This is a genomic window from Paenibacillus sp. GM2FR (assembly GCF_002803325.1).
Taxonomy (GTDB): Bacteria; Bacillota; Bacilli; order Paenibacillales; family Paenibacillaceae; genus Paenibacillus_AQ; species Paenibacillus_AQ lautus.
Genome location: NZ_MKZM01000009.1, coordinates 173,015 through 288,357 on the forward strand (window position 1 = coordinate 173,015; position 115,343 = coordinate 288,357).

Below are 115,343 nucleotides of genomic sequence, written 5' to 3' on the forward strand. Positions count from 1 at the left end.
AAATCCTTTGCCCTGGCAGGCGTAGAGCCGGAGATTATGGGCGTCGGCCCCGTCGAAGCGATCCCGAAGGCGCTGCGCATGGCGGGCATCGAGCTGGATCAAGTCGATGTGTTCGAGATTAACGAAGCGTTCGCTTCGCAATGCCTCCACATCATCCGCGCGCTTAATATCGATGAGAGCAAGGTCAATGTCAATGGCGGCGCCATTGCGCTCGGCCATCCGCTCGGCTGCACCGGTGCCAAGCTGACCGTCAGCCTTGTCTCCGAGCTCGCCCGCCGCGGCGGCGGCTATGGTGTCGTGAGCATGTGCATCGGCGGGGGCATGGGCGCCGCGGGGGTGTTTGAGGTGCATGCTGCTGGGGCGTAAGGAGTAGGTGGTGCAGAGTTAGGCTACCTTCCAAGCGTCTGGAGGGATATGGGGCGGGATTCTCGCAGCTGTTTAGTTTGGGTTTGAATTCGTTAGCTCAACAATGCTTCTGATTGTATTCGATAAACGATATTTAGGTTTTCGATATCAAATCTACCGATCTTCTATTGGTACATGACCAGTCTATTGACTCTGTAATGTAGTCTCAGTGCCGTGTCTGCTCCGTACGCGGACCGGATACCGCACCACTCACTCCAACCACAGGCGAGTGTAATGATAGCCGGAGGCAGGGGTTTGAACTTAGGGGATTAACTAGTTTGCGCCAACCCAGCGGAGAGGGCGGAATTGTACTGGAGAAGCGGCAGCGGTCGCCTTTGGGTTTGGATTTCTACTATTGATCAATTCATTCCCTGAAATCCAAACTCAACAGCGATCGGAAGTAAAATCCGCACGCGGAGCGACCACTATTGTGCAAGTAGTGAGATTTCATATAGCTTCCCTGCAACACCAAGGCCACCATTGCACTCCACCTTATTCCACATTCCGAAAGGGGAAACCAATCATGAGCGATAACCAAACCAAAGAACCGAAAATCAAAGGCGGCAGCTTTGTCATCGATAATCCCGATATGCAGCGCATCCTGACACCGGAGGATTTCACGGAAGAGCATCGCATGATCGGCGAGACGGTGCGCGATTTTATCGACGGGGAAGTCGTGCCGCACGATGAAGAGCTCGAGAAGCTGAATTACGAGATGACGGTAGACCTGCTTCGCAAAGCAGGCGAGCTGGGCCTGCTCGGGGCCGATGTACCGGAGCCGTTCGGCGGGATCGGCCTGGATAAAGTCAGCTCCACGATTATTAACGAAGCGTTGGCGAAGGGTTCGTCCTTTGCGCTTTCCTTCGGGGCCCATGTCGGGATCGGAACGCTGCCGATCGTGTTCTTCGGTACGACCGAGCAGAAACAGAAGTACCTGCCGGATCTCTCGACCGGCGCCAAAATCGCGGCTTATTGCTTGACGGAGCCGACCTCCGGCTCGGATGCGCTGGGTGCCAAAACGACGGCACGCCTGTCCGACGACGGAGACTATTATATTTTGAACGGATCGAAGCTATATATAACTAACGCCGGATTTGCGGATATCTTTATCGTCTACGCCAAGATTGACGGAGAGCATTTCACCGCGTTCATTGTCGAGAAGGAGATGGAGGGCTTCACACTCGGACCGGAGGAGAAGAAGATGGGCATCAAAGGCTCGTCGACGCGTCCGCTCTTCTTCGAAGACGTGAAGGTGCCGAAGGAGAACCTGCTCGGCGAGATTGGCAAGGGCCACCGGATCGCCTTCAACATCCTGAACATCGGTAGGTATAAATTGGCAGCCGGCACGGTCGGTGCGGCAAAGGAATCGATTGAGCTGAGCGCGAAATATGCTAACACACGTAAACAGTTCGATACGCCCATCTCGCAGTTCCCGCTCATGCGCAAGAAGCTGGCCGAGATGAACATCACCGCCTTCGTGATGGAGAGCATGGTGTACCGTACGGCAGGACTGCTGGACGAAGCGATGCAGGACATCGATTACAACAGCGAGGATGCAGGCATCCATTCGGCGGCCGCGATCTCCGACTATGCCATTGAGTGTTCGATCAACAAGGTGTTCTGTTCGGAAGGACTCGATAATGTGGCAGACGAAGCGGTGCAGATTCACGGGGGCTATGGGTATATCCAAGAGTACAAAGTAGAACGCATCTATAGGGACTCCCGCATCAACCGCATCTTTGAAGGCACGAACGAGATCAACCGGCTCCTGATTCCGGGCACGCTTGTGAAGAAGGCCATGAAGGGCGAGATCGCGCTCCTGCAAAAAGCGCAAGGTCTCCAGGGTGAGCTGCTGCAGCTGGTACCTGGTCAAACCTTCGAAGGCACACTGGAGCAGGAAGCGCACTTCCTGGACATGAGTAAGAAAATTTTCCTCCTCGCGGGTGGTTTGGCGGTACAGAAGTTCGGCACGAAGCTGGAGAAAGAGCAGGAGGCCTTGTCCAATCTGGCGGATATGATGATTGATATTTATGCCCTCGAGAGTGCGCTGCTGCGTACCCGCAAGCAAATCGAACGCACCTCCGAGGAAAAAGCAGCCAGCATGATCGAGATGACGCAGGTGTTTGCATACGAGGCGTTCCAGCGCATTGAAGCACTCGCGAAAGAGACGCTGGCCTCGGTGGAAACCGGGGATATGCTGCGGATGCAGCTGTCGGTGCTCAAGAAACTGACGCGTTGCACGCCGGTTGATACGGTGGCCCTCAAGCGCAGCATCGCAGCCCGCGTGGTCAAGAACGAGCGGTACACGGTGTAACACGCATCAACGCCAATACGATGCGTAAGTAACCTCAAAAGAGAGAGATTTTTCTTGGAGTAGGAAAGAAGGAGCATTCCTTAGGAAAGGGTTGGTTTTGTATGGATACAAAGCCTTGGCTGCCGTTTTATCCGCCCGAAGTAGCCCCCGCTTTTGATTATCCGAAACAGAATTTGGCACTATTTCTTGTGACGTCGGCGCAGAAGTTTCCGAACCGTCCGGCCCTGTATTTCATGGGCAAGACGATCAACTACAGAAGTCTGCTGGAGTCGTCCTATCGTATGGCAAACGCACTCCGCAGCAAAGGGATTAAGAAGGGCGACCGGGTAGCGATTATGCTGCCCAACTGCCCGCAGGTGGTGATGTCGTATTATGGCGTGCTGCTGGCCGGAGCCGTAGCCGTCATGACCAACCCGCTCTATATGGAGCGGGAAATTGCGCATCAGATGAAGGATTCCGGTGCCAAGATCATCATCACGATGGATATGTTTGTGTCCCGCGTTGAGAAAGTCATCGAGGAAACGGACCTGGAGCATATGATTGTTACGTCCGTGGCGGATTACCTTCCGTTCCCCAAGAACCTTCTCTACCCGATCAAAGCCAAGAAGGAGGGTCCCCTTCCGGTCGTCAACTATGGAAGCCGGGTCCATGCCTTCAAAAAGCTGCTTGCGAGCGCGCCGAATGACCCGATCTGCGAATCCGTGAAGGCGGAGACGGACTTGGCACTGCTCCAATATACCGGCGGCACGACCGGTGTTCCCAAAGGCGTCATGCTGACGCATATGAATCTGATCGCCAACACCGTGCAATCCGCCAACTGGTGCTTTCAGGTGGAGGATGGGAAGGAGCGGTATCTGGCGGTTCTGCCCTGTTTTCACGTATTCGGGTTGACCGTGCTGCTGAACCAGGCGATCTACCGTGCCGGCATGCTGATATTGGTACCGAAATTCGAAGTGACAATGATTCTGAACCTGATCAAAAAAATGAAGCCGACGCTCTTTCCGGGCGCGCCGACCATGTATATCGCACTGATTAATCACCCGCGGATCAAGGAATATGATCTGTCGTCGATCAATGCTTGTGTCAGCGGCTCTGCCGGGCTGCCGGTCGAGGTGCAGGATAAGTTCGAGGAGCTGACCAGAGGGCGGTTGATCGAAGGCTACGGCCTGACCGAAGCTTCCCCGGTTACCCATGTGAATCCAATCTGGGGAAGGCGAAAAATCGGCACCATTGGCGTACCCGTTCCGGATACGGATGCCAAGGTGGTCGATCCCGATACGGGTGAAGAAATGCCGGTCGGCGAGCCTGGCGAGCTGATCGTGAAAGGTCCCCAGGTGATGATGGGATACTGGAATCGGCCGGAGGAGACGTTTGATACGCTCCGCAACGGCTGGCTGTTCACGGGCGATATGGCCACGATGGACGAAGAGGGGTATTTTACGATCATCGACCGCAAGAAAGACATGATCATTGCAAGCGGTTTCAATATTTATCCTCGGGAGATCGAGGAAGTGCTGTATGAGCATCCCTCAGTGAAAGAAGCCGTCGTGGTCGGAACGAAGGATGATTATCGCGGCGAAACCGTGAGAGCTTATATTGTGCTGAAGGATGGCGCGTCTCCGGACCCTTCGGGCCTTGAGAAGTTTTGCCGCAGTCAGCTGGCTGCCTATAAGGTGCCGCGCGAGTACGTGTTCCGCGATTCGCTGCCGAAGACGATGGTAGGCAAGGTGCTGCGCCGCAAGCTGCTGGAGGAAGAAGAGGAAGGCAAAACAGGCTAAGCGCAGAATAGCGGAGTCGGCAGGATAGGCGATTCATGGTATCCCGCTGAAATGGATACAGTACTAACGACGTCATAAGAAAAAAGGAGGCGGCCTGATGAATCATACCAATGCCAATCCGGATACGAAGGCCGGACAGCCGGAATTCGACCGGGAGGCGTACATTGAGGCCATGACCCAAGCGGCGGAGCCCACCTTCTGGGGATATCTCGGCTGCAAGCTTGCGTCTGCCAGCTCGGAGGCGGTTGTTGTGACGCTGGATGCCCAGCCTCATCATATGAATATGATGGGCATCGTGCATGGCGGCGTACTCTCCTCATTGATGGATAACGCCATGGGCGTTGCCGTCATGCTGGAGCGCCCGGGCGAATCGACGGTGACGAGCAATCTGAACGTGCATTTTGTCATGCCGGCCAGGGCGGGAGTTCTTACCGTGACGGCAAGCATCGTGCATCAGACGCATCGTTCGGTCACAACGGAGTGCAGGATTACGAATGAGAAGGATGAGCTTGTCGCGATCAGCACAGGGTCCTTCCGAGTGAAATAAAGCAGCCTTGGCTGCTATGAAACAGATGGTCTGCCAACGATGGAGGGGCAGGCCATTTATTTTTTTGGTGAGCTGAAATAGTGTTCCCGCTTACTCCTTGTCAGGTCGATAAAGCTGTGGTACAATAAAAATGCTGTTTTTCATGTAGAATCTAGAATGTCTCTTCAGATCATAAATTCAGATGTTTACATACGTAGGAGGTGGAAGTCATGGTTGTATTTTTTGAAGTGTTGCTTGTTATTTTCTCCATCGGGTTGATTACTGTCGTTCTTCTCCAAAAGGGGAAAAGCGCAGGTCTTGCCGGTGCCATCTCCGGCGGTGCGGAACATCTTTTTGGTAAAACGAAGGCTCGCGGTATGGATCTCGTACTGCAGCGTACAACGGTAGGTCTTGCAGCAGGATTTATGATTTTGGCCATCGTTGTTGCTATGTTGAAATAACAATTAACGTTACCCTCGCTTTTTCACTCTTGGAAGAGCGGGGGTTTTTTATTGCCTGAATTTCGGAATACATAGGTTAAGACGGTGTTCGGAAGGATACCGGGGATTAAATTCGTGTATACTAGGGTATGAGTATATGAAGGTAAAGAATGGATAGCGGAACGATGAAATTGCAGGTTCCCCGAGGTGATAATGATGATAACTGAAGAAATATTACTGAATTTTATGCGGGAAACTGCATACAAACCGATGACGTACCAGGAATTGGAGCAGCATTTTGCCATTAAGGATGCCCATGAATTCAAGGAATTCTTGAAGCTGCTGAATGAGCTTGAGCAATCCGGAAAAATCATTCTGACCAGCACCCAGCGTTATGGCGTGCCGGAACGGATGAATTTGCTGCGCGGACGTCTGCAGGCTCATGCGAAGGGTTTTGCCTTTCTGATTCCCGATGATCGCGAGCACCCGGATGTGTACATTCATGCCAATGATCTGAAGAGTGCGATGAATGGAGATATCGTGCTTATCCGGATCAGTTCCAAACAGAACGATGGCGGCAAAATGGAAGGCGAAGTGGTCCGTATCGTGACGCGCGCCGTCACCCAAGTCGTGGGTGTATTCCAGAACCATGAAGCCTACGGCTTCGTGCTGCCGGATGATAAGCGGATCAACCGGGATATTTTTATTCCGAAGCATGCGATGAACGGCGCCGTTGATGGCGTGAAGGTCGTGGTGAAGCTGGTCAGCTATCCGGAAGGAAGAGCTGCGGCAGAGGGCGAAGTGGTGGAGATTCTGGGTCACAAGGATGATCCGGGTGTCGACATTCTGTCCATTATCCGCAAGCATCAGCTGCCGGAAGGTTTCCCGGAGGAAGTGCTGGCTGAAGCGGATGCAGCGCCGGACTCCATTACGGAAGATGAAATTGTGCAGCAGGGACGCCGGGATTTGCGCGGCTTGAACATTGTGACGATTGACGGCGAAGATGCCAAGGATCTCGATGATGCGGTAAATGTGGAGCGTCTGCCGAACGGGAATTACCGTCTAGGCGTCCATATTGCCGATGTCAGCTATTACGTCCGCGAGCGTTCCGAGCTGGATAAGGAAGCTTACAATCGCGGCTGCAGCGTGTATTTGGTGGATCGGGTGATTCCGATGCTGCCGCACCGCCTGTCTAACGGCATATGCAGCTTGAATCCGCAGGTGGATCGTCTGACGATGTCCTGTGAGATGGAATTCAACGATCAGATGAAAGTCGTGAAGCACGATATCTTTACGAGTGTTATCCGTACGAAAGAACGGATGACGTATAACAATGTGAGAAAAATCCTGGTGGATGAGGATCCGGAGCTGATCGAGCGCTATAGTGACCTCGTGGAGGATTTCCGCTTGATGCGCGAGCTGGCGCTGAAGCTGCGGAACCGCCGGATGCGCCGGGGCGCGGTGGATTTTGATTTTGTGGAATCCAAGGTCATTGTGGACGAGAATGGCAAAGCCGTGGATATCGTCAAAAGAGAACGCTCCATCGCGGAGCAGATCATTGAAGAATTCATGCTGGCGGCCAACGAAACCGTAGCTGAGCATTTCCACTGGCTGAAGGTACCGTTCATCTACCGGATCCATGAGGATCCGGATCAGGAGAAGCTGCAGAACTTTATGGCGTTCGCGGCCAATTTCGGGCATCAGGTGAAGGGACGGGGCAATTCGATCCATCCGCGCGCACTGCAAAACCTGCTGGAAGCCATTCAAGGCACGAAGGAGCAAACGGTGCTCAGCACGATGATGCTTCGCTCGATGAAGCAGGCGAAATATGACGCGGAAAGTACGGGCCACTTTGGCCTTGCTGCGGAATATTACTCTCACTTTACGTCTCCGATCCGGCGTTATCCCGATCTGGTTATTCACCGGGTCATCCGGGAAGTGCTGGAGAGTGGCGGCGCGCTCAATGAGAAGCGCCATGAGCATCTCGCCGGCCGGATGGCTGACATCGCTCAGCAATCCTCGGAGCGCGAGCGTGTAGCCGTGGATGCGGAGCGCGATACGGAAGCGCTCAAGAAAGCCGAGTTCATGCTGGATAAGGTCGGCGAAGAGTTCGAAGGCATTATCAGCAGCGTGACCAGCTTCGGCATGTTCATTGAGCTGGAGAACACGGTCGAAGGCTTGATTCGCCTCAGCGCGATGACCGACGATTATTACCATTTCGATGAGGGCCATATGGCGCTGATCGGGGAGCGGACCTCAAAGGTATACCGCATCGGTGATGATGTGAAGGTTCGCGTGGCGAAGGTGAACATGGACGATCACACCATCGATTTTGAGATGGTGGATATGAAGCCGCGCCGCCAAGGGCGCGGCGAAGGCGACCGCGGCGGCAATGGCGGGCGCGGATTCGGTGCCCGCGATGGCGCAGCCCGCGGGGGTAAGGGCCGCGGCGCTAAGCGGGGCACGGCTGAAGCTGGCGCGCCAGGCGGACGCCGCAGTGACAGCGCCGGCGGCCAGGGCGGCCGCGGCAAGCGCAGCGGCGAGGCGCCAGCTGGAGCAGGCGCTGGTGCTGGCGCAAGCGAACAGCAGGCGTCGAACTTCGCCTTTGGCTCCGGCAAAGGCGGATACAGCTCGGCAGGGGGCGGCGCTCTCGGCTTTGACCGCAACGCCCGCAGCTCTGGTGGTGCTGGCGGTAAGAACCGACGCAAGAAGACGTCGGGCAGCGGGATTTTCATCGGCGAAGGTCCAACACCAGGCGGCAATGCTGGTGGCAACTCCGGTGGTGGCGGTGGCCGCAAACGGAAGAGTAAGGGCGGAAACGGCACAGCCGCTTTTGTCCGCAAGAAGAAAAAGTAACATTCTCCTCCTGACTAACGCTGGAGGTGCTTGCCCCACCTTGCTTTTAGAGGCTGACGTTTGATACAATGGACTTCTGGTGAGATTGCAATTGGCGGTCTGCCGGAAGTCCTTTTTCCATTATCATTGTTGATGACAAGGGGTGAGACCATGGGTAAGAAAAGTGACGGGAAGGTTCTGGCCCAGAACAAAAAAGCTTCCCATGATTATTTCATCGAGGATACGTATGAAGCCGGGATGGTCCTGACCGGAACGGAGATCAAATCCATACGGAACGGCCGTGCCAATATTGGAGATGCGTTCGCAACCATTCGAAATGGCGAGATCCATATCCATAACATGCATATCAGCCCGTTCGAGCAGGGGAACCGTAACAACCCAACGGACCCTACGCGTACACGGAAGCTGCTGCTGCATAAGGAGCAGATCCGCAAGCTGCTGGGCCTGTCCAAGCAGGATGGCTACGCGATTGTACCGCTGAAAGTCTACATCCGTAACGGCTATGCGAAGTTGTTGCTTGGCCTCGGTAAAGGTAAGCGTCAGTACGACAAGCGTGCCGATGCCGCCAAGAAGGATGCACAGCGCGATATCCAGCGTGCACTGCGCGAGAAGCAGAAGATTGCAAGGTAATTACGGTTGTCCGTGGCATGTCGTTTAAGAAATCGGCATCATGTTTAATGAACGTTGTGGGATGGCAGCTTTTAGCTGTGTTACCTGCATTGTATATATTATTTTGATGTAAAGTGTGATATACTAGGTGATGTAAGAGAGATCAATAAGATCTTTGACAATCAGTATACAGCCTGCGTATTCCTTTCTTGGAGGGAAAGAATGCGCAATAGATGGACTGCTATGACTGAATACATTCTTTGATTTAATCCGATAGCCCTTTTTGGCAGGAACGCTCAGGTGCGAAGCACCGGCATTTCTCCAACTTAAGGGGGCGTTTTTGGATTCGACGGGGATAGTTCGGGCATGAGTAGCGGGTAGTGGGGACGCGTCCACTTCATCAACGCTAAAGCCAATTAAACGGCAAACAACAAAACAACTACGCTTTCGCAGCTTAATAACCTGTGAGCGTGCTCTCGCTCTGTATCGCCCATGTACCGGGATGAGGGCTCAACTTTAGTGGGATACGCTGTCTAGTCTCCGCCTGGGGCTAGCTGAAGAAGACAATCAGGCTGACCTGAAGGGAATCCGGTGACAGGGAGTCTCTAGGGTGACATCAAATCTGTCACTACACCCGTAGAAGCTTGTGTTGTCGTTATCTTCGGACAGGGGTTCGACTCCCCTCGCCTCCATACATAAAATCGAAAAGCGACCTTGTGAGGTCGCTTTTTTGCGTGAAAATAAAAGAGAACCTTTATGACATGCATTGCAGCAAAAATAACAACAGTCAAAGTTAACTTTGCTTGTATCTCGTTTTGACTCGTTGAATGGCAGATTGACAATTATGAGAGTTAAAAGTCCCATACAGGGACTTTTTTTATATCCAGTCTTAAAAAGCTTTTGACTGGCGGGAGTTTAAGGTGGACCCACACAGTTTAAGAGAGGGCATTTTTCGCTGACCAGCCTTTCATTTTTAAAAATAACATTCCAAATAAGAAAAAATACTCTCAAGCAATGGATATATGCACGTACAAGCGATCGCCGATGAAATTGGTTGTAATAAAAAAACACTATACAATCACTTTCCTACACTTTGTAAAGCCCAAACGATAAAATGGAAGCAATACCTGGGGGGACGTAAACATATACGACTAGAAAATATTAAACAAGAAATTACGAATCTTTTTGAAAAGTATTCATGTCAAGGAAGGCAGATACTGAAAATTATGGAATAGATATTTGTAGTGATGAAATCGATTTGAAGGGCAATAAAGTTTCTGCTAATGATTTTAGAGCTGTGCTAGCGTTTCTTGGGCATAACTATAGTAATGAGGACATAAAAAGGCTACTGGTTTCAAGTGGCGTGCCAATTGACAAAATTGATACGTATTCGAGCCTTGTTGTGCGAGCACGCGGACGGGATCGGAAGTGTTCGTGTCAGCGAATTCTTCTTGGAGTAGGAGCATCGCTATTCTCTGCTCATAAAATTTTTATGAGTTGTTATTGTATTCGTATGGTGGAATATAGAAAAAGGGGTTTTTGGGAGGTCCACCTCAATGCATATTTTTAAATTAACCATATGTAACTTTAGAAACTATAAAAATGTGGATTTTAAATTCACACATGAGGTAAACACTCTGATTGGTGAAAATGGATCAGGTAAAACGAATGCATGATGAGTAAATAGGAAATTAGTGAGAAAGCCAATTGAATTTCTGCAAATTTTATTTTGTAAGGGTGAAATTGGATTCGTCTGAGCTATGCCTTGAAAAGCTCCTCCCTTTATAATCTACTTAATCCTTTGACGCCGTGAACAGCCACAACTAACCGTTTCAAACCATTGCTGGTTGAGTAAATAAGGGCAATCGTAAATGGTGTAAAAGCCAGCCCGAATGTGACGTTAATGATCGCCCCTAATTCTTTTGCCACGAAAAAAGGAGCGAACAGCATGGACAGATGGACCTGAAGGCCTCAATAAAGCTGCAGCTCGGTGGTGCTTGCGGTGTCCGGGCTGCGCTTATTCTAAAATGTTGTCCGAAGCCGCCGATCGCGCTAAAATGGCTTTAAATGAAACGCTTCAATAAAACGGAGGCTTCGCCGTGACGATTAAATGGATTGACTTGTCCAGGAATGCGATAGATTTATACGAGCAGAAGCATACGGGCGGACATCTCGTGTCTGAGCACTATCACCAGACGCACCAGATGCTGTTTGTGCTGGAGGGCGAAGGCGCTATCCGGCTGGGGGGGGAGGAACGGAAGCTAGTGGTCGACGATACGGCGCTGATCGTGCCGTATTCCGTCCACTCGGTCATGTCCGACTCTAGGCTGACCTTGCTAGTGTTGGCGTTTGATGAGGCGGTGCTCGATCCGGATATGAAGGAGCAGCTGCTCCACGCCTATTTCCCGGACTCCTGTCTGATGAAACCGGGATTGTTTGCCGCGAGCGAGCTGCGTCAGTTGCTGAGGAAAATGCTGTTCGAGCAGTCCAGGGAGCTGTCGCCGCTCATCCGTCTATCGCTCAAAGTCCAGCTGTCTCAGCTGCTGCTCTTGCTGGTTCGTCCGGCCGGAGCAGAGGCCGCCGGAGCGGGCTCCAGCTCCAACAGGCTGCGCGCTGAGAAAATACGCAGCTATATCGATTCACAGTATTTTGATCCGCTGACCGCGGGGGACATCGCATCCAAGCTGGGCATCAGCACACGGCACGTGAACAACATCTTCAAGGAACGGTACGACATGACACCGATGCAATATTTGACCGAGGTGCGCATCCGCGTCGCCCAGAAGCTGCTGGCCGAAACGGGCAAGGACATTATTTCGATCTGCTTCGAGGTTGGTTATGACTCCGTGTCCACGTTTTACCGGTCGTTCAAGGCTGTCGCCAAGCTGTCGCCGAAAACGTACCGGGAGCTGAACGCACCCGCGCAAGCCGAGTAGGCAGCCTTCCGTCAAAAAGGACAAACGAGCGCACAAACGTGCGATCAAACGAACAAGAATGCGATCAGCGGCCGACTGGCCGATTGATTGAAACGTAATTCCCCCTTCATCCCCCATTGGCTAAGCGCCCGCGGGGGATGTTGTTTTTCGCTCGAACAATTCGCTTCCGAAATTGAGAATCGTGTTCCCGGAATCGTAAGAAAAGCGGTTTCGCACCGACTATAATACGGATATACGAAGCGAAGGGGGCAATGAAAGATGGCAGTTCGCAACATCGGCATTATTATGAACGGCGTTACCGGACGGATGGGAACCAACCAGCATTTAATCCGTTCGATTCTTGCAATTCGCAAGCAGGGGGGCGTCGCGCTATCGGGCGGAGACGTCATAATGCCCGACCCGATTCTGGTCGGCCGGCAGGAGAACAAGCTGCAGGCGCTGGCCGCCGCCTACGGCGTCGAGCGTTGGAGCACCGATCTTGAAGCATGCCTCGCCGATCCATACAATGAAATTTATTTCGATAGCCAGACGACGGTGCGCCGCGCGGAAAGCATCAAGCAGGCGATCGCGGCGGGCAAGCATATTTATTGCGAGAAGCCGACGGCCGTCGATCTCGAAGGAGCGCTCGAACTGGCCCGCATCGCCGCCGAGGCGGGGGTGAGAAACGGCGTCGTGCAAGACAAGCTATTTTTACCCGGATTGCTTAAGCTGAAGCGCTTGATCGACTCCGGCTTCTTCGGGCGCATCTTGTCTGTGCGGATGGAGTTCGGCTATTGGGTATTTGAGGGCGACTGGCAGCCAGGTCAGCGGCCTTCATGGAACTACCGCAAGGAAGACGGTGGTGGCATTATCGTCGACATGTTTGCACACTGGCGCTATGTGCTCGAGAATTTGTTCGGGGAAGTGAAGGCAGTTTCCTGTCTTGCCGCTACGCATATTCCGAAACGTTTGGACGAGCAGGGCGTTCCCTACGACTGCACGGCAGATGATGCGGCGTACGCCATGTTTGAGCTGGAAGGCGGCATTATCGTGCAGGCCAACTCGTCCTGGGCGGTGCGCGTAGATCGAGACGATCTGCTTACGGTTACGGTCGACGGCACCGAAGGCAGCGCCGTGGCGGGCTTGCGCGACTGCAAGACGCAGCATTGGGTCAACACGCCGAAGCCAGTATGGAATCCGGACATTCCGAATCCATTCCAGTTCCGCGACCAATGGGTGCAGGTGCCGGACAACGCGTCGTTCGACAACGCGTTCAAGGTGCAATGGGAAATGTTCTTGAAGCATGTCGTCATCGACACGTCGTTCCCGTGGGATCTGCTCGAAGGTGCGAAGGGCACCCAGCTTGCCGATCTCAGCTTACAGTCGTGGCAGAAGCGCCGCTGGATCGACGTGCCGAAGCTAAGCCTGTAAAGGAGGAGAGTACAGATGACTAAATCGCTGCTCCTCCCCCGCGCAGGGGGAGCGTTGTATGAATATGCTCTTGGCAAAGCCGGCTCGTTTGCTGTGTCGACCAAGCCGTTTACGGGCCGTATCGCCTTCTCGGCCGCCCATGTCGTCTGCGATCCGTTTGCGGATGCCGATCCGCTGCATCACACGCAGATCGATTGGAACTCGACCCTCGCCTACCGGCACCATCTGTGGTCGCTCGGTCTGGCTGTGGCGGAAGCGATGGATACCGCGCAGCGCGGGATGGGCCTCGACTGGAACCGCTCGAAGGAGCTTATCCGCGCTTCGATCGCGGAAGCGTGCTCGGTTGGCGGCAAAATCGCCTGCGGCGCGGGAACCGATCATCTGCTCCCGGGACCGTCGGTCACGATATACGACGTGGAAGCTGCCTATGAAGAGCAAGTTGGCTTCATTGAAGGCGAGGGCGGTCAAGTCATTCTGATGGCGAGCCGCGCACTTGCCGCTTGCGCGAAAGGGCCAGAGGACTACGAGCGGGTGTATGGGCGCATTTTAGGACAAGTGAAACAGCCGGTTATCCTGCATTGGCTTGGCGACATGTTCGATCCCGCTCTGGCCGGCTATTGGGGGTGTAAGGACGATCCGGATGAGGCGATGGACGTTTGTTTGCGCGTCATTCGGGCAAACGCGGACAAGGTCGACGGGATTAAAATCTCGCTGCTCGATGCCGGTAAAGAAATCAAGATGCGTCGGCTACTGCCGGAAGGCGTCAAGATGTACACCGGCGACGACTTCAACTACCCGGAGCTGATCAAGGGTGATGAGCAGGGCTACAGCCATGCGCTCCTCGGCATATTCGACGCGATCGCTCCGGCCGCTTCCCAGGCGCTTCATGCGCTCGACGCGGGCGACCTGGTCAGTTATGGGGCGATTATGGAGCCTACCGTCGCCCTGTCGCGCCATATTTTCCAGAAGCCGACGTTCGCCTACAAGACGGGAATTGTGTTCATGGCCTACTTGAATGGCCACCAACCGCATTTCCGCATGATCGGGGGAGCGGAGGGATCGCGCTCGATCGTCCATTTGGCCGAGCTGTTCGTGCTTGCCGACCGGGCCGGGCTATTGGCCGATCCAGAGCTTGCCGCCGAACGGATGAAGCTTGTCTTAGCGCTGGCAGGTATTCGACCGTAATCTTTTATAGCAATATTTGAAATCCGGGAGGGATCAGCATGGAACTGCTTCGTTCCATAGACAGACTCAGCTTGAACCAGATTACGACCGATCGGCTGGATATGCGCGAGGCCGTGGAAGCATGCGTTCACGCGGAAGTGCCTTGGATCGCGCTGTGGCGGCATAAAGTGGCCGAGACCGGCCTGGCCGAGAGCAAGCGGCTTGTGCGGGACGCGGGCCTGCGCGTCTCCAGCCTGTGCCGCGGAGGTTATTTTCCGGCGGCCACCGCGGCTGCGCGCAAAGAGCGGATGGACGACAACCGTCGGGCTGTCGAGGAAGCGGCTGAGCTCGGCACCGACGTACTCGTGCTCGTTTGCGGACCAGCTCCGGACCGGGATATCGATTTTGCCCGCAAGACGGTCGAAGAGGCGATCGCGGAGCTCGTGCCGTTCGCTCGCTCGCACGGAGTCAAGCTCGGCATCGAGCCGTTGCACCCGATGTACGCCGCTGAACGCTCCGTCATCAATACGCTGGCGCAAGCCAACACGCTCGCGGAGCAGCACGACCCGCAGGACGTCGGCGTCGTTGTCGACGCGTTCCACGTCTGGTGGGATCCTGGGCTATACGCGCAAATTGAGCGTGCCAGAGGGCGGATACTCGGTTTCCACGTTTCCGATTGGATCGTGCCGGTACCCGACCTGCTAATGGGCAGAGGGATGATGGGGGACGGCGTTATCGAGCTGCGCCGGATGCGACATGCCGTCGAGACGGCCGGATACTCGGGGGCGATCGAGGTGGAAATCTTTAACCAGCAAGTATGGGATATGCCGGGAGACAAAGCGCTCGCGCTAATCAAGGAACGTTACTTGCAGTACGTATGATATGAATTTTTATTTACGGCTTTGGCTAGCCGGGAGAATCGCTTCCCGGCTTGTCAAGGCATAGGTAATGGAGGGAAGGAATGTGAAGATTTGCCGCACCACGCTGATCGGGATCGGGGGATTCGGCGCTCAGCATGTGAATATCATGCAGAAGCTGGCCGGAGAGGGCAGCCTGCAGGTTGTCGCTTTTGCGGAGCCGAATGTCGACGCTCATCAGGAGTCTTACGGTAAGCTGACCGCGCTTGGGGCCATCCATTATACGGACTATGTGCAGATGCTCACGCTTCATCCGGACATCGATTTCGTCGTGATTGTCACGCCGATCCCCACCCACAAGCCGATGTGCATCCAGGTGATGCGGATGGGCTTTCACGTGCTGGTGGAGAAGCCGCCGGCGATAACGATACAAGATCTGGACGAGATGATCGCCGTGCAGCGGGAGACCGGCCGCTTGTGCCAGGTGAACTTCCAGAATACGTCGGGTCAGGCGTTCCGAACGTTGCTGGAAAGGCTTGGCTCCGGCGTGCTCGGGCATGTGGAGCATGTGGTCGGCGTTGGTATGTGGAAACGCTCTCGCTCGTACTACGATCGAACCCGCTGGGCCGGCAAACTGGTCAGCGACGGCCAGTATGTGTTGGACGGGACGTTCAACAATCCGTTCGCTCACTTGCTGCACAATTGCTTGCTGGCGGCCGGAGTCGAAGGCGCCCCAGGTTTACACCCGGAATCGGTGCAGGCCGAGCTTTACCATGTCAACGACATCGAGGGGGACGACATCTCCTGTATTCGAGTCGTTATGGCTAACGAAGCGAGCGTTCATTTTTACGCCATGCTTTGCCACGAAACGAGTGAAGTGCCTTCCATTGCTGTGTACGGGACGCGCGGGGAGGCACATTGGAATTACCAGAACAAGCTGACGATTCGCGCGCAGGATGGCGAAGAAGATTTGGCGTTTGGCCCGGCCGATTTGATGCGCAACATGTATCAGAACCTGCTGGAAGCGATCGAGACCCCGGGCAGGACGCTCTTCTCACCGATCGAGGCGTGCCGAAGCTTCGTACTGGTATCCAATGGAGCCTATGAGTCGGCCCGCGCCGTTCGCTCCATACCCGGCCGGTTTGTGACCGAGCAGGAGGATAGCGACTCCACGGTGCGCTTGCTGTCCGGCTTGTCCGATAAGATGAGGGATGTGGCGGCGAAGAGGCAACTGTACAGTGAATACCCGCTTCCTTGGGCATCGCCGACCCTTCCGTTCAGGATGGAGAGCTACAGCCGATTCGAGTTGCCTGCCGACATGCGTGCAAGTAGCGGTCGACCGACCAATTAGAGGCGTCCCTTCCGGGCTCTTGTTGCCGCTTCGCGGCAGGGGGCCCCTTTTCCTGGTTTCCTTCTTGCCTCTTCCTTAGTAGGGTTTTGATTCACTTATCCCCCTATCAGTTGAGATCAAGGCAGGCTGTACGTCTTTATTTAGAGGAAGTGTTTACTTTGCAGGGCTATGACCAGATTTCGCGTCCCTTTATCTGTATGCGAAAAACAAAAAAATCTAAAGAAAAACCTAGAGAATTTTAAGGTTTGAACTGGAAGGACTGCGGTACAGTATACACGATATCGATAAGCATTCAACCAAGAAAGAAGGTTAGAACATGCCAACAACCTGCAGCCGCCGGAATGGACAGCGTTCCGAAGGCCAAACACGCCTTTTACCGGTATTTTTCTATGGGCGGGATTGAAATCGCTTTCAAGGGGTTCATCCGGATGGATTGGTTGAAAAAACTGAACCTGGGGGTGCGAAGAAGAAACGTTCGGACGAATCGCCGGCAATAAAGCAAATAAGGAGTGTAAAGTGTTTTCGGTGAATGCTGAGAGCTATATGATTCCAAGGAGGACTGTTAATGCTCAGGAAAAGATTCAGGTACCTGCTGCTTTGTCTCGCGGTGCTGCTGATGCTGCCGCAATGGAGAGGAGCGGCTGCGGCGGCGGACAGGGCGCCCGATGCGAAAGATTCGATGTCGGCGTCGACAACGGCGGTGTCGGAGGTGTCAAATTTCTATAATACGATTATGCAGGTAGGAGCCGACCCTTGGGTTTACAAGCATACGGACGGCTATTATTACAACGTCTTTGTCAACGCCAGCGGCATCATGATCCGCAGATCGATGACCATCACCGGCATTGAAGCGGGCGAGAGGAGCCTAGCCTGGACACCGGTTAAGGGTACCTTGTACAGTTCCAATGTTTGGGCACCCGAAATGCACTATCTCAAAGATATCGATGGCAAATACAAATGGTATATTTACTTCGCGGCTGACAACGGAACCAACGCAAACCACCGCATGTATGTGCTGGAGAACGCCAGTGAGAGTCCGATGACCGGAACCTGGGAGTTCAAAGGGAAAATAACCGATTCCACGGACCGCTGGGCGATCGACGGCACGGTGCTGACTGTAAATGAGAAACACTATTTCATCTGGTCCGGCTGGGAGGAAACGGATGGGAGTTTCCAAAATCTATATATAGCGGAAATGAGCGATCCACGGACCATCAGCTCGCAGCGGGTATTGATTTCGACGCCTGACCATGATTGGGAAACGTCCCCGGGCAGGATCAACGAAGGTCCCCAAGTCAACATACGCGGTAACACCATCAACTTGGTCTATTCCGCAAACGGGAGCTGGACAGACAGTTACTGCCTCGGACTGATCACGGCCAAGATTGGCGACGATTTGATGAACCCCAGCTCCTGGGTAAAACAGGACAATCCGATTTTCTCCAGCGCCAACGGCGTTTATGGCCCGGGTCACCACAGTCTCACCACCTCTCCCGACGGCAGTGAGGACTGGATTATCTACCATTCCGCCCGCTGGCCAGGATCAGGGTGGACCCGCAATGTCCGAGCGCAGAAATTCATCTGGAACGCAGACGGAACGCCAAACCTGGGAGAGCCCGTCGATCCAAACAAACCGATTGCCAAGCCTTCAGGGGAGCCGGCACGTCAGCGCTATGAGGCGGAAGCAGCCCTGTTGGTGAAAGATCCCAGCGGCGGAACCGGCCCCGGCGTTTGGTGGGAAGGTACCGCTTCCGACGGGAAGAAGATCGCCAATATCAAGAACGCCAATGATTATGCCCAGTTTACAGTCAACGTGCCAGAGGCGGGATTTTATGTGCTGTCTGTGCGCAATGCCAACGGCTCATCGAATGGGGTGGATGCTTCACATATCTTGTCGGTAAACGGCAGTTCCGGCGCCCGTTTGAACATCGTCTATTCCGGCTGGAATCGTTGGGGAGCCTCCACGGTGAAAGTCTATCTTAAACAAGGCAACAATACCATCCGTTTCTCGACGGGTGCCAACCTTGCCGAAATTGACAGCATGGATATATTCAAGCTTGATGTTGCGTCGGAAATTCTATTCGATTCTCCGGGGTACACGCTGGGGTTAGGTGAAAGCCGCAGTTTGCCCGTGTATACGGTAACAGGCACTACCTATTCCCCTGTGGACAGCGGAGTTTCCTTCAGTTCTTCCAACAAAGAGGTCGCTGATATTGATGGGATGGGGGTCAAAGGACTCAAGGCAGGCAGCGCCACGATCACCGCGACATATAACGGAAAGACGGCCACAGCCACGGTTACCGTTGCCGCTGAACCTAAGTCTGTGCAGTCCATTGCCATCAGCGGATTGAACAACATCCTGACCAGCGGGCTGACAGGGCAACTGCAGTTAACAGCTCGCTACAACACCTATGAAGTCCAGGATGTGTCGGCTGACGCCACGTACTTCAGCAGCAAACCAGACGTGGCCAAGGTTACGGTCACCGGTCAGGTATATGACACTGGGCCGGGGGATACGGTGATTACAGCCGTATACGGCGGCAAGGAAGCAAAATTCAACTTAACAGTAACACCCGATCCGTCTCAGGTTCCTCAGATTATTTCTCAAGTAAAAACTCCCTCCGGAGTGACACCGAGGCTGCCCGGCGTTGTTGACGTCAATTACAAGGGTGAGATAAGCATCGCCGAGGTCAGCTGGAAGCTGGAAGGAATACACTTCAACTCACTTGGCACGATTCAGGTACCTGTCATATTAACACTGAATGGCGAGAAGATTCCTGCTGCCGTTTCCGTAGAAGTGATCCCGGGATGGGGTCTTGATGAGATTGTAGATAACATGCGCAGCAGGATAGTCGGTTTCTCTTATCCGCTGGGCGAAGGCTTGGGAACCTATAGTCAAGATGCGTATAATGCTCTCTTGGCTGAGCTGGATCATGCGGAAGAGATGTCTGTAGACCCTGATCTGCGTGAAGAGCAGTTTGAGGAGGCGCTGGATCGCCTTGCTGAAGCGGAAGCAGCCCTGCTTGGCTCACTTAACCTTACCGAGGATGGCGTGACCTATAACGCCTACCGGGATTTCTCCGGCGATGAGACGGGCAAGTACCCTTACGGCATTACCACCGAAGCTCTAACCAATGGCGCTACTGCCACTGTGCAAGAAGAGGACGGGAATAAGTTCCTTCGACTGACCACAACCGCTGTTGCGGGCAAGGCAAATTTGTTCCTGCCGTTTGCAGGCGAGGTCAAGGCAGAAGCGGATCAGCGCATCGTCATCGAATATCGTGCCAGATTAAACAGCAGCTTTCAGTACGCCAATGGTGCCATGGTGAGAAATGACAGCGGCACCGGCAATTATTCCATGGTCACAGCTTTTGATACGGGTAAAATCATCGTACAGAATGGGGGGTCCAAGAAGCCGGTCAAGAACACTTCATACAATACATGGTACAAAATTAAAATGGTGGCAAACTGGGACGCCAAGACTTATACCGTTTATATTAACGATGATCCTGTTCCGGCGGCCACTGACTTCCTCTTCCGCCATACAGGCGGCAGTAAGTTGACCGGCCAGCTGTTCGGCATCGACGGCTACGCTAACGCTTCAATCGACTTCGACGATTTCAAAGTCATGGTTACGGGAGGATCGAAAACTGCGCCGATCACATCCGCGGCTCTTTCGCCAGAAGTTCCGAATGGCCAAAATGGCTGGTATACGCATCCGGTAACGGTAAGTTTGTCAGCAAAAGCTCCACGGGATAGCGTTGCAAAAACCGACTACAGTCTGGACGGCGGGACAACTTGGCAAACCTATACGGCACCAATCACATTCAGCCAAGACGGCACTTACACAGTTACCTATCGTTCGGTTGATCCAGCAGGGAATGAGGAGATGGCGAAAGCCGTCAGCTTTAAGCTGGATACGAAAGACCCGACTATAGAAGTTGTCATTCCTGGAGATGGCGGCACCTATGAAGATAGCGAGGATTTGACCCCTTTAGTGACTACGCTGGATACGGCATCAGGGGTCGACAACAGCAAGACGACGGTGACGCTGGATACGTATTCCTATCCGATCGGCACGACGATCCCACTCTTTTCATTGCCGCTGGGAACACATACGCTTGAGGTGTCTTCAGTTGATCTAGCCGGCAATTCAGGCAGTAAAACCGTTGTTTTCCATACCGTGGCAAGTATCAATTCATTAAAGGCATTAGTGACGCGTTTTGCCAAGAGCAAGGAAATCGATAATGCCGGAATCGCCCGTAGCCTGCAGAAAAAACTGGAGAATGGCAATTTGAACAGTTTTGTTAACGAGGTGCGGGCGCAAGACGGAGAACACATATCGAACGATGCGGCAAACTATTTACTTAGGGACGGACGCTTCTTGTTGTCCCGGCAATAATTTGAAGGAAGCATTAAGCTCTGGCATTTAAATGAAAAGCTAACGCAAACGGGAAAGGGAAGCGCCAAAAAAGGACGCGAGCGAACTCGCGTCCTTTTTTTTCTGTACGTGAAAAACAAAAAAAACTATAGAAAAACCTAGAGATTCTTAAGGTATGCACCGGTGGGACTGCGATACAGTATAAACATCATCGAAAAGCAATTAACCAAGAAAGAAGGTTAGAACATGCCAACAACACCTGCGACCGCCGAAACGGACAGTGTGCCGATGGCCAAACAAGCCTTTTACGAGACCAAGAGGTTTCGGCAGAATATTCCGCTGTTCCTCATGCTCGTACCAGGGATCCTGTATTACGTGATATTCCGGTATCTTCCTATGGGCGGTCTTGTGATCGCTTTCAAGGATTACAATTTCCGCGATGGCATTTTGTCCAGCCCTTGGGTGGGACTCAAGTATTTCAAGATTTTATTTCAGTCCGACGCTACGCTGCAGATCATCTGGAATACCCTCGAATTAAGTATTCTGAATCTGATCTTCGGTTTTCCCGCGCCGATCATTATCGCCATCGCGCTGAATGAGGTTCGAAAAAGATGGCTGAAGCGATGGATTCAAACGATTATTTATCTTCCCCACTTTCTGTCATGGGTCATCGTAGCAGGGCTGGTTCTCACCTTGTTTTCGATCGACGGCGGCACCGTTAACAAGCTGCTGGAGCAATGGGGAATGGAGCCGGTGCCGTTTTTGTATCGCATCGAATCCTGGGTCGCGATCTTTATCGGCTCCGGGATGTGGAAGGAAATGGGGTTCGGTGCCATTATCTATCTCGCCGCCCTTTCGTCCATTGATCCCAGCTTGTATGAATCCACCGCCTTGGACGGCGCGGGTAAGCTGAGACAGATCTGGCATATTACGCTGCCGGGCCTCCGTCCTACGATTATCCTTCTGCTGATCCTGGGCATGGGCCGCTTGATGGAGGTAGGGTTCGACCAGGTTTACAACTTGCAGAATCCCACAGTCCTGGAAAAAGCCGAGGTCATCAGCACCTATGTGTACAAAGTGGGGCTGCAGAAGGCCCAATTCAGTCTGACCACGGCCATGGGTCTATTCGAGTCCATTGTCGGCTTGGTGCTGCTGTTGTCGGCTAACGCACTGGCCAGGAAATTCGACCAGGGATTATTCTAGCCCATGCTTCCGAAGCAAGTTTTGTACGAAGCTTATCCGGAAAGCAAGGCTCACAAAACTTTAAGGGAGGGGACCTGCATTGAGAGAGTCGGCTAGCGGAAGGGTTTTTTCGGTCTTCGTTCACACGGTTTTAATTATCATCGCACTCACCTGCATTCTGCCTTTCCTGCATTTGATCGCTTTGTCCATAAGCGAAGGGCAGGCAGTGGATCTGGGACAAGTCTTGTTCTGGCCGGTGGGCCTTGATTTTACCGCTTACAAATATTTTTTTCAGAACACGCCAGCCTTGCGGGCGTTTGGCAACAGCGTCATCATCACATTGGGCGGAACGGCGCTTAGCATGCTGACTACGGTTCTGACGGCGTATCCTTTGTCCCGCCGCTATCTGTATGCCCGCAAGCCGCTCACAACGGCCGCGCTGTTTACGATGTTGTTCAGCGGCGGCATGATTCCCACGTATCTAGTGATGAACAATCTGCATTTGACGAACACGTACTGGTCCTTATGGTTCGTTGGGCTGATCAGTACCTATAACATGTTAATCATGAAAAGCTTCTTTGAAAACATTCCGAGTGAAGTGACGGAATCGGCTCAGATTGACGGCTGCGGAGAGACGCAACTGCTTTTGCGCATTATTTTGCCTTTATCCCTGCCCATGCTGGCCACATTGACGTTATTCTACGGCGTTGGTTACTGGAACATGTTCATGAATGTCATTCTTTACATCAATCGAACGGAACTGCAGAATCTCACGGTCATTGTCCAGAGCATGCTGCAGATTCAGAGCATGGACAATATGATGGCGATGGATATCATGCAGCAGCAGGAGCTGATCTCCGAGAAACTGAAGGCGGTAGGCGTTATGGTGATGGTGGTGCCGATGCTGGTGGTATATCCGTTTTTGCAAAAGTATTTCGTTCAAGGGATTATGCTGGGTTCCATTAAAGGTTAGCGGCAACAAATCCATTCATTATAGATCATGGGTCGAGAGGAGCTTGTAAATGTTAAAACAAACATCCAAGTGGAACAAAAGGGTCTGGTCATCCTCAGTACTGGCTATCGTGTTGACGGTGGGGGCTGCCGGCTGCAGCCAGCCAAAAGAAGAGGGGCGAAGCGGAGATAAACCTGTCATTACCGTGTCAAACTATGACAGAGGCAATATCCCGGCCGCGGAGGGAACCGTGGAGGAGAACCGCTGGACTAAATGGATTAATGAACATTCTCCGGTGGAGGCCAAGTTTGTGCCCGTGCTCCGGTCGGAATCGACTCAGAAGCTAAATGTGATGTTCGCATCCGGCAGCGCGCCGGATATGATCAATGATTATGATACGGGCTTCAGGGATTCCCTATATCAGCAGAAGCAACTGCTGCCCCTGGACGATTACTTGCAGTATGTCCCTGAATATGAAAAATTGCTGGAGAAGTATCCCCAGTTGCGCGAGGTGGGCACCAAGCCGGATGGCAAGCTTTACGAAATCGGCAAAATTAACGAGCCCCATCTGCAAAGCGTGGCGTTTATCCGGGTGGATTGGTTGAAAAAGCTGAACCTAGAGGTGCCGAAGACGACCGAAGAGCTGATTACAGTCTTGAAGGCTTTTGTAGAGCAAGATCCTGACGGCAACGGCAAGAAGGATACGTACGGAACGAATATAAGCTATACCTCCGGCGGCATGGTCGATTCCATGTTCGGCTCGAGCGGTTGGGCCATCTCGGCTGACGACAAAATCATCCGCAGCTGGGATAACACGCTGGAGGCGACGAAATTCAAGAAGAGACTGTTCGACGAAAGACTGATCGACCCGGATTACCTGGCGGACACGAACGGTTCCAAAGCCAAGAAGGATTATTTGAACGGCAAGGTGGGCGTTTTCCTTCCTCCGCAAATCAACAACTGGTTTGAGAGTACGGTCACCGATATCAAGACCATCAGAAAGGTGGTCCCGGATGCGGAAATTGCGCCGATGATGCAGCCCGAGTCTCCTGTGGGACAGTTTACCCATCACGTGACCAACCCGATTCAGATGACAACGGTGGTTAACGCCGCAGCCAAAGATCCCAAGGCTGTGATGGAATATATCAACTTTATGCTCCAGCCGGATACGGCGCTGACGTTGAGAAAGGGGCTGGAGGGAGAACATTGGAACAAGTCAGCGGACGGTGCGCCCATCGTGATTGATCCCGACAAGAATACGAAGGAAGTGGATTGGGCCGCGGACTACACCATGTTCTATTCTCTCCCGCAGAACGAATCTTTGACCTCCGTATCGGCATTTAATGTAGAGGATCCGGATCAGAAGGCGGGGCTGGAGATGATGAAGCAGGCAGACCAGTTCTTGCTCAATCCGGACGCCAAATATCCCGCTCTGAGTCACTACGAGCATATGCCGGTTCTGCCAAGCGACCTGGTGGTTATCAGTACCAACGTGAACAAAGAAGTGAGCGACATCATTGTCAAAGGAATCATAGGCGGGTCCAAATATACGGCCGAGCAGGCTATTGCGGATGCTAAAGCAGCCTGGGAGAAAGGCGGTGGCAAGCAGATTGAGGAATACATGAATACGTGGTATCAAGAAAATAAAGACACGGCCTTCCTGGGCGATGATGTACTGGAAATGGTCCGCTCCCAACTAAAGTAAAGTTCGGACGGAGCACCGGGAATAGAATAAGGACTTGGTCCGGTAGAAGCCGGGCCAAGTTTTGTTTTAATTCAGGATGAAAGGGATTACAATCGGATTACATCATCGTTTGGGGGAGGGAGCCAGACTGAATCCGATAAGTTGGCCGGGGAGAATTGCCGGAGAAATGAAGGGCAGCTTCAAGTTGAAGCTGATTGTACTGCTCTCGTGTATGGTCACATTAGCCTTTGCATTAGCGGGGTGGCTGGTCTACCGCTTAAATGTCCAATTGATGGAGGACGAGATCAGCAAGCAGTTCTCCATTGCCAATGAACAGGCTTTGGCCCGATTGGAACTCACCTTCCAAGAGGTAAGCCGGGTATCCCAATCCATTATACTGAACCCTTCTATAGAAATGTTCGTCACAGAGAGCCTTGATCCCGGAGGGGATCTCTATACGCAATACAAGAACCGTAAGTACGTGGAGGAGCAGCTGATCACGCTGCAAGTGGATACGCCGTCGATTCGTTCCATCTTTCTGTTCAATGAAAATGGAGATTTGGCTATTCGCTCCCAAAATGGGGCGTCAGGGGAACCCGGACCTGAAGAAATGGCCATGTTGATGGGCAAGCTGGAATCGCATCGGGGGAACTTGGTCTGGGGACGGGCCAGTCTGCCTAGTAGTGTCGATCCTGGCGGACGCCGGACGGTGCTAATTGCCGCCAGACGGATGCTCAATGATAAGCTGATTCCGTACGGAACCATGGTGGTGGTCATGGAGGAAAGACTGGTGTCCAAAGTGCTGCGGGATCTTACGGAGAACGGCAACGGTAAGGTACTGCTGCTGGAACCTCTGGAGGGACTGCTCTACGCCAATATGAATCAGGAGGAGACGGAACAACTCATGCGCTTGATCGAAGCCGGCGATCCCCAATATGTCAAGATGAGTGGGGTCACCTATTTATTTGTCCGCCATCGTCTGGAACCGGCAGGCTTCACGTTATATGGAGGGGTTTCTCTGGAGGAAATTCAACGCAAAAACAAAGACATCATCCATATCTTTGTTATTGCCGGAATTGGCGTCGTGCTTCTTAGCGCACTGCTGATTACGATTTCTACCAGAACCTTGCTGAAGCCACTGGCTGATCTGCTGCGGGGGCTGCGCAAATTGCGTTCGGGGGATTTCTCGGCTCGGATTAGCGTCCGTTCCGGCGATGAGCTCGGGTTCATCGGTGAGAGCTTCAACAGCATGGCGGAGCAAGTAAGCACTCTGATCAACAAAGTGTATCTGGCCCAGATCAGCCAGCGGGAATCGGAATTAAAAGCCATTCAGGCGCAATTGAACCCTCATTATCTGCATAACCTGTTCAATGAACTGTATTGGAAGCTGTATAACGACGACCAGGCAGAGGCGGCTCTACTGATCAACGCCATCTCGGAGATGCTGAAGTATTCGCTTAAATCCGTCAAGACCGATACGACGCTGGGAGAAGAACTGCAGCAGATACGGAATTACATTAAGATTCAGACCGAATTGTTTACCGGCGAGATTGAAACGATCATTCAGGCCGAAGAATCGCTTCTGGGCCTACGGATGATGAGATGCCTGCTGCTGCCGGTGGTGGAAAATGTTTTTGTGCATGCCTTCCGAAATATGGATGAAGACCGGGTGCTCAGGGTGAAGGCGGCTTTACGGGATGGAGCGCTGCATATCGAGGTGGCTGACAACGGCTGCGGCATGGATGACAGCACTTTATATGCTTTGAAGGAAGCTGAGGATGCGCTGTCTGAGAACAACAAAACGGGAATTGGCTTTAAAAGCGTGCTGCGACGCATTGAACTGGTGTATGGGGCTCCTTACGGAGTAGAGATTTCCAGCGTCAAGGGAAAAGGAACGACCGTTCACATCAAGCTTCCCATTCAGACGATCCCGCAAGAGTACTAAGCCTATTCTTTCGAAGCGAGTTTTGCTCGAAGCTTATTATGAGGTAACGCTCACAAAACTTTTAGGAGGGAAATGGATGAAAGCCAAGCTGTTTATCGCCGAGGATCAACCGAATTTTCGCAAAGGATTGCTCAAGCTGGCCGGGAAACGGTCCGCCGAGTGGGTGGTGGCGGGAGAAGCGGCAAATGGCCTGGCCGCTCTGTCTTCGATGGAGCAATGCATCCCGGATTTGCTGTTAACCGATATCCGCATGCCCCATATGGATGGGCTCGAACTGGCCGAGGAAATCAAGGCTCGCGGCTGGGGGACCAAGATTGTGATCATCACGGGATTCAAAGATTTTGCTTACGCCCAGTCCGCCCTCAAGTTTGGAGTGCTGGACTTTATCACGAAACCTTGCGTAGAAGCGGATATATTAAACATGCTCGATCGGACCTATGTACGGCTGATCGAAGAGGATCAGTCCGGGCGGCTGGTGGAGGATTGGAAGCGCCAGCATGAGGACAGCCAGCTTCGCTCAGCGATTATGGGCATGTCCTGCAACAACGGAGAGGTGGAGGCTTTGCTCGGACGGATGAAGGAATGCGAGCTTTACTTTCTTAGCATCCCTACCTATATTTCCTCAGAAAAACATTATTCCGCCCAGGATATGCCGCTATTGCAGTTTGCTCTCGGCAACATTGTCAGGGAGCATTTGCATAAATGGTATGGCGGAGGCTTCCGTTTTTTTTCCTTGAGTTCATCGGAATGGGCTTTATTGGTGGACAGGACGGATTCCCGGCCGGAAATGCCATCTTCCTGGTTGCAGATCCTCACCGATTCGATTCAGCAGTATCTGAAACTGGCGCTTGCCTACTGCGGACAAGGACGATGCCGCATGGCGGAGGACCTGCGTCAGGCTTACGAGCGGTATTGCAGCGGGCTGGGCCGGGAGGCGGCCTCTGAGCGCAGTACTGGCTATGAATCTTTACTTAACCAGACGGCGCTTTACGAAAAGGAGAAGGAAATCGTATCCTGGCTTATGTCGGGAGACAATGGCCGTTTGAACAAGGAGCTTCTAGATCAAGAGGTGCGAATCAGTAGTATGCCCCTGCAAACCGCTAAAATCGAAGCCCTGCTCCTGGCCACGGCCCTTCTCCGGCTGGTGCAAGTACAGTTTCCTGTATGGCGGATGGCCGCACGTTCCATCGAGTGGGGTTCCGTCTACAAATGCGAGACGCCCGAAGAGATTGTGGCTTGGCTGCAGGGATACATCCATGAATTCCTACTCTCCCATAACAACTGGCTTGCCGGCAAAAAAGATAATCCGGTCAAGCAAGCCATCCGGTTTATCGAAGAGAAATATATGGACGAATGCGGATTGGCTAAGGTGGCGGCGCATGTTCATCTCAACCCCAGCTACTTCAGCAACCTGTTCAAGAAAGAAACTGGCGAAAGCGTCACCGGCTATATCCAAAACCTGCGCGTGCAGAAAGCGAAGATCCTGCTCAAAAGCACCGATATGAAAATTTTCGAAATCGCCCAAGCCATCGGTTTTAACGATTCCAATTACTTCACGCATATGTTCAACAAAGTAGCAGGGCTCTCGCCCAAGGAATACCGCAAGCGGACAGCAGAGCCGCCGCAGGGAGTCGCGGATGGATTTTGATGCGGATGGGCAGTCTGATTCTCTTGAGGTAGCTTGGAATGCCCGGCATTTATGATGAAAGATGACACTAATAAATACGTATTAAAATTAGATTGAACATTCTTTCTAATAGACTGCGAAGGAAAAGCGCGATGTTCGATAAATACAAAAAATCACAAAAAAAGTGCTGTATACAACGCTCAGACTTTTTCGGGAGAATGGCTTGCAGGCTACCTCGATGTCAATGATTTCGAATGAATCCGGCGTGACGGCTTTTGAACTGGCAGAACGCGGTACGGTTGTGTTTGTGGCAGGACGACGCGAACAAGAAGCAAAGACAGTTCTGTTTGCGACCGAAGGCAAAGGAATGGATACCCTCGAACGATTTAAGGAACATCTATCCACCAAAGGTGCTTCTGCCGAGCAGATCGAGGACGTGTGCTGTGACATGTCTCCCGCTTTTTATCCGTGGAATCCAGGGCTACTTTCCCCAAGCGGAAATCACCTTTGATAAACTCCATATCATGAAGTTGGTGAACGAAGCCGTTGACGACGTGCGCATTCAAGAACAAAAGCAGGCCCCGGAGCTTAAACATACGAAGTACATCTGGCTAAAGAACGAATCCAACCTCAAAAGCGAACAAAAGGATACATTGACGCGGCTGAAGGACAGCGATCTGCAGACCGGACGCGCCTATCGCTTGAAATTGGCGATGCAGGATTTTTGGTTGAATACAAAATCAAAATCTTCCTGTATGAGTGTAACTGCTAACGCACAATATCCAGTGGTTGACGGCAGAAGTTATCCGACCCTAGTGATAGAACAGGGAGAATCAAGATTCTCCCTGGATGACGCGTTGACCATATGATCGTCGATGATTCAATGTTTTTCTGTACGCCGTAGATCTAACGGGTTGGAGATGCCTGCTGTTATTTATGTTGTTTTATTGTTTTGTCGCCGCGGCCGCTCACGATGCCCAGCTTGCGAACCGCCTCAATTGCGCCTTTCGCCAACTTCGGGATGTCCTTATCGTCCGCGAAGCCGGTCGTTGCGCCCGCTTTAGCAGACAGTTTTAAGCGCTCTAGCGATCATCGCTGCCATTTCCGCACGGGTAATACGCGCATTCGGCCGGAAGCTACCGTCCAGGTACACGCTCACAATGCCTGCTTCAACAGCATCCGCGATTTCTTGCTTCGCCCATCCGCCGATTTTGGCCTCGTCCGTAAACGCAGTCGCTGAACCTGCTCCTTCCAGCTTAAGCGTCTTGGTCAGCATGAACGTAAATTCGGCGCGGGTAAGGAAAAGTGTAGCTATTTTAGGGGCAGTAGCACTTTGTAATTATTCTACACAAGGGTGGGTAAGAGGTTGGAATTTTAATACTCAAACAGAGCTTCTAAAAGGGGTTTTTTTAACAGTAGCAGATGAGGGCCAAGCGTTGATAAAACTTAACTCTGTAAAAGAAACACTGCTGGCTGATTTATATTTATGGTTGGTGAATCACTTTCCACATGAAGAAGATCCAAAATATGAAGACGATGAAATGGCTCATTCTATAGGCCCCCGAGAGAGTCTGGCTGACCTTATAGAGATAATATTTTGAAACTACTGAAAATGCGTGGCACTAAGAAATCACAATTTGAATATAAAAGAGTTGTGGATGAATTGCCGCATTTAAGTTGGCTGAAATGGGCATTAGCTGAGGCGAATTTGGCTGCTAGACGTAATACATGGACTCCTCCTCGACCTATTGATATTATATTACTTTCAAGTAATAAAGAAAAGAGACTCGTGCGAAGTGGTGAAGAGCTTCTTGATGTCATTGTCGATGCATTAAATAGAATTGAAAAAAGGCTTCACGGCGCCACCCCAGAAGTGCGTTCTTTATGGAATTATTTGGAGAATGGTGAATTCACTCCTTGGAACGAAAATGAGTTTTCTAATTATATTAAACAACGTCTAGATGATGAAATAAGAGGGAGAGGAATTATAACAAATCGCGAAGTTGAACTTCAACCTACATTAGGATGGAAATAGGAGAACGAACGGACATCCATGTAGATGCTGTACTACCTGATAATAATAAATATGAGAAGATTACAGTTATAATAGAGATCAAAGGGAAATGGCATCCAGAGCTTCTTGAAGCTATGCAAGACCAGCTATCCAACAGATATTTAAAAGAAGGAAAGACACAGTATGGGTTATATTTGGTAGCATGGTTTGATAGTGATAAGTGGGACCCTAATGATCCACGCAAAAGAAAAAGCTCTAAACACGAAATTACAGAGGTAAAGAGAGTTTTACAGGAACAAGCAGAGAGTTTATCGATTAATAAATTGATAAAACAATATGTGATGAACGTGACTTATTATGTGTAAATATATATAAACATCACAAAACCCGCTCAATGAGTGGGTTTTGCCTTCCAAAGTGATTACAATTGTTTTGTAGTCTAACACTTTATAATCATCCTGATATTAAATGTAAGGATACATAAATAGAGTTGAAATTATCATGGTATATAGCACCCTACTGCTCATCCACCAACTCAATAATCTCCCGAATATCGCTTATATTCAAAGCCTCAGCGATTCTTTCAATATGACTAAAGCTGATACTTTCCCGTTTTCCATTGGCAAGTTCACTTAATGCAGCGTGCCGTACATCGGATATTCGGGATAATTCCCGCAAAGAAATATTATGTGCCTTGGTCAATTCCGAGATTTTAACGACAACTTTTTTCCTCATTATAATCACCTCTCAAAGATCGATTTCAACTTGACTATACGCATAAGCGTACCGTATAATGATCTCAACACTGGTACTCATATACGTAACAAAATGCATTTATCAGTGTTTATCGATCCTTAAATCAGCTTTTAGAGAAGGAGAATCCCATGTCAAGCTTTCTGGAATCCTTATATTACGGGCAGTTGAATCCTGTAGAAAAGGTTGCTTCGAACGATCCTCAGTATGGCCAATTGAGTCGGCAAATATCCGAGTCCATGGATGGCTGGAAGAAGAGGCTTTCAGAAGATGAGTTTCGAGAGCTCGAGGATCTACTAGATTTATATCGACAAGTTCAAGGACTGGAAATGGCTGCTTCTTTTACTGATGGTTTTAGGCTGGGAGCGGCGATGATCATCGAGGTGTATTCTGAGATCGTGTGATTAGTAAGAACAGATAGTAAGGATTATATATAAAGTTCTCTCCAAGACTTATCCTTATCACCTCAATGATAAATAGCTTGCATGTAACTTCATGGATTGATCGATGTAGTGAGATGCGTCGACCTCCATCAACGCTAAGGGCAAATTAAACAGTGTCTAGTCTCCGCCTGGGGCTAGCTGAAGAAGACAATCAGGCTGACCTGAAGGGAATCCGGTGACAGGGAATCTCTAGGGTGACATCAAATCTGTCACTACACCCGTAGAAGCTTGTGTTGTCGTTATCTTCGGACAGGGGTTCGACTCCCCTCGCCTCCACCAATACCATGAAAAACCCGACCTCGTGAGGTCGGGTTTTTGCTGTAGAATAGCTGATAAGTGTGAACAATAAATTTCACTGTCTTGTAGATGTTTTTATTTATGGATAGTGGAATATACGGTTTCAAGATAAGCAATTGAATGGCGTTCGGCTTCTTCTTTGCGTATCCAACCATCAGAAGCCTGGCGTAAACGTTGATATAGCTTGATAGTGGCCTTTAACGCACGGTAACAACTTTCGTAGCTGTGGAGTGGAATCGTGTCCCGAAGCTCAGCCATCTCCATTTCAGCAAATTGCTCTAGCCGTCGGACTCCCGCGGGAAGATGGCCGTTACGCATGAGTATCAACGGTCCTAATACTGCATTGCGAATAAACGTAATATGTTGGATGAGCTCGAACAACTCGCCTCTTCCTAATTTCGCCGCACCATAATGCACCCAAACCCAGAACCGATCTTCCATCCATTGCATAGAGGGCGATGGATAGGCAGGGGATGTCTCGGCAAGGATCGTTCTGATCTCCTCGTCTCTCTCCCAAAGCACAATCGGATTCTCCGTTCGTATCCTAAGCTCCGATTTCGAAATGAACTTTAGATCCACGTGAAGCAACGGTGGGCCGTATAGGCAAATAACCAGACGTGGTTCGCCGACATGCTCACCTGTGAATGCCGACAGTAACTGTTCGAGCTCTTCTGCGAGCTGAATGCGTTGCTCCATAATTTCATTGCGATACGCGTTATCGTACACGATGACTAAATCTAGATCGCTATACTCGTCCATGGCTCCGTGGATCATGGAGCCGCCTGCAAGGAGGCCCGTAAGTCGATTATCTCGACTGATTTTCTTTTTTGCCTGCTTAATGAAGCGTTCGTGAACGGGTAACATCATGCTATGCACTCCTTAAAGATAGGACCCATATATAAATGGGTATTACGCCAATATATCATTGTGGTAAATTCGTTGTCAAACGGGTAATACTCAGGTGACATCAAATCTGTCACTACACCCGTAGAAGCTTGTGTTGTCGTTATCTTCGGACAGGGGTTCGACTCCCCTCGGTTCCATCATAATGAACACCATCCGCATGAGGATGGTGTTTTTGTTTTATATTAATACTATAGGTTAGAGCAATGTCTTACAGATGGAGTGAAATCGATGAATCATAGTCATGATGGAGAGGATCGATTGATAACGGTGCTCAATATGGATGGTCAACAGCTAACCCCGTGTTTGCTCCATCGGGCTTGGCGGGAAGTTGAGCGATCGCGAGCTGTCTGGATTGATGAGCAGACGATCCAATTGCTTTATAATCCGTTCTTATTTCGGGGCTATCGAAAAGCTGCACTGAAACGAGATCATCACACTTGTTTGTGGTGCGGAGGGCACGCCACGACAGTAGACCATATTATCCCCTCAAGCAAAGGGGGCTCGGATCTTCCCCACAACCTGATCGCTTCATGCAGCGAATGCAATACGAAACGTGGAAACCGTCCGGCATGGTCCTATCTCAAAGAAAACGCACGCGCTGTTCCGAATCTTATAAAGCTGTGCTGGCGTATCTTTATCGCTAATTACAGACATCGCCCAATGAAAAAAGGGGACACTTGAGTAAGGCTTAGATTTATGATTTGAGAATCGTGGTGCAGTGAGCTTCAATGATCGCAGCCGTTTGTTGACGATCGAATTGATGGTAAACCATATCCACTGTAGAATTTTCGGCTTTCTTGCATCCATCTTGAAGTGCAGACCATTAAAGAGTAGGAGTACAACCAGTGCTGTAAAAGCAGTCCATTTATTTGCGTTATGGAAAGGATGGTTTTGACCAAGGGATTCGAACAAAGCTGCCGCTATTTCAAAATAGTAGGATAAGCATCTTCGCCAAAGTACCCATGAAGTCCGCACTTATTCCTTCAGGTAAGGAGACCTTTGTTGACTTCTAATAATTCCATCTCAATCATCCTGTTCATCAGATTTCCTTCTTATCATCATATTCAATTGTTATAACAATTATAAAGTCATAAAATTGGAAAACTATAGGGTTTAAACTTGAGGTTGTGGATTTTCTATGTTCGATTAAAAGTATAAAATCCTTAGCTAAAAGTTTGCAAAGCAAGACACCTCAATGACCACACTCCAAAAGTGTCAAATGCGCGTTATGCTGAAGAAGGGCCTAGAGGTCCTTCTTTTTTGCTTTCGGTCCTTTTTTTCTGACATTTGTCATAACCGGCTTGTGACAACCCACACTAATTGAATCTCGCGCTTTTTCAATATAATGAGGACATCAAGTAACGAAAGAAGAAATTAGCGGAGGTTAGGACAAAATGAAAAAGGCGATTGAATGTATAAATCTAGTGAAGAAATTCGGCGACTACTGTGCCGTTGATCATATGAATCTATCATTTGAGAAAGGTCAAATATCAGCATTGCTCGGACCGAATGGGGCAGGCAAGACAACAACCATTTCCATGATACTCGGAATGATCAAGCCAACATCAGGAGAAGTCAGGGTCTTGGGGATGCCGTCTGGAACAAAAGAATTACGGCAACGCGTCGGAGCGCTTATGCAGGATGTTAAAGCTGCAGATGGACTTACGGTCAAAGAAGTGCTTCAATTGTTTCGCAGTTATTATCGTAATCCGATGTCGCTAGAGCGATTGTTAGACATTTCGGGTCTCCACGCGGATCAGAAACGACGCGCATCCTCGCTGTCTGGAGGACAACGTCGTAGATTAGCTTTCGCCCAAAGCTTGGCGGGGAATCCAGAGCTTCTCCTGCTTGATGAACCAACGGTCGGAATGGATATCGAGGCTCGTGGTCGCTTTTGGGACACCATTCAAGCGCTGGCAAGTGACGGACGTACGGTGCTTTTGACTACACATCATTTAGATGAAGCTGATGCTGTCGCAGATCACATCGCACTCATCGCCAGAGGACAGGTTGTTGCGGAAGGGACTCCGGAACGTTTAAAGGCTCAAACAGCACTTAGAACCGTTTCATTTCGAGCGGCGAACGCGCCAGCTGAGCAGGAATGGCTCACATTACCTGGTGTAGAAAAGGCAGAATGCAACGGCGAGCGGATTCGCCTTTATGCCAAAGAGACCGATGTATTGTTATTTACACTGATGCAGTCTGAATGGGGAATTTCAGATATTGATATACAATCTGCCAGCTTAGAAGATACATTCCTAAGTCTTACAGGTACACATAGACCAACGATTAAACGATAAAAAACATGTTTAGGAGGAAAAGAGCTATGTTACATATCTTTGTTGCCCAGACCAAAGCAGAAAGTATACGAATTATCCGCAGTCCATTCTTCTTACTCTTCTCCATTGCGATGCCGCTTGCTTTCTACTTTTTATTTGCGAGTATGAATGGGGTAGATCAATCGATTCAATCGACAACTTGGGGTGTCTTTTCCTTGATGTCGATGACGGCATTCAGTTTGATTGGTACAGCCGTATCTCAATTCGGTATCCGTCTATCGTTCGAGCATCAAGACGGGTGGGTACGCTTGTTGAAGCTAACTCCACTATCTCCTGCAGTCTGGATTGGCAGCAAAATTGTATCGCAAATGGCTGTTCACTTGATCGTCATTGTTGTTATATTTTTATCTGCTGGCCTTGTTCATGATATACAATTGACAGCCGGGCAATGGATTTTATGCGGATTATGGTTATGGATTGGCAGCATATCTTTTCTGGCGCTTGGTGCCTTGTTAGGAACGCTTAAAAATGCGAATACCTCCGTTGCCATCGGAAATGTATTACAGATGGGGCTTGCCATTGTGGGGGGGCTATGGATGCCGCTTAGTACGTTGCCAAGTTGGATGGGTTCGGTCGGGGAATGGCTTCCATCTCACCGTTACGCCAATGGGGCATGGAATATGATCGCTGGAAAAACTCCAGCAAGTATTGATTTCATAATTTTGACAGGATGCGGTCTCTTCTTTATGCTACTATCAATCTATATATATAATCGACGGGAAGCGGTCTAATTGAATAGCGAGAAATGGCGTCTCTTTCCAAAATCGGAAGGAGTCGCCCCTTATTTTTTGTTAACAAATTTAATGATACCCTTGTACTTTTTACTTTATGAGCCATCAAGTATACAGTGGCTTGGCTTTGTTCTGTTAGGCATATTCGTTCTATCGTTTCGACAATCCTACTTTTATGCAAAGTGGGCCACGCCAATATTGATGGTCCAGGTGGGTATACTTTTAATTTTAGCAGCTGTATTTCATCCTATGTATACGTTTATGGGTTTTATGATAGCTGCTCCGCTGAGCAAACAAAAGCTGCCGACATTACTCTCTATAACGATCGTTTTCACTGTAGCTATGGGATTTATCGCTGTTCCTTACTTGGATCGGATGGGCAGCCTATTATGGGTAGGGCTGGTGCCTATGTTTGGCATCTGTATTCTGCCGTATATTATTCGAACTTCGACCAGGTTCCAACAGAAGTCTGCGCGGCTGCGGGCAGAAACTGCTGAACGAATGGCACAGCAGGAGGAGCGCCAGCGGATCGCACGTGAATTACATGATACATTGGGACATACGCTGTCATTAATCGCACTAAAAGGGGAGGTCGTTGAGAAACTGGTCAATCGTCATCCCGAGAGAGCGATAGAAGAGGCTCGTGAAATACGAGAAACGGCACGCGCAGCCTTGAAACAAATGCGTGAATTGGTTACGGAGATGAAAGTCACATATCTCGCTGATGAATATAAGCATGCAGTATCGTTATGTTCAGCTGCGGGCATACCGCTTTTATTTCAATATCAATCGATTTCTGATCCCAGACCTTCTAATGTAGGGACGGAAGAGGCATTAGTGAACAATCAGCTTCCGTTAACACCCTTGCAGGAGACGATTTTGGCGATGTGTTTTCGCGAGACGATTACAAATGTGGTTCGACATAGCCGAGCAACAAGTTGCAACGTTCTTCTCGACATTCAGGAAGGGGAAGTTCGTGTATCTGTAAGTGATGACGGTATTGGGGCAGATATGGATCAATTCTATACAAGCAGTAATGGCCTCGCCGGATTGCGGCAACGGTTGGTTATGATCGACGGGCGTATGTCGCTGTCCTCATCCTCAGGCAAGGGGACGGAAGTCACCTTACATATACCTAGGGTAATACGAAATGAAAAGGTAGGTAGTGCTTAGATGATTCGTATTGTTTTGGCAGAAGATCAAAAGTTATTAAGGGGAGCACTGGCAACTTTACTCTCGTTAGAAGATGATATTGAAGTAGTCGGTCAAGCTGAAAATGGGGAACAAGTGATGTCCATGATTCAGCAATATGAACCCGATGTAGCTGTTCTGGATATTGAGATGCCACTAAAAACGGGGTTGGATATTGCGGAATTAATTCAAAAAAATAAGTCAGCTTGTCGTGTCATCATCTTGACGACATTCGCGCGTCCTGGATATTTCCAGCGGGCTATGCAGGCAGGAGTTTATGGATATCTTCTTAAAGATACGGGTAGCGAGGAACTGGCTGATGCGATTCGTCGGGTCTATGATGGGAAACGTGTCATCAATTCAGAATTGTCGCTCGCGGTATGGGATGATCCATGTCCATTATCACCCAGGGAGCGTGAAGTCATGAAGTTGGCTGCCCAAGGCTTAGTTCTTCAAGATATTGGAGCACAGCTGTTTCTATCCTATGGAACGGTACGGAACTATATGTCAGAAGCGATTGGGAAGCTCGGGGCGAATACACGGATCGAGGCGATAGATATCGCACGTAGTAAGGGATGGTTGGATTAAAGAGAACTCCAAGGTAATGGAGGTAAGCGGATCACCCCTCTCAAGAGATGATGCAGCCAGCCCATAGAGAGCTTTAGAAGCTCTCTTTTTTTATGATCCGCTATTTAGCATACCGTAACCAAACAAAGTATTAAGTTTAGTTCTCCGAATTGGATTGATACATCAGCTCTTTGATTTCAAGAAACTGCGTATTCGTTAATTGTTGGGATTGATGAAGGGCGTTCAGCTTATCTTCTATTCTTTCCATTCGAAGCTGTGTTTCTTTTTGGAGTTTCTCGGTCTGTCTTTGTGTTTTGGAGTTATCCATGACGACTAAGATGGTCAGACCTGCACTGAAGATCGTTAACCCTCTAGCGATTTGATTTAAATCGATTGAATTCAAGGCAATCAGGCAATCGGCAAATCCTGCTCCTATAAGTAGACCGCCGATCGTGACAATCCCAGTTCTTTTCCATTGTTCTGGGATGATACTTAATGGCTGTTTCATGTAAAGATCCCCTTCAGTTAGGTAGTAAACGAGAATTATGATAGCTTCATTCTATATTTAATAAAACACAAATTCTGGAGTAATGAAAGGAAATACATAGAAGCTTGTTGCGTGAACTTTAAGAAATCAGTTTTAGGAATTTACCTGCATGTCCAGACTAAAAAATGTCGTGCGGCGAGTTTAAAATAGGGTCTTCGCTTCAATAAATTCACCTGAACCAGGTCACTCCCTAGTCTAAAGTCTAGGTTCAGATACCCCCTAAGACGGTTATGTCAGGCAAATAAGGCAGATATAATGGATTTATATCTCAGAGCGTGCGTGACTTATGAAACCAAAGGAGTGTTTGAATATGAAGGAAGTAGAAACGACCGCTAAAGCGCGGTCTGGAAAGGTGAACTGGGCGCTTTTTAATCCAAAAACCTATGCAACGATCCTATACTTAATGCTATCTCTCCCGTTAGGGATTATTTATTTTACAGTAGCGATAACGGGAATTACACTATCCATCGGTTTGACTCCAATATTTATCGGAATACCGCTGTTTTTTGGAGTAGCTAAGCTGTTGAACGGGATTGTGCTTTTTGAACAAAGCATGATTAGACAAATTTTGGGTTTACCTACGCCTTCCGTTTCGTATTCCTACAATCAACAGTCTGAAGCGGGGCAGAGCTGGTTGAAACGAATGGTGAGCGGTTTTGACGGAGCGCTATTTATTCGAAATCTGCTCCTCGTATTACTAAGATTTGTTACTGGCATCGTGTTCTTTGTGATTATGGTAACGGTGATTTCACTGGGACTCGGATTGATTGCTCTTCCGGTCGTTCATATCATTTTGATGAATGAACTGCAGCTTGATATTTTGGAGAATAGCTTGTTCAGTTATTTTCATATAGATTGGACCTATAATCAGCAATACCTGCTGTACGTAGGCGTTGGCCTTATCCTGTTCTGGGTCGCGCTGCGCGTTGTGAATGGGCTTATGCAAATTCTGCGTAGAATCATGTATGTGGATGAGCCCTATCAGCAGCCGTCAGTGCCGCCGATGGAAGCACAAATCCATGCGCCCGTTCAGTCGCAATATTACGAGTACCCAGAGGATCAACCTACTCAAGGGATGATGCAGCCAGCCCATAGAGAGTTTTAGAAGCACTCTTTTTTTAGAATCTACTACTTGGTGCGTATCGTCTACATTGCTTCAACAATCGAATTGGATAGACAAGTATAAAAAGTAACGAATGGAATACTCGGCGGTGTATTGTGGTTTTATACAGCCGTGGTCCGCCGCCATGCATAGAACCCGCTCATTGAGCGGGTTTTCTTCATTGATGAAAAGGCAAATGACCCCATCGGTTGAAAGGTCATTTGCCTTTTTAATTTGTAAGGAATACCCTCGTTCTTATTTAAGCGTGTTACGGTTTCGGTCTTAGCAAAAAAGGGTCGTTCCATTGGTCCGGTGTGGCACCCTTTCTACATTTCGGATTCTACACTTTGGCTTGGCGGCCTTCCCGTAATCTTCTTGAATACCTTGGAGAAATATTTGCTGTCCGAGAAGCCCAGCTGATAGGCCAAGTCCGCCAGCTTCACATCGGGATTGCGGCGGAGCATCTCTTCGGCCCGCTCGACGCGCAGCTTGTTCACCAGTTGATTAAACGGCATTCCCGTTTCTTTTTTGATCAGCTGTCCGAGGTAGATGCTGTTGTGATGAAAGATTTTGCCCAGCATGTTCAAGGTCAAGGGCTGATTCAGATGTTTCTCGATATATTGAACGACGTTCATGGCTTTGCTCCCTGATTCGGAGGCCGGTTCTACCGTCGGGGCCAACGCATTCAGTATGTCGGCCCGCGAGGAAAAGGCAAGCGAAGCCAGTAGCGCTGCATCCATCTGCTCCTGCATGCCGTAATAGGCTGGTTCATAATCGGAATACCACTTGAACACGGTCTTGATGAAGGTATCGAGCTGACCCGGTGTCGGAGCCGCAGCGAGGCATTGATCGAGCTGTTCGGAAATATAAGCGAGCGAGCCCTTGTAATCATGCAAAGAGAGATGCATGCCGATCATCTGCTGATCCTTGAGGGTCAGGAAAGGGGCATGCCCTGCAGGAGCTGACGTGAATCGGCTCGAATACAGCTGCCCGTATAAACCGGCGATCGTTTCCATCAGTTCCTGCTGCATGCTGATTAGCGACCGAAAGGGCATGCTGGCCGCATGCGCCGTCTGGATGCCATCTTCCCCAAGCAGCTTCGAAACCAAGTCCGATACCGAAGCGGAATATTCATAGGGAGAGATGACAGCCAGCAGGGTATCGGATGGAAGCAGTAGATGGCATGCTAGGCGATGTCGATGACGCAGAGAGTTCTCATACTCCAAAATATCTTCGATGGTGACTTCGGATACTCCTCCATCCTCTTGAAGAGGCAGCTGAAACAGGAGCCATTGATAGGAGGAAGGAAAAGAAAGATCAGCCAAGGCTTCTCCTGACTGTACGCAGGTCTCTGCACCCCGAATGATAGCGGATAAAAGCCCGCTGGCGTTCCGCTTGGATTCGCGCAGCTCCAGGATATGAGCTGATCGGCTGATCTGCGAGACGATTTCCTGCTCTTTTAAATGACCGATCGCTTTCCGTAGACTGTTCATCAGCTCCTCGTCCTGAATCGGCTTCAACAAATAACCTGCCACATCATAATCGATGGCTTTCTTCAGGTATATAAAATCGTTATAGCCGGAGATGATGATGATTTGCAGCGGAAGCCCGTGGGAGCGCAGCTGCTCGATAAGCGCGATTCCGTCCAGGATGGGCATTTTGATATCCGTAATCATAATATGCGGTGCATGGGTCTCGATCAGATCCAAAACGTCGCTGCCGTCATGGCAAACGCCGGAAAGCTCCAGGCCAAGCTCGTCCCATGGAATACGGCTCTCCAGCGCTTGGCAGATAATGGGGTTATCGTCCGCGAGTATGACCTTATACATCAGCATCTTCCTTTCGTTGGATCGGAACTGATAATGCGATTCGCATTCCCTGCGAAGGGGCGGACTGAAAGTCCATAGCGTAGGAATCCCCATAAAATAAAGCCAGCCGGGAATGGACATGCCGAAGCCCGATGGAGGTGCCGGGAGAAGACAGCGTTCTTTTCTCCACCTGCTTCAAGCTTTCTCTCAACCGGGACTGTTCATCGGAGGACATGCCCTTGCCGTTATCGCTCACTTCGATGCGAATATGTCCATCCTGAACGCTGCTTTGGATCCGGATCATGGGGGCATGTCCCGGATCCCTGCCGAACCCATGCTTGAAGCAGTTTTCAAGGAGGGGCTGAAGCGCCATTTTGGGTATGAGCTGGTCCAGCGTATCCGGATGGATGTTCATGTCCACGTAGATGTGGGGATAAAAAGAGCTGATCTCGGCGATATACACATAATCCTTCAAGTGCCTGATTTCCTGCTCCAGCGTTACGATGTCCTGAGGCTGAAGGCTGTAAGTAAACAGCGCTCCGAGCTTTTGGCACATGATGCTGGCGGTTTTGGAGCCGTCGATGATCGCCTGGCTGGAGATGGTCTCCAGGGCATTATATAGAAAATGCGGATTGATTTTTTGCTGCAGGGCATCCAGCTCCGCCTGCGTCTTCAGAAGATTCATTTCATAGTTTTCCTTAAGGAGGTCCTTGGTGCCGGTCACGAGAATGTTGAATGAATTTTTGAGGTCATGGAGTTCGATGATGTTCCCCTGATAGTTTGCGGCGACCTCTAAATTGCCTCTGGACACCTGCTTCATCGCTTTCATCAACATGTAGATCGGCCGGGTAAAACGCTTCATGGAGATAAGCGAAATGACGAATATAATGAACAGATACACAGCCATGATGCATAGAATCACCACGATGATCGCACTGATCTGCTTGATGAACAGCTGCTGCGGCACGTAGCTCTCAATCGTGATGCCCGTAAACGGTGAAACCTGGCGGCTGAACAGCTTGCTGTCCGCCTCCGCCGGCTGACTCGAAGGGTCCATGTTGCTGAACAGAATCTGTCCGGAAGGATCGTGGATCCGGATCGGAATCGATGGATGAATCCGCTCGACCATATCCCTGAAATCCGGGTAGGTGATATCCATAATGACATAAGCGATCGGCTTTCTCGTCTGGATGTCGGGAATCGGTTTGATGATGGAGATGGCTTTTTCGGCTGAAAGATAGTAACCGCGCTCATTGTTGTAAAAAATCCGACTTTTCTCCGGATTTCGTTCGAATGTCTCGTACCAAGCCGCGTCCCTGGGGACAAAGTTATCGTTAATATCTTCTTTTGTCGAGTTGACGGGTAAATGCCCTTTTTGGCCCACGACGCAAAACTGCAGTCCGTCCTGAAACATGGTCATGTTCTTCAACGTGGTGGACATGCTGCGGAACGCTTCGGTGGCCGCGCTGGAATCGTAATTGGGAACAGCGTAGTAGAGCGTAAGCGGCAGAACGACGCTGTTGTCGGTCGTAATGATGTTTTGCGTGTTTTCGACTGAACGGAAGAAAGAATCGAGCTGATCGTTAATGAGGCCGATGGCTTCGTTATTGTATTTCATAATCTCGTTCCTGGAGTAGACCGACAGCAGAATGAGCAGGGGAACCGTGATCACGATGACGGAACAGACGATGTAAGCGACCGTCCTGCGGTACAAATAATTGAAAAAATGCGTTTTTCCAGCCAAAGCCTAACCTCCCGTATCCAAAGTACATAAGATTTTTCCACTTTAATGCTAAGATTCGTCGGTGTTCCTGTCCCCGGATTTTGTATATCATGAACTCAACACATTCATGTAAGTGCTTACAATACTGGATTTTCAGCAGAAAGTAGACACGGTACCGTTAATCTACAGTAAAATCAGCTTTAAATCAACGCTTTACTGATGCGCTGTACTGCAGAACAGGGCAAGGAGAAAAGAAGATGTGAGATTTACGAATTGGAGGGTCTTCGAGTGATCAAAAATTGTAAAGGACTGGCTTTATTGCTGGTGGCAGCCATGCTGTTGGGCCTATTATCGGCATGCTCCGGATCTTCGGGCAAAGAGGGAGCTTCCGGCACGGATCAGGCGGCCTCAGGTAAAAGGGTGACGATTACAGCCTGGCATGGTGCATCGGGAGAAAGCGCGAAATTTTTAGAAAATATCGTTAAAAAATATAACGAATCGCAATCCAATGCCACGGTGAAGCTCGTATTCGTGGATACGGACAATATGGTGACCAAATTAACGGCAGCGGCTGCAGGCAAGGCTTTGCCGGAAGTCGGGATGCTGATGTGGCCAATGTGGCTGGGACCGCTGAAGGATGTCGTCAAACCGCTGGATGAATTCATCCAGGCTGAGCCGGACAAGTGGAATGAGGATGATTTCCTGAACGGTCTGATTGACGGTAACGTGCGATTTGACGGGGTGACCTACGGCATCCCGATTGAGACGAATAATCGTGCGCTCTATTACAACAAGAAGCTGTTTGATGAAGCGGGCGTGACCCCGCCGAAAACCTGGGATGAGCTGGTCGAAGCGGCACAGAAGCTGACGGACCCGACTAAAAAGAGATGGGGAATGTCCCTGCCGACGACGCAGGGCGGAGCGCTGGATGCCGCTTGGGCACCCTTTATGTGGCAGGCTGGGGGCGACTATGTCAATGCGGAAGGTACGGAGCTGCAGTTTAACGGAGAAGGCGGCATTGCCGCAACCCAGTTCTTCGCCGACCTGATCAACAAGTATAAAGTGGCCAGCCTGTCGCCGCCGCAAAACGGATTCCAGTCCGGCATGATCGCAATGAGCATATCGGGGCCTTGGTCGATTCCAACGCTGAACGCCAACGAAAAGCTGGATTACGGCATTGCGCCGCTGCCGGAAGGAACGAAGGGCAAGGCCACGATTTTGGGCGGCACGAACAATTTTATTTTCAAAACGACTCCCGAAAAGGAAAAGGCGGCCTGGGATTTTCTGACCTGGTTGTCCACGCCGGAAAAAACGGCTGAATTCGCGGTCGGCTACGGTTCGATTCCGATTCGCAAGAGCAGTTCGGATGCCGCCGTTTGGAAGGATTTCGTCAAGGAGAATCCGGATATTCAGGTTCACATCGACGGGTACCAGTACGGCAGATACCAGCCTTTCAACGTGCTCACTCTTACGGAGATCACCGAAGTTATCACTTCGCATATCGAAGCTGCCATGCATAACAAGGAAACGGCTGAAGAGGCCATGAAAAAAGCGTACGAGGAAAGCAAACCGTTATTAAAAACGTGGTCTTCATCTAAATAGGCTCGAGTAGGAGGGAGATGGGGTGTTAGAAGCGGCATCCGTCTCCTTCCCTCTATTCCTGATGAAGCGCGTGCGAGGTGGTGCAAACATGAAACAGTTTAAGCGTATGTTCGGCAAGGATGCGGCGGTCGCATGGATGCTGATCGCGCCAAATGTCATCTGGATCGCGGTATTTACGCTGTTCGCCATATTTTATTCATTTTATTTGAGCTTTACCGAGGTCGATTTATTCGCGAATCAATTCACGCTCGTGGGCCTGGATAATTACACGCAATCCTTTGCGGATCCCGTGTTCACTAAGTCCATCGTCAATACAACCGTATTTACGATATTTACGGTGGCCTTCTCCATGGGCATTGCGATCGTGGTAGCCGTGCTGCTCAACAGCAAAATCAAAGGCCGAAAGCTGATGCGCGCAGCATTTTTTCTGCCATCTATCCTGCCGATTATCGCCGTGGCACAGGTATGGATATGGATTTATGAACCGAGCTACGGGCTTCTGAATTATTTTCTGGAGAAAATCGGGATCGGAGATCCAAGCCATCCCTTTCAATGGCTTGTCTCGCCGGATACGGCGATGCTGTCCGTCATCATTTTCTCGATCTGGAAGTCGTTCGGCTATAACATGGTCATCTATCTTGCCGCCCTGCAGGGCGTGTCCAGATCCTTATATGAAGCTGCAGAAATCGACGGCGCGAATGCCGTCCAGAAATTTTTCCGCATTACGATTCCGGGGCTCAGACCGGCCACATTTTTCATCTTGATTACATCGATCAGCGGTTCCTTCCAGACCTTTGGCGAGATTTATGCCTTGACCAACGGCGGGCCGATGAACCAGACGAATATGATTGCCTACTATATCTACCAATATGCGTTTGAGTTTTTCAAAATCGGCAGGGCTTCGGCCGTGAGTGTGCTGCTGTTTATTCTGCTGTTCGCCATCACGATCTGGCAGTGGAGCTCGTATCAGAAGAAAGAGGATTGAGTTGTAGGAGGTTTAACGGATGAGAAGACCAACACACATGATCGGGATGCTTGCGGTGTACGTGATCCTGTTTTTGACGGTGGTGACCACCCTGCTGCCATTGGTGTGGATGATCACGACTTCAATCAAAACGCCGGGAGAGGTATTCGTGTATCCGCCCAAGTGGATTCCTACCGAATTTGCCTGGTCCAACTACAAAACGGCTTGGGAGATGGCTCCTTGGAATAAATACTTTTTGAATACCGTTTTCTATACGGCGAGTACCGTGGTAGGCGTGCTGATTACGTCGGTCGCAAGCGGATATGCCTTTTCCAAGCTGGAGTTCAAGGGGAGAAAGACGCTTTTCTTGGCCTACATCGGGACGATGATGGTACCTTCGCAGGTAACGATCATTCCGGTATTTATCATTCTGTCGCAAATGAACTGGGTGGATACGTATGCGGGCCTGATCATCCCCGGTCTTACCAGCGCCTTCGGCTGTTTCCTGATGCGCCAGTTCATTACGGGCATTCCGACGGAGCTGATCGAGTCGGGCCTGATTGAAGGCGGGGGGCATATGCGCATTCTGGCCTCGATCGTGACGCCGCTATTGAAGCCCGCCGTAGCGACGCTGGGGATTTTCACGTTTATGGGGACCTGGAACAATTTCTTCTGGCCGCTGATCGTCACGAACAGCGATGAACTGCGCACCGTGCAGGTAGGACTCAGTTCCTTTCAGAACCAGTACGGTGACGGCGATTGGGGGGCAATGATGGCGGCTGCGACCATGGTCAGTGCTCCGGTGCTCATCCTTTTCTTTTTCGCCCAGAAGTACTTCATTGAAGGCATTGCGATGACGGGAATCAAGGGCTAACCTCGTACATACGATAAAAGCTTGGAAGGAAGTGAAAGGGTTGGATTTTAATATATTTAAGTCACCTTCGTTGGTGCTGGCTGAGACGGAACAGGGCTGGGAAAAGCTGATGCCTGCGGCGGATTCGGTGTGGAGCACGGGGCATGTTGCAGTGACCATGAAGCTGCGGGAATCGGCAGCGGATATGGGACTTTATCTGGAATCTAAAAAGTCGGCGGTGCATACCATCCGCATTCGTTGGAACCACAGCTTCACGAGGCCTGTAACGCTGCTCGGAGATCACTGGGAACGCGGCTACGGGGATATGGGTTGGTCCGGCCTGCAGCCGGAGCGCGTGATGCCCTGGTATTTCATGATTCACGACGGCTTGTCAACGGCCGGGTTCGGCGTGAAAACCGGGGCGGGCTCGATGTGCTGCTGGCAGGTGGACGCAGACGGCGTGACGTTGACGGCGGACGTGAGCAGTGGCAGTCAAGGCGTCACTCTTGGAAACCGGATTCTCAAATTCGCCGAGCTCGTGCAGGTCCATGGAGGCGAGAACATGACGCCGTATGAGACGACCCGGATGCTGTGCAGCTCCATGTGCGAGCAGCCGGTACTGCCGAGCGTTCCGGTATATGGGGGCAACAACTGGTATTATGCCTACGGCAAAAGCTCCCATCATCAAATTGTAGAAGATTCGCAGTTTATTTCCGCCATGGCGGAGGGCTTAACGAATCGTCCGTTCATGGTCATTGATGACGGCTGGCAGATCAGCTCCGGCACCTGTAACGGCGGTCCATGGATAGGAAATCGCGATTTTCCCGACATGGCGGAACTGGCGGATGAAATGAAGCAGGCTGGCGTCCGACCCGGCATCTGGTGTCGTCCGCTCTTAACGCAGGAGAAGGTGCCGGAATCTTGGGTCCGTTACACGAAAGGCGGGCATTTCTTAGATCCAAGCCGCCCGGATGTGCTTGAATATGTCGCGAACATGATGAGTCGGATGCATGAATGGGGTTACGAGCTGATCAAGCATGATTTCTCGACCTTCGATCTGTTCGGGCAATGGGGATTTCAGATGAAGGGAAAAGCCCATGCGCTGCCGTACGCCTTGAGCGATACTTCCCGCACCACCGCCGAAATTGTTCTCGACTTGTACCGGACGATTGCAGAGGCTTCGAAAGACAGTCTGATTATCGGCTGCAATACGATTGGGCATCTGGCGGCAGGCTTGTTTGAAATTCAGCGCACCGGAGATGACACCAGCGGCAGATCGTGGGAAAGAACGCGCAGAATGGGCGTGAATACGCTGGCCTTCCGGATGCCTCAGCATGGCACCTTGTTCAGCCATGACGCGGATTGCGTAGGCATCACCTCCGGGGTGCCTTGGGAATTCAATCGTCAGTGGCTCGATCTGCTGGCAAACAGCGGTACGCCGCTCTTCGTGTCGGCCGACCAGAAGGAGTTAAGCGGGCAGCAGAAGCGGGAGGTGCGACAGGCCTTTGAGGCAGCTTCCCGTCCGCTTCCGACAGCGGAGCCGTTAGACTGGATGTATAACAGCTGTCCTTCTCTGTGGAAGATTTCAGGGGAGACCCGGAATTACAGCTGGAACGGCGAAGCCGTCTTGGGGGCAGGCGCAAGAGATCACGAATGGTGGCGTTAACAGCCTTTGAACAAGAAAGTACCGCTTTCCGTTGGCAAGTGGATGAAGATCCCTTATTTACAGGAATCGGCCTATTCGCGTGCTTATGTGGGCGGAAGAGGCCTTGCTATCTGCTGAAAATTCGCCCATTAAGAAGATCATGAGGACAGAGGATCCGTTATTTTACGGGACTCGGCCTATTCTGGAGTTCACGCGGACAGAGGATCCGCTATTGTATCATAATCACGGATTAATCCGCGAAAAATCCCGGAATAGCGGATCTCTTGTCCGCATATTGCTTCGAAATCGGTAAAAACAAGGAAATAGCGGACCCAGTGTCCTCCAATAACGCAAATCGATGGACTTTAACAATGCTGGATGGCAGTATCCTAATCAGGGAATCTGTACGCGGCTAATTGCTGCCGAACTGAATAACAGTAATACAAAAAAGCCTATGCCGTTACATAGCGGGTAAACTTTAATGCGGCATGCCGTACATCCTGCCAAGCCACGCTCTTCATAAAAATCATGCACAAAGTCATCAGCCCGTGTTCGGGTCGGTGGCTTTTCCGTTTGTGGTATAATAACCCTAAATTTCTACATTAACTGAAGATGGCTGGTGAATCTGATGAGCGACAAATTCTGGTTAGTGGTACAGTATCCTCTGAAAAGTGTAAAAGGCAGCCAACGTGATCACTGGTTAAGAGAACAAGTAATGAAATACTTGCAACTATCTTTAGCAGATGCAGATTTAGGCCATGTTGACGGTTTTGATATGGGGAAAAACATATCCGATCCAAAAAAATATTCGCTTAATATATTCTGTGTCATTACGGAAGAAGAACGGGCGATAGCCTTGGTAAAAAGAGTGTTAAGAGAGAGTCGGCTTGATTATACTCGCATAAAAATGGCTACCATGCCCTACGGAACCGAAGAAACATATACCCTGAAATATGCCTATAAAAAGAGTGTTACGGATTTTTCACTATAGGGGTTTGAATCCCCTCCATACATTCCATAAAGAAGCGACCGTGACCGGTCGCTTTTTGTTTACCGGCCCAGATGCAATTCGGAAACAAGGGATGTTACGTATTTATGGCCGAGCGAGCTTCGCGTTCAGTCGTGCGGCCATTTCGTTAAGTGGACAGAGATTTTTCGAAGAAGATGGATTACTTTTTCTTTGTTCAATGAATCTTCATTACCTTTGTGCTTTTAATCACAAGTGAAGGAGCATGAGGATGCTAGTTTAGAGAAGTAAACAGAATAGAACTTCATCTTTATATATCGAAACAAAACAGAGGTGATGAACATGAGTGAATTCATTAATAACCGTGAGGAAGGAATTTCTGCTCATCGAACGGCCCGTATACATTTGCTCAAGGAAATCATTAAAGAGCTGCACCATGGAAAAAGCGTGGAGGAAGTGAAGTCAAAATTCAACCAAGCTGTAGGCGAAATATCGGTTGATGAAATTTCGGAGCTGGAGCAAGTGCTAATGCAGGAGGAAGGAATACCGGTAACCGAAGTACAGCGATTGTGCAGTGTACATGCTGCTGTATTCAAAGGTTCCATCCAAGACATTCACAGGGCTCATAAACCTGAAGAGCAGCCTGGACATCCTGTGTTTACCTTTAAGATGGAGAACCAAGAAATCGATCGACTGGCAAATTTCAAAATTGCGCTGCATTTGGATCAATTTCTGAAGGATCAGGGAGAGGCAAATCGCCTCAAATTGCTGGAGGATTTCAGTCTCCTCTATGACGTAGACAAACACTACAGCCGCAAAGAAAATTTGCTGTTTCCTTTTCTCGAGAAATACGGAATTTATGGACCGACCAAGGTGATGTGGGCAGTCGATGACGGTATCCGAATGGGAATAAAAGAAGTAAAATCCAACCTCACTCATTTTGAGGGCAATGCGCAGAGCGTAGTGGACCTTGCCAAACGCGTCTTAAATGAAGTAACAGAAATGATCTATAAAGAGGAACATATCTTATTACCTATGGCTCTGGAAAAGTTGACGGAAGATGAATGGCTTCAAATTGCTGCCCAAAGCGAAGAAGTCGGTTATTGTTTAATTGCGCCGGATCAAGCATGGATTCCTGAAAGAGCAGCTGAACCTGGCACAGATCAGGGATTGGCGTCTTCTCCGCTGCAAGAGGGGTATATCCGAATGAGTACTGGCATTTTATCGGTCAAACAGATGGAATCCATCTTAAATCATTTGCCAGTCGACCTAACCTTTATCGATGAGCATGATATCGTTCGATATTTTTCACAGGGCAAAGAGAGAATCTTCGTTCGCACCAAAGCGGTGATCGGCCGAAGTGTTCAGAACTGCCACCCTCCGCAAAGCGTTCACGTCGTCAATCAGCTGCTTGCTGATTTCAAAGCAGGTGTCAAAGATGCAGAAGATTTCTGGATCCCGGTTAAAGATAAATTTGTCTACATTCGTTATTTTGCCGTGAGAGATGAAGAAGGAAACTATATAGGCACGCTTGAATTCACTCAAAACATTAAGCCGATTCAGGAGCTCACCGGTCAAAAACGGATACTCTCACCGTAAGAAGGGAAGCCGTTCACCTTGGGATTCACCTGAATTGGATTCTAAAAGCCTTTGGCTTTTGGCTTTCTAACTAGGGGGGACTGCCCCTTCTGTGAGACAGCGATCAAAATACTGATAAGTCTAAACAACCAGTCGCCGAAAACAATCGGAGACTGGTTGTTTCGTTTCGCTTGTTGAATTTAATCAAAATATCAATTAGAAAACCTCCTGACCAACGCGATCCGTAGAATCGTGGTTTTGCTCAGCCACGCTTTGCCTTCAGTGGGGAACTCTCCTTTACAGCTCTGTGGGCACTTCCTTAGTCTTAGCTAAGACGGTACAATTCAAAGTAGATCCCAGAAATCCGTCCCAAACTAAAATTCATAATGCGCCATGGGTTAAAGGCAAGCAGGCGGAGCCGGTGATGGTTGCGGCCCGGTTGGTTCGGCTATCGGTTCCTATGTGGGAGGTACGGCTGGAGCCTTTGTCGGTGATGGCGCAGCTAAAGTGGCCGAAAGTGGAGTTCGCTGGATTAGCGGACTGTTAAAATAATTTCAGAAAGGCGATAAATCATGAACGCGATATCTTATCGGAAATCCGTAGCATGGGGAAAATCACTTGGCAGTTTACTTTTTGTGCTAGCCTGCCTGTTTCTGCTGTACGCGGCTTTTTTTATGGATACTTCTTTTATTCGTAAGTTCTTTTGTATCACATCAGCCATAATAGGGATTCCGTTTTTTGGAGGATATTTGGTTGTCAGCTTGCCAAAGGCGCTGAAATCAGATGCGCAGCTGCTAACCTACGATCAAAATTCCATTTCAGATGGAACGCGGACCGTAGCCTGGGCGGAGATTACAAGTATCAGCTACAGCGGCCCTTCCATTCGGAAGTGGCTGCTTCCGAAGTTTCCCAAGCTGATATTTCATTTGAAAAACAGAGAGACCTGGACGGTGAAAACGTATTATATGTTGACTGATACCGAAATTCAGTCTGTTATGAAGCACCTGCGAGGGCTGATCAGCCGTAACGGAAAGGTAACGAAATAGATTTGTATTGGAGGAATGGCTGCAGGACTTAAGAAGATAATCTTATAACCCTTCGCGCATATCGAATCAGACACCAAGTCCGAATACTACATACTAAAGAGCACCCTTTTGGTTCTCTTTTTTGTTTTCCTTACAAACTTACCAAGCATCTCCCAAATCAACCCAGCGATGTCTTATCTTGAACTTTGCGTAGTACTAGAATCTCATCTATAATAATAGGCTAATCTTAAACTGCGTCAGGAGGAAACAATGGACTTTATCAAAAATCAACTAGACGGATATGGCATGAGCGAACAAACCATTGGATATCTCTCGAATATGATCATGGTCGTATTTATCGCGGTGATCTCCATACTGGCCAATTTTATTACCAAAAAAATCGTGCTGAAGACGATTATTCATATCGTCAACAACAATCGGTACACGTGGGACAATATCATCGTGGAGAAAAAAGTGTTCCACAAGCTGTCGCATCTCGTGCCGGCAATCATTATTTATTTTTCGGCGTCCATCTTTCCGGCTTATCAAGTTTTGATTGAAAAAGCTGCAGCAACGTACATGATTATCGTCACCATCTCGGTGTTGAATGCGCTGCTTAATGCTTTTGATGACATTTATCGTTCGTTTGAAGTCTCCAAGATCAGACCGATTAAGGGATACATTCAGGTGGTGAAAATCGTTCTCTTCATCATCGGCGGCATCGTGGTCATCTCGAACCTCATCGGGCAGAATCCCTTGATCATACTCAGTGGGCTTGGTGCTTTATCAGCCGTTCTGATGTTGGTTTTCAAGGACTCCATATTGGGTCTGGTGGCAGGCGTTCAATTATCATCGAATGATATGGTGCGTGTCGGCGATTGGATTGAAATGCCGAAATACAATGCGGACGGCGACGTCATCGACATTACATTGAATACGGTAAAAGTAATGAATTTTGATAAAACGATCACGATGATTCCAAGCTACGCCCTCATCTCAGACTCGTTCAAGAATTGGAGAGGCATGCAGGTATCCGGCGGCAGAAGGATTAAACGAAGCTTCTATGTCGATACGAGCAGCATCTGCTTTTGCACCAAGGAAATGATTGAGGAATTTCAGAAGATTCACTACCTTACCGATTATGTCACGACAAGAGTAAATGAAATTAACGCGTACAACATCGAACACCAGATTAATACGGAAAGCAAAGTGAACGGCAGGCAGCTTACGAATGTGGGCGTGTTCCGAGAATATATCCATCAATATCTGCGGAATCATCCGAAAATCCATAAGGATATGACGCTGATTGTCAGACAGTTAGCGCCGGGAGATAACGGACTGCCATTGGAAATCTACGCTTTCAGCAATGATACCAACTGGGGCGTATATGAATCGATTCAAGCGGATATTTTTGATCATATCTTTGCCGTTGCGCCGACCTTCGGTCTTCGTGCCTTCCAAAATCCAACCGGCCATGATATCGTCCATCTCAAAGAAAGCCCGGAATATTCGCGAGGATATTGAGATCGCATCGTTGAACGAGTTACAAGGAATTCACGCGGGAGGAGAATGGCTATCCGGTGTAGAAGCAATGGTAGAACGTGGCCATATCTCAATCGAGCGTCATGGGTCGGCGGGCGATACCATATTGTTCGAACTCGACTGACTGTTGAGATTATCCGCGCTAAGCAGGACAAGGGAATGAAGGCCGAATCGCTTTGCAGCGCGGCCCACGTTATATATCACTCAGATTGAGTCTTGGTCATGTATGAACCAAGCGCAGCACAGGAGAGGAGTGACTACCATTGAACATCAACAATCCGATCATACCCGGCTGGTATGCGGATCCCGAAGCCAGAACGTATGAGGGGAAGCACTGGATTTATGCGACGCGGTCCTTCACGGAATATACGATGCAGATGAATCTGGACGCATTCAGTTCCGACGATCTGATCCATTGGGAGAAACACGAAGGCATTATCGAAATGGCGGATTTTCCATGGATATGGAGGGCGGTTTGGGCACCGACGCATATCGAACACCAAGGGAAATATTATCTCGTGTTTGCATCGAACGACATCCAATCGAACGAGGAAACCGGCGGCTTGGAAATCGCCGTTTCGGACCGTCCGGAGGGGCCGTATAGAGGCTACTTGGGGAAGCCGCTCGTGGATAAGTTCATTCATCAGGCACAGCCGATCGATGCGCATCTATTCAAGGACGAAGACGGAACGATCTTTTTGTATTATGGCGGATGGGGGCACTGCAACGTTGCAAGGATGAACGAAGAGATGACGGGATTCGTTCCATTGGCAGACGACGGCAATGAGATTTTCCGTTCCATTACGCCGGAGGGATACGTGGAAGGTCCTTGCATGATTAAGAAGGACGGACTTTATTTCCTGATGTGGTCCATGGGCGGATGGACGAATGGAACCTACCGCGTAGCCTATGGCGTAAGCGACAGCCCGTTCGGTCCATTCAAGAATGAAGGCACGATTCTGGAGCGACAGGAGCCGATTGCCGAAGGACCCGGCCACCATGGCTACTTGCATTTGCAGGAGAGAGATGAGTGGCTTATCGTATACCACCGCCGAATCATTGGAGACACCGAGCCGGGCCATCGCCAGCTATGTATGGATCGGATGCGGGTCGGCAACGGCAAGATTGAGCCGGTCATCATGACTTAATTAAGGGAAATGATCAACATCCGTGGCCGAAGGTGGATCTGCTGAGCTAATGATTCGCCTCCATATACAAAATTGAAAAAGCGGCCCGTGTAATCGGTCGCTTTTTTTGCGTCTTCGTAAGGGCTAAGTGTTGGGAAATACCAGCAATAATCCGTATGATATAATCTAGTTATATCTTTTGACCATGGCAGGAGGAAAGCACCCGAAATGGCGATATTGAAGAATGACTGGGCGACATATTTAGAGCAGGAGTTTACGAAGCCATATTACTTACAGCTCCGGGAATTTCTCATTGAGGAATATCGGACGAAGACCATTTATCCTGATAAATACGATATTTTTAATGCGCTGCACTATACATCGCTGGCGGCCACCAAGGTAGTCATTTTAGGCCAGGATCCTTATCATGGACCAGGACAGGCCCACGGCTTAAGCTTCTCTGTCAAAGAGGGCGTCAGCACGCCTCCTTCCTTGCAAAATATGTTCAAGGAGCTTCAGGATGATCTGGGCTGCTTCATTCCCAACAACGGCCATCTGATAACTTGGGCGCAGCAAGGGGTACTCCTTCTAAATACGGTGCTCACCGTAAGGGCGCATGAAGCGAATTCTCATAAAAACAGGGGATGGGAAAGCTTTACGGATAGGGTCATTGAGACGATCAACCGGAAAAATGAGCCTGTCGTGTTCCTGTTATGGGGAAGCCACGCCCAGAAGAAGGCGGAGCTCATTACGAACCGACAGCATATACTGATTCGTTCACCGCATCCGAGTCCGTTGTCTGCGCACCGAGGCTTTTTTGGCAGTAAGCCGTTTTCTCGCGCTAACGAATTTCTGCGCAATATGGGGCTTCAAGAAATTGATTGGCAAATTCCTAACTTGTAAGAGGAAGGAGAGTGGCCATAGTAAGACCTCTTCATCCAGCAAGCGATTGTATCTGGACAATGAAAAGCCACATCCGCATGAGGATGTGGCTTTTGCTTACCATCAGGATGGACTTTTGTGTTTTTACGGCTCGATCGAAAAAGCAAGATTCTTAACGGATCGATTCGTAAGCATAGGCCCACAGGTGTCATGCTTGTCCTATTAAGGAAATCTTTTTTTATGTTTATATCTACTTATCAGTCCAATACTATTCTCTCCTTCGATCATAAGATACATAGATTACGATTAAAGGAGGACTTATCATGGCCGAACAAGTTAGAGTGAGCCCACAATTCAAAAGGCTCTGTGCTCAATTTGGAAGAATTCTAGGAGGCGAATCGGAAATCGAGGAAGGTCCGGTTTGTTTTGTCACGCGTATGACGAACCTAAGGGAATCCATCTTGGGAAGAAGAACGCGCTCCCCTTTGGTTCAGATGCAAATGTTTTCCTTTGAATCTCTTGATAAATCGGGCCGTGCGCTTTGTTTGGGTGAAACTGCCGTACACCAAAATCAGGTCAATCGATTGATATCCAATCTCCGTAAACGTGGGATAAAAGTAACGGCGGTTCATAACCACTGGCTAAAAGAACAACCTCGCTTAATGTATATGCATTGGGAATCTATTGACAATCCTGTTGCGTTTGCAAGAAAAACAAAAGAATCCATTGCATTCTTGGGTTAATGCCGGGTGAGTGATGTCTCGTCTTTCTATCATTTAATGAGAGGATGATTTCGTATGGCGGAAGTGAAGGCAAGTCCTCGCTTTAGAAGATTATGTAACCAATTCTCGGCCATTCTAGGCGGAACGGAGCATGAAATAACAAAAGGACCGGTTTGTTTTGTCTCCAGAAATCGGAGAATAAGAGCATCTATTTTAGGAAGACGGACGACTTCCCCTTTGATCCGTTATCAATTATTCTCGTTTGAAAACCTGGACAGTTCCGGTCGCGCACTTTGTTTAGGGGAAACCGCTCTCTTACAAAGTCAAGTAAATCAATTGCTGACCAATCTTCGCAAAAATGGGATTAAAGTGACAGCGGTCCACAATCACTGGCTGTTTGAGAACCCGCGTTTAATGTATATCCACTGGGAGTCGATCGATGATCCCATTGCATTTGCAAGGAAAGTAAAACGCTCCATTGCTTTCTTGGGTTAATGTGAGAGCAGAATGAAGGCCCCCCGAAATAGACCATTCAGCCGGTAAATATTTGGAGGCCAAAGTGAATATAATCCAATTTGTATCCGTAGAAAAGCGACCGTGATAGGTCGCTTTTCTACGTTTTTACATTTGAAAGGGAGGTTAACAACGCGTGTTCATGGAGTTCAGACGTTGCTAACGATCCTAATGATAGTTCTTGGATTCATTTTCTTTGTATTTGTCATCGCTGTCATGCAGCGCTTGTTTCCGGCGATCGTTGCGGGCCTGCTGCTGTTGCTGGGCCTCCTGGCTGTTCACGGGTGTCTCTGCCAGCTGTTCCACCGTGTTGATTAGGTTCTTGTCCGGTTGATTTGCGCTCAATTGAAAGGTCCTCCTTGTTTACTTATATAGGTTAATGAGGTTTATTATGTGCTGGCCGTTGTACGGATATACGTGTCGTAGAACTCCAGAGGACGTTTGATGGCAACGGTTGGTGAATATATGGAACAAGATTATGTTATTAAGCACATAGAGCAGCGATTTCATCGCACGGTATGATGATATCCTTCAAAATATTGTATTTGAGAGGATTGTCATGGTTTATGGGCGAAAGAAAAAGCCCCGAAAATTCCAGGGCTTATATGCTATAATTTGGAATGTACAACACACCTTGAGTGGGCGCAACCTCCGAAAGGAGGTGATGCGATGAACATTTCGTTTGGTGAAGTGCTTACCTTCGGGTTATTCCTTTTGGCATTGCTAACTTACATCGATAAACGAAAGTAACCCACTCTTAGGTTGTCGCCGAAGTGGGTTACTTTCTGATCACACATGATCTTGGAGGGGATTCCACTCAAGATGTTGTACTGAGGACGGTTGGCACACCGTCCTTATTTCTATTCTTATCTTATCATACCCGTTTTTAGTCCTCAACGATTGTGTTTATTCAATAGACAAATTATTTCTGTATGGTCCCATCCCTTTGCTTATGTAATTCTGGTGTACCTATACAACGTTTGACTTTTTCAGGTATATCGCCTTTTGTGAATCCCTCAATCGAAACTGTACTCTTTTCAGCAACTTCAAGACTTTTTATATATTCCTATGCAGAATTTGTTACTATGATAGTACATAGATGCCTTATACCTAATGTTGGAATTCGTCAGGCATTTACTACCTTTCTTCATATGAATTGGATCTTTGGAGAAAACAAATAGGAGGGAAAAGATTGAATACACAGAGAATGGGAGCTCCTTTGGAAGGCTTTGCCGAGTTTAGCCGAAAGGTCGCTGCCGAAGGTGCCGTACTGTTAAAGAATGATGGACGGGTTCTGCCCCTGAAACCAAACGAAACCGTTTCCGTTTTCGGCAGAACGCAAATTAATTATTACCGCAGCGGTACGGGTTCGGGCGGAAGCGTTCATGTTTCCCATACAACGAACCTGCTCGGCGGTCTTCGGGATAAGAAGAACATCACCGTCAACGAAGAATTGGCATCTGCCTATGAACAGTGGATTGAACAAAATCCTTTCGATAATGGCGGAGGCGGCTGGGCTGCGGAACCGTGGCATCAGAAGGAAATGGCTTTGACCGATGAGCTGGTATCCGCAGCAAGACAGGCATCCGACAAGGCGATTGTTGTTATCGGGCGAACAGCGGGTGAAGATCAGGATAATGCTAATGAGCCGGGCAGTTACCAGTTAACGTCCGAAGAAAAAGCGATGCTGCAGCAGGTGACCACGCACTTCGAGCAAACCATTGTGGTGCTGAATGTATCCAACATTATCGATATGAGCTGGATGCTCGATGAAGGTTATGTGCACCCGATTTCTTCTGTCATTTACGCTTGGCAAGGTGGCATGGAGGGCGGTAACGCCATTGCAGACGTGTTGGTGGGCGAGGTGACGCCTAGCGGCAAACTAACCGATACGATTGCTTATTCGATCGAGGATTATCCATCGACCCGCAATTACGGCAACGAGCTAAAGAATGTTTATCAAGAGGATATTTATGTGGGTTACCGTTTTTTCGAAACGTTTCGACCCGCTTCCGTGCAGTATGAATTCGGCTTTGGGTTGTCGTATACGCAGTTCCAAATCGAGCCGCAGGAAGGCAAGCTGGTGGTTAGAGAGGGAGCGCAATACGTTGAAATCGACGTAAACGTAAAAAATATCGGGACCACCTATACAGGTAAAGAGGTGGTGCAGGTTTATTACGAAGCGCCGCAAGGCGTCTTGGGCAAGCCTGCCAAAGTGTTGGCGGCATTTGGAAAGACGCAGGTGCTTGCGCCCGGCGATTCGCAGCCGCTCACGATCAGTTTCCCTCTCCACACCATGGCTTCCTACGATGATGCTGGTGTGACGGGACAAGCTTCCGCTTATGTCTTGGAGGCCGGAACCTACCGTTTGTATGTGGGAACCAGCGTGAAGAATGTGGAGCCCATCGGTTTGGATGGCCAAGAAGGCTATGTTGTCGAAATGCTGCAAGTTGTGGAGCAGCTGCAGGAAGCTATGGCGCCAACGGAAGGCTTCACCAGAATGAAGCCAGGCATTCGCAAGGAAGACGGCTCATACGAACTGACATATGCAGAGGTGCCGCAGCGCAAGATGAACATGGAGGAACGCATTCATCAAAACCTGCCGCTTACCTTGGAGCAAACGGGCAATCGAGGTTATACCTTAAGGGACGTTTATGAGGGGAAAGTCAGCATGGAAGCTTTTATCGCTCAACTCAGCGATCATGACTTGGCAGTGATCGTCAGAGGAGAAGGCATGAGCAGTCCGCTGGTTACGGCGGGCACGGCATCGGCTTTTGGCGGCGTGAGCGACAGCTTGCTCGACTACGGAATTCCGGTGGCTTGTACGGCGGATGGGCCGTCCGGAATACGGATGGACAGCGGCCAGCAAGCAACGCAGGTGGCAATTGGAACCCTGCTTGCGGCCACCTGGAACGCCGAGCTGGTCGAAGAGCTCTATGTCATGGAAGGCCGGGAGCTACTCAGCTACAACATTGATACTTTACTTGGACCGGGTCTGAACATTCGCCGCAGCCCGCTGAATGGACGCAATTTTGAATATTTCTCGGAAGATCCGCTGATCTCGGGGGTATTTGCCGCGGCATGCACGCGCGGGATCATGAGGGGCGGCTCCAATGCCACCCTGAAGCATTTTGCCTGCAACAACCAGGAGAAGCATCGCAGTAAAGTCGACGCTGTTGTGTCCGAACGCGCCCTTCGGGAGATTTACCTGAAAGGCTTTGAAATCGCGGTGAAACAAGGCGGGGCGAACGCCATCATGACCTCGTATAATCCGATCAATGGACACTGGGCAGCATCCAATTATGATTTGAATACCACCATCCTACGCGGCGAGTGGGGATTCCAGGGTATCGTGATGACCGACTGGTGGGCCATTATGAACGATGTGGTGAACGGAGGCCCAGCCGATCGCAAAAACACCAACTGGATGGTCCGCGCCCAAAATGATCTGTATATGGTGGTTATGAACTACGGTGCGGAAATCAACGCATGGGAAGACAATACCTTGGCATCCTTGGACAATGGTACGCTGACTCGTGGAGAGCTGCAGCGCAGCGCCATGAACATCTGCCGGTTCCTGATGCATGCGCCGGTATTTTCAAGAAAACAGGTGATCGAGGAAGCCGTAGGTGCTTTTAAATCCGCCACTTCTCTCGCGCCGGAGCAAGCACAAACCTTATCGGAGAGCACACAAGTAAAACCGGCTGAAGCGGGATCGACGTATGTGAAGGTCGAAGAATCCGGCGAGTACCGGATCATTGTGCGCATTATGTCTCCGGAATCGGAACTGGCCCAGAGCGCATGCAACGTCACACTGAACGATCAACCGGTGACCACGATTCAAACGAATGGTACCGACGGCAGATGGATCAGGCAGAAGCTTGTCAAAGTGGAGCTGGAAGCGGGTTATTATGAAATGAAGCTGGATTTTGTCAAGCCCGGCTTGCAGATCGACTGGATTGAATTTAAACGGGTTTAAATCTAGCAACACAGGGGGTATCCAACAGATCTAAGATCTTTTGGATATCCCCTTTTTCCTCGATAACAATATGAATACACCACTTGCCCGTTGCTGATATCCAGTATGTATGACAAATATCACCGAAAAACATATTTGAAATTTGAATAATAAGGAGGATGCGAGAACATAAAAAGATGAGTGGGTGTGAGACGTTTGGCAGTAATGATCCGTGAATGTGTTGAACAAGACTATATTATTGAGCATGTGAAGCAACAATTTCATTGCAAGGTATTATGGTGTGAAGGGCGTGCATGCCTGGAATATAACGGCGAGGAAGACTTAGCTCGAATCTCGGATTACGTAAAACAAATGTTTGATAAAGAGCTGCTGGACGTATTTTTTACAGCTATAGAAAGCCTGCCGGTGGATGTTTAAAGCGTGCATGATATCCATGCCATTTTCTTGGCTGCCTTCGGACAAGGGAGTAATCCCCCTCTTAGCACTATGTAAAACTACCGATCGCATAAGGGCATGGTTTTTGCTTTTTTCAAAGAAATAATAATAGAATAATAATCCAAAACCATCCGCATGAGGATGGTTTTTTGCGTTGACCATAAGATGTTATCTTCAATTTGTTCACAGTTAAGTTGTGACTAGAGTCTACAAAGTTCAACATGCTGAAGTTCTCATTACAGCAAAGTTCAACATATCCCTTCATCATATTCCATGATATACTAAAATAAACCAAAATATAGTTCTTGGAGGTACTATGCGGAGACCGATATTAGGACTTAATACACGGGTTGAAACCAGTCTGGATGTCGCACCCAGACAGCAAGCTGTAGTTCGATTAGAAGGAGCTGCATTAGAGAAAAGATTGCGCTTAAAACGCTCAAGCGCTTTCATAGAATCGATGACCAAGCTTGATGTTAGCGGTGTGGTTGTCTCTAAGGGAAAAGTTCAAGAGCTTATAGATCAAATATCCAGTGAATTTCCCGAGTTAGCGGTGGATCAGCTTCCGTTAGGTATTGTGAGTAAGTGTTACTTGGGGAATCCTTATGAAGTCCATTCGCTAGATACTAGATTACAGATTCTCGATCATTATAAACGAGGAGAAATCGTCCCAAACGGTATGGAAAAGGCTAGAAGACTGGCTATGCATCCTAGCTATGCCTACATCGAGGTATATATGAATATGATTGCTGCAGTATCCCTATCTGGAGAAGTATCTATGATTAAGGAGTAGATGAGCGATGTCAAATCATCAAACGATCTCTACGGCTAACTTGAGTCGGATCGAAAATTCGTTGAGCGCAATTAATGACAATATTAATGGAGTATATCAACAGGTAGCTACGGTAGAGCAGCAACTGGAGGATACGCAAAGCGATCTTGCACTGCTTGCGGAAGAGTTTCGTGAATATGTACGCCAGGATGGATTGATCAAAAATGTGCAGTTAGCAGAGACGAGATTAGTTAAGGTTAGACAAGAACTCGAGAATAAATACGGTCACTATGAGGATGTTCGTCGAAGAGCGATTGGAATATTGCAAGCCGTTGACACCAGTTTGGTACGTAAGGATACAATCGAGAACGCATCGGAAGAACAGTTGCTGGCTGCTCCACGGTATTGGCTGGCGCCATGCTTAATCGCATTATCCGCATGGCTTAGTGATAAAAAGGAGCTGGCTGAGAAGGCAGTTGTCGAAGCGTTGCGAAGAGATGATGAGAAGACATCTCTGTTTTTTGCATTGGTTACGCGCCGAGGAGGTCGTTATCAATCAAGCCGCTCTTGGTTGGAACGATATTTTGGTCAGCAAGATCCGAATGAACTTAAGAGAGAAATCGTTATTTTGATTGATGGCTTTTCTAACGGGATTTTTGGTCCTGAAGCTAGAGCGAAATGCGGCTTATTAATAAAAAGCTGGTTGGACGAGCTATCACAAAAAGCAGGTTTTATCGAAGCACAGCGAGACCAATGGAAGAAAGCGCTTTTGTCGCGTACAGAAAAGCTGGATGCTTCAAAATTTCCTCATTTGAGGAAATACAGTCCGACTTGGCCACAGCTTCAGCATGCGCTTGAGGGTGCGCAGCTGCATGATATTATTTTTCAATATTTCAATTTTATCCTTACGCAAGAGATTATCCCTTCCAAAAACTTGGCTTTTGCAGTAGACCAACTGCTCGACATTTTGGTTCGTGAATTCGACGAGGAAGAGCTGCCGTTACGTCGTGAAGAACGATTAAATGAATTAATCATAAAAGAAGATGGAGATAAGAACACGGCCCAGAACTTGTTTGCAAATGAGAAGGTTGTTGACGAAAGACTTGATTTTACCCAGCTGTTAACGAACTTTTCCATGTATCCGACAGAATCCAACGCTTCTGTTGCTACCCAAAAGCTCGCCATAGCCTTATCGAAGGAATGGATAAACCATGCCCATGATGATCTAACTGCTGAAAATCGTAATGCTGTCCCTATCGATATTGAGATTAAATTGGACGATTGGACGGGCACTTCGAGGGACGGAAGTAATGAGGAAGAGCTGATCTCCAGTTTGCAACAGCATATTCAATTGAAGAAAGAGGACGCTTTGGGTAAAAACAAGCTCGGCGCCAAACATTGGGTATCCTTAGCTGCAGGTATTGGGTTCTTTGTATTAGGTATGAGCACATTATTTTTATTTATTGTTTCCGCTATCTGTTTGTTTATTTTCCTGAATGGTCTGAGGATTGTTAAAAAGAATGTACAACTAATTGAACAGAATTATGAGGAACTATTCGCAAATCATAAGCAAATTTTAGTGGCAACTTTAAGTGATATTGTTGATTATCGCCTCGAGTATGAGACTGAAGATGCTAACGCAAGTAAAATAGATGAGCTTCTTGATCAAGTTACGCCAGAGCAATATACATATTCGACCTATGATTCTGCTAGAGCCGTTATTTCGTCAAATTAAGAAGGAGTGAAATCCGGATGTTAAATAGAAGCAAACCCATCATTCAGAATTCTTCGACAGAGCCGGCTGGCCAAATGCAAGCAAAGCTGGATCTGAAGATTGAAGAACTGCAAAGGCAAACCATTAACGAATCATTAGCGGAAAGCTTTCCTGCATGGGATTTGAATCCGCCGGCTGTATTAGTTCGTAGACGGAGCTCGAAATTATTATGAATCCTCCGAATTATTATTCCGAATGGACGAAGCTGTTTCATCAACTAAAAGAACTTGGTCAGGAAGATGAGAAGATCATTTCTGTTCTGGAAAAAGGTAAGTTGGAATGGACGTCAGGTGTAGCTGATAAAATTGTAAAGTGCACCTATGAAGTAATTGAATTTAAATTAAAGTATACGACGCGCCTATTCCAGCAGGAACTGGATCATTCACGCGGTGAAGAAGCAGCCATTATTTCCGCCATTATAAATGCACGTTACCGATTTGATTTGCTGTATCGTTTATGCCGCCTTTCTATTTTTCCTGAGGATGTTAAGGAATCCTTGATCCAAGTTGTAAGTAAATATGTCGGAGATTCTCAGGAAGCTTTATTAGAAAGCGCAAAGCATGATCGAACGGGTCAACTTGCCTATACGATTAGACATAATAGTTTGATACAGCAACAGACGCAAGCTCCAGCGGCCGCGGCTCGTGAGCCGGTTGAACCGAAGGAGTCTGCATCTGATCCATTTAAGTCTAGAAGAAGGGTGCTATTTTAAATGAGTGACTTGCAAACATGTTTGAAGACCATGGAGCAATATTTGAAAGCGAGAATTCCCTTTATTTCTATACGTACTGCGGAACGCTCTCGTGCGCTTAGTTTTATAGCTCAATTATCAACAAAGTTAAATTTAAACATTGGCTACCATACGTTATCCCAAGGAATGAGAGATATATCAACCAATCGGCTGCTCAATGAGGACCGTTCGGTTATTGGTGGACTAGATTATGTGACACAAAAAATCGGTCAACTGCAAAATCAAACGTTCGTTTTTACAGAGGTACAAGAGCTTGAAGACGATACTCGGATGGCAAGACAATTGCAAGATGCGGTAATGCTTGCTACGGAAACGGGCGGGGCGATTGTTGTAATTACGAATAATCCTGTCTGGGGGCCATTGCAGCGTCTGGGCATGTCGATAACGCTGTCTCAGCCCAACGAGGATGAAATGCTGATCATTATTCGGGATCAAATTTATCCTTATCGAAGTGAAATGTTCATTGAGTGGCAGGATGCCGAGGAGAGGCAAGCGGCCGCTATACTTGCGGGCATAAGCCAAATCGAGGCTGAAAATGTGATCGCAACATTATTAGCTAACGGTAGTATTATGAATGAGAATTTAAAGGAATTAATGCATGCCAAAGATAAGATTTTTGCTGATATTTCTGGTATTGAGCGAGTTATTGTAAGAGAGGACTATCAAATTGGCGGGTTAGATGGCCTTAAATTATGGCTTGATGCTAATCGCCAGCTCCTGACGGCCGACTTGCGTGAACGCGGCATTCGCCCGCCAAGAGGAATTTTGTTGGTTGGTGTTCCGGGGTGTGGGAAGTCTTTATCCGCTAAGGCGATCGCTTCCTTATGGAACCTACCGCTGTATCGGTTGGATTTATCCACCATACATGGACAGTACTTAGGGCAGAGTGAGAATCGTTTGAAGGAAGCATTATCCACAGCCGATCATGTGGCGCCATGCGTATTATGGATTGATGAAATTGAGAAGGGTCTTGCCGGCGCAGTAGGCGGAGGCGATGGAGGCACATCGACCCGTCTGGTCGGCCAATTTCTGTATTGGTTACAGGAAAGCCTCGCTAGAGTCTTCGTTGTGGCAACCGCCAATGACGTATCCAAGCTGCCCCCTGAACTGCTGCGCAGAGGACGTTTTGATGAGTTGTTTTTCGTAGATTTACCAACCGCGAGTGAACGGGAGGAAATTATAAAGATTTATATTGAAAAGGGATTGAAGAGAACAATATCAAATGAATTATTACAGCATTTAGTGAGACTTTCGGACGGATTTGCCGGTGCGGATTTGGAAGCTGCTGTTCGAGACGTAGTGAAGCAAGCATTTGTAAAAGGGGACGATTCCATTACTGATGATACGTTTATAAACTTCTTTACCAATGTCGTGCCGTTATCTCAAACAAGCCCTGAACAAATTGAAGCGATACGTACTTGGGGTAAAGAAAGGGCAGTCCCAGCTGGTAAAATAAATGAAGAGGCGAATGGGCATGGCATTCACCGATCAAGCGGACGAAAAGTAATGGTATAGTATACGAATACAAACTGATCCGATCAGCGCTCGGGCCCGTTTATTGACAGCAATATGGCCGTATTCGCCTTCATGTATAACAACCCGCTCATTGAGCGGGTTGTTAATTTGTTTAAGATCGAAATCATGAATGTACTCAGCCGTTAGAAACGACATTAACAAAAACACTAAGGTCGATCCAGAAGTTCATTTTGCTGCGCATCGTCTTTCGAAGTTGTTGTGGTATTTGTGCGTAAGCAGGAAAAGTAAAAGATGGATGTGACGCAGACAAAAGCCTTGCCTTGTCGAGGCCGAGCTTTAGTGAAAAGATCCCCAAACCGGTCATTTGGGGATCTTTTATAAAGGGGGGCATATGTAATTGCGGGTGTTTGATCGCTGCGGAATATGATTCGATAAACGACCCATGAAGTTCATGTTTATTCACGTATGGTATCTAAGACCATGGCCGTTAGCTCGTGCACGGTATGTTCGTTTAATGGACGCTGAATCTGGTACATAGCCATACTCCCGGACATGCGCGCTGTGATGTCAAAATGCCACTTCGTTAATCCGCTGCCGGATAGAAGTTGGTTTCGATAGGTATGACGATGCAACAGCGGCAGCTTCTCTAATTTATCAATCTCACGTATATGTAGTTGACAGCAATCCGTCTTGATGATCTCAAAAATGCCAGCCAGCGGCAGGGGATTATTGGAGAATTGGGATGTGACGGGGACGGCGTACTTGGTTTCACGCTCGAACAAAGGCCGAAAATGCCTGGAATCCATACCGAAGACTTCAAGGCTTTCCTGCCAAAGCTTTTGTTGAGGATAAGCTGGCGTTGCGTAAGGAATATTTTGTTGGTCCAGCGTCACGGCGATAATGTCATCCGTTAATAATTGGTATCCTTTCTGCAAAAAGGCAGAAGCCAGCGTCGACTTCCCGTGCCCGGAATGACCGATGAAGGCATAGGCTTTATGGTCAATCACTACCGCGCTGCCGTGCAGGGGGAGTATTCTACGCTGCAATAAAAGGGCACCCATACAAGATCCCAGCACGTACAGGCGGATTTTATCCTCCGCGGCGCCCTTCTCTGGAGAAACAGAGATGGTCGTTCCGTCCTCTATTGCAAAAACGGCGAGTTCAGGTACTCTGAACATGACCATATCTTCAGTGCATACCCATGTTTTATTCGATTTATCAGATCTTCCAAGCCATCTTTCGGTCAGATCGGCATAACGGACGACAATGTCGGCAAAATCATCCGGGAGGACGACGGGCTGTAACTCAGGCATGGGAATGTCACTATGAATGGAAAACCCGAAAGCCTTATATGCGGTTGGCTTAAACGTTTGAAGCATGGTCCTCACTCCAATGATTAATATGCGAATAAAAAAAGATAGCCCTTATACCCGATCAGGCGTATAGGGGCTCTTTTTATCAGAACATGATGGCTTTATATGTTAGCTGGTGTGAACCATTTCGTCCGGATCCGGTTGCACTCCATCCGGAATTGCACTACCAGGACCAGCCATGGTCATTTTGATGTCAAGAACCTCCAAAGCAGGTACGCTCCATTCCTTTTTCATATAGATTCACCTCCTTTCAAAAGTTTTTTTGAAGAAATCGATACAGAATGAGGCTGCGCATTAGGAGTTTAATGGAGGGGCCATAGGCTTGATTTGGATCCATTCCCTGACGGGCCTCCGACAGAGCTTCTTCGAGAACAGGCATGTTAATGAACTGCTGCATTCTAGAATCACGACTCAGATGATCCAGTTCATCGATAAATGCTGGCCAGTCACTTCGCATACGATGGATAGAATCGGCTGCCTGGATGCCTCTTGTTCTCTGGTTAAGCCGGATGGAATCGGGGAGCCAGCCTGAAGTAGAGCGTCTAATTAAAGCCCGATCCATGCCATTATGAACGAATTGCTCCATTGGCGTTGACAGGCAGAATCGAATGACGCGCAGATCATTGGTCGGATCGTGACTCCATACGGAATAACGAAGGGACAGTTTGCAGCCGCTTGACCCGGTGGCGCTCCACATGTTAACCCGGTTGAAATGCTGAATTCTGGCTTCCAGTGGATCATCAGGAAGATCGTCTGTTGAGCCAATTCCGGTAAACGTGCGATCCTGCAGCTTGTCGTAGATCCCTGTGCGTTCAGCAAAGTCGGAATGGATGAGCTGCGGCAACTCAGCTGATGATCCGGATGGCCTTATCCTTGTGAGGAAAGGCAATGCTTTACGGCAAAGGATGGAGTATAGCCGCTTACGTCCAACTCCAACGTTCCTGCTATACTGATTGATCTCGCGGGATAGATGGAGCCAGTTGAACTTTTTCATAAGTCGCGTGTAATACTCCATTGCGGGTCCCCAAGAGATGCTGTAATTCCCCCTTGCTCCATTCAACAGAATTCCGATCCCGCGCTGCTGCGCCTGCGCATAAATTCCTCTTAGCCAGAACGAATTATCAAAGAACTTATAAGGAGATTCCAGGATGTCAATCCAGTCGTCGATTTCCGTAAAGGGACTGTGACCTTTGAAATTCAAGTAATGATCATGGATGTTGCCCACAAACTGTACGGTCTGCCTGATGAGCGGCCTCTCGTCAGCAAATCTGTGCTTTGGCGTCCAATCTATGAATTCATCTTCCGGTATGTAGCTGAAGGTCTGAAGCATCCGGTTCTTCTGCTGAAGTGCTCTTGCTGCAAAGCTTGCAACAGAGCCCGAATCCAAACCACCACTAAGATGAGCGCCGATTTGCAGGCTTGAACGACGAAGCCTTGAGGTTACGGCTTTATGAAATACCTCACGAAAGGCTTCTTCATACTCCTCGGATGAACGGAGCTGCAGAGGCTGCACATTAGCCAGGTTGTCATATCGGCTGATCCATAACCGGTTATGTTTAACGATGAAGGAGTGGGAAGGCGGGATCTGATAAATATGATTGTACACAGTGGTTGAAGCATCCGGGGGTTCGAACACACCGCGGATCGCCAGAAACTCGGCTAGCCAACGCTCGTTAAGCTCTTTATGTATATAAGGTAAAGTGAGCAAGGGAGTCATCATCGTACAGAAGGAGAACTGCTGCTCATCGTGATGATAATATAGCGTTCTTGCGCCTGAGAAATCCCTTGCCCCGAACAGCAGCTGCTTGCGTTCATCCCATATGGCAAAAGCAAAATCTCCGACCAGTCGCTCTGGCATCCGTTCGGACCATTTCTCATAAGCCTGCAGCAGAATTTCACTGTCTGTCATGTGCGGCCTATGGACAGGCGACACATGCAGCTGTTCCATGAGCTCATCCCGATTGTCTAAGATGGCGTCGGCCGTGATGGCAAGCCCGCGCTGCGGATCGTAATAAGGAAGTATTTCGTGGATGGCATGCTCTGTAATCCATTGGGCATGACATCCCATCATAATGTAATCCTTTTGCCAAACGGCGCTTTGATCAGCAGGATACTTGCTTAATGCCGACATTATGAGTTCGCTGTTATCCGTTGGAATCGGCTCTCCATGAAAACGATAAATACCGGCAATTGCGCCCATTCGATCTTCCTTTCGTTGCAGCCTACACCGGCTGTACCCCATTCAAATCAATGATACATATCGTATCGGTAACATTATATATCATGTATACAATTTGTATCAATACTTTTTTTGTTTATTTTCTGGAATCTTAACGGATGCTTTTATGGTTGGTATTTCTACGGAGCTGGAATGTGCACAAGAAGTAAGCCAGTAGAATGCCGGAGGCATCGTTGATCACGTCATAAATCCTCCCGCCCCGAAAGAAAAACAGTTGGAGGATTTCTGTGAATGCAGCATAAAGTACACACCAATAGAAGGCTGACTTGGTCTTGCCGAAGTTCGACGCCAGCATAGCAAGGATGAAAAATCCGAAGAAATGGCCTAATTTACGCGAAATCCAATCTCCGCTGTACCATTGAAAATCCAGTTTCAGAAGATCGGACCAATCAGGGGACGGATTAAATCGGAAATTTACAATGTGATGCTGGATCAGAAGTTGAAAATTAAGAGAGCAAGTGAAGATGAACAAGGCTAGAGCCCAAATTACAGTAATAAAGATGCGCATAACATAACTCCTTTTTTTGAAGAGGCCTCAGGAATGGAGAGGATGAATTTCCATTAAATTAAAATTGATACAAATCGTATCCCAGGTGAATATCATATAGCAGTATTTACGCGTATTCAAGCAGGAGATAATCCTCATCCGATCAGTAATGGCTTGAAATTAGAAAAGTATTACTTGAATAAAAGGGCGAGTCTAACCCGGAGGATTTTCACCAAACATAGTATGTGTTCCAGAGGAAATCTTAAGGTTAAGAACGGAGAGTTGAAATTATTTCTTTTATATAAGTAAGCGTTAACATATCTTACACTTCAATCATCGCGATACAAAACGTGTCTTTTTTATGGAGAAATCAAAGAAAGTTCTCCTTGACATGATACAAACTGTATCGTAAATTATGGGATATAAATTATACGGATTGTATCGAAGAGTTGCGAATTATGAACCATGCATGAATGTATAGCCGGTAATTAATAAAAAACGAGATCAAGGTGTTGTAGGAACTTGAATCCAACGGGGGGTCGAACGCAGATGGAACTCAAACAGTATTTTGGAGTCATACAGAAAAAATGGTGGTTAATCGCAATTATTGTGATCGTTGCAATGGTTGCAACCGGAGTGAAAAGCTACTTCTTTACAACACCGATCTATGCTGCCAATGCCAAGCTGATCGTGAACCAGTCATCTGGAGAAGGGGCAGGAACACTTAATACGAGTACAATCCAAACAAGTATATTCCTTATAAATTCTTACAAAGAGATTATCAAATCCTCCGCTATTATGAACAAGGTTGTTGAGAAATTTCCCGATCTGGGACAGACTGCGGGGCAATTATCCGCCAGGATTTCCGTCACATCGGCAAATAATTCACAAGTTATGAACTTGGTCTATGAGGATACATCCTATGCCAAAGCTGCTGAAGTCGTAAATGCGGTCTCCACCGTGTTTAAGGAACAAATCCCTCATATTATGAAGGTTGATAATATCACTATTCTAAGCGAAGCAGATATGACAGCCACCCCTGGACCTATCAATTTCAACCCAATCATGAATCTGTTAATCAGCTTTGTTGTTTCGTTGATGGTGGCAATTGGACTGATATTTCTTTTAGATTACCTGGACGATACGTTAAAAACAGAAGCTGATATTACCGAAATGCTGGACGTCCCCGTACTTGCGGTTGTAGGAAGAATCCCGAAAAGTGACCTGAAAAAAACCGCCAGAATGAAAGCACTACAAAACTCAAAAGTAGGTGAAGGTCAGCATGCGACGATCAACCAATGACAGCAGTTTAATCGTATCTACAAATCCGAAATCTCCAATATCAGAAGTGTATAGGCTACTTCGTACAAAAATTCCTTTTTCCTCAAAGGATATGGAATTAAAGACGATTATGGTGACTTCATCCCAGACTGGGGAAGGGAAAAGTACAACAATCAGCAATTTGGCTGTCACCTACGCACAGGAGGGGAAAAGAGTCCTTCTTATCGATGCCGATTTGCGCAAGCCTTCTCTGCACCGTATTTTCTCACGATTAAACTATCAAGGCCTAAGCACACTATTAGCAGGGCAAGCGAGTACAAGTGAAGTCATTCAGGAGACATCGATCAACCAGCTTTCATTGCTTCCTTCCGGGCCAGTACCTTCGAATCCGTCGGAGCTTATGGATTCCATTGCGATGCGTGATCTGCTGGATCAAATGAAAGAGCAATATGACGTTATTCTCATGGATACGCCCTCTGTACTATCCGTTTCAGATAGTGTCATAGTTAGCGCCTTGTGCGATGGCATTATTATGGTGGTAGCTGCAGGCAAAGTGAAGAGGGAAAGGCTGAAGAAAGCTCAGGAACAATTAAAACATGTAAACGCCCGAATGCTTGGCATTGTAATTAATCGGGTTGTGTGAGAATTACCAAAAAGTCAATAAAGCTAGCGGAAGTAGTAATAAGGTAATGTCTACTGCACCTTTTTCACTGTAGACACTCGGTCATGCTGTGGGTCTTAAAGACCTTAGACATTATTGTCGATGGTGTGATGTGAGGATGGGTTAAATGCCCTTTTTAGAGAGTTTAGCTATGTTCTCTTCCTGATTGAAGAGTGTATAGCTAGGCTGTTCTACTACATAGACATTCATATTGACAAATGTATAAAGAATAAACAGAGATGGGTAGTGAATGAATGATGAAGAAAGTGAAAAAAGCGATTATCCCTGCAGCAGGTCTAGGTACTCGTTTCTTGCCTGCAACAAAAGCCATGCCAAAAGAAATGCTTCCAATTGTTGATAAACCCACTATTCAATATATTGTGGAGGAAGCAATAGCTTCTGGAATTGAGGACATTATCATTGTGACCGGTAAAGGGAAACGTGCCATCGAAGATCATTTTGACCATGCGTTTGAGTTGGAAAATAATTTGTTTAGCAAAGGGAAATTTGATTTGCTTGATGAAGTGCGCCGTTCATCCAACGTGGATATTCATTATATTCGTCAGAAGGAAGCAAAAGGACTTGGCCATGCTGTATGGTGTGCCCGCAACTTTATAGGAGATGAACCGTTCGCTGTGCTCCTAGGGGATGATATCGTACAGTCGCAGACACCTTGTATTCGGCAGTTGGCAGAACAATTTGAGCAATTACAAAAATCCGTGATCGGAGTCCAAACTGTGCCGTATGACCAAACGCATCGTTATGGCATCGTAGCTCCCCTCGACAAAATGAATCGTTTATATAAGGTGGATTATTTTGTAGAGAAACCTCCTACAGGCCAAGCTCCATCCCAGTTGGCCATTATGGGAAGATACATATTGACTCCAGAAATATTTGAATTTCTTGAAGCTCAGGAGGAAGGTGCTGGTGGGGAAATTCAGTTGACGGATGCAATACAAAAGTTAAACGAGGCCCAGGGTGTATTCGCATATGATTTCGAAGGGATCCGTTACGATGTAGGCGAAAAGCTCGGATTTATAATGACAACAGTTGACTTTGCCCTGCAAAATGAGGACTTGCGTAAACCATTACTGCACAGTTTGGAAACTATTCTCGAACGAGAACATCTGGGTAAAATAAATCGCTAATGAGGTGAACGAAGTGTCTCCCACTCCTCAACGAAATGATATAGAAGTTGTTCTCGAGGGGAACTCGATATATACCGAAGAGAAGAAAAACGGCAAAGTCTTATATCGTATATTAAAGCGGGCTATGGATTTCATTTTTGCCCTCATGGGGCTTGTTCTATTGTCGCCACTCTTTCTAATCATATCCATACTAATTAAGTTAGAGGATCCGAAAGGATCTATTTTTTTTTATCAAACTCGTATCGGTAAGGATGAAAAGTCATTCCGAATGTATAAATTTCGCTCCATGGTTTCAAATGCCGAAGAATTATTGGAGGAATTATTAGACCAGAATGAGATAAGTGGCGCTATGTTCAAGATGAAAGAAGATCCGCGTATTACAAAAATTGGGAAATTTATTCGCAGAACCAGCATAGATGAACTTCCGCAGTTATGGAATGTAATTCGCGGTGAGATGTCACTTGTAGGACCACGACCAGCATTGCCTAGAGAAGTTGATCAATATAGCAGCTATGACAAGCTACGTTTGAGCGTTATTCCTGGGTGTACTGGTTTGTGGCAGGTAAGTGGTAGAAATAAATTGAGTTTTTATGAAATGGTAGAGCTGGATCTAAAGTATATCGAACAAAGAGGAATCATTACAGATATAAAAATTATTTTACACACAGTAAGGGTCTTATTTGGAACTAAAGATGCTTTTTAATGAGAGGTTAGGAGTTGATCATAATATGGATTTAGATTCAAAAATTTATGTTGCTGGACATAAGGGCTTGGTGGGCTCTGCTATTCTAAGAGCTTTACAAAGTAATGGGTACCACAATTTGGTGTGCCGTAGCAGTTCCGAATTGGACCTAAGGGATAGAGGAGAGGTCTATAACCTGTTCCAGCAAGAGAAGATTGATTATGTGTTTTTAGCTGCGGCTAAGGTGGGCGGGATCGCAGCAAATAATGACTATCCTGCTGATTTCATAAGAGATAACTTATTTATTCAAACCAATGTTATTGATGCAGCCTATCAATTTAATGTCAAGAAGCTCTTGTTCCTAGGTTCTACGTGTATATATCCTAAATTTGCTCCACAGCCACTTAAAGAGGAATATTTACTAACTGGTGAGTTGGAACCAACGAATCAGCCCTATGCCATTGCTAAGATAGCGGGCATTAACATGTGTCAGTCTTATAATCGTCAATATGGAACAAAGTATATATCCGTTATGCCTACCAATATGTATGGTCCACATGACAACTTCGACTTGAAGACTTCTCATGTATTACCAGCATTGATACGAAAATTTCATGATGCAAAAGAAAATAACATCCCTGAAGTAGAGGTATGGGGGACAGGAAACCCTAGGCGTGAGTTTCTTCATTCAGATGATTTGGCAGAGGCGTGTTTATTTCTGATGGAGCATTATAACGAAAGTGAAATAATTAATGTAGGCGTTGGCCAAGATATCTCAATTCAAGAGCTGGCAGAACTCATCCGGTCCATTGTCGGTTATGACGGAGAAATTGTGTTCAATAGCACTATACCTGACGGGACTCCGAGAAAATTGGTAGATGTGACGAAGATAAACAATCTTGGATGGAAAGCCCAGATTTCATTGGAGAGCGGATTACGGTCCGTGTATCAAGCGTTTCAGAAGGAATATTTAATCAAACAATAACCGTAGTCCGTGGGAGGGAACATACATGAAAAGAGCGTTAATTACCGGTGTTACAGGGCAAGATGGTTCTTATTTAGCTGAGCTTCTATTAGAAAAAGGATACGAAGTATACGGATTGCGAAGACGCACAAGTACCCCCAATTATGAGAATGTTAATCATATCAAAGATGAAATCAGATGGATCTCTGGAGATTTGACTGATATGGCATCTCTAATTGAAGCGGTAAAAATTTCAGATCCGGATGAAGTGTATAATCTGGCTGCTCAATCATTTGTAGCAGCATCTTGGCCACAACCTATAGCTACTGGACAATATACGGCAATCGCAGTTACGAACATGTTAGAGGCTGTTCGAATCATGAAGCCGGAGGCTAGATTTTATCAAGCATCTAGTTCTGAAATGTTCGGAAAAGTAGTAGAAACTCCGCAGAAAGAGACGACCCCCTTCTATCCGCGAAGCCCATATGGTGTGGCTAAAGTCTATGGCCACTGGATTACTGTAAACTACCGTGAGAGCTTTAATATGTTCGCTTGTTCGGGTATTCTGTTCAATCATGAATCTCCAAGACGTGGACTAGAATTTGTTACAAGAAAAGTTACTGACGGTGTAGCCAGGATAAAGCTCGGACTTCAAAATGAGCTCCGTATGGGAAACTTGGATTCTCTTCGTGACTGGGGATTCGCGGGAGATTATGTGAGAGCAATGTGGTTAATGTTACAGCAGGCTGAGCCAGATGACTACGTAATTTCTACTGGTGAAATGCATACGGTTAAAGAACTTCTTGAGGTAGCATTTTCTTATGTCGGATTGGATTATAGAGATTATGTTGTAATAGATCCCGAATTTGTACGCCCAGCTGAAGTAGACCTTTTGCTTGGTGATTGTTCAAAGGCGAAAGAAAAATTAGGTTGGGAACTTGAGATTGGATTTGAAGAGTTGATTCAAATGATGGTAGATGTGGACATGAGAAGAGTTCGCACACAGATAACGAATAAGGAGACACTATTATCTATCTAGACTTTTATCAAAATTTATCGGGTTAGTTGCAAGGTGTATAAAATTTAGAGTGGAGCACTCATTTTATGAAACTAATAGATAGAATAGCATCCATAAAAAAAAATAGGGACTTTAATAATGTGCTATTTAGTATCTCATCCTATTTTATAACGCCCGTCGTAATCATCATAACAACACCAATGCTTTTAAAAAACCTAGGAAGTGCTAATTACGGAATATGGGTGCTAATTAACTCGCTTATAAATATACTTGGCATATCTAACTTCGGTTTAGGTAATGCATTCATTAAGATTGGATCGGAATACGAATCGTCAGAAAATGATTCAATGTTTAATCAATTGTTTTCTGTAGCATTCACACTCTCAATAATTTTGTCGCTTGTCATCAATGCACTAACACTGTTATTCGATACTTTCGTATTCCCAGTGTTTTTTGGAACTTCTGGTGTGAATTCAATCCTTCCAGTCATTCATTTAATAGGCGGCGTTGTAGGGCTAAGAATTATTAACAGCGTAATCTCTGGATCTTATATGGCCAAGCAAAGGTATGATATCAACAGCAAGGTGAATATTGTCTACAACGTATTAACATCTATCCTTTTTACAGGACTTGCACTTATTTATAAAGATATTAAATTACTGGTTATATTTTTATTCATTTCAACCGTGTTGCTTTTGTTTATCAATGCCTATATAGCAAAAAAGGTTAACTCAAACCTACTCTTCAGACTTCGATTAAACCGATCCATATTCATGGAAATTTTCAAGTATGGGATTTACTCTTGGCTTCAAATGATAATCAGCGCCTTAAATAATCAAGCTGATAAACTTATCATCGGCTCATTATTAGGTCCTAGCGTATTAGGGTATTATGCGGTTTGTATGCAACTTGTTATAAAGATACATGAAATGCCAGCTGCTGCATCTGCATTTTTATTTGCAAAATTCAGTTCATTATATGAGAGTAAGCAAACCGCACAGATAAGGAAAGTTTACTCAATAGCATTTATGTGCAAATCAATATTCATTATTATTGCATCCCTCGTTGCTTATTTGTTTGCACATTCCATATTAACGTTATGGATTAGTTTGGAATTTGCCAGTCTTCATACTGATCTTTTCCGCTTGCTAGTTCTTTCAGTAGCTATCGGAGCTTTTGCCATAATTCCAAATTATTATTTGAATGGAACAGGGTTCATCAAAATTAACACAGCACTTTCGTTATCAACATCGGTATCCATTTTCACCATAATGTCTATACTCATTCCTTATTTTGGGGACTCTGCTGCAGGCTTATCAAGATTTGTTGCAATACCGCTTGTTGTATTCTCAATTATTTTTGTTAACAGGAAAATATCGAATGGGAGTGTGGATACAGAAGAAGGCGGTGCTATCAAACAATCCTCATTGCTTGGATAATGAAGTGCTTAGAAGATGTAAACCAATGATACACTGCAATAACTTATAGATGGATTGGTGAAAAATGATGAGAATTTCCTTACCCGCCAGAACAGGTTCATCTTATTTGTATAAATCACAATTAAAGTTCATTTATCTGCTAGTCATGTTTGCAGTCATTCTGCTCTCCATTATATTTATTGAGTATGAACTGTATTTAAAGACAAATCTGCTTACGTCTTACATTATGTACATAATGATTGGGTTATCAAATATGATCGTTACTTCAAAAGGGATAACCTGGGACAAAATAGTGGGATGGTCATTTTTCGCATATTCTGTAGGTGTGCCATTATACTTGTTAACCGATGGTGGATTGGAAGGATTTATTGGCACAAAAATTCATTTCAATGAAGTTTATACATTTGCCACCGTATCAGAATCACTGTACTATAACTGTTTATTTCTTTCTTTATTTTACTTCTCCTATTTCTTATTTAATAAGAAATCAAGTAAGGATGTGGAAGATACTACACATGAGGAAGTTGACCTGGCCTCAAAAAAATACAATTATTTTCATTCGAGGTTTTTCATTCACTATTGGCTGTTAGCAGCGATGGGCTTATTCTTTTTTGGCTTATACAAAATAGATTATCTTAGTGCAATTAGCGCAGGGTATAGTTTAAAGAATGTCGGATATGTGTATTTGTTTACTGCAGTATTTGCAATCGACATAGGGACATTAATTCTAATACGAGTGACAGGTTTCCAAAAAAAATATTTATTGTTTGCTGGATTATTTCATTTATTATTGTTTCCTCTAGGAATTAGGCAATTAACATTCACCTTTATATTCCAGATCGCATTATTGTATAAGTTGGTAAATTACAAAAGGAAACTTAAGACCAAGGAAATTATTTTTGGGATCTCGCTATTGTTATTTCTAGGCTTGATCGGGATGATAAGAAAATCAGGGGGGGAACAGGCCTTTACTTTCCTTTCTCTTCTGAAGGCTCCCATCCGATTTTTCTTTTACGAAACAACCTTTAACTATATTAGTTTTCTGAAGTGTATAGAGCTGTTTAAGGAGCATACAATAAGTTTTTTATACGGAAAAACGTTACTCGATCCTATCGTAGAACAGGTCCCATCCTTTATCTTGAATAACAAAAATAACTATCAGTTTTTTGAACGGTTTATTATGGAGAATGAAGCGTTAGAAAATTTAAAACCGGTCGGAACCGCTCACCTGCTTACAGAGCTTTTTGTGAACGGAGGAATGACTTTTATCATAATTTTTTCATTCGTCATCGGGTATGTCTCTAATACGCTAAATAATAAGATGAGGAAGGTCCTGGCATCGAATCATTATATTGGGCAGATTTTATTTGCTGCTGTTATTCCTTTCGTCATTATTCAACTAAATAGAGGCGGGTTATCTGTATTAACGAAACTATCTTTTCAATTTGCAATACTTCCTGTAATAATATTCCTGATTTTTCGCAGAAGGATTAGGCCATAGTTCTTCCGGTCCATTAAGGGAAGAGATATTATATTGAGGTGAGCGTATGATCAGAACCCTTATCCTTACGAATACGATTGCTCCGTACAGGATTCCGGTCCTAAACAAGCTAAAAGAGCATAAGGAAATTAAGTTACAAGTTTGGTATTTGGAAGAGCGTGAAAAAAATCGGCAATGGAATATAAATCATCAAGAAATTAAATACGATTATCAATGTTTACCTGGGGTTCATACCTATATTCAGAAATTGGATATGGGTGTGCACATTAATCCGGGTATTTTTTTTAAGTTGATTCGAGAAAATCCGGATGTAATTATTACTTCTGGATATGACTCGCTTGGATATTGGTCCGCTCTCGTGTATTGTCGACTATTTAGAAAAAAATTTATTGTATGGTGGGGGAGTACTCTAGACAGTAGCAGGGTGCAGAACACCATGGTAAATCGGGTTCGAAAGTTCTTTTTTAAGTCAGCTGATTCCTTTGTAACTTACGGTACCGAATCTGCAAAATGCCTGAGACATTATGGCGTAGAAGAAAGGAAAATAGTTGTCGGCTACAATACAGTGGATGTTAGATATTATCGTAACAAATATTATGAGAGCCTGGTTAATGAAGGAATGGACTTCATTCAGAGTGATAAGATTAAGATGCTATTTATTGGTCAACTTATTGAGCGAAAAGGATTAGTTCAAATTATAGATGCTCTTCGATTGCTGAATCATTCACAATGGGAATTAAGAATTGTGGGTTCTGGTCCCGATGAACAGAAACTGAAACAAAAAGTTAAGGAGTTTGGTTTAGAAAAACAAATCTACTTTGAAGGATATAAGCAAAAGGAAGAGTTGACGAATTATTTAGTTCAGAGTCATTGTCTGCTTTTTCCTTCATTAATTGAAGTTTGGGGCTTGGTTGTAAATGAAGCACTGGCTTCAAATACATTTGTTCTCGCATCTAAATATGCTGGAGCAACAAAAGATATTATACTGGATCAACAGAACGGTTTGATCATTGATCCGATGGATGAGAATGACTTGCTGAGGGCTTTTCATTGGTTAATGGATCATCAAGATTATGTACGTTCTGGTTGGAAAATGAGCTTAGGGTTATGGAGAAAACTACACCCTAATTCTTATGCTAAGGCTGTTTCAACAGCGATAAAAAAGGTCATTTCGTGAGGTGTGAGAATATGAATAACATACTTTACATTCAGCCTTATGCCAGTCATGTTGGCGGAGTGGATACTGTTCTGCTTCAACTGGTTCAAGGATTGGATAAAAAAAAGTTTAAACCTTATGTTGTATTACCTTCCTCAAGCCCGTATGTTGAAAAGTATGAAGCTGCCGGTGCACAGGTGATTTTTACTACATTAGCTGTTTTTGGCAAACCGACGGATTCCACATACTACATTCGTAATGTAATAAATTTATTTCGTTCTATGAAAGCCCTTAGAGTCATTATTCAAAAGTATAAAATTCATATTATTCATTCTCATAAGATGGAGCTGATGGGGGGAAATATTGTTGGAAAGCTTCTGGGCATTCCGACCCTCCAAACAGTTCATGAATTGCCTAGACAGCCTCTGTTTGCTTATAAATGTGTTGCCTACCTGAATCATTTGTTCAATGACAAAGTAATCGTTTTATGCGACAGAAGTAAAGTAATGTTTAAGTGGGGAAAAGGTTATTCGAAAAAGCTTATTAAAATTTATAACGGTATTGAAATCAAGAAGAATTCTGATAATAAACAGGCAGCCAATGGAGTGAAGCAAGAATTAGGATTAAATAGTGGAGATAAGATTGCAGTTACTGTTGCAAGGCTTTCTCCTATGAAGGGGATAGAATATTTACTTAAAGCAGCGCACATTACTAAACAAACAAACCCAGATGTAAAGTACCTAATTGTTGGTGACGTAGCATTTGAATCAGAGAAGGGGTATAAAGAACAGTTACAAACTTTAGCTAAGGAATTAGATTTGAATAATGTTTACTTCTTAGGGCTTCGCAGAGATGTTCCTGAGTTATTGTTGCAAGCAGATTTGTTTGTACTTCCTTCCGTATATGATATTTTCCCAACCGTGATTCTTGAAGCAATGGCGGCATCATTACCGATTATAGCCACAGATGTTGGAGGCGTTCCCGAAATGGTTACTCCTGACATAGGGTGTTTGGTGCCTCCGAAGAATGAAGAAGCTCTTGCTGAGGCAATTAGATATATCTTTAAAAATGTGGAAGGGAATCAATATGGTATTCATAGTAAAAGACGAGTTCTAGAGCATTTTACTCACGAACAATATTTGAATTCAACATTAAAAGTGTACAATACATTGTTAAGCAATGAAACCATTCCTAATGGGAGAAAGATGGCACATGGAAAATAACAGGATTAGATTAGATCAATATAGTCAAGATGGCTACTCAAGAGGAAAGAGTGGGTGGTTTATATTACTTTGGTGGCTTGTTCAAGGGAGTCTATTTCGATTCTCGTTACATCCTATGTATCAATGGCGTAATTTTCTTTTACGTTTATTTGGTGCTCGTATAGGGAAAGGAGTTCAAGTAAGACCCACAGCAAGATTTACATATCCATGGAAGGTAACTATTGGTGATTATTCCTGGGTTGGTGATCATGTTGAATTCTATAGCCTAGATCAAATTGAAGTGGGTGAGCATTGTATAGTATCTCAAAATGCCTATCTGTGTACGGGAACTCATAATATTCATGATGTTAAGTTCGGCTTAATTACAAAACCCATCAAAATTTGTGATGGTGCTTGGATTGCAAGTGATGTTTTTGTTAATCCCGGTATAACAATTGGTGTAATGTCGATAGTAGCTGCAAGAAGCACGGTCACCCGGGATGTACCCTCCAATGAAGTTCATGCTGGATTACCTGCACGTTTCGTCAAGTATAGATTCGAAGTAACGGAAGAGACACAACGATTGAAAGAGGTTCTACTATGAAGCAAAAAATGGTCTTTGTAATCAATTATTTTTATCCTGACTATGCATCTACCGGACAACTTTTAACAGAACTTTGCCTTCATTTACAACATGATTTTGAAATAACCGTTATTGCGGCTCAGCCAGAAGAAGCTAAGGAGGAACATCGCACAAGAAAAAGGTTCGTGAAAGATAAATTGGAGAATATTGATATTATAAGGATTCGGCTTCCAAAGCAAGACAAGCGGAATAAATGGAGTAGGTTGCGATATATTGCGGCTTATTTTTTTTATGCAAATTTATGTGTTTTTAAGCAAAAGGATATTCAGATTCTCTATACGATCTCCACGCCTCCGATACTAGGTGGGCTGATAGGCTCTATAGGTAAATTATTCAAACGGACCAAACATATTTACAATATTCAGGATTTTAACCCTGAACAAGCGGAGGCAGTAAGCTATATAAAAAACAAGTCCCTTTACCGAGTTGCGAGATGGCTGGATACAATGAATTGTAAATATGCGGATCATATAATTACTGTAGGTCACGATATGCAAGAAACATTGTATAAAAGATTGGCTAACCAGGCAATTACCAATAGCACGGTTATTAATAATTGGACGGATGAACAAGAGATTGTTCCTCTCTCGAAAGATCATCCTAAAGTCCACGAATTCATAAAGAGTAACGGTTGGGAAGATAAATTCATTATTATGTATTCGGGGAATATGGGCTTGTATTACGATTTAGAAAACTTGATAAGGATAGCAAAGGATTTATCCAATTATGATGATATTGTCTTTTCTTTTATAGGAGATGGGGCAGTTAAATCCAAAATGGAGACCTATGTGAGACAACATAAATTAAAAAATGTTTTCTTTTTACCTTTTCAACCGAAATCAGAGATTAAATATACATTGAATGCGGCTGATGTACATTTGGTAGTAAACCAAAAAGGAATCAAAGGGGTTTCAGTGCCCAGTAAGATTTATGGTGTCATGGCTGCAGGTAAGCCGATCTTAGGGGTTCTTGAAAAAGGTAGTGAGGCAAGTTTGTTAATTGAAAAAAGTGGTTGCGGTGTTGTTGTGGAGCCACAAAACTATTCAATGATAGTGAAGGAAGTAAGAACTTTCTATGAACTTGAACGTAGTGTGTTAGAGCGCAAGGGCGTACAAGGAAGAGAATATTTAGAAGAGCATTTAAGAAAAGAACAATCGTTGGATAAGTATCGCAGTCTCTTGATATCAATATAAATATGAGGAATATAAGGAGGGGCGAGAATGAAATTAGTCCTGTTATCCGGGGGATCCGGTAAAAGATTGTGGCCCTTATCTAACGATGCGAGATCCAAACAGTTTCTTAAAGTGCTCGAAAATGATAACAACGAGCTTGTTTCCATGGTTCAACGTGTATGGGGACAAATAAAAGGAAACGGTTTGGTAGAATCCTGTTACATCGCCACCAGCAGCTCTCAAATTGAAATTATGCGAAGTCAAATCGGAAATGATATCCCTCTTATAGTAGAACCGGAGCGGAGAGACACCTTTGCGGCTATTATGTTGGCATCTACTTTTTTGTATTCTCATGCCACAGTTGGGCTGGATGAAGTGATTGTCATATTGCCGGTTGATCCTTATGTAGAGAATCATTTTTTTGAATCGATTAAGCAACTAGAAGAGGTACTCAATTGCTCTAATGCTGACATAGCACTTATTGGAGTACAACCAACATATCCTTCTACGAAGTATGGATACATCATTCCCACAAGAACCGATGAACATAATGAGAGAAGTTTAAACGACACATATATGTCAGTTAGTCACTTTCAGGAGAAGCCAACGGAAGCAATGGCAGAACGTTTGATAGATCAAAATGCTCTTTGGAACTGTGGAGTATTTGCTTTTAGGCTTGGTTATGTTATTGAGTTGCTGGAACGTAAAGGACTGCCTATTCAGTTCGAAGAGTTATCCAAGCAATACAATAAACTTCCCAAGATTAGTTTTGATTACGAAGTGCTGGAGAATGCGTCTGAATTAGTGGTTCTTCCTTATGAAGGTTATTGGAAAGATCTTGGGACATGGAACACACTAACGGAAGAAATGCAAAACCATCAAATTGGTAAGGGAATCATAAGTGAAGACTGTTCTAATACACATCTTATAAATGAGATTGACATTCCGGTTTCAATACTTGGGTTATCCAATATAGTTGTAGCAATAAGTCCGGACGGTATTTTAGTATCCGACAAAAGTGCGAGCCCTCGTCTAAAAGACTTTATCAATTTCGACCAGGGACCGATGTACGAGGAACGGCAATGGGGATCAATTCGAATTTTAGACGATAATCAGTACGAAGACGGACGTTGTGTTACAACCAAAAGGGTAAGCATTCAAAAGGGCAAAAATTTGAGTTACCGAATGCATACGAGTCGGGAAGAGGTATGGACTATTGTAAAAGGCAAAGGGGAATTTATCCAAAATGGAAATTTTATGGAGGTGAGTGTTGGGAATGTCCTTCATAATCCTGTGAAAACGCTGCACAGTATTAGGGCTCTATCTGAATTGGAAATCATCGTGGTTCAGAGTGGTGTCAAACAAGAGGAGAATCAAGTCGTTGAGCTATACCATACTTGGGATGAAATAGCACGACATTGCATTAAGGTTTAATCACGACATTTGATGTATGCTTTTTTTGATCAGGTAGTTGTCTATAAAATTCAATCGTATTTATCTCTTGGTATGAGTATTCAAGCCTTTAATCTTGATTCTGTAAAGATGAGGCAGGGAATTCATGCTTTTTTGTCGTGTCTCGCAATAGAAGCAATAAGTAGCCATAATGCTTATATTTGACTCATGAAAAAGTGCTACGGCTAATTACTTTAGGAGGGGCTGGTAGAATGAAACTGGCTGTGATTGGTACGGGATATGTCGGATTGGTATCGGGGGTGTGCTTTTCAGATCTCGGAAATGAAGTTATTTGTGTCGATAAGATGGAAGCTAAAATTGAAATGCTCAATCAGGGGGAAGTACCTATATATGAACCAGGTCTAAAGCAACTCATACATAAAAATATAACTCAGGAGCGTCTGCGTTTCACGACAGATCTAACCGAAGCTGTCCAAAAATCGGATATCATTTTAATTGCGGTAGGTACCCCTTCACTAGCTAGTGGGCAAGCAGATTTAAGTTATATTGAGCAAGCCGCAAAGGAAATTGGCGATTCACTAAATGGTTTTAAAATCATTGTCACCAAGAGTACAGTTCCCGTTGGTACAAATGAGAAGATCCAGAACATTATCTCTTCACAATCACTTTTTCCATTTGAGGTTGCCTCTGTTCCTGAATTTTTACGGGAAGGAACAGCGGTTCAAGACACCCTTTTTCCGGACAGAATTATTATTGGTACTTCTGATGAATATACAAAATTGAGGTTAATTGAACTTCATGCCCCATTAACAAGTAATATATTTGTAACAGATATTCGAAGTGCGGAGATGATTAAATATGCTTCGAATGCGTTTCTTGCCACCAAAATTTCATTTATTAATGAAATCGCTAATATATGCGAAAAGGTGGGAGCTGACGTTACACAGGTTGCCACTGGGATGGGGCACGATAAACGAATTGGCACTTCATTTTTGAAAGCTGGTATTGGTTATGGTGGTTCATGTTTTCCGAAAGACACTCAAGCATTAATTCAGATTGCAGGGCAGATGGATTACGATTTTAAGTTACTCAAATCGGTTGTAGAAGTGAATCGTGATCAACGATTTAATATGATTAGAAAACTCGAATCCGTTTTAGGGGAGCTAGCAGGAAAGACGATTGCTTTGTGGGGGCTTGCTTTTAAACCAGAAACAGATGATGTAAGAGACGCACCTGCTTTTGAAATAATAACTTCTCTTTTAGAGAGAGGAGCAAATGTAAGAACTTACGATCCGATTGCAACGGATAACTTTATCAAAAGCTATAATATTGCAGACATTATGTATTGCCAAGACGCACGTGAAGCAGCTAAAGACGCAGATGCATTATGCATACTAACTGAATGGGGGGAATTCCAAAAAATTGCGCCTTCTCTTATTCAGTCATGGTTAAAACAACCTTATTTAATTGATGGTCGAAATATATATAGCGAAGAAGAACTTGCAGTAACCCAACTGAACTACTATTCCGTAGGAAGACCAAATATGAACAAAGGTGTTAAGGAAATGAGTCCTATTTTATTAATGTAATTAGAGAGAGGTTCTTTCTATGCTTAGTGTTATGAGTGTTGGTAAAAGTGATCTGTCAACTGAACTGTCCTTTATGCTCTATATATTACGCGAAGATGTAACCTTGGAAGAAGAGGAGATGCAAACGTATCTTTCCAATATCGATTGGAGTAAGTTCCTGAATTTAGTGATACATCATCGTGTTTATCCTTTAGTATATATCAAATTGAGTAAAAATGGTTCAAGATTAATTCATGAAAACGTTATGTTGAAGCTTCAACAACTTTATAGGAAAAACACAATAAAGATGTTACAGTTAACGCGAGAATTAGGAACAGCTTGTAAAGCACTTCAAGACAATGGAATTCGATCAATGGTGTTAAAGGGGCCTGTACTTACTCTTCAACTGTATGGAGAGTTATCTCACAGAACCTCTAAGGATTTAGATATCCTCATTTGTTCCAGTGATGTTGAGAAAAGCAAAGAAGTATTAACTCAACTCGGGTATCGTCCTGACAATACAGATGCTCACTTATTTTGGAAAAAGAAATCACATCATATTTCCTTCATTCATTCAGAACATTCTACTCAAATAGAAGTTCATTGGCGACTTAATCCCGAAATAATAAAATCACCTTCATTTGAAGAGCTTTGGCAGAACAAAAAAACAATGACGATTTATGACCAGCAATTTAACCATTTAGGGAATGAAGATTTATTGGCTTATCTTGCTGATCATGGTGCTAGACATGGATGGTTTCGCCTCCGCTGGTTGATTGATATGGATCGATTGTTTCATAATCAAATAGATCCCTCCAAACTGCATAATTACTTCAAACTATATGGAGGGAGAATTTACGTAGAACAAGCCGCTCTATTGAGCAAATTGTTGTTATCATCTAAAGTTCCTATAGAAATACAATCGTTAGTAGTGAGTGAGAAAGCAGTCGAACTGGCTCAAATGGCTTTGGAGGGAATAAAAAATAGTAATGATCTACCACAGGCATCTAATCCTAAATACAAACGAAGCATGGTTTCAGCATTGACACTAAAACAGAAAATGCACCTCTTAATAAAGAGACTCCTCCCAAGTTCCTTGGACGCAGAAATTCTTCCTTTATCCAAGCCATTTTATTTTCTGTACATTCCACTTCGGCCTTTCTTATGGTTTTGGAGGTTATTGAGAAAGACTTAATTTAATTCTAGCCAGTCACTTATTAGAAAAGTCTTAATGGGCACCATGAATCTCGTTTAGTTATTGCAATACTAATTTGCTCATCGTGCCCTTTTTCTTTATAAATCCAGACCGAGTAATGGAGTAAATGTAGCTCCTGCTGCTGCCACGTTTCCTGGACAGTTAAAGATAATTGTGATTTTTGTGTTGGTTGATGATTGTGCTTGATCTCTACTCCCCGTTTCACCTGATCCCCAGTGTACCGAAGTAATGTCACATGTTTCAGAGAAATTTTGCCCACCAGGAATCGAGTCTTTTACAACATAGTTGAGGCGTTTTATTACTCGGGATTGTTCACTCCCACCAACACATGTGATGAAAGCTGTGGATATGCACTTATACCCTGTATTGCTAGATGATCCAGGGGCCGTTGTAATGACCATCATAGCAAATCCAAGTTGCCTCTGTTGTTCCAGCGTATTACCGGTAAGCTGCTCGATATCAATGGTTACCATTGCTTTTCCATTTGATGATTTTTCAGGTATTATTTGTCTCCCACTAATGCCGAAAGTACGCCTGAACCTACGATATCCATTAGAAAAGAAGCGTTCTAATCGGGAATCGAGCCTTTTATAACCTAATGTTTGGTAGACAGAGTCATCGAAGTCAATCGATATATAAGGGCTATATGGTAACAGATCGGGATTAAACGAAGGTGCGCATGATACAATTCCATTTAGCAAATCAGTGAATCCAAAACAATTTTTAATGCTAATTCTATTGGGAAGGTTAAATAAAATAATATTGGAATCCCTTGATCCTGATGCTGAAGAAAGTAGACAATTCTGTATAGAGATCACATTACCTTCGTTCTTTGATAAATCAAGGACAGGGGGCATGAAATTATATACAATTGGATATCCTCCTCCTCCTTCAGCTCCAAAGCGTGCCCCATCAATAAATAAACCACTATGTTGTCCTGAACTTTCATAGCAATCGATCCACCTAGGATTCGATTCAGGTTGTGGTGGTAGTGGTACGAAAACACCCCCTCTAATGTTAAGAAACCCATCGTTATAGATAGCTGCTCCATCTGAGCCATTATGGGTAATCCAGCAATCATTCATAGAAGTCATGTCACAATAGTTTTTTAAGAAAACGGATGTTTTCCACGATCTGCAATCATTTATGGTTAAAATGGTACTCCGACTTGATGTAAAGCTCCCCGTGTCAACTCCAACGTTACACATGTGGAAGTATAGGCCTTCCAGTTGGATATTAGATACATCAACATTCCCTGTAGTAATATGGAGTGCAGTGTTGTAACCAATAAAACTAAGATTTTTTGCTCTGAATTGGGTTGCTTGATTCGTTGCATCGATACAATCAACTGAATTATCACTGGGGCTGGCTACCAAGTATGTTTGCCCTTCTGACACAAGGTAGATGCCCTTGTATACCTTAATAGGTGCGCTTGTTATATACTTTGCAGCTTTAAATACGACCGATATCGCATTACTGTAATAAGCGCTTCCTCCAATGGAATTATCTCCAATAATTTGTTTCTTAGCATGATCAATCGCTCGTTGAATTCTTTGCGTATCGTCGTTTTCATTTACGTTCCTGGGGAAATTTTCAACATAAACATTACCTGGAACACTATTCATCTCTTTACCAACCCCTCACTGATTGTTGTTATCGTAAGCTGGGTAAATACATTGAATTTTATGATGAATGAACAAATAATCATTTATATTGAATTACATTAGTGTATTACTGATGACGGTAATTAGTGTTAACTGTTGAATAGGCGACTAACGATTTGCTGTTGATTATTAGTCGTAACAACGAGAAGTAAGTTTTACTAGAACCATAAATATATCTAGTTATTATCTTGAAATTGATTGTAGTTAATAAAGTAGGATTTTAATAGCAGGTTGTATACAAATTGGTATGCCGTTGTTATAATTGATACAAATTGTATCTTTGATATTTAAGGAGGACATGTCCATGAGCGTTGATGTCATCACGTCTGAAGATTTGATCATGCAATCCGAAGGTTTTCTGGTCAGTGATATGGATGGCGAGAAGGTGATGCTGAGCATCGAAAACGGCAAGTATTATAATCTGGGACGGATTGGCGGGCGGATATGGGAACTTATTTCGTCTCCCGTCACGATCTCCAATATGGTGGATCAACTGGTATTGGAGTATGAGATCGAGCCGGAGCTCTGTGAGCAGCAGGTGCGATTATTCCTCAAGCAATTAGCCGCGGAAGGCCTTGTTCAGGTGGATAAATAGCAATGGGCCTTTACCGGAAAGCAAGAAGGTATATGTCTTTTCCGATTGCCATAAAGCTTATGTACATTGAAGCTTACTTTTATCTGGCCTGGGGAAGAGTGTTCAAGCTGTTTCCTTTTCAAAAGGTATCTCCGTCTCTGGGAGAACATATGAAGGAGACGCCGTATGCAGGCTATACGGAGCAGGAGCTTTCGCTTGTCCGCCAAATCTCAAGAGCCGTACACGCCATGAGCCGTGTCACATGGTGGGAAAGCCAGTGCCTGGTGAAAGCGGTCGCCGCGATGAAGATGCTGGAGCGAAGAGGGATTTCGAGTACGTTTTATCTGGGAAGCGGCCGGGACGACAAAGGGATGATGGTTGCCCATGCCTGGCTCCGCTGCGGCTCTTACATTGTAACGGGGAGAGAAGGGCACGAAAGGTATGCCGTCGTCGGGATATTCGGTAGGGATATGGGGGCCGGAGGCTTGAATTTGAAGCGGCCATCCGATAAGGAGTTTTTACATTGAAGGATCTCTTTTATTTTATCCGTAAAATGCATGGGATGGCCGGGGTTAAACTCTACCTCAATATGGGTATGATCCTGGTCATCAGTGTTCTGGACGGCATCGGCATCTATTTGATCGTCCCGCTTCTCGGTGTCATTGGTGTATTCCAGACCGATTTGAGCGGGGTGCCGCTCGTCTCAACCTTGATGGACCTTGCGGGTTCATGGTCATTGCAGCTTAATTTGCCGATGGTGCTGGCCCTCTATGTCGTGATTGTGGGCGGGCAAGCCTTGCTGCAGCGCAGCCAGAACCTGTTAAATGCAAAAATATTGCAGCGATTCATTCGTAAACTGCGCATGGAAACGTATCAGGGGTTGCTGCATGCCAAATGGGAGTTCTTCCTGCGCCACCGCAAGTCGGATTTCAACCATGTCATGACCAATGAACTCGGGCGCGTGAATCAAGGCACGTTTTTATTCTTGCAGATGGTCTCGTCTTTCTTGTTCACGATCATTCAGATCGGCCTTGCCCTATGGTTGGCTCCGATGCTGACCTTTATCGTCCTGTTGAGCGGAGGGCTCCTTGCCTTGTTTGGACGCCAATTCATCCGGCGATCGAAGCGAATCGGCGAGCAGACGACAGAGCTGTCGAAATATTATTTTGCGGGCATCAGCGAACATTTCAACGGCATCAAGGATATCAAGAGCAACCGGTTGGAGCCATTTCATATGAACTGGTTTGACAGGCTGTCGCGAAAAATGGAGCACAACTTCATTCAATTTGGCAGAATCAACTCCTTGTCCCAGCTGATTTATCGGCTCGCGTCCGTACTGCTGGTTGCCGGATTTGTGTATTTGGCGCTGGAAGTGCTGCGTACGCCTGCGGAGCAGCTGCTGATGATCGTTCTTATCTTCTCGCGCTTATGGCCAAGATTTATCAGCATTCAATCGAGCACCGAGCAGCTCGTGTCGAATTTCCCGGCCTTCCGGGCGATACGCGAGCTGCAAGCGGAATACGAGGTGGACAGGGAGATTGCCGGATCGATTCCGATGACAGGCAGCGAGCGACATCGGCTGCAGCATGGAATCGATTGTCGTCATGTGGACTATCGGTACGACGCCTCTTCCTCCGTTTATGCTTTGCGAGATATCAACCTACATATTCCTGCCAATCGCATGACGGCCATCGTCGGCAAATCAGGCGCGGGCAAGAGCACCCTTATCGATCTTCTCATGGGGCTGATTCAACCGGAGAGCGGGCAAGTTCTTGTGGACGGCGTGTCCATGGAGGACGAACGTCAGTTGATGTCGCTCCGAGGGGGGATCGGATATGTGGCGCAGGATCCTTTCCTCTTCAATGAGAGCATCCGGGATAACCTGAAGCTGATTGCTCCCGATGCCTCGGATAACGAGCTGTGGGAAGCGCTGAGGTTTTCAGCCTCCGATGAATTCGTGCACGGGCTTCCGCTAGGCCTCGATACCGTCATTGGAGACCGCGGTATCCGCCTGTCCGGGGGAGAACGCCAGCGGATTGTGCTGGCCAGAGCTATCTTGAAGAAGCCTTCGATTCTTGTGTTGGATGAAGCGACAAGCGCCCTTGACAGTGAGAACGAGCAGCGGATACAAGAAGCGCTGGAACAGCTGAAAGGGAGCATGACAATCATCGTGATCGCCCACCGACTGTCCACCATACGCCATGCGGATCAGGTCATCGTGATGGAGCAAGGGCGGGTTATCCAGCAGGGGGGCTATCAGCAGCTGGCCCAGGACCACAAAGGCACTTTCCGGCAGCTGCTCAGTTATCAGACAGGTGCTCAGATGTAAACCCTGATGGGATGCATAACATTGCTGTATTCGCGAAACATTTTTAAAGCTGTAACTTTGGGCCATTTCCCGGTATTCTGCCGGGGAATGGCCTTTTTTTGCATAAACCTGTCTTTAGCTAGCAGATTAACCCTGCTACCGGCCTCCTGATTAATATCCCTAAGCGGGCATCGTTAAAATTCATCTTACCCATCCCTTTTTATGAATCATCACCCAAGAAATAAGACGTTTGCTATTTTGGATCGGTTAGGTTATAATAAGTTTATTGGGATTTTGACCTGAGATTCACATATTGCAGAGGGTTATTATTTTGATTAGGAACCTTGTGCAATATGTGAATTTTTTGTTTTTTAACCAAAAATGAGAAAATCATATAAATTTAGGAGGTGTTTCTATGCAAACAGGAACAGTAAAATGGTTTAACGCAGAAAAAGGCTTTGGTTTCATCGAGGTTGAAGGTGGCGAAGACGTATTCGTACACTTTAGTGCAATCACTGGTGACGGCTTCAAGTCGCTTGATGAAGGACAACGTGTTGAATTTAACGTAGTTCAAGGCAACCGCGGACAGCAAGCCGAGAACGTTGTAAAACTGTAGATTCGAGAAAAGATCCCCAAACGTACCGTTTGGGGTTTTTTTTATAATAGAACTCAAACAGCATGAAGGCGTTAAAAATGTAGCTAAGGGGGAAGTTCATTGTCATATTCTTGGAATAAACCACTGGAAAATCTGCCGGAAGAGATGACCGCGATCTGGTCTTGTACGAAGGAAGGGTGTAACGGTTGGATTCGAGATAGCTTCTCGTTCAAGGAAGTTCCCGTTTGTTCACAGTGCGCGTCGTCCATGGTCAGCAGCAACAAAATCCTGCCGATCCTTGTTTCGTCGGATCAGCAAATCAAGCTTTACCGTAAGAATCAGCGCAAGGATACCAAATCGTAGGGAGTAGCTCTCGCGGCTCCTTCACCATTTTGTTTTATTCGTAGCGTTAAAGAAAGGTTGAGATCTCATGCAGGTATTCGAAGATTGGAATTTAAAGGTGAAAAAAACGTTTAATGCAACCAGTAATGAAGAAGTATTAACCGTTTCTGAGGCAGGTCAATTGTTAGGTCTGTCCAAAGATCAAATGAAAAGCTATGTCGATCAGAATAAGCTGACCAAAGTTCCAATCATGCGAAGCGTGCATCGATACCTTTTGTTAAAGAGTGAAATCGATCTGATTGTGAAAAAACGGTAGGTCTGCCTCACTCCAATATATAAGTGAAACGGGCACCCATAGGGGTGTCTTTTTTATGGAACGTGCAAACGAAACAGTCTAAAGGTCAAAAAAGGTCAAATCGAAAGATCAAAACAAATTCATTCGGTAAATCGGCTGATAATACGCTATTTTAGTCCTATTTTCTTCATAATCGGTTTTGGCATTTATGCGTTGCAGGCATATAATAAAGGCGTAAGGTCAAATAAGGTCAAAGAGGAAAGGGGATATTCATGATGTTTGATTTGATGCCATTTGGAAAGCGCAGAGAGGATGCCTTCGGACAGTTGGTGAAGTCATTTCACGATGTCTTTAACGATGCGTTTCATGATGAAGTTTTTGCACCGTTCAAAGGTTCGATGATGTCTTTCAAAACAGACGTAAAAGAAACGGAGCGCGCTTATCTGGTTGAGGCGGAGCTTCCAGGTTTTCAAAAAGACGACATCGAAATCAGCTACGCTGACCCTTACTTAACGATCAAAGCCGTTCGCAAGGAAGATCACAGCGTGGAGGATACAAAGCAGCAGATCGTCCGGAAGGAACGCCGTTATGGCGAGTATGTGCGCAGGTTTTACGTGCAGAACATTGCCGAGGACCAAATCGACGCTTCCCTGAAGGATGGAGTCCTTAAGCTTGAAATACCGAAACAGCCGGGTCCCGGTAAGAAACGCATCCAGATTCGGGACGATATCTAATAGACAAACCCTCCGATCTATAAGGTCGGGGGATTTTTTTGTTTTATTTAGGTATATTTTTACATATATTCCATCGAATTTCGGCATTTGAAACCTTTTAGCGGTCTATAGGGTATTATAGGTTAAATGTAAACTTTTCGAGGGGGACACTCATGGTGGGAATCTTATCGAGGTTTAAGGATGTTATGAAGGTGAATGTGAACGCACTGTTGGATCGGACCGAAGATCCGGAGAAAACAGTTGATACTTATATGCGTAGCTTGAATGCGGACTTGGGAAAGGTAAAAGCAGAGACGGCTTCGGTGCTCTCGGATGAGCGAAGAGCAAAGCGGGCGCTTGATGAGTGCAATGCCGAGATCCAGAAGCTGCAGCGATATGCAGAGAAGGCCGTGGAAGCCGGAAATGAGGACGATGCCCTGAAGTTCCTGGAGAGAAAAGCAGCGCAGGCCATGAAGCTGAACGACCTGCGGGCAGCCCACGAATCGGCTTCCGCAAACGCCGTCAGGATGAAACAAATGCAGGAAAAGCTGGTGTCGGATATGAGCCAGCTGGAAGCTCGCTATGCCGAGCTGAAAGGGAAGATGGCGGCAGCCAAAACCCAGCAGGAGCTGAATTCCGGCCGTTCCTCCTTGGGCAGTGCCAATGCGGCATTCCATACTATGGAGGAGAAAGCGAGCCGTGCTTTGGATGAAGCGGAGGCCCTGGCTGAGCTTCGCGCCGGAGCGAAGGAAGACGATCTTGACGATTTGATCGCCGAGTTGGAGAAGAACATGGGCAAGGACGGAGCTGCCCCGACTTCGCCTCCTAATGCCGAGGATGAACTGGAAGCGATCAAAGAAAAGCTGAACAAGAAGGAGTAACTATTTCATTGTTATCGAGGTGAGCAAATGCCGGTAATTGAATACAAATGTCCGAACTGCGGCAGCGGCATGGTTTTTGACGGCGATACGGGAATGTTGTCTTGCCCCAGCTGCGGAAGAAAAGATAACATCGAGGAAATCCCCGACCCGCTGAAGAAGCAGGTGTTCGCGGAAGATGAGGTAAAGGAGTACCATTGCAACAGCTGCGGAGCCGTGATCGTGACCGAGCCGGAGACCAGCGCCACGACCTGCAGCTTCTGCGGATCGGCCGTCGTGCTCAGCGACCGGTTGAGCGGCGAGCTGGCACCGGTGAAGGTCATCCCTTTTTCGATAACGAAGGAAGAGGCGATGAAGGCGTTCAAGAAATGGTGCCGGAACGGCCTGTTGACGCCAAGCGGATTTATGACAGCGGACCGGATCAAGGGCATCACCGGGATCTACGTCCCCTTCTGGCTGTATGAGCTCCATAATCGGGTTGAGGTTCATGGCCAGGGCACCAAGGTGAGAACTTACACGCAAGGAGATTACCAGTACACGGAGACCGAGCATTTCGACATCTACCGGAAGATTCGCTTGAATTATGTGAAGGTGCCGATCGATGCTTCGGAGAAAATGAACGATGAGCTGATGGATAAGCTGGAGCCTTTTCCCTATCAGCAGCTGAAGGAATTCAAGACGCCGTATCTCGCCGGGTACATAGCGGAAAAATACAGCCATGACGACGAGCAGCTTCTTCCGCGCGCTAAGGAAAAGATCAGCTCCTTCATTGATTCGTATATTTCGTCGGCGGTCTCAGGATACACGACCGTGAGTTATACCAACAAACGGATCGACACCACCAAGAAACAGGCCGATTACGTTCTCCTTCCGGTATGGATGGTGCACTATGATTACAACAAATCGGAGTATACGTTTGCGATGAACGGCCAGACGGGCAAGGTGGTCGGCAAGCCGCCGATCAGCAAAGCGAAGGTGGCCGGGTGGTTTGCGGGCATTTCGGGCGTCTCCTTGTTATCCTTGAAGCTAATCTCATGGGCAATGGGGGGAGGGTTCCTGTGAGAAGACGATATGCGTTATGGACGGTCTTATTTTTACTGACGGTATATTTGGTAGCGCCCTCCGGAATCGTCAAAGCTGCGGATGACAAGCCATTAATCTTTGACGAAGCGAATCTGCTCAGTCCGGAAGAACGCCATGAGCTGAATGCGATGGCCATTGAGTATGGCGCTGAACGCGAGACGGATTTCATGATACTTACGGTTAACCGTGTTGAAAATGATGAAGTTGAGACTTGGACGGAAAACTTTTACGATGAGTATGCCCCCGGGTATGATAAGCCGCACGGCAATACGGCTATTTTGACCATAGTAATGGATACCAACGATGTGCATCTGGAAGGTTATTATAAGGCTGAGAAGTATCTCGATTCCGGGAGACTGACCAAAATACGCAACAAGATTACGCCTGATTTATCGAACGGCAATTACAAGCAGGCTTTTGAAAAATACATCAAAACCGCTCATCGGTACATGGGCTTTGAGCCGGACGTGAATCCGGATAATATTATATTTAATCTCTGGTTTCAGCTGGGAGCTGCCGCTGCCATCGGCGCTATCGCCGTGGGTATCATGGCTTTCCGCTCCGGCGGCCGGGTGACGGTCAACAGCCGTACCTATGAGGATGTCAGCACCTCGGGGATCTTAAATCAGCAGGACCGATATATCAGAACGACCGTGACGAAACGGAAAATAGAGCGCAACACGAGCAGCGGCTCAGGCGGCGGAGGCGGAGGCGGCGTCACCGGCGGCGGCCATTCGCACAGCAGCAGCAGCGGGAAATTTTAATGGGAAGGGATGGAAGCATCAATGGGATTTTTCAAGAATCAATTCTCCAATGTAGTGGAATGGGAAGAGTTTAGAGATGATATGATTTTCTGGAAATGGCGCAACCGGGAGATCAAAAAAGGAAGTAAGCTGGTCATTCGCTCCGGTCAGGATGCGATATTCATCAATAACGGCAAAATCGAAGGGATCTTCGAGGATGAAGGCGTATATAACATCGATTCGGACATCATCCCGTTCTTATCTACCCTCAAGGGATTTAAATTCGGCTTTAACAGCGGTATGCGCGTGGAAGTGCTGTTCGTGAACACCAAGGAATTCACCGTCCGATGGGGCACGCAGAATCCGGTCCTGATTCCGACGCCGCAGCTGCCGGGCGGCATGCCGATCCGTGCCAACGGCACGTTTAATTTTAAAGTGAACGATTACGTAACGCTGATCGACAGGATTGCCGGGATCAAAGAGAGCTACCTTGTGGAGGACGTGAAAATCCGGATCAGTTCGGTGCTCGATCAATTGTTGATGAAGTGGATCAGCCGTGAAGGCAAGGACATGTTTAATCTACAGGCGAATGCTTCCGACATCGCGAGAGGGATTCGGGAAGACCTCGACATGGAAGTGATGGATAATGGGATGACGATCACCGGCTTCCAGGTGATGAGCTTCAATTATCCGAAGGAAATTCAGGACATGATCACGAAGACGGCCTCCCATGAAATGATCGGCAATCTGCAAAAGTACCAGCAGGTCAGCATGACGGACGGGATCGCGTCCGGCAAGGTGAAAGGCGGCGGTGCGGCTTCGGATATGGCAGGCATGATGATGGGGATGAACATGGCCAATGAAATGATGAAAAATATGAATCAGAACCAGGGCCAAAACAATCAAAATCAAAGCCAGCAGTCTCCGGACGCGAAGGAGCAATCCGCCCCAGCAGCCTCGTCCACTTCCGAAGGAAACAAGAAGCCCAATTTCTGCCCGAACTGCGGCGCGAAGAACGAAGGGGCGAACTTCTGTCCGAATTGTGGTCATAAGCTGGGTTGAATTAAAGCCAACAGCACGAATAAATGCACAACCTTGGGATGGACATAAAGGTTTTGATGTCAGGGTTAAAACGATGCAAACTGCGTTATTTCTTCTATTAAAAGTAAATTCAACTCACGACAGCACCCCTCACTCATGAAGTGAGGGGGCTTTTTTGCTATGAACGCCGTAGCTGAGTTATGTATCTACCTTTCCGCAGGAAGTGGCTCACAACTGGAATGAAGAACAGCCTCCGAGGGCAGGAAGGTGAGTGCTGCAGCGCGAATCTGGAGAAATAGAACTTGACGGACAAATGAGAACTAGGCAAACGGAAAAGGGGTGCATTATGATAGGACATATCGGTCGTAAGAGAACTCCTAAAGACGAAGGGGGACAGGGGGATACTATGTTCAGATCGACATCCTGGCGCATATTTGTGATAAGCGGCATCTTTTTTGCAATGACCATCATACCGTTCTCGTTGTTTCTAGCCAACCGGTTTTCTCATTTCGCATACTCGCAGATGGGGACGTTTAATCAGGACCGCATCGACGAAATGGCGGAGCGGGTCGAGTACATCCTGGCCAAGCTGAAATGGTACAGCCTGACCATGCACGAAGACCGAACCGTGCAGAATTGGATGTATGCTTCCGCCGACAATCTGCTGCAAAATGCCAGCACAATGAGGGTGTTGACGAAATATCTATCTAATGAACCTTATATTGAAACCGCTTACTTATTTAGCTTCCGTAAACATGAGGTGATCGACTCCAAAGTCGGATTGCTTTCGTTCGAGGAATTTGCCGATCAGCCGATGCTGCAGCGGATTGAGCGTACGCCAGGGGCCTTCCTTCGTTATTTTGATCATCAGATAGGAAACGACACGTATTTGGCGCTTCAGCTTCCTTCGGCTCCTGTGCAGAAAAACCGTGACGGGTATCTTGTCGTCCTGTTTGACAAGAAAGAGCTGCAGAAGCATTTGATTTCAGGCGACGGAAGGGCGGATACACTGCTTTCGATCGTGGATGATCGAGGAAGGTTGATTCTGGGGGAACGGGATGAGCATCTCGAGGAGACCATGGATAGCATCCAGCCGGGACGGAAGGGGGGTTCATTTGAGCTGAGCCGTACGGGAGGGAAAGCATTCGTCAATTATGCACGGATGGAATCGCCGGAGTGGACCATTATATCTGTCACTGAAATGAAGCAATTCCGCGAAAAGGCCGGGGCGTTCAAAACAGTCATCATCGTCTGCTCGCTCCTGCTGCTCGCGGCGCTGCTTCTGGTCGCCTATTGGAATTCGCGTCGTTTCGTCGGGCCATTTCGCCGGTTGGCGGATCAACTGCAGCGGAAGCTGGGCGTGAAGGGGGAGAATGATTACGGTGTCATTGAGCAGGGCGTTGTTATGCTTCGCGATCATTATCCGCTGATCAAGACCGAATATTTGCGGCAATGGCTGCTGCAGGGCAGGCTGAGCGATGGCGCCAGAGCGGCGGTTGCGCGCGAATCGTGCCTGCTTGATTATGAGTGGCTTCGGTTGGCTGTGATCAAGATTGATTCCTATTACGAAATATCCGAGCAGTACGATTTTGTCTCTCGCAAGCTGCTCAAGTATGCAATCGGTAATATCGCAGAGGAGCTGCTCGGCACATCAGAACGGCCGATCGAGGTGGTCGATTTTGGCACGGACCATCTGGTCGTGCTGGTTGGCACGGCCAGTTCCCTCCCTGATCCCAAGTTGACCCAAGAGCTCAAGGAGCTTAGCCGTCAAGTCAGCCGTTACGTAAAGCTGGACGTGACGATCGCCGAAAGCGAAGCGCGGCGCGTACATGACGATTTACGCAAAGTATACGACGATATGAACGAACTGACATTATTCAAGTTTGTCAGCGGTGATGACAAAATCTACGTCGAACAAGACTTTGAACGGTATGCCGATTTACACGCGCCGATCGATTCCGCCGTGCATGAAAGCTTGATCCAGACGATTCGAAGCGGCAAAGAGGAGAAGGTGCTGGCTATGCTGGACGAGGTGTTCACGCGCCTTAAGACGATGAAATATACCGAGTGTCAATTCCAACTGAAGCTGCTTCTGTTTGCGATGGTCAAGTCGTTCAGCAAAGTGATGTCTATCCAGAGTGTTGAAGGGATTGAGCGCCACTTGAGGCAGTTCGCCACGCTTACTGATGTTCATGGATGGTTGAAGGAAGAAATCGGGCGGATTATCCGGCAGCTTAGCGATCAAAAGGGATTCAATCGCAAGGAAAAGCTGGTGAGGGAAATCATCGAGTACGTCCGCTACCATACCCATGACCCGATGCTGTCGGTAGACGATATCGCTGACCATATCGCTTTGTCGGCCAAATACGTCCGGCAGCTGTTTCACGAACATCATGGCATGCCTCTATCGAATTTCATCTTGAACGAGCGGCTCGGGAAGGTTAAGGAGCTGCTGGAGCAGACCAGCATGCAGGTCACCGAAATTGCAGAGCAGTCCGGTTTTCAGACCAAAAGCCACTTTTTCACCGCATTTAAAAAAGCAACCGGCATGACGCCGAGCCAATACCGCGACAGCAAGGCGGACGAGCAGATGGAGCGGACGCGGCAGATAGCCGGGAACTCTGCGAATTAGAAAGGCCAGCGGGCGATCGAGAACCGGCCAGACCAATAACAACCGGCCGAACGTTCGCGAATCGGCCGCGCGAGAACCGAATCCGGCCAATGAGAACTAGGCAAGCAGCAGCCGTGAATGCTACGATGGCTCCGTTCAAATCCTGCAAGCCGCACAAGAAAGGAGGGACGCTCTTTGGAGCGACGTAGAAGGTTCGGCGGGTCGTTTGTGCGCGAGCTGTCGCGGAACCGGTATTTGTACTTGCTGGCGCTGCCCGGCATTGCGTTTCTGGTTGTATTTGCTTATATGCCCATGGCCGGGCATCTGCTGGCCTTCCAGGATTACCGGCTATCCGATGGAATATGGGGGAGCGAATGGGTCGGATTTAAAAACTTCGAGTTTTTCTTCAATGGGAAAGACTGGCTGCGAGTGACGCTGAATACCGTTTTCCTGAATGCACTGTTTCTCGTAACCGGTCTCGGCAGCGCGATCGTGCTGGCTATCTTTCTGAACGAAATCCGTAACAGGCTGTTCAAGCGAATCACGCAATCGTTTATTTTTTTACCGTATTTCATTTCTTGGCTTGTCGTCAGCATGATGACGTTGACGCTATTCAGCACATCCGAGGGGCTCATTAACCGCGCGCTTGCCGCCCTTGGCTACGAAGGAGTGGACTGGTATTTGACGCCTGGCGTATGGCCGTATATCTTAACCGTCATTAGCGCCTGGAAGATGGCCGGCTATAATTCCATTATTTTTTTGGCCGTCATTACGGGCATCTCCTCGGAATATTACGAGAGCGCCCGAATAGAAGGCGCGAGCCGGATGCAGCAGATGCTCTACATAACGCTGCCGTTGATGCGGCCGACCGTGATGATATTGGCGCTGCTTGGCATTGGCCGTATTTTCTACGGCGATTTCGGCATGATTTACGCGATCATCGGGGATAACGGCATACTCTTTCCAACGACAGATGTCATCGATACGTATGCGTTTCGTGCGCTGAGGCAGCTGGGGAATTTCAGCATGTCCGCTGCCGTTGTCGTGTACCAGTCCTGCATGGGGCTTGTCACGATTCTGATCTTCAATGCGATCGCGCGCAAGGTGGACGCGGATTCAAGACTATTCTAAAAGGAAGGTTGGGCGAGTTGGCATGAGGCCGGATTCGGGCTTTTCGATCGCTGTTGTTCCCGAATCGTTATGATCGTATAGGCTCGTTAAGCGGATACGATTCGGGAACAAAGGCGACCACTTGCGTTTCTCCAGCCCCGAACCGGCCCTTTGCTTCAGTCCCAACCAGTTAAGGTGTGATCGAAGTGAGAGAACGGTTGTTTCTTGTTTTGATGTACGCAGTGCTGGGCGCTTTTGCGCTGTTTTGCTTCATTCCGTTCTGGATTGTGTTCATCAACTCGTTCGCCGATGAATCGCTTCTGCAGACGGCGGGGTACCAGTTGCTGCCGAGCAAATTCAGCCTCCATGCGTACAAATTTTTGCTTTCCGGCAAGCAGGTGTTTCTAAGCTATGGCATTACGATTATCGTGACGGTCGCCGGCACGGCGCTGGGCGTACTCTTGACAGCTGCCTATGCGTACACGCTGAGCCACCGGAAAGTGAAGTACCGCAATATTTTATCGTTTCTAACCTTCCTGACGATGCTGTTCGGCGCAGGACTGGTCGGCTTTTACATGCTGATCGCCAACTGGCTGCAGCTGAAAGACTCGGTGTGGGCGCTCATTTTGCCCTATCTGCTTAATCCGTTCTATGCCTTCATTCTTGTCTCTTACTACCGGACGCTGCCGTATGAATTGAATGAAGCTGCGACTGTGGACGGCGCCAATGATCTCTATATTTTCTTTCGCATCATCTGGCCGATTTCGCTGCCTGTTATCGCCACGGTGAGCCTGTTTTACGCGCTGCAATATTGGAACGACTGGTACTTGTCATTGCTGTTTATCGACAATCACAAAATGCTGCCGCTGCAGATGATGATCCGCCAGCTTATGTCCAATTTGAATGTTATGGCTTATGTGAGCGGGAGCCAGACGCAGTACAACGTCGTCGTGCCGACCTATGGCATGCAGCTGGCGATCGTCTGCGTTACCATCGGCCCGATCGTGTTCGTCTATCCGTTCATACAGCGCTTTTTTATTAAAGGTTTGACGCTTGGTTCGGTAAAAGGGTAGAGCGGCAAACGTGAAGGCGCTTGGCCGGTTCGAGCTTTCAACCGCTGCTGTTTATGAACCGGCTCATCCGTCTGTTTTCTCTATTATTGATTCAGGGGGAAGGAACCATGAAAAGATTATTGTCCATCGCGCTTGTGTTATTGATCGCGCTCGTCGCGATTGCCGGTTGTTCGGGCAAGAACGAAGGGGAAGGGAAGGCGCCTGGGCCGTCGGGTCAAACCGGAGACAGCGCCGGCGGAGACGCCAAACTTGAAGAGGTGACCCTGAAAATCATGATTCCCGGTGATCGGCCGTCGGATATGGATTTGGTCATCGCCGAAGCAGAAAAGCGAATGAAGGATACGATCAACGTCAAACTCGACGTCGTCTTCGTACCCTGGTCCGATCTGGCGCAAAAGACACAGGTGACGCTTGCTTCCGGCGAAAACATCGATCTCATCTTCGATGCGCCATGGCTGCATATCAACCAAATGATCGCTAACGGATTCTATGAGCCACTGGATGACCTGTTGGCCCAGTACGGCCAAACGGTGCTGGAGAAACGGCCGCAGCAAATGTGGAACTACAACAAATACGGCGGCAAAATTATGGCCGTTCCGCTCGGCGTCAGCTACATGTCCGGCAATTCCTACATGGTGCGCAAAGATATTCGCGAGAAGCTCGGCGTACCGCCGATCAAGACGTATGAAGATTTGATCGCTTTCGCCTACAAGGTGAAAGAGCAGGAGAAAGGCATCATCCCGATGACCGCAGGCTCCGGCACTTATTCATTTGTCGCTCACCATGCGCTGAACGATTACGAAACCCATGTCAGACCGACCCACGCCCTGGGCAACAGCCTGATGCTCTATTACAAGAACAATGACGGCAAAGTTTACAATTTGCTGGAGGATCGGGAGCCGATCGGAACGTGGCTGGCGAACACGCGCAAATGGTTTACTGACGGTCTGATTTTCAAGGACATTTTGACGACAAAAGATTTTCATCAGCCGATCTCGGCAGGCAAAGTGGCAATCGTCACGAACGGCGCGTTCGGCATCGGCGATTCCCTCAAGAACACGTTAAAGAACAATGTACCGGACAGCGAGCTGGAGACGGTCACCTTCTTTAATCCTGAGAAGGGCGCGAACATCACCGACTTCAAACAGTGGAACTTTCTGGCCGTTCCGAAGGTAAGCAAGAATAAGGAGCGGGCGATTATGTTCCTGAACTGGGCGAATGAGAAGGAAAACTACGACCTGCTTTCTTACGGAATCGAAGGGAAGCATTGGGAAGCGGTAGGCGACGACAAAATGAAAACCTTGGATACATCCGGCTACTCTGCTTTCGGCTATGTTTGGCTGTGGAATCCCGTCGATGAGCGGAGTGATGTGAAGGGCGAGAATGAGGAGTTGAACGCTGTGCTTAAAGATGCCGACATGTTCACGACCGATATTTTGGCCGGCTTCGAATTTGACAGTACCCCGGTGCAAAACGAGGTCAGCCAGTACAATACAGTCGATGGGCAATACTACACGGCGCTGTTCAACGGGGTTATCGATCCGGACGAGACATTGAAAAAATTTGAAGCGGAAGCCGGCCCTTCCCTCAAAAAAATTCAGCAGGAACTGCAAAAGCAGATTGATGAGTTCCTGGCGGCAAAGGCGAAGTAGACCAGAATCACCTGAACACGGATAAACCGAAGTTTGCTTATCCATGCTTCCGATCGCCCGAAGTGCGGAGTGTTTGGCTGCGCTGTACTACTGCTGTTGCCCACTGGAAATTTCGTGCCGCGGTACTGGATGCGGCGGTGACGGCTTCCTCTTCCGGAGGAAGCCGATCTTATACGCTTTGCTGATTGCTTATGGCGGAATTCGCGAAAGGGGGGATTAAAATCTAGCGTTCACCCGGAACAGAAATAAGGGTTTAAAGTTTTTGATATTTCTGTACTCGAGAATAAAGAAAAGGAGCTGGCCTTGATGAATTTGAATAAAAAATGGTTATCCGTATTAATGGCAGCCGTATTACTACTGACTCCGCTCTCTGCGGTTCAGGCGAAATCGCTTGTTCCGGATGTGACCGTCCTGCAGGCGGCAGGTGCAGACCAGATGGAAGCAGGAAAGAATACAGGTCATCCACAGGTCGAACTAGATCCACTGACGGATGCTGGTGAACCGGCAGCGGAACAGGCACCACAAGCAATAGACGAAAATCAAGCGGCAGCATCTTCGGCAGTGCAGGAGACGCAATTTCGCAATCTCGCGGCAGGCCTTCCGTATGAATGGTCTGAAGCTCCGGAAGCTTCGCATTCCGATGACGGATACAAGCTTACGGACGGAAAATACGGCGCATTGGATATGAACGACCCGGCATGGGTAGGACATCTGCGCGGAAAGGCTCGCGAAGTCGTGTTCGATCTCGGTGAGGAAAAGTCAATTGGAAAGATCACGGCTAATTTCTTTCAAGATTTTCCTGCGAATTCGATTCTCGTGCCGCTGTCGGTATCGATGTATGTCTCCGACGATAAGGAAAATTGGGGGCTGCTTTCCCATAACGCTACGCAGCTTCTGTGGGGAGAAGGACCGCCCAGACAGGAGACCTTTGAATGGGATGGCAGCCGGGATGGAATCAAAGGCGGGAATACGGATGGCAAGCTGGCTTATGCCCGTTATGTGAAGGTGACCTTTTATATGCATCCTACACAGTGGGAATATATTGACGAAATCGAAATTATGGGTATGGACGGCAAGATTGAAGGGGCGGTAATGGTTCCTGCCGAGCAGCCTCGTTTTTTGGAGCCGGGGGAAGCTACAGCCGGGATCCGGAATCTGAATCTGCTGTATAACGGACAATATGCGAATGGTTTGGGCGATTGGAAAAAGGAACGGATTATCCCTAATATCAGTTATGTAAATAAAGACGGCGAGCCGGTCGATTGGCTTTATGACGGCGTTCTATATCTCGGGATTGCTTCGCCTGCCGGTCGCGATTTCGGTCAGGGACAAACGAACCTGGACGATTGGAAATGGTATTTGGATAAAACATTTGCAGCCACGGGCGATATGCAGCAGTTGAATGAGGCTGCCAAGGAAGTTGGGGCCAAGCTGAAACAGCCCGATCATCAAGTCAAGGTTGTGTTAATGATTCCGAATCCAGGGGAATCATTAACCAATTTTGGCGACATTGACGGTAGCGGTTCCTTAAATTTCAACGACTCCGTCGTAGGCAAAGAAAAAGCGTCTGAAAACAGAGGAAAAGCGGTGCAGTGGTGGCTGGACCAGACCCGGCAAAGATGGCAGGCTGCCAACTACTCGAATCTTGAGCTTGTCGGCATGTACTGGATGCCGGAACAAATCGACATATCCGAATCGGGACCGGACATAGCTCGCATGGTGTCGGATAAAGTGCACGCCATGAACATGAAGGTTTTCTGGATTCCACACTCCTATGCTTACAAAATGTTTATGTGGAAAGACGTAGGGTTCGATGCCGCGGCGCTTCAGCCTAACTATTTCTTTGGCGGAATGGATTCCGACCGTCTGGACGATGCTACGGATACTGCAAAGCGATACGGAATGGGGAACGAAGTTGAATTTGATGACGGAATGCTGACAGATCCCGTACTTCGTCAGCGTTTTGTCGAATACTTGGACAGCGGCGTCAGATCCGGTCTGATGCAAAATGGCTTCAGAGCTCACTATCAAGGCAATAATGCAGTATACAACTTAGGGGTAAGCAAGGATCCAAGTTTGCGTTTAATGTATGACTGGCTGTACCAGTATTTGAACGGAACGTACGCCATCGATAGCAGCCCGGCGCCGGAGACGATGGCGGAGGTTGTACAGCGTTATGTCGCATCGAACGAAATCAAGCCGGCTTTTGGTAATGATTTGACGTATCGATTGCAGACCATCAAGCTTCTTTTGGACGATAACAAGCCGAAGGAAGCCGTGACGTATATGCAGGATTTTCTCGCGCACATTCACGACCCGGCCGTCCAAGCGCAAGGGTTGAGTTCGGTCCCGGCCGCAACGGTGCTTGATTCCTACGCCCAAGTTCTCATTCATACCTGGTCTGACGGAGGGGGACTCAGCAATCTGGTTCTTGGCCAAAGCTATACAATTTCACAGCAGCCTAACAGCAACTATCCCGATTCCGGAAACGAACTTACGGACGGCCGATTCGGCGGAACGGATTACCGCACCGAGCAGTGGCAGGCCCATGCGGGAAGCGACTACCCTGACGAACGAAGCCGCACCATCACATTTGATTTGGGCGGCAACAAATCGGTTGGGGCAATTAGAGCCCATTTTCTTCAGGATAAAGGACCCGGCATCTATTTTCCTCCGAACGTTACTTTTTCCGTTTCATCTGACGGCCAATCCTGGAGCACGCTGGCAACCGTTTCTCCGCCACCGGCACAGGATGCTGCCTCGGCCGAGTTCGTGGGTTGGAGCGGGATAACGGACGGTGTGCCGGGGGAATCGGGAGCCGATAAAGTGTCTGCCCGCTACGTTAAAGTGGAATTTCCGGTCAACGTCTGGGTCTTCCTTGATGAAATTGAAGTTCTTGGCATTGACGGCCATGCGGGGGGTGGCACTGCAATCGACGGCGCAAGAGCCGTGGTGGATGCCGCTGCGAAGAAATTGACGATCGACGGTCTGGTCGTGAACGGCAGTCAGTCCCAAGTGAATTTGAAAATACTCGATTCGAAAGGGAAAGTTCGGTACGAAGGCCAGACGACCAGTACGGAAACGGGAAGTTTCCAATTCGCGATCAAGCTTACCGGTAATTTAAAAGGAACCTGCGACGCCTATCTGTCCATGGAAGGAATGTCGGAACCCGTTAAGATTTCATTCGAGTACAATAAAAAGGACTGATGGGTTATTTCCGGCACGCGCTCAGATTTCTGCGGCATATGGCCTGATTCCATGATGTTGATTTAGGATGAGGGCGTTCTAATTCTGCCGCGCCATGATGCATGATCATGTTTTGTAAAAAAGCCATGGAAGCAGCGTTATTTCCACGCTGCTTCCATGGTTTTACTTTCGATTCGTTCTTGATGACCGTTTGATAAATATGTGGTGCATCCCGGTGTTTATGACACGTTTAATATAATGAAGGAGCGTAATTAGCCAGGGGCGAGAAGAAAAGAATCGTGAGCGAATGACAATAACGATTAAAGATATTGCGAAGAAGGATTGCTGGTCTCCCAACTACATCAAGGGCTATCCGGAGATTTCAAACTGAGAAAGTTGAGATTAATGTAAACGCATACTTATTCATGGTATAATGCATCTAATAGCTTAAGCGATCTTAGGGTTTGGGTTTGATAGGTTGTGAAACTTGCCTGGGGGTGTTGCGAGAATGAGAAGATATAGCGTTTGGCGTCCGATTATGCTGATTGCGGTAGCGCTGCTTACGAACAGCTTGGTTACGAATTTGGCCGGCGTGTTTGGCATGTCGCCGGAGTCGGCAAGCAGTTTGGGTGTAGTCGCCATGATTATTGCCGGATTAATTACGTATAATCGTATGATGAAGTCCCGCCGCAAATGAATATTCATTCAAAACTTTCATTAAAATGAACAGCATGTTTGTAAGCACCTTGCCGAGGTGCTTTCTTTTCATAAAGCGCTATTATTTTTTTCCAAATGGAATGGTCTGAGCACTTCCACTTTGGCGTGTCATACCAACTGTAACCCGCCGTGTTATCTATAAAAACCGTTAAATCAACACTGCAGGAATCAAGTCTTCCTAACTCTTCTAGATATGGGATAAAACATGTCTTAAACGTTTCACCGCGGCACAGATGCAGTTTGACAGATTCACCCAAATTTATGTTGAAAAGGGTCTGTTTTATTAATATATTGTAAATAGCGCGAATCTAGTATTCGGGCATATATACCTAGGAGGGTTATCCTTAATGAAAAAAGGGGTCATATCTTTAATCAGTTTGGCGTTATCTGTCACAATGCTGGCAGGCTGCGGCGACAAACCGGCGTCAGAGCCAAGCGGCGGCGCAGGCGGCGACGCACCTAAGGCAAACTTCAAGGTAGGGATGGTTACAGACGCGGGAACGATCGATGACAAGTCGTTTAACCAAGGCACGTACGAAGGTATCGTGAAGGCGAACGAGGACTTCAAAATGGAGTATAAATACCTCAAGCCAGCTGGAACGACAGAAGCCGACTATTCAAAAGAGATCGGAAACCTGTACGATGCCGGATTTAAATTCATTGTAACTCCGGGCTTCAAATTTGAAACAGCCGTGTTCAAAGCACAGGACAAGTATAAAGATGCTAAATTCGTTATTATCGATGGAACACCTCATTCCGGGGAAGAGGGCGCAGCACCGGTCGTTAAGGAAAATACCGTATCCATCTTCTTCGCGGAACAAGAGTCGGGCTTCCTGGCTGGCGTAGCCACTGCGCTTCATGTGAAGGATGGACAAGCAGGCTTCATCGGCGGCATGGAAATCCCTCCTGTACAGAAGTTCAACTGGGGCTTCCAGCAGGGTGTAGCTTACGCTAACGAGAATCTCGGCACGAAACTGGTGATTAACAAAGAGAACGTTGTCTACCAAGGATCTTTTGACGACGTTGCAGCAGGCAGCCAATTGGCGGCTCAAATGTATGACCGCGGCGTGAACGTGATCTTCGCGGCAGCAGGCGGCGTTGGCGTGGGTGCAATTAACGAAGCGAAGACTCGCGTACAGAACGGATCCGAAGTATGGATCGTTGGCGTAGACGTTGACCAGTACCAAGATGGCGTTTACGAAGGCGATAAATCGGTAGTCCTGACTTCGGCCGTGAAGAAAATCGACCATGCGGCTTACGATATGATCAAAGCTGAAACCGAAGGTAAATTCCCAGGCGGACAGACACTTACACTGGATGCGACCAATGACGGCGTCGGCCTTCCTGAGAATAACCCGAACTTGAGCGAGGACGTTCTGAAGCAAGTAGACGAAGTGTTCGGCAAGATCAAAGCCGGCGAAATTAAAGTAGCCGCAGAGCAAGGCGAATTGATTAAGTAGTACAACACACTAAAGTCATCTACGGAACGTGGATAGACTTACTTGAAAAGCAGCGATACCGCATGAAAAAAGACGGATTCCCTCCGTCTTTTTTTAAGGTATTAGAATTTATAGGTTATTTCAGCGAATCGTAAGCAATTCTGTAATCGCATTTATATGTTTTTGGAGCCCCCGCAAAGTATTTGGAACAAGCATCGAAGCATAGGCTCCACTTTGTGGGGCTATTTAAGGTATCAGACCGTATCACCGGCGCAAGCGATTGCATGCTGATATTGAATGTAGAAATCGATCTATGTAACTGCGTTCTGGCTGTTTGGAAGTGAGTCGATCCGCGTTTTTTTTAAGTAGTTTATGCACAGGAAAATTCAACAAAAAAGAAGGAGAGGACCCAAAACCATGGACTATGTTGTCGAGATGGTGGGCATCCGCAAGGAATTTCCCGGGATCGTGGCCAATGACGATATCACAATTAGGCTGAAAAAAGGCGAGATTCATGCGCTGCTCGGTGAGAACGGGGCGGGCAAGTCCACCTTGATGAGCATCCTGTTTGGCATGTATCAGCCTGACCGTGGCGTAATCAAAGTCAACGGCAAGGACGTGCGGATCTCGAATCCGAACGTCGCGAACAAACTCGGAATCGGGATGGTGCATCAGCATTTTAAATTGGTCGAGCCGTTTACCGTGACCGAGAATATTATTCTGGGCAGCGAGACGCGCAAGTACTTCTTCGGCTTGGACGTGAGATCGGCTGCCAAACGGGTCGAGGAACTGTCCAAGCGGTACGGCCTCAATGTTGACCCTTATGCCAAAATCGAGGATATCTCGGTCGGGATGCAGCAGCGCGTGGAAATTCTCAAAATGCTGTACCGCGACGCGGAAGTGCTCATATTCGACGAGCCGACCGCTGTGTTGACCCCTCAGGAAATCGAAGATTTGCAGGGCATTATGAAAAACCTGGTCAATGAAGGCAAATCCATTATTCTGATCACTCATAAATTGAAAGAAATTAAAGCGGTTGCGGACCGCTGTACCGTCATCCGCCGCGGCAAGACAATCGGCACCGTTGAAGTGGCCGACACGAGCCGCGAAGCAATGGCCGAAATGATGGTGGGCCGAAGCGTATCCTTTAAGGTGGACAAGCAGGAGAGCCATCCGGGTAAAACCGTTCTGGAGATCAAATCGCTTACGGTAAAGAACAGCAAGAAAGTTGATGCACTCAAAGGTTTTAGTCTCGATCTACATGCCGGGGAGATTGTGGGTATTGCCGGCGTGGATGGTAATGGTCAATCGGAACTGATCGAAGCCATTACAGGACTTCGCCAGGCGGAAAGCGGAACGGTGAGCTTGAATGGAAAAACGCTCAACGGTCTATCTGTCCGTCAACGGAATGAAAGCGGAATCGGCCACATTCCGGAGGACCGTCAAAAGAGGGGACTCGTGCTGGATTATACCATCGAAGAGAATTTGATCCTTGAGGTGTATAACCGCCCACCGTATTCCAAGAACGGGCTGCTCCAGCCAGCAGCGATCCGCAAGCATGCGGAGCATATCATTCAGAGCTTTGATGTGCGTTCCGGAACGGGCGGCCGGTCGATCGTGCGTTCGATGTCCGGCGGTAACCAGCAAAAAGCAATCATCGGTCGCGAGGTAGAGCGCGATCCGGATCTGCTTATTGCCGTTCAGCCGACCCGGGGCCTTGACGTAGGCTCGATTGAATATATTCACCGTCGTCTGATCGAACAGCGGGACAAAGGGAAAGCCGTTCTGCTGGTTTCCCTGGAGCTTGATGAAGTGCTGAACTTGTCGGACCGCATTGCCGTTATCAACAACGGTGAACTGGTAGGTATCGTTAAAACCTCCGAAACGAACGAAAGAGAGCTCGGACTGATGATGGCCGGGTATCAAAAAGAGGAGGCACCACATGAATAACAGCGTAAAATCGTTGCTTGCCGTCCTATTCGGACTCATCGCGGGGGCACTGCTTATGGCGCTGACCGGACATAATCCGGTAGAAGGGTATAAGTATCTCATCCAGGGTGGACTCAAAAACCCGGAGCGGATCGGAAATACGCTGGCGACGGCGACTCCGCTTATTTTAACCGGTCTGTCCGTGGCCTTTGCCTTCCGCACTGGACTGTTTAATATCGGTGCTGCAGGCCAGATGCTGTTCGGTGGATTTTGCGCGACGGCTGTCGGCCTCTCGCTGGACCTGCCGCGGGCTCTGCTCCTGTTAGTCATGGTACTGGTCGGGTTTATCGGCGGTGCGTTATGGGCGGTTGTCCCAGGTTTCCTGAAGGCTAAATATAACGTGCATGAGGTCGTATCCACGATCATGATGAACTGGACGGCCTACTGGACCGTTTATTATGTTATTCCGGGTTACTTCAAAGGGGCGAGCCTGGAGACGGAATCGCGCCAGCTTCCGCCGGAAGCTATGCTGCATCAGCAGTGGCTCAGCGATATGTTCCAAGGTTCTTATGTCAATCTAGGCTTTTTTATTGCGGTCATTGCTGTTCTGATCGTCGCTTTCCTTATTAACAAAACAACGCTCGGATACGAATTGAAGGCGGTCGGATTCAACCGGCACGCTTCCGAATATGCGGGTATCGCTGTCAAACGCAGCATCGTGCTGTCCATGTTCATCTCCGGCGGCCTCGCGGGCCTCGCGGGTGTGGCACAGTATGCGGGAAATGCCTCCAGCATGCAGATCGGCATTCTGCCGAGCCAGGGATTTGACGGGATTGCCGTAGCCCTGCTCGGAATCAACGCACCTATCGGTGTTTTGGTGTCGGCACTGTTCTTCGGGATTCTCTACTCAGGCAGAGGGTTTATGAATGCCATGACGGAGATTCCACCGGAAATCGCCGATTCGATTATCGCCATCATTATCTATTTTGCGGCAACCAGCATCTTGATCGAACGACTATACCGTAAATTGAAGCTGCGTCGCGCGGCTAATAAAAAGCAGGGGGAGTAAGGACATATGTGGACAACGATTGAACAGATTTTTCCGTATGCCATCGCTTACACGATCCCGCTTTTGATTACCGCCTTGGGCGCGCTGTTCAGTGAACGAAGCGGGGTCGTCAATATCGGCCTTGACGGCTTGATGATTGTTGGTTCTTTCATCGGAGCCTTTGTCATTTTCAAAATGCAGGCCCAATGGCCCGGCCAATCGTGGGTGTTATGGGTAGGACTATTGGCAGCAGCGGCAGCGAGTGCGTTATTCTCGCTATTGCATGCCTTTGCCAGTATCAACCTTAGTGCCAACCAGATTATAAGCGGTACGGCGATCAATATGATCGCGGGTGCCCTGACGATTTTCCTTGCCCGTAACATTACAGGGAGCGGCAAGATCAGCATCACGAATGGTTTTGCACCGTTTGATGTGCCTGTGCTGTCTAAGATACCGGTTATTGGGGATTTGTTTTTTACGAAAACCTATGCAACAACCTGGCTTGTACTGTTAGTGTTAGTGCTCAGCGCACTAATATTGTACAGAACGCCGTTCGGTCTGCGACTCCGGTCCTGCGGCGAGCATCCGCACGCGGCGGAAGCAGCAGGTATTAAGGTACAGTCCATGCGGTATGTCGGCGTCATGATCTCGGGTGCTTTTTCCGGACTCGGGGGAGCGGTCATTCTGTTGACGTATTCCGGTGAATTTACGGGAAACGTAGCGGGACTAGGGTTCCTGGCGTTGGCGTCCTTGATTTTCGGACAATGGAAGCCGCTCGGCATCCTGCTGGCCACCTTGTTCTTCGGATTTGCCACGACGGTAGCCAACGTATCGCAGGTCATTCCGTCATTGGCGGTAATCCCGCCGGTCATTCTCAAGATTTTCCCTTATGTTGTCACGCTGATCGCGCTCGTGATTTTCTCCAAATCCTCGAATGCGCCGAAGGCCGTAGGGGAGCCGTTCGATTCAGGTAAACGGTAACGCATTGCGCAAGTCGATGTAAGACAAATAGAACCTCTGATATGCCTATGCCCCTTTAGGGTTAGGTCTATCGGAGGTTTTTTTACATCTAGCATACTTTAGGTTAGTACTCTCAAAACATATCTGGTATATATAGTTAATAAGGCTAGAAATTTAATAGAATAGAGGAGTGAAAACCTGAATGCGCATTCGATTACATAGGTGGCAAAAGCAGCTAAGTATGTTTATGGCTATCGTTATGCTCCTGAGTATCATCGTTCCTTTCAGTCCCGTGAAGGTAGCGGAGGCTGCTCCCCAACATGACCAGGTTGTGATTAGCCAGGTGTATGGGGGCGGTGGGAATAGCGGGGCCGTTTTTACGCATGACTTTATCGAATTGTTCAATCCGACAGGCAGTCCGATCGACCTGACAGGCTGGAAGGTGCGTTATGCAAGCGCAGCAGGCACTTTTAACAACACGACCTCTTTAACTGGTACCATAGAACCTTATGCCTATTATTTAATCCAACAACAGAGTAGCGGCTCGGTAGGTGGTTCGCTGCCGACAGCAGATGCTGCAGGATCATTGCACCTTAGCGGCTCTAACGGCAAGGTGGATCTGGTAAACGCCGCTGGCGATCGCATTGATCTCATTGGCTATGGATCTGTTTCAGAATCTGAGACGAGTCCGACCGCTGCTTTATCCAGCAGCACGGCAGCGATTCGCAAGGAATTGACCTTTGGTCAAAATGATCGCGGGCTTGACACGGATAACAATGCGGCGGATTTTACCGTTACGACGCCAGATCCTCGGAACAGTGCGAGTCCCGTTACGCCGGTCACGCCTGGCTCGGGCCTAGGAGGGGTAACGGCTAATCCGGAGCCTAATGCCTGGCCAGCCGGAACGGAGATTACGCTGAATCCGCCTACGGTAGGCGCTTCCGTTTATGCGGATGTGTATTTGTCCGGCGGGAACGGGTCCGGCTTCCAGCTCGTCACCGGCCCGATCATCCTTAACGAGCCTACGCGGGTGGATGCCTATGCAGTCCAGGATGGTTTACCGGATGGACCGGTCTCCTCGTTCCAATATGATATTTTAACGCAAACGTCCGTCGCTGATGCCCGCAGCAAGGCAAAAGGCGAGCATGTGTGGACGGAAGGCATCATTACGCATATCGAAGGCAGAGAAACCTACATTCAAGATGACACGGCCGGTATCGTGCTCTATGATTACCCGCTTAATGCCAGCGTTGGCGACCGGGTGAGCGTGGCCGGCGTGATGGAGATTTACAACAATCTTCAGGAGATCAAACCGCACGCCTTGCTGCCGCACGACGTAACGGGGAACCAGGTCGGAGTGCCGCAGGCTCTCCCAATTACCGGAGCTGATCTATCTGCAGCTGCAGGGGAGAATTATGAGGCAAGACTAGTCTCCCTGAATGATGTCACCATCAAGTCCGAGAATAGACCTGGAGAATACACAGCCGAGCAAGGCGGGCATGAATTCATCATTTATTCGGGCTTGTCCAAGCTGAAGACGGTAAAAACCTTCAGCCGCGTCACGGGCGTGGTGAAGCAGTTTGGAAACATCTATGAGCTGATCCCTTTAAGCGAGGATGCCTTAATCGAAGAGATGTTCTCCGTGATTGCAAGTCCCGGTGCTGGTCCGATTATTACCGGGGGGACGGTGACGCTGTCCAGCCCAACGCAAGGGGCTAGCATTTATTATACGCTCGATGGATCGGTTCCGACGCCATCAAGCACATTATATAGCTCGCCGATTCAGATTGATCAAGATACAACCATCAAAGCCATTGTCGTCTCGGGTGCGGATGTGAGCAAGGTATACGAATTTGCTTACCAAGCTACTCAGCAGCCGCGCATCGCAGATATCCAGGGCGAGGACCATGCTTCGCCGTATAACGGACAGACGGTAACCGATATTGAAGGCGTTGTAACCCAGTACGGTTATACGTTCTCTAACGGCAGCATTAAGGGATTCTATATCCAGGATCCGAAGCCTGATTCCAATCCGAATACCTCGGACGCCATTTTCGTGTATTCCACGGATCCAAACCGGCCTCAAATCGGAGATCTGGTGAGCGTAGCCGGTAAAGTGGCCGAGTATAACGAGGGAAGCTCCAGCAACCTGACATCGACCCAAATCGAGATGCAATCGTTCAAGAAGCTGGATCAGGCTCAGCAGCTGCCTGAACCGGTTACCTTAGGGAAAGGCGGACGCCCGATTCCGGCTGCCATTATCGATAACGACGGCATGACCACGTTCGATCCGGACGAAGATGCCATCGACTTCTACGAATCTCTGGAGGGCATGTTGGTCAGACTTCCGCAGCCAACGATCATTAGCCCCTATTGGACAAGCAGCGGAACCTACAACATTGCGACCCGGGTCGAAAATGATGTCGCCGATGTCATTACGCCAGCGGGCGGGCTGGTTCTGAAAGAGAACGGTAATTTCAACCCGCAGCGTCTCTTGATTGCTTACGGCAATCCGGGTCAAGAAGTGGGCACCGGCGATACATTTGCCGATGATGTGATCGGCGTAATTGGTTATAACAGTGGCAATTTCAAGGTGATTCCGGCTAAAGGCGAATTGCCTGCAATCCACAGCAGCTCTTTTAAGCAAGAGGTATCCACGCTCGACGTGAAAGACGAACAGCTCAGAGTAGCGACGTATAATATCGAAAATTTCAATCCGGGCGTAAGTTCCGCCAAAATCAACAAGCTGGCGGAGTCGATCGTAAACAACATCA

At 47.6% G+C, this 115,343-nt stretch carries 103 protein-coding genes, 2 other RNA genes and 2 pseudogenes (2 of these 107 running past the window's edge); 91 read left to right on the top strand and 16 right to left on the bottom strand.

Translation table 11 applies throughout. From position 1 onward, the window contains the following. The 9 genes from PAEVO_RS21930 to PAEVO_RS21970 all read left to right on the top strand — a co-directional run. Positions 1-366: the final stretch of an acetyl-CoA C-acyltransferase gene (locus tag PAEVO_RS21930; RefSeq protein WP_100539668.1), read on the top strand. The gene continues 825 nt to the left of window position 1, outside the view; 366 of the gene's 1,191 nt are visible here — the last part of the coding sequence; the start codon falls outside the window, past its left edge; its stop codon occupies positions 364-366. A 562-nt stretch (positions 367-928) separates the two neighbouring features. Then, positions 929-2,719, top strand: coding sequence for an acyl-CoA dehydrogenase family protein (locus PAEVO_RS21935; RefSeq protein WP_100539669.1), 1,791 nt, complete (start codon positions 929-931; stop codon positions 2,717-2,719). A gap of 101 nt (positions 2,720-2,820) precedes the next feature. Continuing rightward, a complete protein-coding gene (locus PAEVO_RS21940) occupies positions 2,821-4,497 on the top strand; it encodes a long-chain-fatty-acid--CoA ligase (protein ID WP_100539670.1) in 1,677 nt (558 codons plus the stop codon). Between the two features lie 97 nt (positions 4,498-4,594). Next, on the top strand, positions 4,595-5,044 hold the full coding sequence (locus PAEVO_RS21945; RefSeq protein ID WP_100539671.1) for a PaaI family thioesterase: 450 nt from the start codon (positions 4,595-4,597) through the stop codon (positions 5,042-5,044). A gap of 209 nt (positions 5,045-5,253) precedes the next feature. Next, positions 5,254-5,484: a preprotein translocase subunit SecG gene (gene secG, locus PAEVO_RS21950; protein ID WP_009593367.1), complete on the top strand. Its 231-nt coding sequence runs from the start codon at positions 5,254-5,256 to the stop codon at positions 5,482-5,484. A 195-nt stretch (positions 5,485-5,679) separates the two neighbouring features. Further along, positions 5,680-8,319, top strand: coding sequence for a ribonuclease R (rnr, locus tag PAEVO_RS21955; RefSeq protein WP_100539672.1), 2,640 nt, complete (start codon positions 5,680-5,682; stop codon positions 8,317-8,319). A gap of 150 nt (positions 8,320-8,469) precedes the next feature. Next, positions 8,470-8,949, top strand: coding sequence for an SsrA-binding protein SmpB (gene smpB / locus PAEVO_RS21960; RefSeq protein WP_023966984.1), 480 nt, complete (start codon positions 8,470-8,472; stop codon positions 8,947-8,949). A gap of 309 nt (positions 8,950-9,258) precedes the next feature. Beyond that, positions 9,259-9,623, top strand: a transfer-messenger RNA (tmRNA) gene (ssrA, locus tag PAEVO_RS21965). An 861-nt stretch (positions 9,624-10,484) separates the two neighbouring features. Further along, entirely contained in the window at positions 10,485-10,604 is a 120-nt protein-coding gene (locus tag PAEVO_RS21970; RefSeq protein WP_100539673.1) for an AAA family ATPase, read from the top strand. Between the two features lie 166 nt (positions 10,605-10,770). Here PAEVO_RS21970 and PAEVO_RS34475 read toward each other — a convergent pair. Next, positions 10,771-10,887 (bottom strand): annotated as a pseudogene (locus tag PAEVO_RS34475) (short-chain dehydrogenase); the annotation flags it as partial. Positions 10,888-11,027: 140 nt separating this feature from the next. Here PAEVO_RS34475 and PAEVO_RS21980 point away from each other — a divergent pair. The 13 genes from PAEVO_RS21980 to PAEVO_RS22035 all read left to right on the top strand — a co-directional run bounded on the left by PAEVO_RS21980 (position 11,028) and on the right by PAEVO_RS22035 (position 29,286). Continuing rightward, on the top strand, positions 11,028-11,864 hold the full coding sequence (locus tag PAEVO_RS21980) for an AraC family transcriptional regulator (RefSeq protein WP_100539674.1): 837 nt from the start codon (positions 11,028-11,030) through the stop codon (positions 11,862-11,864). A gap of 258 nt (positions 11,865-12,122) precedes the next feature. After that, positions 12,123-13,274 (top strand): Gfo/Idh/MocA family protein, encoded by a 1,152-nt coding sequence (locus PAEVO_RS21985; protein ID WP_100539675.1) that lies wholly within the window; start codon positions 12,123-12,125, stop codon positions 13,272-13,274. Positions 13,275-13,289: 15 nt separating this feature from the next. Next, complete coding sequence (locus PAEVO_RS21990; protein ID WP_100539676.1) at positions 13,290-14,459, top strand: dihydrodipicolinate synthase family protein; 1,170 nt, start codon at positions 13,290-13,292, stop codon at positions 14,457-14,459. A 38-nt stretch (positions 14,460-14,497) separates the two neighbouring features. Continuing rightward, on the top strand, positions 14,498-15,319 hold the full coding sequence (locus tag PAEVO_RS21995; RefSeq protein ID WP_100539677.1) for a sugar phosphate isomerase/epimerase family protein: 822 nt from the start codon (positions 14,498-14,500) through the stop codon (positions 15,317-15,319). An 82-nt stretch (positions 15,320-15,401) separates the two neighbouring features. Continuing rightward, positions 15,402-16,646: a Gfo/Idh/MocA family protein gene (locus PAEVO_RS22000; RefSeq protein ID WP_100539678.1), complete on the top strand. Its 1,245-nt coding sequence runs from the start codon at positions 15,402-15,404 to the stop codon at positions 16,644-16,646. A 565-nt stretch (positions 16,647-17,211) separates the two neighbouring features. Then, entirely contained in the window at positions 17,212-21,048 is a 3,837-nt protein-coding gene (locus tag PAEVO_RS22005) for a family 43 glycosylhydrolase (protein ID WP_243390894.1), read from the top strand. Positions 21,049-21,273: 225 nt separating this feature from the next. Next, positions 21,274-22,230: an ABC transporter permease gene (locus PAEVO_RS22010; protein WP_100539679.1), complete on the top strand. Its 957-nt coding sequence runs from the start codon at positions 21,274-21,276 to the stop codon at positions 22,228-22,230. Between the two features lie 79 nt (positions 22,231-22,309). Then, positions 22,310-23,182 carry a carbohydrate ABC transporter permease gene (locus PAEVO_RS22015; RefSeq protein WP_100539680.1) on the top strand — a complete coding sequence of 291 codons (873 nt, stop codon included), beginning with the start codon at positions 22,310-22,312 and terminating at the stop codon, positions 23,180-23,182. 49 nt (positions 23,183-23,231) lie between these two features. Then, on the top strand, positions 23,232-24,866 hold the full coding sequence (locus PAEVO_RS22020) for an extracellular solute-binding protein (RefSeq protein ID WP_100539681.1): 1,635 nt from the start codon (positions 23,232-23,234) through the stop codon (positions 24,864-24,866). 76 nt (positions 24,867-24,942) lie between these two features. Beyond that, a complete protein-coding gene (locus tag PAEVO_RS22025) occupies positions 24,943-26,790 on the top strand; it encodes a sensor histidine kinase (RefSeq protein ID WP_243390895.1) in 1,848 nt (615 codons plus the stop codon). Positions 26,791-26,866: 76 nt separating this feature from the next. Beyond that, positions 26,867-28,438, top strand: coding sequence for a response regulator transcription factor (locus PAEVO_RS22030; protein WP_100539682.1), 1,572 nt, complete (start codon positions 26,867-26,869; stop codon positions 28,436-28,438). Positions 28,439-28,655: 217 nt separating this feature from the next. Then, a complete protein-coding gene (locus PAEVO_RS34690; RefSeq protein WP_133120355.1) occupies positions 28,656-28,928 on the top strand; it encodes a transposase in 273 nt (90 codons plus the stop codon). Beyond that, on the top strand, positions 28,861-29,286 hold the full coding sequence (locus PAEVO_RS22035; protein ID WP_165789731.1) for a transposase: 426 nt from the start codon (positions 28,861-28,863) through the stop codon (positions 29,284-29,286). The genes PAEVO_RS34690 and PAEVO_RS22035 overlap by 68 nt, the downstream gene beginning before the upstream one ends. A gap of 61 nt (positions 29,287-29,347) precedes the next feature. Here the strand turns inward: PAEVO_RS22035 and PAEVO_RS34910 are convergent, their stop codons facing one another. Both PAEVO_RS34910 and PAEVO_RS22045 read right to left on the bottom strand, forming a co-directional pair. Beyond that, on the bottom strand, positions 29,348-29,488 hold the full coding sequence (locus PAEVO_RS34910) for an S-layer homology domain-containing protein (protein WP_100539684.1): 141 nt from the start codon (positions 29,486-29,488) through the stop codon (positions 29,348-29,350). After that, entirely contained in the window at positions 29,478-29,693 is a 216-nt protein-coding gene (locus PAEVO_RS22045) for an S-layer homology domain-containing protein (RefSeq protein ID WP_100539685.1), read from the bottom strand. Before PAEVO_RS22045 ends, PAEVO_RS34910 begins: the two co-directional genes overlap by 11 nt. On the opposite strand from PAEVO_RS22045, the gene PAEVO_RS22050 reads away from it, so the two are divergent. The 3 genes from PAEVO_RS22050 to PAEVO_RS22060 are packed head-to-tail and all read left to right on the top strand — an operon-like array spanning position 29,692 to position 30,796. Then, positions 29,692-30,018: a hypothetical protein gene (locus tag PAEVO_RS22050; RefSeq protein ID WP_100539686.1), complete on the top strand. Its 327-nt coding sequence runs from the start codon at positions 29,692-29,694 to the stop codon at positions 30,016-30,018. The genes PAEVO_RS22045 and PAEVO_RS22050 overlap by 2 nt on opposite strands. Beyond that, positions 30,015-30,452 (top strand): hypothetical protein, encoded by a 438-nt coding sequence (locus PAEVO_RS22055; protein ID WP_100539687.1) that lies wholly within the window; start codon positions 30,015-30,017, stop codon positions 30,450-30,452. The genes PAEVO_RS22050 and PAEVO_RS22055 overlap by 4 nt, the downstream gene beginning before the upstream one ends. Continuing rightward, positions 30,443-30,796 (top strand): hypothetical protein, encoded by a 354-nt coding sequence (locus PAEVO_RS22060; protein ID WP_100539688.1) that lies wholly within the window; start codon positions 30,443-30,445, stop codon positions 30,794-30,796. Before PAEVO_RS22055 ends, PAEVO_RS22060 begins: the two co-directional genes overlap by 10 nt. A gap of 151 nt (positions 30,797-30,947) precedes the next feature. Here the strand turns inward: PAEVO_RS22060 and PAEVO_RS22065 are convergent, their stop codons facing one another. Beyond that, the gene (locus tag PAEVO_RS22065; RefSeq protein WP_006207663.1) at positions 30,948-31,166 is read right to left on the bottom strand and encodes a helix-turn-helix domain-containing protein; all 219 of its coding nucleotides are present in this window, start codon (positions 31,164-31,166) and stop codon (positions 30,948-30,950) included. 149 nt (positions 31,167-31,315) lie between these two features. Here PAEVO_RS22065 and PAEVO_RS22070 point away from each other — a divergent pair, with 149 nt between their 5' ends. Further along, complete coding sequence (locus tag PAEVO_RS22070; protein WP_100539689.1) at positions 31,316-31,588, top strand: DUF6809 family protein; 273 nt, start codon at positions 31,316-31,318, stop codon at positions 31,586-31,588. After that, positions 31,546-31,906: a transfer-messenger RNA gene (ssrA, locus tag PAEVO_RS34915) on the top strand. Before PAEVO_RS22070 ends, ssrA (PAEVO_RS34915) begins: the two co-directional genes overlap by 43 nt. Before the next feature lie 93 nt (positions 31,907-31,999). Here the strand turns inward: ssrA (PAEVO_RS34915) and PAEVO_RS22075 are convergent. After that, the gene (locus PAEVO_RS22075; RefSeq protein WP_100539690.1) at positions 32,000-32,791 is read right to left on the bottom strand and encodes a nucleotidyltransferase domain-containing protein; all 792 of its coding nucleotides are present in this window, start codon (positions 32,789-32,791) and stop codon (positions 32,000-32,002) included. A gap of 267 nt (positions 32,792-33,058) precedes the next feature. Here PAEVO_RS22075 and PAEVO_RS22080 point away from each other — a divergent pair, with 267 nt between their 5' ends. Next, the gene (locus PAEVO_RS22080; RefSeq protein ID WP_028404204.1) at positions 33,059-33,511 is read left to right on the top strand and encodes an HNH endonuclease; all 453 of its coding nucleotides are present in this window, start codon (positions 33,059-33,061) and stop codon (positions 33,509-33,511) included. A gap of 180 nt (positions 33,512-33,691) precedes the next feature. On the opposite strand, the pseudogene PAEVO_RS34920 reads toward PAEVO_RS22080, so the two are convergent. Further along, positions 33,692-33,805, bottom strand: a pseudogene (locus PAEVO_RS34920) (hypothetical protein); the annotation flags it as partial. Between the two features lie 419 nt (positions 33,806-34,224). Between PAEVO_RS34920 and PAEVO_RS22090 the strand changes: the two are divergent. The 4 genes from PAEVO_RS22090 to PAEVO_RS22105 are packed head-to-tail and all read left to right on the top strand — an operon-like array spanning position 34,225 to position 37,679. Continuing rightward, on the top strand, positions 34,225-35,130 hold the full coding sequence (locus PAEVO_RS22090) for an ABC transporter ATP-binding protein (protein ID WP_100539691.1): 906 nt from the start codon (positions 34,225-34,227) through the stop codon (positions 35,128-35,130). Positions 35,131-35,156: 26 nt separating this feature from the next. Then, complete coding sequence (locus PAEVO_RS22095) at positions 35,157-35,900, top strand: ABC transporter permease (RefSeq protein WP_100539692.1); 744 nt, start codon at positions 35,157-35,159, stop codon at positions 35,898-35,900. Next, on the top strand, positions 35,901-37,073 hold the full coding sequence (locus tag PAEVO_RS22100; protein ID WP_100539693.1) for a sensor histidine kinase: 1,173 nt from the start codon (positions 35,901-35,903) through the stop codon (positions 37,071-37,073). Beyond that, positions 37,074-37,679 carry a response regulator transcription factor gene (locus PAEVO_RS22105; RefSeq protein WP_100539694.1) on the top strand — a complete coding sequence of 202 codons (606 nt, stop codon included), beginning with the start codon at positions 37,074-37,076 and terminating at the stop codon, positions 37,677-37,679. A 136-nt stretch (positions 37,680-37,815) separates the two neighbouring features. Here the strand turns inward: PAEVO_RS22105 and PAEVO_RS22110 are convergent, their stop codons facing one another. After that, positions 37,816-38,166 carry a hypothetical protein gene (locus PAEVO_RS22110; RefSeq protein WP_100539695.1) on the bottom strand — a complete coding sequence of 117 codons (351 nt, stop codon included), beginning with the start codon at positions 38,164-38,166 and terminating at the stop codon, positions 37,816-37,818. Between the two features lie 349 nt (positions 38,167-38,515). On the opposite strand from PAEVO_RS22110, the gene PAEVO_RS22115 reads away from it, so the two are divergent. Continuing rightward, on the top strand, positions 38,516-39,310 hold the full coding sequence (locus PAEVO_RS22115) for a sensor domain-containing protein (RefSeq protein ID WP_100539696.1): 795 nt from the start codon (positions 38,516-38,518) through the stop codon (positions 39,308-39,310). 323 nt (positions 39,311-39,633) lie between these two features. Here PAEVO_RS22115 and PAEVO_RS22120 read toward each other — a convergent pair whose 3' ends face one another. Next, positions 39,634-41,142, bottom strand: coding sequence for a response regulator (locus tag PAEVO_RS22120; protein ID WP_243390896.1), 1,509 nt, complete (start codon positions 41,140-41,142; stop codon positions 39,634-39,636). Beyond that, complete coding sequence (locus tag PAEVO_RS22125) at positions 41,129-42,859, bottom strand: cache domain-containing sensor histidine kinase (protein WP_100539698.1); 1,731 nt, start codon at positions 42,857-42,859, stop codon at positions 41,129-41,131. The genes PAEVO_RS22120 and PAEVO_RS22125 overlap by 14 nt, the downstream gene beginning before the upstream one ends. Positions 42,860-43,126: 267 nt before the next feature. Here PAEVO_RS22125 and PAEVO_RS22130 point away from each other — a divergent pair, with 267 nt between their 5' ends. The 13 genes from PAEVO_RS22130 to PAEVO_RS22190 all read left to right on the top strand — a co-directional run bounded on the left by PAEVO_RS22130 (position 43,127) and on the right by PAEVO_RS22190 (position 56,240). Continuing rightward, positions 43,127-44,440, top strand: coding sequence for an ABC transporter substrate-binding protein (locus PAEVO_RS22130; RefSeq protein ID WP_100539699.1), 1,314 nt, complete (start codon positions 43,127-43,129; stop codon positions 44,438-44,440). 88 nt (positions 44,441-44,528) lie between these two features. Beyond that, positions 44,529-45,425: a carbohydrate ABC transporter permease gene (locus tag PAEVO_RS22135; protein WP_100540235.1), complete on the top strand. Its 897-nt coding sequence runs from the start codon at positions 44,529-44,531 to the stop codon at positions 45,423-45,425. A gap of 19 nt (positions 45,426-45,444) precedes the next feature. Further along, positions 45,445-46,278 (top strand): carbohydrate ABC transporter permease, encoded by an 834-nt coding sequence (locus PAEVO_RS22140; RefSeq protein WP_100539700.1) that lies wholly within the window; start codon positions 45,445-45,447, stop codon positions 46,276-46,278. 31 nt (positions 46,279-46,309) lie between these two features. Next, on the top strand, positions 46,310-47,923 hold the full coding sequence (locus PAEVO_RS22145; protein WP_243390897.1) for a glycoside hydrolase family 36 protein: 1,614 nt from the start codon (positions 46,310-46,312) through the stop codon (positions 47,921-47,923). A gap of 607 nt (positions 47,924-48,530) precedes the next feature. Next, positions 48,531-48,893: a hypothetical protein gene (locus PAEVO_RS22150; protein ID WP_100539702.1), complete on the top strand. Its 363-nt coding sequence runs from the start codon at positions 48,531-48,533 to the stop codon at positions 48,891-48,893. Between the two features lie 318 nt (positions 48,894-49,211). Then, on the top strand, positions 49,212-50,468 hold the full coding sequence (locus PAEVO_RS22155; protein WP_100539703.1) for a DUF438 domain-containing protein: 1,257 nt from the start codon (positions 49,212-49,214) through the stop codon (positions 50,466-50,468). Between the two features lie 286 nt (positions 50,469-50,754). Then, positions 50,755-50,994, top strand: coding sequence for a hypothetical protein (locus PAEVO_RS22160; RefSeq protein WP_243390898.1), 240 nt, complete (start codon positions 50,755-50,757; stop codon positions 50,992-50,994). Positions 50,995-51,019: 25 nt separating this feature from the next. After that, complete coding sequence (locus PAEVO_RS22165; RefSeq protein WP_100539704.1) at positions 51,020-51,493, top strand: DUF5381 family protein; 474 nt, start codon at positions 51,020-51,022, stop codon at positions 51,491-51,493. 249 nt (positions 51,494-51,742) lie between these two features. Beyond that, the gene (locus tag PAEVO_RS22170) at positions 51,743-52,996 is read left to right on the top strand and encodes a mechanosensitive ion channel family protein (protein ID WP_100539705.1); all 1,254 of its coding nucleotides are present in this window, start codon (positions 51,743-51,745) and stop codon (positions 52,994-52,996) included. Positions 52,997-53,277: 281 nt separating this feature from the next. Continuing rightward, positions 53,278-54,162, top strand: a complete 885-nt coding sequence (locus PAEVO_RS22175) for a glycoside hydrolase family 43 protein (RefSeq protein WP_100539706.1) — start codon at positions 53,278-53,280, stop codon at positions 54,160-54,162. Positions 54,163-54,369: 207 nt separating this feature from the next. Next, positions 54,370-55,044, top strand: a complete 675-nt coding sequence (locus tag PAEVO_RS22180; protein WP_100539707.1) for a uracil-DNA glycosylase — start codon at positions 54,370-54,372, stop codon at positions 55,042-55,044. A 302-nt stretch (positions 55,045-55,346) separates the two neighbouring features. Next, a complete protein-coding gene (locus tag PAEVO_RS22185; RefSeq protein ID WP_100539708.1) occupies positions 55,347-55,766 on the top strand; it encodes a DUF1259 domain-containing protein in 420 nt (139 codons plus the stop codon). Positions 55,767-55,820: 54 nt separating this feature from the next. Then, positions 55,821-56,240: a DUF1259 domain-containing protein gene (locus PAEVO_RS22190; RefSeq protein WP_098741451.1), complete on the top strand. Its 420-nt coding sequence runs from the start codon at positions 55,821-55,823 to the stop codon at positions 56,238-56,240. A gap of 186 nt (positions 56,241-56,426) precedes the next feature. Here PAEVO_RS22190 and PAEVO_RS33930 read toward each other — a convergent pair whose 3' ends face one another. Further along, complete coding sequence (locus tag PAEVO_RS33930; protein WP_165789732.1) at positions 56,427-56,603, bottom strand: hypothetical protein; 177 nt, start codon at positions 56,601-56,603, stop codon at positions 56,427-56,429. An 862-nt stretch (positions 56,604-57,465) separates the two neighbouring features. Between PAEVO_RS33930 and PAEVO_RS22195 the strand changes: the two genes are divergently transcribed. From PAEVO_RS22195 to PAEVO_RS22225, 7 genes are all read left to right on the top strand, one after another. Next, entirely contained in the window at positions 57,466-60,237 is a 2,772-nt protein-coding gene (locus PAEVO_RS22195; RefSeq protein ID WP_481856502.1) for a glycoside hydrolase family 3 C-terminal domain-containing protein, read from the top strand. Between the two features lie 204 nt (positions 60,238-60,441). Then, positions 60,442-60,654, top strand: a complete 213-nt coding sequence (locus tag PAEVO_RS22200) for a hypothetical protein (protein ID WP_100540236.1) — start codon at positions 60,442-60,444, stop codon at positions 60,652-60,654. A 478-nt stretch (positions 60,655-61,132) separates the two neighbouring features. Then, positions 61,133-61,465, top strand: a complete 333-nt coding sequence (locus tag PAEVO_RS22205) for a hypothetical protein (protein WP_243390899.1) — start codon at positions 61,133-61,135, stop codon at positions 61,463-61,465. A 7-nt stretch (positions 61,466-61,472) separates the two neighbouring features. Next, entirely contained in the window at positions 61,473-63,179 is a 1,707-nt protein-coding gene (locus PAEVO_RS22210) for a hypothetical protein (RefSeq protein ID WP_100539711.1), read from the top strand. A gap of 17 nt (positions 63,180-63,196) precedes the next feature. Beyond that, entirely contained in the window at positions 63,197-63,391 is a 195-nt protein-coding gene (locus PAEVO_RS22215) for a hypothetical protein (RefSeq protein WP_100539712.1), read from the top strand. Beyond that, the gene (locus PAEVO_RS22220; protein ID WP_100539713.1) at positions 63,388-63,930 is read left to right on the top strand and encodes a hypothetical protein; all 543 of its coding nucleotides are present in this window, start codon (positions 63,388-63,390) and stop codon (positions 63,928-63,930) included. The genes PAEVO_RS22215 and PAEVO_RS22220 overlap by 4 nt, the downstream gene beginning before the upstream one ends. Next, complete coding sequence (locus PAEVO_RS22225; RefSeq protein ID WP_100539714.1) at positions 63,931-65,484, top strand: AAA family ATPase; 1,554 nt, start codon at positions 63,931-63,933, stop codon at positions 65,482-65,484. 136 nt (positions 65,485-65,620) lie between these two features. On the opposite strand, the gene PAEVO_RS33560 is transcribed toward PAEVO_RS22225, so the two are convergent. The 5 genes from PAEVO_RS33560 to PAEVO_RS34925 form a co-directional block, all read right to left on the bottom strand. Beyond that, complete coding sequence (locus tag PAEVO_RS33560; RefSeq protein WP_133120350.1) at positions 65,621-65,908, bottom strand: hypothetical protein; 288 nt, start codon at positions 65,906-65,908, stop codon at positions 65,621-65,623. Continuing rightward, entirely contained in the window at positions 65,901-66,824 is a 924-nt protein-coding gene (locus tag PAEVO_RS22230; protein ID WP_100539715.1) for an aldolase, read from the bottom strand. Before PAEVO_RS22230 ends, PAEVO_RS33560 begins: the two co-directional genes overlap by 8 nt. A gap of 102 nt (positions 66,825-66,926) precedes the next feature. Continuing rightward, positions 66,927-67,052: a paeninodin family lasso peptide gene (locus PAEVO_RS33400; RefSeq protein ID WP_106426994.1), complete on the bottom strand. Its 126-nt coding sequence runs from the start codon at positions 67,050-67,052 to the stop codon at positions 66,927-66,929. Positions 67,053-67,068: 16 nt separating this feature from the next. After that, positions 67,069-69,018, bottom strand: coding sequence for an asparagine synthase-related protein (locus tag PAEVO_RS22235; protein ID WP_100539716.1), 1,950 nt, complete (start codon positions 69,016-69,018; stop codon positions 67,069-67,071). Positions 69,019-69,148: 130 nt separating this feature from the next. Next, on the bottom strand, positions 69,149-69,565 hold the full coding sequence (locus PAEVO_RS34925; protein WP_100539717.1) for a VanZ family protein: 417 nt from the start codon (positions 69,563-69,565) through the stop codon (positions 69,149-69,151). Between the two features lie 528 nt (positions 69,566-70,093). On the opposite strand from PAEVO_RS34925, the gene PAEVO_RS22245 reads away from it, so the two are divergent. The 15 genes from PAEVO_RS22245 to PAEVO_RS22315 all read left to right on the top strand — a co-directional run bounded on the left by PAEVO_RS22245 (position 70,094) and on the right by PAEVO_RS22315 (position 86,587). Further along, entirely contained in the window at positions 70,094-70,846 is a 753-nt protein-coding gene (locus tag PAEVO_RS22245) for a YveK family protein (RefSeq protein WP_100539718.1), read from the top strand. Further along, on the top strand, positions 70,827-71,468 hold the full coding sequence (locus tag PAEVO_RS22250; RefSeq protein ID WP_100539719.1) for a CpsD/CapB family tyrosine-protein kinase: 642 nt from the start codon (positions 70,827-70,829) through the stop codon (positions 71,466-71,468). Before PAEVO_RS22245 ends, PAEVO_RS22250 begins: the two co-directional genes overlap by 20 nt. 275 nt (positions 71,469-71,743) lie before the next feature. Next, positions 71,744-72,634, top strand: coding sequence for a UTP--glucose-1-phosphate uridylyltransferase GalU (galU, locus tag PAEVO_RS22255; RefSeq protein WP_100540237.1), 891 nt, complete (start codon positions 71,744-71,746; stop codon positions 72,632-72,634). A gap of 13 nt (positions 72,635-72,647) precedes the next feature. Continuing rightward, complete coding sequence (locus tag PAEVO_RS22260; protein ID WP_279300478.1) at positions 72,648-73,337, top strand: sugar transferase; 690 nt, start codon at positions 72,648-72,650, stop codon at positions 73,335-73,337. A gap of 25 nt (positions 73,338-73,362) precedes the next feature. Beyond that, on the top strand, positions 73,363-74,301 hold the full coding sequence (locus tag PAEVO_RS22265) for a GDP-L-fucose synthase family protein (protein ID WP_100539720.1): 939 nt from the start codon (positions 73,363-73,365) through the stop codon (positions 74,299-74,301). A gap of 25 nt (positions 74,302-74,326) precedes the next feature. Beyond that, complete coding sequence (gene gmd / locus PAEVO_RS22270) at positions 74,327-75,319, top strand: GDP-mannose 4,6-dehydratase (RefSeq protein WP_100539721.1); 993 nt, start codon at positions 74,327-74,329, stop codon at positions 75,317-75,319. 65 nt (positions 75,320-75,384) lie between these two features. Next, the gene (locus PAEVO_RS22275) at positions 75,385-76,737 is read left to right on the top strand and encodes a lipopolysaccharide biosynthesis protein (RefSeq protein WP_100539722.1); all 1,353 of its coding nucleotides are present in this window, start codon (positions 75,385-75,387) and stop codon (positions 76,735-76,737) included. 226 nt (positions 76,738-76,963) lie between these two features. Next, on the top strand, positions 76,964-78,238 hold the full coding sequence (locus PAEVO_RS22280; RefSeq protein WP_165789733.1) for an oligosaccharide repeat unit polymerase: 1,275 nt from the start codon (positions 76,964-76,966) through the stop codon (positions 78,236-78,238). Positions 78,239-78,284: 46 nt separating this feature from the next. Next, positions 78,285-79,415 (top strand): glycosyltransferase family 4 protein, encoded by a 1,131-nt coding sequence (locus PAEVO_RS22285; RefSeq protein ID WP_100539724.1) that lies wholly within the window; start codon positions 78,285-78,287, stop codon positions 79,413-79,415. Between the two features lie 11 nt (positions 79,416-79,426). Further along, positions 79,427-80,617 carry a glycosyltransferase family 4 protein gene (locus PAEVO_RS22290; RefSeq protein ID WP_100539725.1) on the top strand — a complete coding sequence of 397 codons (1,191 nt, stop codon included), beginning with the start codon at positions 79,427-79,429 and terminating at the stop codon, positions 80,615-80,617. Then, positions 80,607-81,200, top strand: coding sequence for a WcaF family extracellular polysaccharide biosynthesis acetyltransferase (locus tag PAEVO_RS22295; RefSeq protein ID WP_100539726.1), 594 nt, complete (start codon positions 80,607-80,609; stop codon positions 81,198-81,200). Before PAEVO_RS22290 ends, PAEVO_RS22295 begins: the two co-directional genes overlap by 11 nt. Continuing rightward, positions 81,197-82,432 carry a glycosyltransferase family 4 protein gene (locus PAEVO_RS22300; protein WP_100539727.1) on the top strand — a complete coding sequence of 412 codons (1,236 nt, stop codon included), beginning with the start codon at positions 81,197-81,199 and terminating at the stop codon, positions 82,430-82,432. Before PAEVO_RS22295 ends, PAEVO_RS22300 begins: the two co-directional genes overlap by 4 nt. A 27-nt stretch (positions 82,433-82,459) precedes the next feature. After that, a complete protein-coding gene (locus PAEVO_RS22305) occupies positions 82,460-83,845 on the top strand; it encodes a sugar phosphate nucleotidyltransferase (protein WP_100539728.1) in 1,386 nt (461 codons plus the stop codon). Between the two features lie 230 nt (positions 83,846-84,075). Continuing rightward, positions 84,076-85,413 carry a UDP-glucose dehydrogenase family protein gene (locus tag PAEVO_RS22310; protein ID WP_100539729.1) on the top strand — a complete coding sequence of 446 codons (1,338 nt, stop codon included), beginning with the start codon at positions 84,076-84,078 and terminating at the stop codon, positions 85,411-85,413. 31 nt (positions 85,414-85,444) lie between these two features. Next, on the top strand, positions 85,445-86,587 hold the full coding sequence (locus tag PAEVO_RS22315) for a nucleotidyltransferase domain-containing protein (protein ID WP_165789734.1): 1,143 nt from the start codon (positions 85,445-85,447) through the stop codon (positions 86,585-86,587). Between the two features lie 98 nt (positions 86,588-86,685). Here PAEVO_RS22315 and PAEVO_RS22320 read toward each other — a convergent pair whose 3' ends face one another. Beyond that, the gene (locus tag PAEVO_RS22320) at positions 86,686-88,233 is read right to left on the bottom strand and encodes a hypothetical protein (protein WP_100539731.1); all 1,548 of its coding nucleotides are present in this window, start codon (positions 88,231-88,233) and stop codon (positions 86,686-86,688) included. A gap of 343 nt (positions 88,234-88,576) precedes the next feature. Between PAEVO_RS22320 and PAEVO_RS22325 the strand changes: the two genes are divergently transcribed. From PAEVO_RS22325 to PAEVO_RS22430, 23 genes are all read left to right on the top strand, one after another. Next, complete coding sequence (locus tag PAEVO_RS22325; protein ID WP_100539732.1) at positions 88,577-88,867, top strand: lasso peptide biosynthesis PqqD family chaperone; 291 nt, start codon at positions 88,577-88,579, stop codon at positions 88,865-88,867. 2 nt (positions 88,868-88,869) lie between these two features. Beyond that, complete coding sequence (locus PAEVO_RS22330) at positions 88,870-89,373, top strand: lasso peptide biosynthesis B2 protein (RefSeq protein WP_100539733.1); 504 nt, start codon at positions 88,870-88,872, stop codon at positions 89,371-89,373. Further along, entirely contained in the window at positions 89,370-91,175 is a 1,806-nt protein-coding gene (locus PAEVO_RS22335) for an ABC transporter ATP-binding protein (protein ID WP_100539734.1), read from the top strand. Before PAEVO_RS22330 ends, PAEVO_RS22335 begins: the two co-directional genes overlap by 4 nt. A gap of 394 nt (positions 91,176-91,569) precedes the next feature. After that, complete coding sequence (locus PAEVO_RS22340; RefSeq protein WP_006207692.1) at positions 91,570-91,770, top strand: cold-shock protein; 201 nt, start codon at positions 91,570-91,572, stop codon at positions 91,768-91,770. Between the two features lie 99 nt (positions 91,771-91,869). Next, positions 91,870-92,112: a cold-shock protein gene (locus PAEVO_RS22345; protein WP_100539735.1), complete on the top strand. Its 243-nt coding sequence runs from the start codon at positions 91,870-91,872 to the stop codon at positions 92,110-92,112. A gap of 67 nt (positions 92,113-92,179) precedes the next feature. Further along, positions 92,180-92,407 carry a MerR family transcriptional regulator gene (locus tag PAEVO_RS22350; protein ID WP_100539736.1) on the top strand — a complete coding sequence of 76 codons (228 nt, stop codon included), beginning with the start codon at positions 92,180-92,182 and terminating at the stop codon, positions 92,405-92,407. 254 nt (positions 92,408-92,661) lie between these two features. Beyond that, a complete protein-coding gene (locus PAEVO_RS22355; RefSeq protein ID WP_100539737.1) occupies positions 92,662-93,120 on the top strand; it encodes an Hsp20/alpha crystallin family protein in 459 nt (152 codons plus the stop codon). Positions 93,121-93,275: 155 nt separating this feature from the next. After that, positions 93,276-93,980, top strand: a complete 705-nt coding sequence (locus PAEVO_RS22360; RefSeq protein WP_243390927.1) for a PspA/IM30 family protein — start codon at positions 93,276-93,278, stop codon at positions 93,978-93,980. Positions 93,981-94,007: 27 nt separating this feature from the next. Then, on the top strand, positions 94,008-95,039 hold the full coding sequence (locus tag PAEVO_RS22365) for a TFIIB-type zinc ribbon-containing protein (RefSeq protein WP_009593950.1): 1,032 nt from the start codon (positions 94,008-94,010) through the stop codon (positions 95,037-95,039). Beyond that, positions 95,036-95,824 (top strand): TPM domain-containing protein, encoded by a 789-nt coding sequence (locus PAEVO_RS22370; RefSeq protein WP_100539739.1) that lies wholly within the window; start codon positions 95,036-95,038, stop codon positions 95,822-95,824. Before PAEVO_RS22365 ends, PAEVO_RS22370 begins: the two co-directional genes overlap by 4 nt. Before the next feature lie 21 nt (positions 95,825-95,845). Next, a complete protein-coding gene (locus PAEVO_RS22375) occupies positions 95,846-96,865 on the top strand; it encodes an SPFH domain-containing protein (protein WP_100539740.1) in 1,020 nt (339 codons plus the stop codon). A 385-nt stretch (positions 96,866-97,250) separates the two neighbouring features. Further along, positions 97,251-99,476: an AraC family transcriptional regulator gene (locus PAEVO_RS22380; RefSeq protein WP_100539741.1), complete on the top strand. Its 2,226-nt coding sequence runs from the start codon at positions 97,251-97,253 to the stop codon at positions 99,474-99,476. Between the two features lie 174 nt (positions 99,477-99,650). Next, positions 99,651-100,586: an ABC transporter permease gene (locus tag PAEVO_RS22385; protein ID WP_100539742.1), complete on the top strand. Its 936-nt coding sequence runs from the start codon at positions 99,651-99,653 to the stop codon at positions 100,584-100,586. A 185-nt stretch (positions 100,587-100,771) separates the two neighbouring features. After that, positions 100,772-101,638 carry a carbohydrate ABC transporter permease gene (locus PAEVO_RS22390; protein ID WP_100539743.1) on the top strand — a complete coding sequence of 289 codons (867 nt, stop codon included), beginning with the start codon at positions 100,772-100,774 and terminating at the stop codon, positions 101,636-101,638. Positions 101,639-101,745: 107 nt separating this feature from the next. Then, positions 101,746-103,290 (top strand): extracellular solute-binding protein, encoded by a 1,545-nt coding sequence (locus tag PAEVO_RS22395; protein ID WP_100540239.1) that lies wholly within the window; start codon positions 101,746-101,748, stop codon positions 103,288-103,290. A 62-nt stretch (positions 103,291-103,352) separates the two neighbouring features. Continuing rightward, positions 103,353-103,475 carry a hypothetical protein gene (locus PAEVO_RS34695; RefSeq protein ID WP_279300473.1) on the top strand — a complete coding sequence of 41 codons (123 nt, stop codon included), beginning with the start codon at positions 103,353-103,355 and terminating at the stop codon, positions 103,473-103,475. Positions 103,476-103,596: 121 nt separating this feature from the next. Further along, positions 103,597-106,497: a DUF4855 domain-containing protein gene (locus PAEVO_RS22400; RefSeq protein WP_100539744.1), complete on the top strand. Its 2,901-nt coding sequence runs from the start codon at positions 103,597-103,599 to the stop codon at positions 106,495-106,497. Positions 106,498-106,984: 487 nt separating this feature from the next. Beyond that, positions 106,985-107,173, top strand: a complete 189-nt coding sequence (locus tag PAEVO_RS22405) for a hypothetical protein (RefSeq protein WP_100539745.1) — start codon at positions 106,985-106,987, stop codon at positions 107,171-107,173. Between the two features lie 367 nt (positions 107,174-107,540). Beyond that, a complete protein-coding gene (locus PAEVO_RS22410; protein WP_100539746.1) occupies positions 107,541-108,653 on the top strand; it encodes a BMP family lipoprotein in 1,113 nt (370 codons plus the stop codon). Between the two features lie 396 nt (positions 108,654-109,049). Continuing rightward, the gene (locus tag PAEVO_RS22415; protein ID WP_100539747.1) at positions 109,050-110,582 is read left to right on the top strand and encodes an ABC transporter ATP-binding protein; all 1,533 of its coding nucleotides are present in this window, start codon (positions 109,050-109,052) and stop codon (positions 110,580-110,582) included. Continuing rightward, positions 110,575-111,630, top strand: coding sequence for an ABC transporter permease (locus PAEVO_RS22420; protein WP_100539748.1), 1,056 nt, complete (start codon positions 110,575-110,577; stop codon positions 111,628-111,630). Before PAEVO_RS22415 ends, PAEVO_RS22420 begins: the two co-directional genes overlap by 8 nt. A gap of 6 nt (positions 111,631-111,636) precedes the next feature. Beyond that, entirely contained in the window at positions 111,637-112,590 is a 954-nt protein-coding gene (locus tag PAEVO_RS22425; RefSeq protein WP_076322522.1) for an ABC transporter permease, read from the top strand. Positions 112,591-112,771: 181 nt separating this feature from the next. Continuing rightward, positions 112,772-115,343 carry the beginning of a 5'-nucleotidase C-terminal domain-containing protein gene (locus PAEVO_RS22430; protein WP_100539749.1) on the top strand. It continues 3,698 nt past the right edge of the window, so the window shows 2,572 of its 6,270 coding nt (coding positions 1-2,572); its start codon is at positions 112,772-112,774; its stop codon lies off the right edge, out of view.

What these genes read in the sequence shown, in the direction of transcription:
- PAEVO_RS33400 (WP_106426994.1), bottom strand. Translation starts at nt 67,052, where the DNA reads ATGAAAAAGGAATGGAGCGTACCTGCTTTGGAGGTTCTTGACATCAAA.
- PAEVO_RS22170 (WP_100539705.1), top strand. Translation starts at nt 51,743, where the DNA reads ATGGACTTTATCAAAAATCAACTAGACGGATATGGCATGAGCGAACAA.
- PAEVO_RS22075 (WP_100539690.1), bottom strand. Translation starts at nt 32,791, where the DNA reads ATGATGTTACCCGTTCACGAACGCTTCATTAAGCAGGCAAAAAAGAAA.
- PAEVO_RS22225 (WP_100539714.1), top strand. Translation starts at nt 63,931, where the DNA reads ATGAGTGACTTGCAAACATGTTTGAAGACCATGGAGCAATATTTGAAA.
- PAEVO_RS22215 (WP_100539712.1), top strand. Translation starts at nt 63,197, where the DNA reads ATGTTAAATAGAAGCAAACCCATCATTCAGAATTCTTCGACAGAGCCG.
- PAEVO_RS22315 (WP_165789734.1), top strand. Translation starts at nt 85,445, where the DNA reads ATGAGTGTTGGTAAAAGTGATCTGTCAACTGAACTGTCCTTTATGCTC.
- PAEVO_RS22275 (WP_100539722.1), top strand. Translation starts at nt 75,385, where the DNA reads ATGAAACTAATAGATAGAATAGCATCCATAAAAAAAAATAGGGACTTT.
- PAEVO_RS22320 (WP_100539731.1), bottom strand. Translation starts at nt 88,233, where the DNA reads ATGAATAGTGTTCCAGGTAATGTTTATGTTGAAAATTTCCCCAGGAAC.
- PAEVO_RS22300 (WP_100539727.1), top strand. Translation starts at nt 81,197, where the DNA reads ATGAAGCAAAAAATGGTCTTTGTAATCAATTATTTTTATCCTGACTAT.
- PAEVO_RS22090 (WP_100539691.1), top strand. Translation starts at nt 34,225, where the DNA reads ATGAAAAAGGCGATTGAATGTATAAATCTAGTGAAGAAATTCGGCGAC.
- PAEVO_RS22290 (WP_100539725.1), top strand. Translation starts at nt 79,427, where the DNA reads ATGAATAACATACTTTACATTCAGCCTTATGCCAGTCATGTTGGCGGA.
- gmd (WP_100539721.1), top strand. Translation starts at nt 74,327, where the DNA reads ATGAAAAGAGCGTTAATTACCGGTGTTACAGGGCAAGATGGTTCTTAT.
- PAEVO_RS22310 (WP_100539729.1), top strand. Translation starts at nt 84,076, where the DNA reads ATGAAACTGGCTGTGATTGGTACGGGATATGTCGGATTGGTATCGGGG.
- PAEVO_RS22295 (WP_100539726.1), top strand. Translation starts at nt 80,607, where the DNA reads ATGGAAAATAACAGGATTAGATTAGATCAATATAGTCAAGATGGCTAC.
- PAEVO_RS22380 (WP_100539741.1), top strand. Translation starts at nt 97,251, where the DNA reads ATGTTCAGATCGACATCCTGGCGCATATTTGTGATAAGCGGCATCTTT.
- PAEVO_RS22330 (WP_100539733.1), top strand. Translation starts at nt 88,870, where the DNA reads ATGGGCCTTTACCGGAAAGCAAGAAGGTATATGTCTTTTCCGATTGCC.
- PAEVO_RS22265 (WP_100539720.1), top strand. Translation starts at nt 73,363, where the DNA reads ATGGATTTAGATTCAAAAATTTATGTTGCTGGACATAAGGGCTTGGTG.
- PAEVO_RS22250 (WP_100539719.1), top strand. Translation starts at nt 70,827, where the DNA reads ATGCGACGATCAACCAATGACAGCAGTTTAATCGTATCTACAAATCCG.
- PAEVO_RS22210 (WP_100539711.1), top strand. Translation starts at nt 61,473, where the DNA reads ATGTCAAATCATCAAACGATCTCTACGGCTAACTTGAGTCGGATCGAA.
- PAEVO_RS22010 (WP_100539679.1), top strand. Translation starts at nt 21,274, where the DNA reads ATGCCAACAACACCTGCGACCGCCGAAACGGACAGTGTGCCGATGGCC.
- PAEVO_RS22230 (WP_100539715.1), bottom strand. Translation starts at nt 66,824, where the DNA reads ATGCTTCAAACGTTTAAGCCAACCGCATATAAGGCTTTCGGGTTTTCC.
- PAEVO_RS22205 (WP_243390899.1), top strand. Translation starts at nt 61,133, where the DNA reads ATGACCAAGCTTGATGTTAGCGGTGTGGTTGTCTCTAAGGGAAAAGTT.
- PAEVO_RS22070 (WP_100539689.1), top strand. Translation starts at nt 31,316, where the DNA reads ATGTCAAGCTTTCTGGAATCCTTATATTACGGGCAGTTGAATCCTGTA.
- PAEVO_RS22350 (WP_100539736.1), top strand. Translation starts at nt 92,180, where the DNA reads ATGCAGGTATTCGAAGATTGGAATTTAAAGGTGAAAAAAACGTTTAAT.
- PAEVO_RS21970 (WP_100539673.1), top strand. Translation starts at nt 10,485, where the DNA reads ATGCATATTTTTAAATTAACCATATGTAACTTTAGAAACTATAAAAAT.
- PAEVO_RS22065 (WP_006207663.1), bottom strand. Translation starts at nt 31,166, where the DNA reads ATGAGGAAAAAAGTTGTCGTTAAAATCTCGGAATTGACCAAGGCACAT.
- PAEVO_RS22305 (WP_100539728.1), top strand. Translation starts at nt 82,460, where the DNA reads ATGAAATTAGTCCTGTTATCCGGGGGATCCGGTAAAAGATTGTGGCCC.
- PAEVO_RS22120 (WP_243390896.1), bottom strand. Translation starts at nt 41,142, where the DNA reads ATGCTGATGTATAAGGTCATACTCGCGGACGATAACCCCATTATCTGC.
- rnr (WP_100539672.1), top strand. Translation starts at nt 5,680, where the DNA reads ATGATAACTGAAGAAATATTACTGAATTTTATGCGGGAAACTGCATAC.
- PAEVO_RS22110 (WP_100539695.1), bottom strand. Translation starts at nt 38,166, where the DNA reads ATGAAACAGCCATTAAGTATCATCCCAGAACAATGGAAAAGAACTGGG.
- PAEVO_RS22245 (WP_100539718.1), top strand. Translation starts at nt 70,094, where the DNA reads ATGGAACTCAAACAGTATTTTGGAGTCATACAGAAAAAATGGTGGTTA.
- PAEVO_RS22115 (WP_100539696.1), top strand. Translation starts at nt 38,516, where the DNA reads ATGAAGGAAGTAGAAACGACCGCTAAAGCGCGGTCTGGAAAGGTGAAC.
- PAEVO_RS22095 (WP_100539692.1), top strand. Translation starts at nt 35,157, where the DNA reads ATGTTACATATCTTTGTTGCCCAGACCAAAGCAGAAAGTATACGAATT.
- PAEVO_RS22060 (WP_100539688.1), top strand. Translation starts at nt 30,443, where the DNA reads ATGGAAATAGGAGAACGAACGGACATCCATGTAGATGCTGTACTACCT.
- PAEVO_RS22235 (WP_100539716.1), bottom strand. Translation starts at nt 69,018, where the DNA reads ATGGGCGCAATTGCCGGTATTTATCGTTTTCATGGAGAGCCGATTCCA.
- PAEVO_RS22195 (WP_481856502.1), top strand. Translation starts at nt 57,466, where the DNA reads ATGGGAGCTCCTTTGGAAGGCTTTGCCGAGTTTAGCCGAAAGGTCGCT.
- PAEVO_RS21945 (WP_100539671.1), top strand. Translation starts at nt 4,595, where the DNA reads ATGAATCATACCAATGCCAATCCGGATACGAAGGCCGGACAGCCGGAA.
- PAEVO_RS22045 (WP_100539685.1), bottom strand. Translation starts at nt 29,693, where the DNA reads ATGCTGACCAAGACGCTTAAGCTGGAAGGAGCAGGTTCAGCGACTGCG.
- secG (WP_009593367.1), top strand. Translation starts at nt 5,254, where the DNA reads ATGGTTGTATTTTTTGAAGTGTTGCTTGTTATTTTCTCCATCGGGTTG.
- PAEVO_RS34690 (WP_133120355.1), top strand. Translation starts at nt 28,656, where the DNA reads ATGTCAATGATTTCGAATGAATCCGGCGTGACGGCTTTTGAACTGGCA.
- PAEVO_RS22355 (WP_100539737.1), top strand. Translation starts at nt 92,662, where the DNA reads ATGTTTGATTTGATGCCATTTGGAAAGCGCAGAGAGGATGCCTTCGGA.
- PAEVO_RS22155 (WP_100539703.1), top strand. Translation starts at nt 49,212, where the DNA reads ATGAGTGAATTCATTAATAACCGTGAGGAAGGAATTTCTGCTCATCGA.
- PAEVO_RS22105 (WP_100539694.1), top strand. Translation starts at nt 37,074, where the DNA reads ATGATTCGTATTGTTTTGGCAGAAGATCAAAAGTTATTAAGGGGAGCA.
- PAEVO_RS22365 (WP_009593950.1), top strand. Translation starts at nt 94,008, where the DNA reads ATGCCGGTAATTGAATACAAATGTCCGAACTGCGGCAGCGGCATGGTT.
- PAEVO_RS21940 (WP_100539670.1), top strand. Translation starts at nt 2,821, where the DNA reads ATGGATACAAAGCCTTGGCTGCCGTTTTATCCGCCCGAAGTAGCCCCC.
- PAEVO_RS22190 (WP_098741451.1), top strand. Translation starts at nt 55,821, where the DNA reads ATGGCGGAAGTGAAGGCAAGTCCTCGCTTTAGAAGATTATGTAACCAA.
- PAEVO_RS22200 (WP_100540236.1), top strand. Translation starts at nt 60,442, where the DNA reads ATGATCCGTGAATGTGTTGAACAAGACTATATTATTGAGCATGTGAAG.
- PAEVO_RS22185 (WP_100539708.1), top strand. Translation starts at nt 55,347, where the DNA reads ATGGCCGAACAAGTTAGAGTGAGCCCACAATTCAAAAGGCTCTGTGCT.
- PAEVO_RS22325 (WP_100539732.1), top strand. Translation starts at nt 88,577, where the DNA reads ATGAGCGTTGATGTCATCACGTCTGAAGATTTGATCATGCAATCCGAA.
- PAEVO_RS22425 (WP_076322522.1), top strand. Translation starts at nt 111,637, where the DNA reads ATGTGGACAACGATTGAACAGATTTTTCCGTATGCCATCGCTTACACG.
- PAEVO_RS22420 (WP_100539748.1), top strand. Translation starts at nt 110,575, where the DNA reads ATGAATAACAGCGTAAAATCGTTGCTTGCCGTCCTATTCGGACTCATC.
- PAEVO_RS22050 (WP_100539686.1), top strand. Translation starts at nt 29,692, where the DNA reads ATGAACGTAAATTCGGCGCGGGTAAGGAAAAGTGTAGCTATTTTAGGG.
- PAEVO_RS22220 (WP_100539713.1), top strand. Translation starts at nt 63,388, where the DNA reads ATGAATCCTCCGAATTATTATTCCGAATGGACGAAGCTGTTTCATCAA.
- PAEVO_RS22280 (WP_165789733.1), top strand. Translation starts at nt 76,964, where the DNA reads ATGTACATAATGATTGGGTTATCAAATATGATCGTTACTTCAAAAGGG.
- PAEVO_RS21995 (WP_100539677.1), top strand. Translation starts at nt 14,498, where the DNA reads ATGGAACTGCTTCGTTCCATAGACAGACTCAGCTTGAACCAGATTACG.
- PAEVO_RS22080 (WP_028404204.1), top strand. Translation starts at nt 33,059, where the DNA reads ATGAATCATAGTCATGATGGAGAGGATCGATTGATAACGGTGCTCAAT.
- PAEVO_RS21990 (WP_100539676.1), top strand. Translation starts at nt 13,290, where the DNA reads ATGACTAAATCGCTGCTCCTCCCCCGCGCAGGGGGAGCGTTGTATGAA.
- smpB (WP_023966984.1), top strand. Translation starts at nt 8,470, where the DNA reads ATGGGTAAGAAAAGTGACGGGAAGGTTCTGGCCCAGAACAAAAAAGCT.
- PAEVO_RS22285 (WP_100539724.1), top strand. Translation starts at nt 78,285, where the DNA reads ATGATCAGAACCCTTATCCTTACGAATACGATTGCTCCGTACAGGATT.
- PAEVO_RS22135 (WP_100540235.1), top strand. Translation starts at nt 44,529, where the DNA reads ATGAAACAGTTTAAGCGTATGTTCGGCAAGGATGCGGCGGTCGCATGG.
- PAEVO_RS22140 (WP_100539700.1), top strand. Translation starts at nt 45,445, where the DNA reads ATGAGAAGACCAACACACATGATCGGGATGCTTGCGGTGTACGTGATC.
- PAEVO_RS22340 (WP_006207692.1), top strand. Translation starts at nt 91,570, where the DNA reads ATGCAAACAGGAACAGTAAAATGGTTTAACGCAGAAAAAGGCTTTGGT.
- PAEVO_RS22150 (WP_100539702.1), top strand. Translation starts at nt 48,531, where the DNA reads ATGAGCGACAAATTCTGGTTAGTGGTACAGTATCCTCTGAAAAGTGTA.
- PAEVO_RS22025 (WP_243390895.1), top strand. Translation starts at nt 24,943, where the DNA reads ATGAAAGGGATTACAATCGGATTACATCATCGTTTGGGGGAGGGAGCC.
- PAEVO_RS22165 (WP_100539704.1), top strand. Translation starts at nt 51,020, where the DNA reads ATGAACGCGATATCTTATCGGAAATCCGTAGCATGGGGAAAATCACTT.
- PAEVO_RS22005 (WP_243390894.1), top strand. Translation starts at nt 17,212, where the DNA reads ATGCTCAGGAAAAGATTCAGGTACCTGCTGCTTTGTCTCGCGGTGCTG.
- PAEVO_RS22375 (WP_100539740.1), top strand. Translation starts at nt 95,846, where the DNA reads ATGGGATTTTTCAAGAATCAATTCTCCAATGTAGTGGAATGGGAAGAG.
- PAEVO_RS34925 (WP_100539717.1), bottom strand. Translation starts at nt 69,565, where the DNA reads ATGCGCATCTTTATTACTGTAATTTGGGCTCTAGCCTTGTTCATCTTC.
- PAEVO_RS22180 (WP_100539707.1), top strand. Translation starts at nt 54,370, where the DNA reads ATGGCGATATTGAAGAATGACTGGGCGACATATTTAGAGCAGGAGTTT.
- PAEVO_RS22415 (WP_100539747.1), top strand. Translation starts at nt 109,050, where the DNA reads ATGGACTATGTTGTCGAGATGGTGGGCATCCGCAAGGAATTTCCCGGG.
- PAEVO_RS22020 (WP_100539681.1), top strand. Translation starts at nt 23,232, where the DNA reads ATGTTAAAACAAACATCCAAGTGGAACAAAAGGGTCTGGTCATCCTCA.
- PAEVO_RS22395 (WP_100540239.1), top strand. Translation starts at nt 101,746, where the DNA reads ATGAAAAGATTATTGTCCATCGCGCTTGTGTTATTGATCGCGCTCGTC.
- PAEVO_RS22030 (WP_100539682.1), top strand. Translation starts at nt 26,867, where the DNA reads ATGAAAGCCAAGCTGTTTATCGCCGAGGATCAACCGAATTTTCGCAAA.
- galU (WP_100540237.1), top strand. Translation starts at nt 71,744, where the DNA reads ATGAAGAAAGTGAAAAAAGCGATTATCCCTGCAGCAGGTCTAGGTACT.
- PAEVO_RS22405 (WP_100539745.1), top strand. Translation starts at nt 106,985, where the DNA reads ATGAGAAGATATAGCGTTTGGCGTCCGATTATGCTGATTGCGGTAGCG.
- PAEVO_RS21985 (WP_100539675.1), top strand. Translation starts at nt 12,123, where the DNA reads ATGGCAGTTCGCAACATCGGCATTATTATGAACGGCGTTACCGGACGG.
- PAEVO_RS22400 (WP_100539744.1), top strand. Translation starts at nt 103,597, where the DNA reads ATGAATTTGAATAAAAAATGGTTATCCGTATTAATGGCAGCCGTATTA.
- PAEVO_RS22410 (WP_100539746.1), top strand. Translation starts at nt 107,541, where the DNA reads ATGAAAAAAGGGGTCATATCTTTAATCAGTTTGGCGTTATCTGTCACA.
- PAEVO_RS21935 (WP_100539669.1), top strand. Translation starts at nt 929, where the DNA reads ATGAGCGATAACCAAACCAAAGAACCGAAAATCAAAGGCGGCAGCTTT.